96 protein-coding genes, 2 tRNA genes, 2 rRNA genes and 1 pseudogene (2 of these 101 only partly in view) are annotated in these 115343 nt (G+C 57.0%); 58 read left to right on the top strand and 43 right to left on the bottom strand.

The genetic code is table 11. The features are described 5' to 3' along the window. Window positions 1-1004 carry the 5' portion of a peptide chain release factor 1 gene (gene prfA / locus JOE39_RS24330; RefSeq protein ID WP_003408642.1) on the bottom strand. The gene continues 79 nt to the left of window position 1, outside the view, so the window shows 1004 of its 1083 coding nt (coding positions 1-1004); it begins with the start codon at window positions 1002-1004; its stop codon lies beyond the left edge, outside the window. Continuing rightward, the gene (gene hemA / locus JOE39_RS24325) at window positions 1001-2278 is read right to left on the bottom strand and encodes a glutamyl-tRNA reductase (protein ID WP_003421689.1); all 1278 of its coding nucleotides are present in this window, start codon (window positions 2276-2278) and stop codon (window positions 1001-1003) included. The genes prfA and hemA overlap by 4 nt, the downstream gene beginning before the upstream one ends. A gap of 226 nt (window positions 2279-2504) precedes the next feature. Between hemA and JOE39_RS24320 the strand changes: the two genes are divergently transcribed. The 8 genes from JOE39_RS24320 to ychF all read left to right on the top strand — a co-directional run bounded on the left by JOE39_RS24320 (window position 2505) and on the right by ychF (window position 9414). Then, window positions 2505-4232 carry a tetratricopeptide repeat protein gene (locus JOE39_RS24320; protein WP_210078174.1) on the top strand — a complete coding sequence of 576 codons (1728 nt, stop codon included), beginning with the start codon at window positions 2505-2507 and terminating at the stop codon, window positions 4230-4232. 4 nt (window positions 4233-4236) lie between these two features. Then, window positions 4237-4854 (top strand): lipoprotein insertase outer membrane protein LolB, encoded by a 618-nt coding sequence (lolB, locus tag JOE39_RS24315; protein WP_003345270.1) that lies wholly within the window; start codon window positions 4237-4239, stop codon window positions 4852-4854. Window positions 4855-4856: 2 nt separating this feature from the next. After that, a complete protein-coding gene (ispE, locus tag JOE39_RS24310; protein ID WP_029572612.1) occupies window positions 4857-5705 on the top strand; it encodes a 4-(cytidine 5'-diphospho)-2-C-methyl-D-erythritol kinase in 849 nt (282 codons plus the stop codon). Between the two features lie 37 nt (window positions 5706-5742). After that, a tRNA-Gln gene (locus tag JOE39_RS24305) sits at window positions 5743-5817 on the top strand. 45 nt (window positions 5818-5862) lie between these two features. After that, entirely contained in the window at window positions 5863-6804 is a 942-nt protein-coding gene (locus JOE39_RS24300; RefSeq protein WP_003317125.1) for a ribose-phosphate pyrophosphokinase, read from the top strand. Window positions 6805-6928: 124 nt separating this feature from the next. Further along, complete coding sequence (locus tag JOE39_RS24295; RefSeq protein ID WP_003317126.1) at window positions 6929-7543, top strand: 50S ribosomal protein L25/general stress protein Ctc; 615 nt, start codon at window positions 6929-6931, stop codon at window positions 7541-7543. A 164-nt stretch (window positions 7544-7707) separates the two neighbouring features. Beyond that, window positions 7708-8292 carry an aminoacyl-tRNA hydrolase gene (pth, locus tag JOE39_RS24290; RefSeq protein ID WP_003317127.1) on the top strand — a complete coding sequence of 195 codons (585 nt, stop codon included), beginning with the start codon at window positions 7708-7710 and terminating at the stop codon, window positions 8290-8292. 21 nt (window positions 8293-8313) lie between these two features. Continuing rightward, window positions 8314-9414: a redox-regulated ATPase YchF gene (gene ychF / locus JOE39_RS24285; RefSeq protein WP_210078175.1), complete on the top strand. Its 1101-nt coding sequence runs from the start codon at window positions 8314-8316 to the stop codon at window positions 9412-9414. A 128-nt stretch (window positions 9415-9542) separates the two neighbouring features. Here ychF and JOE39_RS24280 read toward each other — a convergent pair. The 3 genes and pseudogenes from JOE39_RS24280 to JOE39_RS24270 all read right to left on the bottom strand — a co-directional run bounded on the left by JOE39_RS24280 (window position 9543) and on the right by JOE39_RS24270 (window position 13109). Next, a pseudogene (locus JOE39_RS24280) lies at window positions 9543-10133 on the bottom strand (TetR/AcrR family transcriptional regulator). Between the two features lie 111 nt (window positions 10134-10244). After that, window positions 10245-11456, bottom strand: a complete 1212-nt coding sequence (locus tag JOE39_RS24275) for a hypothetical protein (protein ID WP_210078177.1) — start codon at window positions 11454-11456, stop codon at window positions 10245-10247. 234 nt (window positions 11457-11690) lie between these two features. Then, complete coding sequence (locus tag JOE39_RS24270; protein ID WP_063313437.1) at window positions 11691-13109, bottom strand: mannose-1-phosphate guanylyltransferase/mannose-6-phosphate isomerase; 1419 nt, start codon at window positions 13107-13109, stop codon at window positions 11691-11693. Window positions 13110-13387: 278 nt separating this feature from the next. Between JOE39_RS24270 and JOE39_RS24265 the strand changes: the two genes are divergently transcribed. Continuing rightward, window positions 13388-14536, top strand: coding sequence for a glycosyltransferase family 1 protein (locus tag JOE39_RS24265; RefSeq protein ID WP_210078179.1), 1149 nt, complete (start codon window positions 13388-13390; stop codon window positions 14534-14536). Window positions 14537-14579: 43 nt separating this feature from the next. Here JOE39_RS24265 and JOE39_RS24260 read toward each other — a convergent pair whose 3' ends face one another. The 3 genes from JOE39_RS24260 to JOE39_RS24250 are packed head-to-tail and all read right to left on the bottom strand — an operon-like array spanning window position 14580 to window position 19082. Continuing rightward, window positions 14580-15986, bottom strand: a complete 1407-nt coding sequence (locus tag JOE39_RS24260; RefSeq protein WP_004402649.1) for a TolC family outer membrane protein — start codon at window positions 15984-15986, stop codon at window positions 14580-14582. Then, a complete protein-coding gene (locus tag JOE39_RS24255) occupies window positions 15983-17305 on the bottom strand; it encodes an HlyD family type I secretion periplasmic adaptor subunit (protein ID WP_010424836.1) in 1323 nt (440 codons plus the stop codon). Before JOE39_RS24255 ends, JOE39_RS24260 begins: the two co-directional genes overlap by 4 nt. A 13-nt stretch (window positions 17306-17318) precedes the next feature. Next, window positions 17319-19082 (bottom strand): type I secretion system permease/ATPase, encoded by a 1764-nt coding sequence (locus tag JOE39_RS24250; protein ID WP_010424837.1) that lies wholly within the window; start codon window positions 19080-19082, stop codon window positions 17319-17321. Window positions 19083-19865: 783 nt separating this feature from the next. On the opposite strand from JOE39_RS24250, the gene JOE39_RS24245 reads away from it, so the two are divergent. The 11 genes from JOE39_RS24245 (at window position 19866) to rfbA (ending at window position 36313) form a co-directional block, all read left to right on the top strand. Beyond that, window positions 19866-20684 carry a hypothetical protein gene (locus JOE39_RS24245; protein WP_010424838.1) on the top strand — a complete coding sequence of 273 codons (819 nt, stop codon included), beginning with the start codon at window positions 19866-19868 and terminating at the stop codon, window positions 20682-20684. 17 nt (window positions 20685-20701) lie between these two features. Further along, the gene (locus JOE39_RS24240) at window positions 20702-22156 is read left to right on the top strand and encodes a DUF4214 domain-containing protein (protein ID WP_010424840.1); all 1455 of its coding nucleotides are present in this window, start codon (window positions 20702-20704) and stop codon (window positions 22154-22156) included. Window positions 22157-22302: 146 nt separating this feature from the next. Beyond that, the gene (locus tag JOE39_RS24235; protein ID WP_210078181.1) at window positions 22303-24750 is read left to right on the top strand and encodes a glycosyltransferase family 2 protein; all 2448 of its coding nucleotides are present in this window, start codon (window positions 22303-22305) and stop codon (window positions 24748-24750) included. Next, a complete protein-coding gene (locus JOE39_RS24230; protein WP_210078183.1) occupies window positions 24747-27197 on the top strand; it encodes a glycosyltransferase family 2 protein in 2451 nt (816 codons plus the stop codon). Before JOE39_RS24235 ends, JOE39_RS24230 begins: the two co-directional genes overlap by 4 nt. Next, on the top strand, window positions 27197-28363 hold the full coding sequence (locus JOE39_RS24225; protein WP_210078185.1) for a nucleotide sugar dehydrogenase: 1167 nt from the start codon (window positions 27197-27199) through the stop codon (window positions 28361-28363). Before JOE39_RS24230 ends, JOE39_RS24225 begins: the two co-directional genes overlap by 1 nt. Window positions 28364-28466: 103 nt before the next feature. Beyond that, window positions 28467-29513 carry an HAD family hydrolase gene (locus JOE39_RS24220; protein ID WP_065088344.1) on the top strand — a complete coding sequence of 349 codons (1047 nt, stop codon included), beginning with the start codon at window positions 28467-28469 and terminating at the stop codon, window positions 29511-29513. Between the two features lie 43 nt (window positions 29514-29556). Beyond that, entirely contained in the window at window positions 29557-31881 is a 2325-nt protein-coding gene (locus JOE39_RS24215; RefSeq protein ID WP_210078187.1) for a rhamnan synthesis F family protein, read from the top strand. A gap of 68 nt (window positions 31882-31949) precedes the next feature. Beyond that, window positions 31950-33326 (top strand): glycosyltransferase family 2 protein, encoded by a 1377-nt coding sequence (locus JOE39_RS24210; protein ID WP_210078188.1) that lies wholly within the window; start codon window positions 31950-31952, stop codon window positions 33324-33326. A gap of 94 nt (window positions 33327-33420) precedes the next feature. Continuing rightward, window positions 33421-34521: a dTDP-glucose 4,6-dehydratase gene (gene rfbB, locus JOE39_RS24205; protein WP_210078189.1), complete on the top strand. Its 1101-nt coding sequence runs from the start codon at window positions 33421-33423 to the stop codon at window positions 34519-34521. Next, a complete protein-coding gene (gene rfbD, locus JOE39_RS24200; RefSeq protein WP_210078190.1) occupies window positions 34518-35423 on the top strand; it encodes a dTDP-4-dehydrorhamnose reductase in 906 nt (301 codons plus the stop codon). The genes rfbB and rfbD overlap by 4 nt, the downstream gene beginning before the upstream one ends. An 8-nt stretch (window positions 35424-35431) precedes the next feature. Next, window positions 35432-36313 carry a glucose-1-phosphate thymidylyltransferase RfbA gene (rfbA, locus tag JOE39_RS24195; protein ID WP_010424855.1) on the top strand — a complete coding sequence of 294 codons (882 nt, stop codon included), beginning with the start codon at window positions 35432-35434 and terminating at the stop codon, window positions 36311-36313. Between the two features lie 77 nt (window positions 36314-36390). Here the strand turns inward: rfbA and JOE39_RS24190 are convergent, their stop codons facing one another. From JOE39_RS24190 to JOE39_RS24155, 8 genes are all read right to left on the bottom strand, one after another. Beyond that, on the bottom strand, window positions 36391-37494 hold the full coding sequence (locus JOE39_RS24190; protein ID WP_210078191.1) for an acyltransferase: 1104 nt from the start codon (window positions 37492-37494) through the stop codon (window positions 36391-36393). A gap of 93 nt (window positions 37495-37587) precedes the next feature. Then, a complete protein-coding gene (locus tag JOE39_RS24185) occupies window positions 37588-39654 on the bottom strand; it encodes a glycosyltransferase family 39 protein (RefSeq protein ID WP_210078192.1) in 2067 nt (688 codons plus the stop codon). Between the two features lie 49 nt (window positions 39655-39703). Further along, complete coding sequence (locus JOE39_RS24180) at window positions 39704-40042, bottom strand: hypothetical protein (protein ID WP_003317156.1); 339 nt, start codon at window positions 40040-40042, stop codon at window positions 39704-39706. Further along, the gene (locus JOE39_RS24175) at window positions 40042-41085 is read right to left on the bottom strand and encodes a glycosyltransferase family 2 protein (RefSeq protein ID WP_003317157.1); all 1044 of its coding nucleotides are present in this window, start codon (window positions 41083-41085) and stop codon (window positions 40042-40044) included. Before JOE39_RS24175 ends, JOE39_RS24180 begins: the two co-directional genes overlap by 1 nt. Before the next feature lie 58 nt (window positions 41086-41143). Beyond that, complete coding sequence (locus tag JOE39_RS24170; RefSeq protein WP_210078193.1) at window positions 41144-43639, bottom strand: glycosyltransferase family 1 protein; 2496 nt, start codon at window positions 43637-43639, stop codon at window positions 41144-41146. Continuing rightward, a complete protein-coding gene (locus JOE39_RS24165; protein ID WP_010424861.1) occupies window positions 43639-45483 on the bottom strand; it encodes a class I SAM-dependent methyltransferase in 1845 nt (614 codons plus the stop codon). Before JOE39_RS24165 ends, JOE39_RS24170 begins: the two co-directional genes overlap by 1 nt. After that, window positions 45480-46697: an ABC transporter ATP-binding protein gene (locus JOE39_RS24160; protein WP_003345312.1), complete on the bottom strand. Its 1218-nt coding sequence runs from the start codon at window positions 46695-46697 to the stop codon at window positions 45480-45482. The genes JOE39_RS24165 and JOE39_RS24160 overlap by 4 nt, the downstream gene beginning before the upstream one ends. After that, on the bottom strand, window positions 46694-47488 hold the full coding sequence (locus JOE39_RS24155) for an ABC transporter permease (RefSeq protein ID WP_004402601.1): 795 nt from the start codon (window positions 47486-47488) through the stop codon (window positions 46694-46696). The genes JOE39_RS24160 and JOE39_RS24155 overlap by 4 nt, the downstream gene beginning before the upstream one ends. Window positions 47489-48020: 532 nt before the next feature. Between JOE39_RS24155 and gmd the strand changes: the two genes are divergently transcribed. The 3 genes from gmd (at window position 48021) to JOE39_RS24140 (ending at window position 51176) form a co-directional block, all read left to right on the top strand. After that, complete coding sequence (gene gmd, locus JOE39_RS24150; RefSeq protein WP_003414986.1) at window positions 48021-49052, top strand: GDP-mannose 4,6-dehydratase; 1032 nt, start codon at window positions 48021-48023, stop codon at window positions 49050-49052. Further along, window positions 49052-49948, top strand: coding sequence for a GDP-mannose 4,6-dehydratase (locus tag JOE39_RS24145; protein WP_004389949.1), 897 nt, complete (start codon window positions 49052-49054; stop codon window positions 49946-49948). Before gmd ends, JOE39_RS24145 begins: the two co-directional genes overlap by 1 nt. Window positions 49949-50063: 115 nt before the next feature. Beyond that, entirely contained in the window at window positions 50064-51176 is a 1113-nt protein-coding gene (locus JOE39_RS24140) for a glycosyltransferase family 4 protein (protein ID WP_074996647.1), read from the top strand. A gap of 63 nt (window positions 51177-51239) precedes the next feature. Here the strand turns inward: JOE39_RS24140 and JOE39_RS24135 are convergent, their stop codons facing one another. Together JOE39_RS24135 and JOE39_RS24130 are read right to left on the bottom strand one after the other, a co-directional pair. After that, a complete protein-coding gene (locus JOE39_RS24135) occupies window positions 51240-53297 on the bottom strand; it encodes a methyl-accepting chemotaxis protein (protein ID WP_032658968.1) in 2058 nt (685 codons plus the stop codon). Continuing rightward, window positions 53294-53545, bottom strand: coding sequence for a hypothetical protein (locus JOE39_RS24130; RefSeq protein WP_029571917.1), 252 nt, complete (start codon window positions 53543-53545; stop codon window positions 53294-53296). Before JOE39_RS24130 ends, JOE39_RS24135 begins: the two co-directional genes overlap by 4 nt. 91 nt (window positions 53546-53636) lie before the next feature. Here JOE39_RS24130 and JOE39_RS24125 point away from each other — a divergent pair, with 91 nt between their 5' ends. Both JOE39_RS24125 and JOE39_RS24120 read left to right on the top strand, forming a co-directional pair. Next, window positions 53637-54758, top strand: coding sequence for a J domain-containing protein (locus JOE39_RS24125; RefSeq protein ID WP_096115395.1), 1122 nt, complete (start codon window positions 53637-53639; stop codon window positions 54756-54758). Window positions 54759-54875: 117 nt separating this feature from the next. Continuing rightward, window positions 54876-54952, top strand: a tRNA-Met gene (locus JOE39_RS24120). A 152-nt stretch (window positions 54953-55104) separates the two neighbouring features. Here the strand turns inward: JOE39_RS24120 and JOE39_RS24115 are convergent. Further along, window positions 55105-56001: a LysR family transcriptional regulator gene (locus JOE39_RS24115; protein ID WP_029571919.1), complete on the bottom strand. Its 897-nt coding sequence runs from the start codon at window positions 55999-56001 to the stop codon at window positions 55105-55107. Between the two features lie 130 nt (window positions 56002-56131). Between JOE39_RS24115 and lldD the strand changes: the two genes are divergently transcribed. Next, the gene (gene lldD, locus JOE39_RS24110) at window positions 56132-57274 is read left to right on the top strand and encodes an FMN-dependent L-lactate dehydrogenase LldD (protein ID WP_210078194.1); all 1143 of its coding nucleotides are present in this window, start codon (window positions 56132-56134) and stop codon (window positions 57272-57274) included. Window positions 57275-57404: 130 nt separating this feature from the next. Then, the gene (locus JOE39_RS24105) at window positions 57405-57668 is read left to right on the top strand and encodes a hypothetical protein (RefSeq protein WP_024662822.1); all 264 of its coding nucleotides are present in this window, start codon (window positions 57405-57407) and stop codon (window positions 57666-57668) included. 165 nt (window positions 57669-57833) lie between these two features. Here JOE39_RS24105 and JOE39_RS24100 read toward each other — a convergent pair whose 3' ends face one another. After that, window positions 57834-59714 carry a methyl-accepting chemotaxis protein gene (locus tag JOE39_RS24100; protein WP_065092959.1) on the bottom strand — a complete coding sequence of 627 codons (1881 nt, stop codon included), beginning with the start codon at window positions 59712-59714 and terminating at the stop codon, window positions 57834-57836. 379 nt (window positions 59715-60093) lie between these two features. Between JOE39_RS24100 and JOE39_RS24095 the strand changes: the two genes are divergently transcribed. Continuing rightward, window positions 60094-62016: a methyl-accepting chemotaxis protein gene (locus JOE39_RS24095; RefSeq protein ID WP_046719933.1), complete on the top strand. Its 1923-nt coding sequence runs from the start codon at window positions 60094-60096 to the stop codon at window positions 62014-62016. Between the two features lie 63 nt (window positions 62017-62079). On the opposite strand, the gene JOE39_RS24090 is transcribed toward JOE39_RS24095, so the two are convergent. Then, the gene (locus JOE39_RS24090; protein ID WP_210078196.1) at window positions 62080-62844 is read right to left on the bottom strand and encodes an SDR family oxidoreductase; all 765 of its coding nucleotides are present in this window, start codon (window positions 62842-62844) and stop codon (window positions 62080-62082) included. Between the two features lie 227 nt (window positions 62845-63071). On the opposite strand from JOE39_RS24090, the gene JOE39_RS26490 reads away from it, so the two are divergent. From JOE39_RS26490 to vapC, 11 genes are all read left to right on the top strand, one after another. Then, the gene (locus tag JOE39_RS26490; RefSeq protein WP_264691834.1) at window positions 63072-63200 is read left to right on the top strand and encodes a hypothetical protein; all 129 of its coding nucleotides are present in this window, start codon (window positions 63072-63074) and stop codon (window positions 63198-63200) included. 142 nt (window positions 63201-63342) lie between these two features. Next, a complete protein-coding gene (locus JOE39_RS24085; protein WP_004419176.1) occupies window positions 63343-64611 on the top strand; it encodes an OprD family porin in 1269 nt (422 codons plus the stop codon). Window positions 64612-64790: 179 nt separating this feature from the next. After that, window positions 64791-65618, top strand: coding sequence for an NAD(P)-dependent oxidoreductase (locus JOE39_RS24080; RefSeq protein WP_003346007.1), 828 nt, complete (start codon window positions 64791-64793; stop codon window positions 65616-65618). Between the two features lie 42 nt (window positions 65619-65660). Beyond that, window positions 65661-66545, top strand: coding sequence for an SMP-30/gluconolactonase/LRE family protein (locus JOE39_RS24075; RefSeq protein ID WP_024959451.1), 885 nt, complete (start codon window positions 65661-65663; stop codon window positions 66543-66545). Window positions 66546-66602: 57 nt separating this feature from the next. Beyond that, entirely contained in the window at window positions 66603-67628 is a 1026-nt protein-coding gene (locus JOE39_RS24070; RefSeq protein WP_210078198.1) for a TRAP transporter substrate-binding protein, read from the top strand. A 63-nt stretch (window positions 67629-67691) separates the two neighbouring features. Then, a complete protein-coding gene (locus tag JOE39_RS24065; RefSeq protein ID WP_004402549.1) occupies window positions 67692-68219 on the top strand; it encodes a TRAP transporter small permease in 528 nt (175 codons plus the stop codon). Further along, a complete protein-coding gene (locus tag JOE39_RS24060) occupies window positions 68220-69500 on the top strand; it encodes a TRAP transporter large permease (RefSeq protein WP_003421655.1) in 1281 nt (426 codons plus the stop codon). 84 nt (window positions 69501-69584) lie between these two features. Next, window positions 69585-70556 (top strand): DMT family transporter, encoded by a 972-nt coding sequence (locus tag JOE39_RS24055; protein ID WP_004402547.1) that lies wholly within the window; start codon window positions 69585-69587, stop codon window positions 70554-70556. Continuing rightward, window positions 70531-71412 (top strand): aldose 1-epimerase, encoded by an 882-nt coding sequence (locus JOE39_RS24050; protein WP_046266959.1) that lies wholly within the window; start codon window positions 70531-70533, stop codon window positions 71410-71412. The genes JOE39_RS24055 and JOE39_RS24050 overlap by 26 nt, the downstream gene beginning before the upstream one ends. Window positions 71413-71528: 116 nt before the next feature. After that, complete coding sequence (gene vapB, locus JOE39_RS24045) at window positions 71529-71759, top strand: type II toxin-antitoxin system VapB family antitoxin (protein ID WP_003421652.1); 231 nt, start codon at window positions 71529-71531, stop codon at window positions 71757-71759. After that, a complete protein-coding gene (gene vapC / locus JOE39_RS24040) occupies window positions 71759-72163 on the top strand; it encodes a tRNA(fMet)-specific endonuclease VapC (protein WP_003345997.1) in 405 nt (134 codons plus the stop codon). Before vapB ends, vapC begins: the two co-directional genes overlap by 1 nt. A gap of 186 nt (window positions 72164-72349) precedes the next feature. Here vapC and JOE39_RS24035 read toward each other — a convergent pair whose 3' ends face one another. Further along, on the bottom strand, window positions 72350-72925 hold the full coding sequence (locus JOE39_RS24035; protein ID WP_024663312.1) for a hypothetical protein: 576 nt from the start codon (window positions 72923-72925) through the stop codon (window positions 72350-72352). Between JOE39_RS24035 and JOE39_RS24030 the strand changes: the two genes are divergently transcribed. From JOE39_RS24030 to JOE39_RS24020, 3 genes are all read left to right on the top strand, one after another. Then, window positions 72924-73112 carry a hypothetical protein gene (locus JOE39_RS24030; protein WP_024663313.1) on the top strand — a complete coding sequence of 63 codons (189 nt, stop codon included), beginning with the start codon at window positions 72924-72926 and terminating at the stop codon, window positions 73110-73112. The genes JOE39_RS24035 and JOE39_RS24030 overlap by 2 nt on opposite strands. A 235-nt stretch (window positions 73113-73347) precedes the next feature. Continuing rightward, complete coding sequence (locus JOE39_RS24025; RefSeq protein ID WP_024665472.1) at window positions 73348-73860, top strand: sigma-70 family RNA polymerase sigma factor; 513 nt, start codon at window positions 73348-73350, stop codon at window positions 73858-73860. Next, a complete protein-coding gene (locus JOE39_RS24020; protein ID WP_032658998.1) occupies window positions 73860-74522 on the top strand; it encodes a ChrR family anti-sigma-E factor in 663 nt (220 codons plus the stop codon). The genes JOE39_RS24025 and JOE39_RS24020 overlap by 1 nt, the downstream gene beginning before the upstream one ends. Window positions 74523-74544: 22 nt before the next feature. On the opposite strand, the gene JOE39_RS24015 is transcribed toward JOE39_RS24020, so the two are convergent. The 3 genes from JOE39_RS24015 to JOE39_RS24005 form a co-directional block, all read right to left on the bottom strand. Continuing rightward, window positions 74545-75801 carry a 3-phosphoshikimate 1-carboxyvinyltransferase gene (locus JOE39_RS24015; RefSeq protein ID WP_004402530.1) on the bottom strand — a complete coding sequence of 419 codons (1257 nt, stop codon included), beginning with the start codon at window positions 75799-75801 and terminating at the stop codon, window positions 74545-74547. Between the two features lie 96 nt (window positions 75802-75897). Next, window positions 75898-76380, bottom strand: coding sequence for a PAS domain-containing protein (locus JOE39_RS24010; RefSeq protein WP_003345989.1), 483 nt, complete (start codon window positions 76378-76380; stop codon window positions 75898-75900). Between the two features lie 3 nt (window positions 76381-76383). Continuing rightward, window positions 76384-77388 carry a response regulator gene (locus tag JOE39_RS24005; protein WP_057445746.1) on the bottom strand — a complete coding sequence of 335 codons (1005 nt, stop codon included), beginning with the start codon at window positions 77386-77388 and terminating at the stop codon, window positions 76384-76386. A gap of 265 nt (window positions 77389-77653) precedes the next feature. Here JOE39_RS24005 and JOE39_RS24000 point away from each other — a divergent pair, with 265 nt between their 5' ends. Both JOE39_RS24000 and JOE39_RS23995 read left to right on the top strand, forming a co-directional pair. Beyond that, entirely contained in the window at window positions 77654-78103 is a 450-nt protein-coding gene (locus tag JOE39_RS24000; RefSeq protein WP_003345986.1) for a DUF2384 domain-containing protein, read from the top strand. Beyond that, on the top strand, window positions 78100-78561 hold the full coding sequence (locus JOE39_RS23995; protein ID WP_003345984.1) for an RES family NAD+ phosphorylase: 462 nt from the start codon (window positions 78100-78102) through the stop codon (window positions 78559-78561). Before JOE39_RS24000 ends, JOE39_RS23995 begins: the two co-directional genes overlap by 4 nt. 39 nt (window positions 78562-78600) lie before the next feature. Here JOE39_RS23995 and JOE39_RS23990 read toward each other — a convergent pair whose 3' ends face one another. From JOE39_RS23990 to JOE39_RS23955, 8 genes are all read right to left on the bottom strand, one after another. After that, window positions 78601-78750 (bottom strand): hypothetical protein, encoded by a 150-nt coding sequence (locus JOE39_RS23990; RefSeq protein ID WP_232924116.1) that lies wholly within the window; start codon window positions 78748-78750, stop codon window positions 78601-78603. Between the two features lie 144 nt (window positions 78751-78894). Next, a complete protein-coding gene (locus JOE39_RS23985; protein ID WP_210078199.1) occupies window positions 78895-80115 on the bottom strand; it encodes an MltA domain-containing protein in 1221 nt (406 codons plus the stop codon). A gap of 250 nt (window positions 80116-80365) precedes the next feature. Then, window positions 80366-80851 carry a GNAT family N-acetyltransferase gene (locus JOE39_RS23980; RefSeq protein WP_198705566.1) on the bottom strand — a complete coding sequence of 162 codons (486 nt, stop codon included), beginning with the start codon at window positions 80849-80851 and terminating at the stop codon, window positions 80366-80368. Window positions 80852-80905: 54 nt separating this feature from the next. Further along, entirely contained in the window at window positions 80906-82147 is a 1242-nt protein-coding gene (locus JOE39_RS23975) for a phospholipase D-like domain-containing protein (protein WP_017277979.1), read from the bottom strand. Window positions 82148-82210: 63 nt separating this feature from the next. Further along, window positions 82211-82861 carry a MotA/TolQ/ExbB proton channel family protein gene (locus tag JOE39_RS23970; protein ID WP_003421638.1) on the bottom strand — a complete coding sequence of 217 codons (651 nt, stop codon included), beginning with the start codon at window positions 82859-82861 and terminating at the stop codon, window positions 82211-82213. A gap of 25 nt (window positions 82862-82886) precedes the next feature. Next, a complete protein-coding gene (locus tag JOE39_RS23965; RefSeq protein WP_003421637.1) occupies window positions 82887-85169 on the bottom strand; it encodes a TonB-dependent receptor in 2283 nt (760 codons plus the stop codon). A 20-nt stretch (window positions 85170-85189) separates the two neighbouring features. Further along, the gene (locus JOE39_RS23960) at window positions 85190-85948 is read right to left on the bottom strand and encodes an energy transducer TonB (RefSeq protein ID WP_210078200.1); all 759 of its coding nucleotides are present in this window, start codon (window positions 85946-85948) and stop codon (window positions 85190-85192) included. Between the two features lie 2 nt (window positions 85949-85950). Then, window positions 85951-86358 carry a biopolymer transporter ExbD gene (locus JOE39_RS23955; protein ID WP_003345964.1) on the bottom strand — a complete coding sequence of 136 codons (408 nt, stop codon included), beginning with the start codon at window positions 86356-86358 and terminating at the stop codon, window positions 85951-85953. Between the two features lie 201 nt (window positions 86359-86559). Here JOE39_RS23955 and JOE39_RS23950 point away from each other — a divergent pair, with 201 nt between their 5' ends. Together JOE39_RS23950 and JOE39_RS23945 are read left to right on the top strand one after the other, a co-directional pair. Then, the gene (locus JOE39_RS23950; protein WP_004402504.1) at window positions 86560-87123 is read left to right on the top strand and encodes a GNAT family protein; all 564 of its coding nucleotides are present in this window, start codon (window positions 86560-86562) and stop codon (window positions 87121-87123) included. Next, window positions 87120-88691: an alkaline phosphatase D family protein gene (locus JOE39_RS23945; RefSeq protein ID WP_004402501.1), complete on the top strand. Its 1572-nt coding sequence runs from the start codon at window positions 87120-87122 to the stop codon at window positions 88689-88691. Before JOE39_RS23950 ends, JOE39_RS23945 begins: the two co-directional genes overlap by 4 nt. A gap of 85 nt (window positions 88692-88776) precedes the next feature. Here the strand turns inward: JOE39_RS23945 and JOE39_RS23940 are convergent, their stop codons facing one another. After that, entirely contained in the window at window positions 88777-90090 is a 1314-nt protein-coding gene (locus JOE39_RS23940) for a PAS domain-containing methyl-accepting chemotaxis protein (protein WP_210078201.1), read from the bottom strand. Between the two features lie 303 nt (window positions 90091-90393). Between JOE39_RS23940 and JOE39_RS23935 the strand changes: the two genes are divergently transcribed. Next, on the top strand, window positions 90394-91587 hold the full coding sequence (locus JOE39_RS23935) for a diguanylate cyclase (protein ID WP_210078202.1): 1194 nt from the start codon (window positions 90394-90396) through the stop codon (window positions 91585-91587). Between the two features lie 81 nt (window positions 91588-91668). Further along, on the top strand, window positions 91669-92106 hold the full coding sequence (locus tag JOE39_RS23930; protein WP_004419227.1) for a GNAT family N-acetyltransferase: 438 nt from the start codon (window positions 91669-91671) through the stop codon (window positions 92104-92106). 8 nt (window positions 92107-92114) lie between these two features. Here the strand turns inward: JOE39_RS23930 and JOE39_RS23925 are convergent, their stop codons facing one another. Further along, entirely contained in the window at window positions 92115-93755 is a 1641-nt protein-coding gene (locus JOE39_RS23925) for a methyl-accepting chemotaxis protein (RefSeq protein WP_024662944.1), read from the bottom strand. Between the two features lie 258 nt (window positions 93756-94013). On the opposite strand from JOE39_RS23925, the gene JOE39_RS23920 reads away from it, so the two are divergent. Together JOE39_RS23920 and pcsA are read left to right on the top strand one after the other, a co-directional pair. Continuing rightward, window positions 94014-96026 carry an alkaline phosphatase D family protein gene (locus JOE39_RS23920; RefSeq protein WP_210078203.1) on the top strand — a complete coding sequence of 671 codons (2013 nt, stop codon included), beginning with the start codon at window positions 94014-94016 and terminating at the stop codon, window positions 96024-96026. Between the two features lie 86 nt (window positions 96027-96112). After that, the gene (gene pcsA / locus JOE39_RS23915) at window positions 96113-96832 is read left to right on the top strand and encodes a phosphatidylcholine synthase (RefSeq protein WP_003421621.1); all 720 of its coding nucleotides are present in this window, start codon (window positions 96113-96115) and stop codon (window positions 96830-96832) included. Window positions 96833-96898: 66 nt separating this feature from the next. On the opposite strand, the gene JOE39_RS23910 is transcribed toward pcsA, so the two are convergent. The 3 genes from JOE39_RS23910 to JOE39_RS23900 form a co-directional block, all read right to left on the bottom strand. After that, window positions 96899-98107, bottom strand: a complete 1209-nt coding sequence (locus JOE39_RS23910; protein WP_004419231.1) for a sugar transporter — start codon at window positions 98105-98107, stop codon at window positions 96899-96901. Between the two features lie 268 nt (window positions 98108-98375). Next, on the bottom strand, window positions 98376-98807 hold the full coding sequence (locus JOE39_RS23905; RefSeq protein WP_032659019.1) for a thiol-disulfide oxidoreductase DCC family protein: 432 nt from the start codon (window positions 98805-98807) through the stop codon (window positions 98376-98378). 108 nt (window positions 98808-98915) lie between these two features. Beyond that, the gene (locus JOE39_RS23900; protein ID WP_032623634.1) at window positions 98916-99260 is read right to left on the bottom strand and encodes a zinc ribbon domain-containing protein YjdM; all 345 of its coding nucleotides are present in this window, start codon (window positions 99258-99260) and stop codon (window positions 98916-98918) included. Window positions 99261-99517: 257 nt separating this feature from the next. Here JOE39_RS23900 and JOE39_RS23895 point away from each other — a divergent pair, with 257 nt between their 5' ends. From JOE39_RS23895 to JOE39_RS23885, 3 genes are all read left to right on the top strand, one after another. Further along, window positions 99518-101539 (top strand): acyltransferase family protein, encoded by a 2022-nt coding sequence (locus tag JOE39_RS23895; RefSeq protein WP_210078204.1) that lies wholly within the window; start codon window positions 99518-99520, stop codon window positions 101537-101539. Window positions 101540-101603: 64 nt separating this feature from the next. Further along, window positions 101604-102263 (top strand): HD domain-containing protein, encoded by a 660-nt coding sequence (locus tag JOE39_RS23890; RefSeq protein ID WP_096113451.1) that lies wholly within the window; start codon window positions 101604-101606, stop codon window positions 102261-102263. Between the two features lie 119 nt (window positions 102264-102382). Then, on the top strand, window positions 102383-104047 hold the full coding sequence (locus tag JOE39_RS23885) for a methyl-accepting chemotaxis protein (RefSeq protein WP_046267084.1): 1665 nt from the start codon (window positions 102383-102385) through the stop codon (window positions 104045-104047). 57 nt (window positions 104048-104104) lie between these two features. On the opposite strand, the gene can is transcribed toward JOE39_RS23885, so the two are convergent. After that, window positions 104105-104743: a carbonate dehydratase gene (gene can, locus JOE39_RS23880; RefSeq protein ID WP_003345939.1), complete on the bottom strand. Its 639-nt coding sequence runs from the start codon at window positions 104741-104743 to the stop codon at window positions 104105-104107. A 166-nt stretch (window positions 104744-104909) separates the two neighbouring features. On the opposite strand from can, the gene JOE39_RS23875 reads away from it, so the two are divergent. Next, entirely contained in the window at window positions 104910-105317 is a 408-nt protein-coding gene (locus tag JOE39_RS23875) for a serine kinase/phosphatase (RefSeq protein WP_096113452.1), read from the top strand. A gap of 9 nt (window positions 105318-105326) precedes the next feature. On the opposite strand, the gene rimI is transcribed toward JOE39_RS23875, so the two are convergent. Continuing rightward, entirely contained in the window at window positions 105327-105779 is a 453-nt protein-coding gene (gene rimI / locus JOE39_RS23870; RefSeq protein ID WP_096115883.1) for a ribosomal protein S18-alanine N-acetyltransferase, read from the bottom strand. Beyond that, entirely contained in the window at window positions 105772-106578 is an 807-nt protein-coding gene (locus JOE39_RS23865) for an energy transducer TonB (RefSeq protein ID WP_096115884.1), read from the bottom strand. The genes rimI and JOE39_RS23865 overlap by 8 nt, the downstream gene beginning before the upstream one ends. Window positions 106579-106722: 144 nt before the next feature. On the opposite strand from JOE39_RS23865, the gene mksB reads away from it, so the two are divergent. The 4 genes from mksB (at window position 106723) to JOE39_RS23845 (ending at window position 112934) form a co-directional block, all read left to right on the top strand. Continuing rightward, a complete protein-coding gene (gene mksB, locus JOE39_RS23860; RefSeq protein ID WP_003404706.1) occupies window positions 106723-108000 on the top strand; it encodes an Mks condensin complex protein MksB in 1278 nt (425 codons plus the stop codon). Beyond that, window positions 107990-108697 (top strand): Mks condensin complex protein MksE, encoded by a 708-nt coding sequence (mksE, locus tag JOE39_RS23855; protein ID WP_096115886.1) that lies wholly within the window; start codon window positions 107990-107992, stop codon window positions 108695-108697. Before mksB ends, mksE begins: the two co-directional genes overlap by 11 nt. Continuing rightward, on the top strand, window positions 108694-111513 hold the full coding sequence (gene mksF, locus JOE39_RS23850) for an Mks condensin complex protein MksF (protein WP_003391215.1): 2820 nt from the start codon (window positions 108694-108696) through the stop codon (window positions 111511-111513). The genes mksE and mksF overlap by 4 nt, the downstream gene beginning before the upstream one ends. Before the next feature lie 173 nt (window positions 111514-111686). Then, complete coding sequence (locus JOE39_RS23845; RefSeq protein WP_032659035.1) at window positions 111687-112934, top strand: right-handed parallel beta-helix repeat-containing protein; 1248 nt, start codon at window positions 111687-111689, stop codon at window positions 112932-112934. A gap of 120 nt (window positions 112935-113054) precedes the next feature. Here JOE39_RS23845 and rrf read toward each other — a convergent pair. Further along, a 5S ribosomal RNA gene (rrf, locus tag JOE39_RS23840) occupies window positions 113055-113170 on the bottom strand. Between the two features lie 158 nt (window positions 113171-113328). Then, window positions 113329-115343 (bottom strand): 23S ribosomal RNA (locus JOE39_RS23835) (it continues 879 nt past the right edge of the window).

Raw genomic sequence — 115343 nt, 5'->3', positions numbered from 1 at the left:
AGAACTTCATCCAGCGAATACAAAGTCAGGTTCACGCGGTGATCCGTCACTCGCCCCTGAGGGAAGTTATACGTACGTATGCGCTCGGAACGGTCACCCGAGCCGACCAGCAGCTTGCGTTCGCTGGCGATGGCATTGGCCGCCGCGCTGGTCTGCTGATCATTCAGTTTGGCAGATAGCCAGGACATTGCCCGGGCTCTGTTCTTGTGCTGCGAACGCTCTTCCTGACACTCGACGACAATACCTGACGGCAAGTGGGTGATGCGGATCGCCGAGTCGGTCTTGTTGACGTGCTGACCACCGGCACCCGAAGAACGATAGGTGTCGACCCGCAGGTCGGCAGGGTTGATCTCGATCGCCTGCTGCTCGTCAGGCTCCGGCAACACCGCCACCGTACAGGCAGAGGTATGGATGCGGCCCTGGGATTCGGTCTCCGGGACACGCTGCACACGGTGCGCGCCGGACTCGAATTTCAGCTTACCGTAGACGCTGTCACCTTCGACGCGCGCAATGACTTCCTTGTAGCCGCCATGCTCGCCTTCGTTTTCGGAAAGAATCTCGACCCGCCAGCCACGCCGCTCGGCGTAACGCGAATACATGCGGAACAGGTCGCCGGAGAAGATCGCCGCCTCATCGCCGCCGGTGCCCGCGCGGATTTCCAGAAACACGTTACGACCGTCGTTCGGGTCCTTGGGCAGCAGCATGCGCTGCAATTGCGCTTCCAGCTCGACCAGTTGCTGCCTGGTTTCGCGAACTTCCTCGACGGCCATTTCGCGCATGTCCGGATCACTGTCCTTGAGCAGCGCCTGTGCGCCCTCCAGATCACCCTGCACCCTGAGCAACTGCGCATAGAGCGTAACGACCGGCTCCACTTCGGCGTATTCACGGGAATAGGCGCGAAAGCGTGTCTGATCGCTGATGACTTCCGCGTCGCCAAGCAGCGCGGTCAGTTCCTCGAAACGGTCGCTGAGCACATCCAGCTTATTGAGCAGTGAAGCTTTCATTGCGGGGTTTTATCCGTCGAGCCCTCACCGAGGGCAAATAGTTCCTGGGCCATGGCCAGCGCATCGACGCGGCCTTCGGCAGACAGCTTCTTGAGCTGCACGCTGGGTGCATGCAGCAATTTGTTGGTCAGGCCACGCGCCAGCTGGATCAGTACGTCCTCGGCATTGCTGCCGTTGGCCAGCATACGTTGCGCCTTGCTCAGCTCTTCGTCACGCAGCCGTTCGCTTTGCTGACGATAGGCACGCAGCACGTCGACTGCAGCCAGTTCGCGCAGGCGCGACATGAAGTCCTCGGCACCCACGCTGACCAGTTGCTCGGCGGCCAGCGCCGCGCCCTGACGGCTCTTGAGATTCTCTGCCACCACTTCATGCAGGTCATCGACGCTGTACAGGTAAACATCGTCCAGCTCGCCGACTTCAGGCTCGATATCCCGCGGTACGGCGATATCGACCATGAAAATCGGTTTGTGCTTGCGCAGCTTCAGCGCACTTTCCACGGCGCCCTTACCCAGAATCGGCAACTGGCTGGCCGTCGAGCTGATCACGATATCGCTGTTGACCAGTTCCGCCGGGATGTCCGACAACAGCACGGCGTGCGCACCGAACTCGGCGGCAAGCATGCTGGCGCGTTCCAGCGTGCGGTTGGCGACCACGATACGCTTGACGCCCAGATCATACAGATGCCGGGCGACCAGCGTGATGGTCTCGCCTGCACCGATCAACAAGGCCTGGCTGCGTTGCAGGTCACTGAAAATCTGTTTCGCCAGGCTGACTGCGGCAAAGGCCACAGAGACCGGGTTCTCGCCGATGGCGGTGTCGGTACGCACCTGTTTGGCGGCGCTGAACGTCGCCTGGAACAGACGACCGAGCAACGGCCCGACCGTGCCGGCTTCGCGGGCAACCGCGTAGGCGGACTTCATCTGACCGAGAATCTGCGGCTCGCCGAGCACCAGCGAATCGAGCCCCGAGGCGACACGCATCATGTGCCGCACGGCAGCGTCATCTTCGTGCACGTAAGCACTGGCGCGCAGCTCTTCAAGGCTGAGGTGATGATAATTGGCGAGCCAGGCAAGAATACTGTCCGCGCCGAGGTGCTCGTGTTCGATGTACAACTCGCTGCGGTTGCAGGTCGAAAGGATCGCAGCCTCGCGGCTTTCCGTCAGTTGGCAGAGCTGCTGCAATGCCTCGACCAGCTGTTCCGGGGTAAATGCCACACGCTCGCGAACGTCGACCGAGGCGGTCTTATGGTTGATACCGAGTGCAAGGAAGGCCATTCAGGGTCGCAGGTGGTGACGTGAAGCCGGTAATTGTCCTACTTCGATAAGCTCAGAACAACCACCACATATTATTGTCCCACTACAATCGCTCGTCGCAGACCGTGCTTTTCGGTCCGCGACACTGCAAACACACGCATTGCATCAGTTTTTCCGACGGCTGTGGGTTTTGCCAACAGCCTTGTGTCATGATGCTCCCACCGCAGGTAAGCCGCCCTTCTTATATATGAATAGATCCTCCGCGTTGTTCCTTGCTCTTGCCTTTCTAGGCGGCTGTCAGTCCATGACCCCCGGCTCGTCACAGCCTGTGCCCGCTCAAAAGGACGCCCCGCCCGCGCCTGAAGCCAAGCCGCAGGTCTATGGCTCGTTCACTCAGGACACCCTGGTCAGCCTGTTGAGTGCGGAGCTGGCTGGCCAGCGCAACCGCTTCGACATCGCCCTGGACAACTACGTGACCCAGGCGATCAAGACTCAGGACCCGGGGGTCTCGGAGCGCGCTTATCAGATTGCCGAGTACATGGGTGCCGATCAATCGGCGCTGGATACCGCGCTGATCTGGGCGAGGAACGCACCGGGCAATCTTGAAGCGCAACGAGCCGCCGCCATCCAGCTGGCGCGCGCCGGGCGTTACGACGACTCCCTTGTGTACATGGAGAGAGTCCTGCAAGGCCAGGGCGACACACACTTCGATTTTCTGGCCCTGTCGGCGGCCGAAACAGATCCGGACACCCGCAATGGTCTGCTCAAGAGTTTTGACCGACTGCTGGGCAAATACCCGAACAACGGCCAGCTGATTTTCGGCAAGGCGCTGTTGCTGCAGCAGAACGGCGATTCCGAACAATCGTTGAAACTGCTCGAAGACAACCCGCCCAAAGAAGGCGAAATCGCGCCGATCCTGCTCCACGCCCGTCTGCTGCAAAGCATGAACCGAGGCAAGGAAGCGGTGCCCCTGCTGGAAAAAAGCATCAAGAAATACCCCGACGACAAGCGCCTGCGCCTGACCTATGCGCGCATGCTCGTCGAGCAGAACCGTATGGAAGACGCCAAAGTGCAGTTTTCTGCGCTCTTGCAGCAGTATCCGGATGATGACGAGCTGCGCTTTTCGCTGGCACTGGTGTGCCTTGAAGCCAAGGCTTGGGACGAAGCAGCGGGTTATCTGGAAGAACTGATCGCCCGTGGCGCGCATGTCGATTCGGCGCATTTGAATCTGGGCCGCATTCACGAAGAGCGCGATGATCCGCAAAGCGCGCTCAACGAATACGCCCAGGTAGGCCCCGGCCCGGACTTCCTGGCAGCGCAATTGCGCCAGGCCGATATTCTGGTCAGCAACGGTAACGGTGCCGAAGCCGCCAAACGGCTGTCAGAAGCCCGCGCCGAAGAGCCCGATTATGCTGTGCAGTTGTACCTGATCGAAGCCGAAACACTGACCAGCAATGATCAACTGGATCGTGGCTGGCAGGTATTGAATCAGGCGCTCAAGCAATACCCGGACGACGCCAACCTGCTGTACACCCGCGCCATGCTGGCTGAAAAACGCAATGATCTGGCGCAGATGGAAAAAGACCTGCGGACCATCATCAAGCGCGAACCGGAAAACGCCATGGCGCTGAATGCGCTGGGCTACACGCTTTCCGATCGCACCACGCGTTATACCGAAGCCCGCGAACTGATCGAAAAAGCCCACAAGATCAGCCCTGACGATCCGGCAGTGCTCGACAGCCTTGGCTGGGTGAACTACCGCCTGGGCAATCTGGACGATGCCGAGCGCTACCTGCGTCAGGCACTCGAGCGCTTCCCCGACCACGAAGTCGCCGCCCACCTGGGCGAAGTACTCTGGGCCAAGGGCGAGCAGCGCGAAGCCAAAAAAGTCTGGGCCAAGGCCCTGGAACAACAACCCGACAGTACCGTCCTGCGCAGCACACTGCGACGCTTGACCGGATCAGAGACCCTTTGACGTTATGTTTTTGCGCCACGTATTAGTATTCAGCCTCATCGCCCTGCTCACCGGCTGCGCCGGCCTCACCTCCCGCGAAGCCGTTCAGGGCAAGGGTGACCCCGCGCAATGGCGCGAGCACAAACAACAACTGAGCAGCCTCGATGGCTGGCAGATTAACGGCAAGGTCGGTATCCGCGCGCCGAAAGACTCCGGCAGCGGCACCCTGTTCTGGCTGCAGCGCCAGGATTACTACGATATCCGCCTGTCCGGCCCGCTCGGTCGTGGCGCAGCGCGCCTGACCGGCAGGCCCGGCGCAGTGGTGCTCGAAGTCGCCAATCAGGGCCGTTACGAAGCCACCTCGCCAGAATCACTGCTGCAGGATCAACTGGGCTGGAAACTGCCCGTGTCTCACCTTGTATGGTGGGTACGCGGTCTGCCCGCACCGGATAGCAAAAGCAACCTGACACTCGATGGCGACAGCCGGCTGGCCAGCCTTGAACAGGATGGCTGGCAGGTGGAATACCTCAGCTACGTCGAGCAGAACGGCTATTGGCTGCCGGAGCGCGTCAAGCTGCACGGACAGGACCTTGATGTCACGCTGGTCATCAAGGACTGGCAGCCTCGCAAACTGGGGCAATGACCATGAGCACGCCACAGCTGGTTTTGCCTGCCCCGGCAAAACTCAACCTCATGCTGCACATTCTGGGACGTCGTCCTGACGGTTATCACGAACTGCAGACCCTGTTTCAGTTTCTCGATTACGGCGACGAACTGGGTTTTAGCGTTCGCGAAGATGGCGAGATTTGCCTGCAGACCGATGTTCCCGGCGTCCCGCACGACAGCAACCTGATCGTCAAAGCCGCCCGAGCCCTGCAAAAACAGTCCGGCTGCACACTGGGCATGGACATCTGGCTGGAAAAACGCCTGCCCATGGGTGGCGGTATCGGCGGCGGCAGCTCGGACGCAGCGACCACCCTGCTCGCCCTGAATCATTTATGGCAGCTCGGCTGGGATGAGGATCGTCTGGCGCAACTGGGGCTGACGCTGGGCGCCGATGTACCGGTTTTCGTGCGTGGACATGCCGCTTTTGCTGAGGGCGTCGGCGAAATTCTCACCCCGGTTGACCCGGAAGAACCGTGGTATTTGGTGCTCGTTCCGCAAGTATCTGTAAGTACAGCAGAAATTTTTTCAGATCCGTTGTTGACACGCGACACGCCGCCCATTAAAGTGCGCCCCGTTCCCAAGGGAAACAGTCGAAATGACTGTAAGGCGGTTGTAGAGAGGCGTTACCCAGAAGTACGTAACGCTTTGAATTTGTTAGGTAAATTTACCGAAGCAAAATTAACCGGAACTGGAAGTTGTGTGTTTGGGGCCTTCCCAAACAAAGCTGAAGCTGATAAAGTCTCGGCCCTTCTTACAGAGACCCTTACGGGGTTCGTAGCGAAAGGAAGCAACATCTCGATGTTGCATCGCAAGCTGCAAATTCTGTAGCAGGAATTGAGTGCCAGGCACTCGATTGATTCAATACAGGGGCGTCGCCAAGCGGTAAGGCAGCAGGTTTTGATCCTGCCATGCGTTGGTTCGAATCCAGCCGCCCCTGCCATTTTCTATACTCATCCAGGTTACCCTCAGCCTCTAGGTACTGCGCGTGTCCAAGATGATGGTCTTTACGGGGAATGCCAACCCCGATCTCGCTCGGCGTGTAGTACGTCAGCTGCATATCCCACTGGGTGATGTTTCTGTTGGAAAATTCTCCGACGGCGAAATCAGCACTGAGATTAATGAAAACGTCCGCGGTAAAGACGTCTTTATCATTCAGCCGACCTGCGCACCCACGAACGACAACCTGATGGAACTCGTCGTGATGGCTGATGCCTTCCGTCGCTCCTCAGCGTCCCGAATCACTGCTGTGATTCCCTACTTTGGTTATGCCCGCCAGGATCGCCGTCCGCGCTCCGCACGTGTGGCCATCAGCGCGAAAGTTGTCGCTGATATGCTGACCGTAGTGGGAATCGACCGTGTGCTCACGGTTGATCTTCATGCTGACCAGATTCAGGGCTTCTTCGACATTCCGGTAGATAACATCTACGGCTCCCCCGTTCTGGTGGATGACATCGAAGATCAGCGCTTTGAAAACCTGATGATCGTTTCCCCGGATATCGGCGGTGTCGTGCGTGCACGTGCTGTCGCCAAATCCCTGGGTGTCGATCTCGGTATCATCGACAAACGCCGTGAGAAAGCCAATCACTCCGAAGTGATGCATATCATTGGTGATGTCGAAGGGCGTACCTGCATTCTGGTCGATGACATGGTCGATACCGCCGGCACGCTGTGCCACGCGGCCAAGGCCCTGAAAGAGCATGGTGCTGCCAAGGTCTTCGCCTACTGCACACACCCTGTGCTGTCGGGTCGGGCGATCGAAAACATTGAAAATTCCGTGCTGGACGAACTGGTGGTGACCAACACCATCCCGCTGTCCGCCGCTGCTCAAGCCTGTGGCCGTATCCGTCAACTGGATATTGCCCCGGTAGTCGCCGAAGCGGTTCGCCGCATCAGCAACGAAGAATCGATCAGCGCGATGTTCCGTTAACTGACATCACGCAGACGAAAAGCGCCCCGCCCTGACATCCGGTCAGGGCGGGGCTTTTTTGCCCATACCATCCGAGCGCTGGTCGCAAACGCAACGGTGGATGTGGTTAATTTGGAGATACAACATGAACGAATTTACCCTGAATGCAGAACAGCGTTCCGACCTGGGGAAAGGTGCGAGCCGCCGCCTGCGTCGTCTCGCTAGCCTGGTTCCAGCTGTCGTCTACGGTGGCGACAAAGCCCCCGAGTCCATCAGCATGCTGGCCAAAGAAGTTGCCAAACTGCTGGAAAACGATGCGGCCTACAGCCACATCATCGAGCTGAACGTTGGTGGCAAGAAGCAAAACGTCATCATCAAGGCGCTGCAACGTCACCCGGCCAAAGGCCACGTGATGCACGCTGACTTCGTGCGCGTTATTGCCGGCCAGAAACTGACCGCAATCGTGCCGATCCACTTCCTGAACGAAGAAGCTCCGGTCAAGAAAGGCGGCGAGATCTCGCACACTACCACTGAACTGGAAGTGACCTGCCTGCCGAAAGACCTGCCTGAGTTCATCGAAGTTGATCTGGGCGCGCTGGAAGTAGGTGACAACGTTCACCTGTCCGAACTGAAAGCCCCTAAAGGCGTTGAGTTCGTCGCTTTGGCACACGGTACTGACCTGGCAATCGCCAACGTCCACGCACCGCGTATCGTCAAAGACGAAGAAGAAGGTGAAGCTGAAGAAGGCGCTGCCGAGTAATTCATTACTTGGTAACGTCGGAGTTGCTCAGGGAACATCGCGAGCGATAGCAGGCAAAGCGGGCGAGATCGCTGAGTTTACATCATGGTAAATGAGCAGTTTTCGTCCACATTGCCGCTGTCGTCAGCGGTTCAACCCTCAACTCCAAAGGAAGAGCCCCTGTCGTGACCGCCATACAACTGATCGTGGGCCTGGGAAATCCAGGCGCCGAATACGAACAGACCCGGCATAACGCAGGGGCTTTTTTTGTTGAGCGTATTGCTGCGGCGCAACGAGTCAACCTCGTTCCCGAGCGCAAATTCTTTGGCCTGACCGGGCGCTTCACGCACCAGGGTCAGGATGTTCGTCTGCTGATTCCCACCACGTACATGAACCGCAGCGGCCAGGCTGTCGCGGCACTCGCCGGCTTTTATCGCATTCCGGTCGAGTCGATTCTGGTGGCGCATGACGAACTTGACCTGCCTCCGGGCGTTGCCAAACTCAAAGTGGGCGGCGGCCATGGCGGTCATAACGGGCTGCGCGACATCATTGCGCAGCTCGGCAACCAGAACACATTTCATCGCTTGCGGCTTGGCATTGGCCACCCGGGCGATGCCAGCAAGGTATCCGGCTTTGTCCTGGGTCGAGCGCCACGCGCCGAACAGGAAAAACTGGACGCCAGTATCGACTTTGCCCTCGGCGTGCTGCCGGATATCTTCGCCGGTGAATGGAACCGGGCGATGAAAAACCTGCACAGCCAGAAGGCCTGACATCACTCGAGGGGAAACACCATGGGATTCAATTGCGGCATCGTCGGCCTGCCTAACGTCGGCAAGTCCACCCTGTTCAACGCCCTGACCAAATCTGGTATCGCGGCCGAGAACTTCCCCTTCTGCACCATCGAACCGAACAGCGGTATCGTGCCGATGCCCGATCCGCGCCTGGCGGCCCTGGCAGCCATCGTCAATCCGAAACGCATCCTGCCGACCACCATGGAGTTCGTCGACATCGCCGGCCTCGTGGCAGGGGCTTCGAAGGGCGAAGGCCTGGGCAACAAGTTTCTCGCCAACATCCGCGAGACCGACGCCATCGCCCACGTGGTGCGCTGCTTTGAAGACGAGAACGTGATTCACGTTTCCAACAGCGTCGACCCCAAGCGCGACATCGAGATCATCGATCTGGAACTGATCTTCGCCGACCTCGACAGCTGCGAGAAGCAACTGCAAAAGGTCACCCGCAACGCCAAGGGCGGCGACAAGGGAGCAGTGGTCCAGAAAGGCCTGCTGGAACAGTTGATTGCACACTTCAGCGAAGGCAAGCCTGCACGCAGCCTGATGAAGAGCATGAGCAACGACGAGAAAGCCACCATCCGTGGCTTCCACCTGCTGACCACCAAACCGGTCATGTACATCGCCAACGTCGCCGAAGACGGTTTCGAGAACAACCCGCTGCTGGACGTGGTTCGTGCCATCGCCGAAGAAGAAGGCGCAATGCTGGTGCCGGTCTGCAACAAGATCGAAGCCGAAATCGCCGAGCTCGATGACGGCGAAGAGAAGGACATGTTCCTCGAAGCCCTGGGCCTCGAAGAACCCGGCCTGAACCGCGTGATTCGCGCTGGCTACGAAATGCTCCACCTGCAGACCTACTTCACCGCAGGCGTCGAAGAAGTCCGCGCCTGGACCGTCCGCGTCGGCGCCACCGCACCACAAGCCGCAGGCGTGATCCACACCGACTTCGAAAAAGGCTTCATCCGCGCCGAAGTGGTGGCGTATGACGACTTCATCCAGTTCAAGGGGGAGTCAGGTGCCAAGGAAGCCGGCAAGTGGCGTCTGGAAGGCAAGGAATACATCGTTAAAGACGGTGATGTGATGCATTTCCGGTTTAACGTCTGATTTGAGCACCTCGCTTCAGGGGGCTCTTTGAAACACTGAGCAGCTGCTGAAACCCCGATAAAACCGCACATTTGTGCGGTTTTATTGTTTCGAGATATCGCCTTCACACGGCGTTCAATACGAAGCAGTCAGTTGAACGCCTGGATCTGCTGCATAGGATGCTGCATCGGAATCAGGCCAGTTTCCTGGTACGTAAGGATCAGCTCGTCGAACAATCCGATATTACAGCGAGTACGGGCTATCGACTGCGCAACGGCGACAGCGGTGTAGATGGCACGCGCACGTCGCTCATAGCTCTCTGGGTCGCTCAGACCTGCGTCAATCAGCACCTTAGTCAACCAGATGACATTCATGCCTACAAACGCCTTAACCTCAATCCTGATCTCCTCAGACAGATCCTCATACGCAGCAGCCATGAAACTGGACATGCACAATCGGTTGTCATGCTCCGAGAGGCTCTAAAGATTGACGTATCGAGCCGCAAGCTCCGGCTCGGATCTGCATCACGTAATGCGTCCAGGAAAATTTCGGTGTCTTGCCAGTAGCGCCTTGCAACCGCCACACCAAGATCTGCCTTGCTCGGGAAGTGGTAATCGATACTGGAGCTCTCGATACCTACCATCTCGCTAATGCTTCGGAAATTGATCCTTCTGTAGCCGTGCACCTGAGCCGCCACTTTTGGCGGTAGCCAATATGGCCTCCCGCGCATTTTCACTCACGCTCGATTCCTCGACTTGTTTGATAGACGCGGATTCTTTTCGCAGGTTGAATGCCTGCCAACTGGAGGGTAGCGACACCGCTAGAGCGTTGACTCACTTGGCCCAATCAGCTCAACACAACCTTACCTTAACAATATTGGGCTGGTATTTATCTGAAACTTCTTTAAAGCCCCACCGGTGGTGGGCGCTCAACGAGGCTGCAGTAGGGTGGTTATATCCTTTATGGGTACCTGCCGAAAAAAAAGCAATCGACTGTGAATTACGTGCGGCGAATACACCAAGGCTGCTGGCAAAGTCGCCATGATGCGGGACAATAATCGCGGTGTATGAAGTATTTGCCAAGCCAGAGATAAGCGAGTTCGTATCTTGTCTCATACGCTCATACACGTAGTCACCAGGGATAAGAACCGTCTGATCATGCGTGTGAAAAACACACACAAGGCACTCGCCATTCTTGTCAGAGTAACTGGGTTTACTACGATGCACATCGAGAGAAGAATCAACCGTCAAAGGAATAAGTGTACCGTCAAAAACCTTGATTTTTTTGTTTACACTTTTATCAGAAAAAACCAGCTGCTTTGTATTGATCGGCACATAAATGCTGCCTATTTCGCCCGAAAGCGTCGGATCCCATTGCAACAGCCGCCAGTGGTCGAGATCAGGGTGAGACAGGATCATGATGACGCTGTGTAAAGCCTGAACAGAGGTTTTCAAATCGTTTACGAGCAGATCAGGATAGTCCGGTCGTTTTATCGGGCAACCAGCCCCGGCATCAAACAGTATGCCGTCATGCTCATTATCAAGAAGCGACGCCATACCCTGCCCCACGTGAAACGAGTAAAAGCTGTAATCGTCGCCAGCATCCATTTTTATCGACTTTACGCTAGGCGGGGTTGGCAGTTCAGGTCCCGCTTTCGGGTCGAGGTCTAACAGCACGCTACCAAACGTTGGTTTGTTTTCCGAGGGATCACTAAAGGCGGCATAGTAGTAATTACGCCCTTTCCCAGGTGTAAACTCCAGAAGAAACCAGTCGGAGACAGGCTCATGTTCAACCAATGATTGCTTGTGGGTACCTATAAAGGAAAGCCCGTTACCTTTATAGGTTGACCAGAAATCAACATCGATGACATAGACATCAACGCCTTGACGCAGAGATACCTCATTCCATTCAGAACTCTTCACGCCTGTAAATCTCAGGCAACGACCACCTCTCAAATAATCCTTAACTGCATTGTCGTCTTCAAGCTTGCAGTAAAAACTGATGGGTGAATCTTCAGTTGGTGCGGCTCGATCTGTCACCAGATTTCTCGACTGTATACTCATGTAGCTCCCTTGTTTTGATCACTGCGCTCCTAAACCCTTCGAAGTTTATCAAATTTATTCAAAATGTAGGCAACGCTGCTGAAGTATCGGAAGACATCTACACAGGGGCAGGATTTATTACATCCGACGGTATCGCCACAACTACCCGTAGAAAAATTACCATGCCCAACAAAAAACGCCCAGCAAGCTCGCTTGCGGGGCGTTTGGGTAGACGTGTAGCGCTGCCTGAGAAGCTTACTTCTTCAGACGACCGTAACGGTCTTCAAAGCGCACGATGTCGTCTTCGCCCAGGTACGAGCCGGACTGCACTTCAATCAGCTCCAACGGCACCTTGCCAGGGTTGGCCAGCGAGTGCTTGACGCCCAGCGGGATGTAAGTGGACTGATTCTCTGAAAGGATCAGTTCCTGATCGTCACAGATAACCTTCGCGGTACCAGATACAACGATCCAGTGCTCGGCGCGGTGGTAGTGCATCTGCAGCGACAGGCACTCGCCTGGAAGTACGCTGATGCGCTTGACCTGATAACGCTCGCCGAGATCGATCGTGTCGTAGTGGCCCCACGGGCGGTTGACCAGTGGATGAGTGACGAACTCAGGGCGCTCTTCTGCCTGCAGACGCTTGACCACGTCCTTGACCTGCTGGCTGTTGTGCTTGTTGGCAACCAGAACGGCGTCCTTGGTTTCGATGACGATCAAGTCCTCGACGCCGACAGTGGCTACCAGTCGATGGTGCGACTGCACCAGGCAGTTGCGCGTATCGATGGCCATCACGTCGCCTTCAAGGCGGTTGGCGTTCTCGTCGTGCGGGCCCACGTCCCAGATCGCAGCCCAACTGCCCAGATCGTTCCAGCCTGCGTCCAAAGGTACGACCAGACCGAGATCGGTGTGCTCCATGACCGCGTAGTCCACTGACTCATCAGCGCACAAGGCAAACTTCTCGGACGAGACGTGCAGGAAGTAGCTGTCGGCATCGGAGTCAGCCAAGGCTACGCGGCATGCAGACAAGATGTCGGAGCGATGCTTTTTCAGTTCAGCCAGGAACACCGACGCACGGAACATGAACATACCGCTGTTCCACAGGTAAGCACCCGAGGACAGGTATTCGGAGGCCATTTCCGGCGAAGGCTTTTCCTTGAAGGCCTCAATCGCGAAGCCGCCCTGGGCAATGGATTCACCACAGTGGATGTAGCCAAAACCGGTTTCAGCGTGAGTCGGGGTAATCCCGAACGTCACCAGACGGCCCGCCTCGGCGTGCACCTGAGCAACCGCTACCGCTTGTCGGAAAGCTTCTTCGTCGTGGATATGGTGATCGGCAGCCAGTACCAGCAGAATCGGATCGGTGCCATCAGCCGTTGCTTCGAGCGCAGCCAGAGCGATGGCCGGCGCAGTGTTACGGGCGAGCGGCTCGAGGATGACACGACGACTGCCCATTTTCGCAACACGTAGCTGCTCGGCGACAATGAAGCGGTGATTTTCGTTGCTCACAACAACCGCAGGCGCGTGTTCAAGGCCTTTGAGGCGGCCCAGCGTGCGTTGAAACATGGTTCCCTGATCCTGGCCATCAAGGGCAAGAAACTGCTTCGGGAAACTCTGCCGCGATAAAGGCCACAACCGCGAACCACTACCGCCAGCCAGAATTACAGGGGTGAACATAGACGCTCCATTCTTGGGCCACGAAGGCGTAGCAAAGACCGCATTATCCGGGTGCTCCAGTCGCTATGCAACAGGATGGCCATTACAATATGCCTACCATTCAGCAACTCACTCGCGGCAACAGCTCCGCCCACCGTGCGAGCCGAGCTGCCCCATGTTAGTCTTCGCGCCCGATTCCATACCTGCCCCTACGCATCCACAGCAAGCAAGCGCAAATCCGCTGCCTGAGCATGCCATTGAGAAGTGATGCAATTGATCGACATCGAGAACGACAGAACATGGATATAGGCTTGAGCTGCACGGTCTGGGCAAACGGCGAACGTGCCGGGCACCTGGACGGTATCGGAATCTACTCCCGAGCGCTCTGGCAAGGCATGGACAGGTTGAGTCAGGCGGAAGACATCCACGTCAAGCCTTACGCTTTCGGCAAGCACTTGCCAGTGCTGGCGTGTGGTAAGCCGCAACGGTTGTCCAGCGACTACCGTATTCATGCTGTGCTCAGTGGCGTCCTCAAACTGCCATTAGGCTGCTCGGCAAGCATCGCCAAAGACGTCCAGCTGTTTCATGCGACGGATCATCACATCCCGCGGATCAAAGGCTTACCTGTCGTCGCCACGATCATGGACGTGATTCCGGTGCTGTATCCGGAATGGATCAAGCAAGACCTCAAGCGCCTGAAAAGCTGGCTGTTTACCACTAGCATCCAACGTGCCGATCACATCATCACCATCTCCGAATACAGCAAGCAGGACATGGTTAGCCACCTGGGCATCGCGCCAGAGCGCATCAGCGTCACACCCCTGGGCGTGGACCCTGTGTATTTCGAGCGCATAGACATTGCCGAGCGCAACCGCGTGCTGGCCACCCATGGCCTCAAACCTGGTTTCTTTCTGGTAGTCGGCACACTGCAGCCTCGCAAGAACCTGCAGCGCGTGCTTGAAGCCTTCCAGCGACTGCCCGCACAGGTACGTAAAGAGCATCCGTTGGTGATTGTCGGGCGTGACGGTTGGAGCAACGAAGAACTGTTACCGCAGCTTGAGGCGCTACAACAACGTGGCGAAGGCCGTTGGCTAAGTTACCTGCCACAGAATGAGGTGCTGGCGCTGCTGCAAAGTGCCGGAGCACTGGTGTTTGCTTCGCTGTATGAAGGGTTCGGCCTGCCGGCCATCGAGGCATTCGCGGCACAGTGCCCGCTGATCGCATCCAATAATTCTTCACTGCCGGAAGTGACAGGCGATGCAGCATGGGCTGTCGACCCGCACAGTGCAGAAAGCATCAGCACTGCAATGCTCGCCGTCCTGGAACAGCCTGAAGAACGTGAGCGCAAGGTTCAGTCAGGGCTTGGGCGTGCGCGTCATTTCAGTTGGGATGCCTGTGCGCAGAACACGCTGGATATCTACCGCAAGGTGCTGGCGGCTCGTCGCTAGAAGAGCCACCAGGCACAAGCCTTGAAGCGCGCCGCAGGTGCGATCAGGGCGTCTTTTTCAAGGCCGAGTCCGCAGCCTTCTCGACTGCCGGATTGGTACCGCCCAGCCAGACATTGACGCTGTCGACACTCTCCTGTGGCGGGCGGCCTGCCCATCGATTGAGGATGAACAGGTTGGTGATGAAGTCGTACTGCGCCTTGAGCAGGTCACGCCGCGCCTTGAACTCGTTCTGCACGCTGGTCAGCACATCGACCGCGTTAACGACACCATAAGAAAAGGCTTTTTGCGCAGCAATGCTCGATTGCTCTGACGATGCCAGCGCATTCTTGTTGGCGCGGATCTTCTCGACACTGGAAAACGCCGTCAGGTAGGCGTTGGTGGTTTCCTTGACCACCTGACGGCGCACGCTTTCCACATCCTGCTCGGTAGCCAGCTGCTCGTTGTACAGTCCACGCACCCGCGCAGAGGTCGAGCCGCCGCTGTAAATCGGCACGCGCACACCGATCGTCGCCACATAGCTGTCGCTGCGCGGTGACAGGGTGTTGTCATAGCCCACGTCACTTTGCTGGGCACCCAGAGTAAAGGTCAGGGTCGGATAATGCCCGCCCTTGCCTTCACGTACCGCCGCGTTGGCGACGTCGAGGCTGCTTTCCCGCGCCTTGAGCAACGGGTTGCTGTCGATGGCCTGCGCCACCCAGGTGTCCATCGATTTGGACGGCACCTGCAGCGCAATGTCGTTTCTGATGCGGCTCAGCGGCTCAGTGATCGGCCGGCCGACAATTTCAGAGAGCGCAGCACGGCTGAGCCTGATCTGGTTGCGGGCATCAACCTCTTGTGCGGCCAGCAAATCGACACGCGCCTTCAAGTCCAGCAGATCAGTGACCACGGCCATCTTTTTTTCGTACATCGCACTGACCCGATCCAGGCTCTTTTGCGTCGCCCGGCGCTCGGCCATGATCAGCTCGAGTTCATCGTCGGCAGACAGCGCCTGGAAATACCGTTTGGCCAGATCAACCGTGGCCTCAGCTTGGGCATCTTCGGCCTGATGCCCCTTCTGCTCCGTCGTGCTCTTGGCCTTCTGGTAGGTTTCCCAGGCCTGCTTGTTGTACAGGTACTGGGTCAGGTTGAGCGAATAACTGGAGTTGTTATAGATCTCGCGCTGCGTGTCGTCCTTGCGCAGGATCCGGTTGTAACTGCCGTTTGCAGTGACCTGCGGCAACAGCCCGCCGAACGCATCGCGCTCGCTGTCGACTGCAGACTGGGCACGCAGATAGGCGGACAGCATGCGCGGATCTTCCAGACGCGCCTCGCGATACAGCTTCATCAGATCCACGGCGTATGCCGAAGCGCTGGTGACCTGGGGTGCAGCGGGCTGCGTAGGGTCTGCATGGACCTGAACGCTGGCCAGCCCGAGAGAAAGGAACACAGGAACGAAGCGCAGCACGATCATTCCTCGATCATCGATTTGATAAACACATTGGACGCCGGCTTCAACAGGTATTGGAGCATGGTCCGTTCTCCAGCATTGATCAGCACCTCGGCAGGCATGCCCGGCTGCAACTTACGGTCGCCAAGACGCTTCATGCCTTTCTCGGTCAGCTTTACCCGAACCAGGTAATACGGCTCACCGGCATCGTCTTTCAAACGGTCAGCGGAGATACGCGTCACCTCCCCCTCGATGACAGGAGTGGTAGCACTGTTGAAGGCGCTGAAGTGAACGTCTGTCAGCTTGCCGATGGAAATCCGGTCAATGTCGTTGATAGCCACATGAGCCTCAACGACCAGCTCGGAAGATTCCGGCACGATATCCAACAATGGCGTACCGGCGCTGACTACGCCGCCCACCGTATGAACTTTCATGTCCAGTACCATGCCGTCCTCAGGAGCCCGAATGACCACGCGAGACAGACGGTCCTGCAGCGCGGTAGCGGTCTCCTGCAAATCGAATACCTTGGCCTGCACATCGCTCAACTCCTTCGCGACGTCAGAGCTGAAGTTCTTGTTCAGCTGAATGATCTGCAGTTCGGTCTCGCTGATCTGCAACTGAGTCTTGGTAATCGTGGACTCGTGATCGGCCACTTCGGACTTGAGCATGTCCAGCTTGCGCTCCTGCTCAAGCAAGCGCTGCTTGTCAACGAAGCCCTGAGACAGCAGATCCTTCAGCTCAGTGATTTCACTGCTGTAGGATTTCTCGAGGCTGATCTTGGTGCGGATCATGTCTCGCAGACCACTGATCTGCTGTTTCAATTGCCCGATGCGTTCACGCTGTACCGATATCTCGGTCAGGCGGGAGTTTTTCCGTGTGCTGAATACCTGTTGCTCGCCTGCTATGGCCTCTTTGGCCCGCACACTGTCCGTACCACTGATGGTCAGTGGCGGAATCGAGGGCAGTTCGTCGCGCTCGGCGCGCAGTCGCGCTTCCCTGGCCTGAGTGGAAATCAGCTGATTACGGGTCGACTCGTATTGAGAGCGCAATTGCGAGTCGTCCAATACGATCAGCGGATCACCCTTATGCACGGTGTCCCCATCACGGACGAGCAGTTCCTTGACGATCCCGCCTTCAAGATGCTGAACCGTCTTGCGATAACTCTGCACCATCACCACACCTGAGCCGTACACCGCGTTACCCAGCGGGGCCAGCGCCGCCCAAGTACCGAACAGGCCGAAGGTGACCAGTACGATCGCCACACCGATCCGGCGAATCCCGCGATCGGAGGTGGGCATGTCATCCGTGTGCGTATCGAGCGTGGATATTGTCTTAATGCTCATTCATGAATTCCTTTCACGCGCCAGGTTGCGCAGGTTGCGCCGGTGCAACACCGGTGGCTGCCGGAGCCACCCGCTGCTGAGCCTGCTGCGCCTTGGCCTGTTGCTGTGCCAGCTCGGCAATGACCTGATCACGCGCGCCGTACAAAGTAATGGTGCCGGCATTCATGACCATGACCCGGTCAAGCCGCGACAGAATATTAGGGCGGTGAGAGACGATAAATACAGTGGCGCCTGACTCCTTGATCAGTTGCAGCGCCACGCTCAGAGCGCGCTCGCCGACTTCATCGAGATTGGAGTTGGGTTCATCCAGCACAATCAACCGCGGGCTGCCGTAGATAGCCCTGGCCAGACCGATGCGCTGTCGCTGTCCACCGGACAGATTGACGCCTTCACTGCCGATCACCGTGTCGTAGCCGTCGGGCAATTGCAGGATCATTTCGTGCACACCTGCGGTGCGCGCCGCCAGAACGACCTTCTCGGGATCGACTTTGGTAAACCGGGCGATGTTATCGCTGATGCTACCCTCGAACAGTTCGATGTCCTGAGGCAGATAGCCAAGGTGCGGGCCAAGCTTCTGTTTATCCCAGGCACTGATGTCGGCACCGTCCAGACGCACCGTACCGTGCTGCGCGGGCCAGATGCCCAACAGAGCTCTTACCAAGGTCGATTTGCCTGCCGCGCTTGGCCCGACAATGCCGACAATCGTGCCTGCGGGGGTTACAAAGCTGATGTTGCGAATGACAGGATTCTTGCCGCCAGGAGGTGTGACTACCAGGTTTTCGACCTGAATATGCCCTTCCGGATCAGGCAAGGCCATACGATCCGGTTCGTTATGCAGCTTTTCAAGCGTTTCGTTCAAACGGTTGTACTGCACGCGGGCAGCAACAAAACCTTTCCAACTGCCGATAATCTGATCGACCGGAGCCAGAGCTCGCCCCAAGAGCAGCGAACCAGCCATCATCAAACCGGGATTGATCTGGTGAGTAATCACTAGGTAAGCACCTAGTGCCAGCATGATCGACTGCGACCAGTTTCTGAACGTCCTGGATATCGAGCTGATGACGCCGCCCTTGTCGCTGGCATCAGACTGAAGGACCAGCACTCTGCGCTGGCGCTTTCCCCAGCGGGCCATCAACGTGTCGAGCATGCCCATCGACTCAATGACTTCGGCATTTCGCAGGTTCTTGGTAGTTTGCAGGTTGGCCGTGACGTTTTGCTGGTTAGCTTCTACAAGTGCTTTACCGGTGTAGCGCTGATTCAGGTAAGCCAGCACTACAAGCACTAGTGCAGAGCCTACGGTCATCCACCCAAACCAGGGATGAAACATGAACATAACGGCGGTGTAGATAGGCAGCCACGGCGCATCAAAAAAAGCGAAAAGGCCATTGCCGGTAAGGAACTGGCGAAGCGACGTCAGGTCATTGAGCGACTGAGCCGAAGCGTCCATACCACCACTGCTCAAAGCCCTTTTGAAGCTTGCACGATATACGTCGCGACTGAGGAGAACATCCAGTCGATTGCTGACGCGGACCATTATTCTGGAGCGTACCCACTCCAGAGAGCCCAGCGTCACCATCAAAATAGTCATGATCAGCGTTAGCATGATCAGAGTAGGGGCGCTGCTACTGGGCACCACCCTCCCGGAAACCTGGATCATGTAAAAAGTGGGGACCAGCATCAAGGCATTTACGAACAGACTGAAGAACCCGACTGAGATAAAGCTGCCTTTGCAAGCCTTGAGGGCTACCTGCAAATTATTTTCGTGTGAACGACTCATAGAATCCGTACTGATGAGAGATCGGTGAACGCGCGGCAGTGTAGCACCTGCTTTTAAAGCAACGCAGCATTAAGGCGCCGTCAAAATACGCAAAATGCAGCCAGACACAAGTGAAGGCTTTATGGGCGTCAAGATTAGACAGCCCCCCACGTGAAACCGGATATTTGCGCAAACTTTGAAATTTCGATTTTTTCAATCTTACAGCGCAAATAAAAGCGTGCAATGCAAAAACTGTCATATACGTATGAGTGCAGTAACGGGCTATGGATAAGACCCAAATAGAGTTTTTATGGGTGGAACGTCAGCATAGCAAGACGCTCAACCCTAAAAGCTTAAACGTTTCTCCTGCAGCGGATTGTAGGACGATTACAACTGTTGACCTCAAACCCAGCGTTCAGCGACGAACGGGCTTACGTCATCTTGGAAACATCTAGAATCACTACTAAAGAGCATAAGCAGAGACCTAAAAAACCTATGGCTTTCGGCCACCTACCGGCCCAGCAGCGCCGTTCTTGAGCGAAATATGAGTGTCAGAAATTTCCCACCTTAGCCGACGAAAAATCATCGGATTCAAATTGACTTTTCCTACCAAAGGACTACTCTCGCAATCTGGCTAGCACAGAGCTACCAACCATATGTTGCAGTACCCGAGCAGTGTGTTATCAGCCCTGTAACAGGACTAACGGTATAACCGCTCAGGATAAGAAGGAATCTTGTTGGGTGCAGTCTCCAGAACTTGATGGATTAAAGATCAGCTCTCGTGTGACGCTGCTCGAGCCAGGAATGTACATATTCCGTTATGCCTCGCAGCCGCCCGCAGACAAGCCTGTGTGCATCGCACTGCAGCAAGCCCCACTGGGTAAAGGTTCTATTGATTTCTTTCCAGCCGAAGGTGTCAGCAAGAACATGCTGACCCGGTTGGGCGATACCATCGTTGCTCGCGTCAAGGGCGGCATCACCACGGTTCTGATCACCGAATACCATATGTTCGACGCAGTCATCGACCCTATCGACTTGCGCATCGACCGAATCGACACCTCCACCGCCATCATGCGCAATTTCACGATCGCTGCGACTGCCGAACCGAGCGCGGCAATCTCGTCGACTCTCACGCCCGTTGCGCTGAAGCTGGTCGCGCATCTGCAAGGCGAAGGTGATGTGATGTCTACGGAAGGCTGGACCGGTGAACCTGACGGCACCCGGCGCCTTGAAGGGTTTTCCATCCTGTGGGACGACAAGCCGGCAGGCGTGGACCTGGTTTACACCTCCACTGTCGCCGGCTCCGGCCCTAGCCCTAATGTCGCTACGGGAGCCTTCACCGGTACCCGTGGCAAGTCTTTGCCTCTGGTTTCAGCAGGTTTCAGCCTGGTCGGACCCGATCGGCATTTTTACGAATTGTCTGGCCACCTTGTCTTTCGCGGCGCTGCGCCGCAGGTCATTGTCGCCAACCAGATGATGTACGGCCCCACCGGCACAGAGCCCCTGGTGGCGTTACACATTTGCATCGCACCCGCTACGAAGATGAACGCTGCCCGCTATAAGTCTCCGTGGGAAAACTCTGCATTGACGCAGAAAATTAGCAGCACAGGCCAGATGGCTTGAAGTAACAGGAATTTCCCATGCAATATGATGCCCCGGTAACAGCAACCGAGTTCAGCTCGTTCTTGACCGCTACCAGCCTGACCGACAGCACCACTGCCGCAATCAGCACTCTGCTGGCTCTGGACAGCGCTTCCACCGTAAACCTGGCTAGCTGGGATGGTGTAAATGCTCTTGAGATTCCTACTGGCCAAACCGGTACTACCGACGTGATCACTGGCACCATCGCGGGTGCGCCTGGCGATCTGGTCTCCCTGAACGTGACTCCCGATGTGGCTGCTGCCAAAGCAATCATTCTGGACAGCCAGGCCAACCTGCACGTCAACATCACTCCAACCGTTGCTACCGACGCCGCTGCCGATGTTTCCTCGCAGGCTCGCATCGCTGTTTCGGCTGATGCTTCTGCTATCACTCAGTTCGTGCTGACCACTGGTACGGGCGATGACCTGATCATCGTCAGTGGCGATCAGAACAACTTCATCGACGCTGGTGCTGGCAACGACACCATCATCACTGGCAACGGTAACAACACTGTTATCGCTGGTGCTGGCAACAACAACGTGATCACTGGTAGCGGCAACGACACCATTGTTCTGAGTGGCACCAACCATGCAGACGTTGTCAACGCTGGCGCAGGCTACGACGTTGTACAGCTGGACGGTTCGGTTGCTGACTACACCTTCGTTACTGGCAACAACTTCAACGTCAACCTGACCGGCGCGCAAACTGCAGCGATTACTGGCGCTGAGTTCCTGACCTTCGTAGGCACCGCTGGCACTGAAACGGTCGTATTGGCACAAAGCGAAGCTGAAGCTTCAGCCCTGCGTCTGTATGACGGGCTGCTCGGGCGCGATGCGGATCTGGGCGGCGCTCAGAACTTCGCTAACCAAGTCAATGCAGGAACTTCGTTGACCGATATAGCCAACGAGTTCTTGAATTCTGACGAGTTCGTCAACACCTCGACTTTGGCTCCTATCAACACGCTCTATAACGAGTTGCTGGGCCGTACTACTGGCGCAGATGGTGGTGGCTTGCAAACCTGGCAAACACTGTTGGCAAATGGCGGTACGCTTGGTGACGTAGCTGCAGGCATCGCTGGTTCTGCCGAAGCACAACGCTTTGACCAGTCAAACGCTGAGTTCGTCCAGGATCTTTACGCCGCCGCACTGGGTCGTAATGCTGATCAGGCTGGTCTGGATAACTGGGTGAATAACCTGTTCAACGGCTCTACTCGTGCAGACGTAGCCAAGGCGATCGTGAACTCCGATGAAGCTGCACTCAAGGCAGACAGCGATTTCATCGACAACCTGTACCTGACCGCCACCGGCCGTGCTTCTGATACTGCTGGCAAGGCAACCTTCACCGACATTCTGGCTAACGGCGGCACTCAAGCTGACGTCGCTATCGGCATCGTTGGTTCGGTAGAAGCAGTAGCACATAACGACAACGTTATCGTGCTGCACGGCGCGGTGTAACTAGCCCCGTCGTTGTAACAAATACGCCCGGCCGCAAGGCCGGATCGTATGCAAAAAGGGGCGACTTTCGGGTCGCCCCTCTTTTATTTTTAAAGTGAACACGCCAGCTTATGTCCAGACACCTCGACCGTGGGCGAGAAACGCTCATGGATATGTTTCATCGCCACCGCCAGGCCGATGAGCACGACCTTGCCACCGTGGCACTCGAGTGTGCGCTGCAGACCCCTGAATACCGTCCGGAAGCACTTATCTGGAAAGGTATCGAGGCCCTGCCGCAAGACCCAAAGCTTGCCTTTATTTATTTGCTCAACGCCGCGCACGCGTTTCCTTTGCGTGCGGACATTCACGCCCTCCTCGGGCGCAGCATCATTGCCCAGGGTCAGCCGTTACTGGCCAACCGTTACATGAGCAATGTCTGGCAAAAGCTGCCTGCCGACGCTTCGCTACGCATGATGCTTTGGCAGGCACGCAGCCTGTCGGAAACACCTGAAGACTTGCGCCGCATCATTCTCGCGCACCTTCCTGATATTACCGCTGCCAACGAACTCGCTCTGGTACTCAAACTGCTGGCTGCGCAGACCGGATTGCCAGGCACGCTGGGCGTGGTCCGTTACCTGCCTGATGTGCAGGAGATCCACGGCTGGGCCATCGACGTGCACAACGTGCAGACGCCTGTGTCGTTGCAACTGGAAGCCAACGGTCACTTGATCAGCATGGTTGCCAGCGCCCCGCACCCGTTACTGACAGCGGCAGGGTTGCCTGCGACTCACGGCGGTATTCGCATCAAGGTGCCCAACGCAACTCCTGCCGTGCATGTGCGCTTCGATAACGGCGCTGCACTGCTGGGCAGCCCGCTGTCAGCAATGCCGACTTTCATTGCTCCGCCTGCGGCGTTGAAGGTTGGCGACAAGCAGCCGGTGGATGTACTCATTCCTGTTTACGACGGTCTGGAAGAAACCCTAGAGTGCATCAACAGTGCACTGGAAGCGCGTAAACGCAATCGCACACCTCATCGCCTGGTGGTGATCGAAGACGCAACGCCGGTCCCCGCGCTGCGCAAAGCCCTCAAGGTTCTCGCGGGCAAAGGCAAGATTACTCTAGTGCAGAACCCCATTAACCTGGGCTTCATCCGCAGCATGAACCGCGCGATGGCTTTGAGCCCGAAGCAGGATGTGGTCTGGTTGAACGCCGACACCCGTGTGCAGGGTGACTGGCTGGACCGGCTGCGTACGACTGCCTATGCCGACGAAACCATCGCCTCGGTCACCCCGTTCACCAACAACGGTGAGTTGATGAGTTTTCCTGAAAGCCGTTTCAGCCATCCGATGCCCAGCGCAGCAGAACAGACCCGCCTGGACGATCTGGCGCGACTGACTGGCAGTCCGGCCATGGAGCTCGAAACCGGCTGCGGCTTTTGCCTGTACATCAAACGCAGCGCTCTGGACAGTGTGGGTTATCTGGATGAAGTCGAACTGCTGCGTGGCTATGGTGAGGAAACTGACTGGTGCCTGAGAGCGCGCGGCCTGGGTTGGCGTCATGTCGGCGCGCCCAATGTGTTCGTTGCGCATCAGGGCGGGATTTCGTTCGGCGCTGAAAAGGCGCTGCGCGTGGCGCACAATAACGCCATCCTCAAGCGTCGCTACCCGGACGCGTCATCGCGCTATGAAAACTTCTGCCTGCGCGATCCCATCAGGCCCGCGCGTCAGGCCCTGCAACGCGCGCGCCTTGCGCAACTGACCGAGCAGTTGTCGACACCGGCATTAAGGCAGCTGCATATCGCCAACAGTACAGCGTCGCAAGCGCCTTTAAGCCTCACGTGGCGCAATAAGGGCCAGCATGCCCAGGCAACGCTGCAGGCCAACGTGCTGCCGCTGGCATTCAGCCTTGATTACGAACTGCCTGCCGACATCGAGCAACTGCTGCAAGACCTGCGCAGTCTGCCATTGGACGAACTGATCTATCAGAACCTCGCCAATTGCCCTGAGGCACTCTGCGCACTGGCCGAGCAACTGAATAAACCTTACCGAATCGTTTGCCGCGATGACGCGTTGCTCACGCCAGACAGCCGCTTCGACTGGCCGCATTTCGCACGCAAGGCGCAGAGCATCGAGTTGCCGTGGCAGGCCCTGCGCGAGCGTTACGCCGCCGCTCTGCCCCAGGCCGATATTCTGATCCGGTCAGCCCCCCAAGCGCTGCCGAACAACGATTCCGTGCAAACCACCCTGCTGATTGCCGACCGCCTTTCAGACCCTGACATTGCCAAACAGTGGCTGGAACTGGGCAGGCGCATCACACACGAAAATCAATCTCTGGTACTGCTCGTTGCAGAGGACGGCCCATGGGTCGCCCCCCTGCTCGCCACTGGCGCAATTCATGCATTACCCATTGCGCAAGGCTTGAGCCAGGCCGACTGCATTCTGCTTGCCGGATGCACCGCCGCATTGAGCCTGGAGCGCAGCCCGGGTGCATACTGGCGCGCTGCGGATCTTGCCGTCGAACTGGGTCTGCCGCTGTACGCCATGCAAGGGCCGCTCGCCCATGAAGCCGGAGCATTACCGATCAACACACTGCTTACTTCATTGAGTCGGACATGATCTCAGAACACCCACAGGTTAACTCCGACCCGACCGCTCAGCCCTCCGGCAATACCCGCTTCAATGGTGCCATCACCGGCCTGTATGGCGATGTGCTGCAAGGCTGGGCGCTCGATACCCAGCACGTGGATGAACGCCTGGTTGTCGAGGTCTACGTCGACGGCGCCTGCGTTTCACTGGTGCGGGCCGACCAGTTTCATCCCCGTGCCGGTGCGGATGATCCATTCCATGGCTTCGGTGTACAGCTACGCCAAGGCTGGCTGGATAATGCAAAGCACATCAGCGCCCGGGTGGCCAACAGTGACTGCTGGCTTGCGGGCGACCTGCAATTACCGACCACGCCCAGCGCAGAGCCGGCGCCCATCGCGTCTCAGGTCTGGCACAGCGGTGGCCTGCGGCTCGGCGGCTGGTCTTGGGACCCGGCTGCACCGCAGCGGCATGTGCAAATCACTGTGCGTGAAGGCAGCCGGGTACTGGGCCAGGCTACGTGCAATGTTCATCACCAGGCGCTGGTCTATCGCGCCACCAGCGATCACGGCTTCAGTTTTGATCTGCCCTGGGAACTGGCCGATGGCAAGCCACATACGCTGGACATCGAAAATGACCTCGGCCATACGCTTTCCGGCAGCCCGATAACCCTGTGCTGCTGGCACGACGGGCTGGAAGGTCTGCTCAAGCAGCATGAGCGCGCGCCCTCCGAGCAAAATCTGACATTGCTGACCCGGATTGCAGCGGACCAGGCAATGCGCCTGCCGAAAAGCGCAGGCTTTCATCATTACCCCGAGTGGTTTGAACGCTTCCGTCCTGCTGCGCCAAAAGACGATCAACTGCAGCACTGCAGGATCGGTGTGCTGTTAATCAGTGACGGCGACAGCACGCTCGAAGCCACTAGCCTGGCGAGCCTGAATGCCCAGCGAACAGCGCCTGATCAGTCAGTCAAAGCAGGCGCCGCTGACCTGCTGCCCGCACTCAAGCAGTTACTTGAAGCCGGCTGCGATGCAGTGGTCCCGCTGATGGCCGGCGATCATCTGGGAATGCACGCATTGGAACACCTGAGTACCCTGCTCGAAGATGGCTGCGCGTGGGGTTATGCAGATTGTGATCGCGATGGTCCGCAAGGCGAGCGCCGCCTGCCGTGGTTGAAACCGGTATGGGACATCGACCTGTTTATGGGGGCCGATATCTTCACCCCCGGGGCGATCTTCAGTGCTGCAATCATCGACAAGGCCCTGGCCCTGATACCCGCCACTGATGGCCCGCGAACTTTTGATTGGCACCAGTTGAGCGCGGCCATCGCCTTGGCCACCGAGACCAGCCAGGCCGTCGTCGCGCATTTGCCGCACGTGCTTTATCACCGCAGCCATTTAGCAGCCGCCAGCCCGGAGCAAGCCGAACCTTCTGCGCAACGCCTGCAAGCGATTGCCTGGCTGAGCGAAAGCCTCGCACCAGGTGCCAGCGTCACGCAGTTGCCGGAATTCCCGGCGCTGTTGCGTACGCAGTGGCCCTTGCCGGCTACCCTGCCCCGCGTCAGCCTGATCGTTCCAACCCGCGACCAACTCGGGTTGCTGCGCACCTGTATCGAAGGCCTGCTGACCGCGACTGATTATCCTGACGTGGAAATCATCGTTGTCGATAACCAGTCCACTGACCCGCAAACCCTGGTTTACCTGCAACAGTTGTCTGGGCGCGGTGTGAAGGTTCTGCCCTACCCTCACCCTTTCAATTATTCGGCCATCAACAATTACGCCGCCACCCACGCCTCCGGTGAACTGATCGGGCTGGTCAACAACGACATCGAAATCATAGCGGCCGACTGGTTAAAGGAAATGGTCAGCCAACTGCTGCGCCCGAACGTCGGCGCAGTGGGAGCCAAACTGCTGTGGCCCAACCGCATGGTGCAGCACGGCGGCGTGGTGGTCGGTGTCAATGGACTGGCCGCGCACACTGGCAACCACCTGGAACAACGCGACCCCGGCTACCTAGGCATGAATCAGATCACCAGACGCCAAAGCGCAGTTACGGCGGCATGCCTGCTGCTGCGCAAATCGGTCTTCGGTACGCTGCAAGGCCTGGATGAACAGGCTTTCCCGGTGGCCTTCAATGACGTGGATCTGTGCCTGCGTATTCGACAACAGGGCTTGAACATCATATGGACGCCATTCGCCGAACTCATCCACGCCGAATCGGCCAGCCGCGGCAAAGACCAGACTCCAGAAAAGCGAGCCCGTGGTCAACGCGAACAACAAGGCTTTATCGAACGCTGGTCCCAATCAGGCCAAAGCGACCCGCACTATCATCCGGCGCTGAGTCTGGATTATTTGAGTGGGCCTTATGGGGGGTTGGCGATGCCGCCAAGGAGTGAAACGCCTCGAAATCACATGGAGAGAGTACATAGCCATTATCAGGAATACCCTGATGGTACGCCTGCATTCAAGGAAAAGCTTTGATGAAAATTGCTGTTGTCGGTACAGGTTACGTGGGCTTATCCAACGCTGTACTTTTGGCTCAGCACAACAAGGTTGTTGCGCTGGATATACTTCCAGAAAAAGTTGAACGCATCAACCAGGGACTGGCCACCATTATCGACCCGGAAATAGAGAATTTTCTCAAAACGAAAAAACTCAACCTGTTGGCCACCACGTCTAAATACGAAGCGTACGACGGTGCCGAGTTCGTAGTCATTGCAACGCCTACTGACTACGACTCAGAAACGAACTGCTTTAATACATTATCAGTTGAATCTGTCATTCAAGACATTCTGGAAATACAACCCGCTGCCACGATCGTTATTCGCTCGACGGTTCCGGTGGGTTTCACCAAAACAATGCGCGAAAGATTCAAGTGCAAAAACCTGATTTTCGCTCCTGAGTTTTTGCGAGAGGGACGTGCACTTCATGATAACTTGCACCCTTCACGTATTGTGGTAGGCGACACCTCGGCCGTCGGGCAGGCATTCGCAGATCTGCTAGTCCAAGGCGCATCGAAAGAAAAAATAAAAGTTTTATTGACAGACTCTACAGAGGCAGAAGCAATAAAACTATTTTCAAACACTTATCTTGCGATGCGTGTTGCGTACTTCAACGAGCTCGATACTTACGCAGAGCATCTCGGACTAGACGCCCGACAGATAATCGATGGGGTCAGCCTGGACCCACGCATAGGCAACCACTACAACAATCCGTCCTTTGGCTACGGCGGCTATTGTTTACCTAAAGATACAAAGCAGTTGTTGGCAAACTACTCCAACGTACCAAACGATATCATCCGCGCCATCGTTGATTCCAATACGACACGCAAGAACTTTATCGCCGAATCCATACTAAAGAAAAACCCGACTACCGTCGGAATCTACAGACTCATTATGAAGTCTGGATCCGACAATTACCGTGCCTCTTCGATTCAGGGCATTATGAAACGACTACAAGCTCAGGGCATTGAAGTCATCCTGTACGAACCCGTACTAAAAGAAGACGTGTTTTTTGAAGCACGTGTCATGAAGAACCTTGAAGAGTTTAAAGAAAAATCTGACCTGGTCGTCGCGAATAGAATCACCGAAGAAATAATGAACGTGCGTGACAAGGTGTACACCCGCGATTTGTACGGCGAAGATTAGAATATGGCTTTTTATGGGTGCGTTCGCAGCGGATGACCGGCATCTTGGACCGGATGCCCTGCGCTGACAACACCATTAAATTTAAAGACACAAGGTTGATACAATGAGAAGTTCTTATCAAGCGCTCTACGATTTCGGATACAGTTTTTTATCACCTGTGCTCAATCATTACGTTCGCCAGTTAGAAAAATACGCAACGACCCATCGCCCTGTTTGTCTGGCACGGGAAGGCTGGATTTTCTTCAAACTGCTCAATCAATTAGAATCAAAGGGACTGATCCAGCTCCCTCATAAACCGGTCTATTTAAAAGTATCCCGAACACTGCTCTTCCGAAGCAATCTAGGGGACCCAGATACCTGGGACATGGCATTGCAAAGTAAATTCAAAGGGTCTGTCCTAGACCTACTGAAGAATCGCTTTGGATTACAGTTGCACGAAGCATTCGGTTTGCTTCCACAGATGCTTTTGGATTTCAATCTGACACTGCCTGATGACAAGGCAAAAGTTATCCAATGGCTGACACCTCATAAAACCAGACTTCAGGAGTATGTGTCCCCTACTCGCACCGCCCTGAAACACTACTTTAAGCAGGAGCAGCTATTGGACGATGGTCCTACTGCGGTCATGCTTGATCTGGGCTACGCGGGGACTATTCAAAAGCTGATTACGAAAATCATAGATCGAGATACCTTAGGGCTTTACTTCATTGCCAGTGCAGCAGGCGATACTGTGATCTCAAAAAAGACCGCTCGAATGAGGGGCGTCTTTAAGGAGAACGTAGACTGGTCACAGGGCTATTTAATGCTGGAAAGATCTCTTCTACTGGAAAGTTTAATGACGGCACCTCATGGACAGGTGGTTGATATTAGGTTGCGTACAGACAATCAACTCGACTTTTTTTATGGCCGTGCAGCGGCCCCTCAGCGTTACTATCAGGACCTTGAGACAGTGATGCAAGGTGCTATTGATGGCGTTGAGGAGTCCTTTCGTAACGGTATCGAATATAGCGTGGAGGAAGTAGAAGCGATCTATGCAGGCTTCGCTCTTTCACCCAGTGCCATACCCAGTGCAGCATTCCACCTTTTTAGTATTGATGATGACTTCTCAGGAAATGGGGTTATCAATCCGACACAATTATTTGGATTGTGAATTCAGGCCCCACGACCAAAAACTCATTTGACGAGAAGTAAACATGAACACAAATCAAACCACTGCAAACAAGAAATTACAGGCTGCCATTCAACTTATTGAGAACAGTGGATCCTTCGACAAGAAATATTATACCTACCAGCTTAAAAACGCCGGAAAAAAAACAAAGAATCCTATTGAACACTATCTCTTGGAAGGCTGTAAAACCGGCTTGGAGCCGCACCCTTGCTTCGTGACCAATTTCTATTTTGAAAACAACAAAGATGTTCAAGAAGTCAACGCTCACCCCTTTATACACTTCGTCATGTATGGGTATAAGGAAAACAGGTTCACTCGAGAAGGTTTTTCGCTTAGTCACTACAGAGAGCAACACGCTGAAATTGAAAAAACCGGTATCAACCCATTTAAACACTTTACCAAAAAATATGGCCAGCACGAGCCGGCTTCAAACGTCGTAGCGCCGCCGCCAGTAATCAAGTCTCAACATTTGAGCGAGTCGGATATCAGGACACTCTCTGAGCAGGCCATCCAACTGGGTCTATTTGACAGCCAATGGTACAGCGAAACCTATGGAAAACAGTTCAATAACAGCGAGGATGCTTTTGCGGACTACCTTGACAAGTCTCGGTTTTCCCCTGTAAATCCGTCAAACTATTTTGATACCGAAACTTACCACCGCATGAACACCGACGTTTATCATGCGCAGATCAGCCCTTTATATCACTATCTTATTTCGGGTCGTCAAGAGGGCAGAACCTACCACGCCAATATCAAAAAATGGCAGCCCAACAGTATTCTGGACGTTCAGGCCACTCTAAAGCCAGAAGCAACTCGCCTCAATGTAGCGGTTTGTCTACACATATTCTATGAAGATTACATAGAGAAATTCTCACATGCACTGGCAAATTTCCCAACACAGGTTGATGTATTCATTACTTTGGCTGACGCAAAACACCAGAAAAAAACAATCGCTGTTTTTAGCAAGCACCCTCGTGTAAAAAACCTGAAAGTTCGTTGCGTCCCTAACCGCGGCAGAAATTTTGGCCCCTTGCTGGTTGAGTTTTCCAAAGATTTGATGGCCTATGATCTTTTTTGCCATTTACATTCCAAAAAATCTTTGTACTCCGGTAGGGAGCAGACCCAGTGGGCAGATTACCTGACCGAGTACCTGCTACGCGACGCTAACATTATCACACGGTTGTTAAATGCTTTTGCCGATCACAAAGACTTGGGACTCTATTACCCTACGACTTTTTGGATGATGCCGTCTTGGGTTAATCATGTCACCATGAATAAAAGCTTTATGGCTGCTTGGCATAATGAGTGGCAAATAGACCCCTGTGACGGTTTTTTAAGCTACCCGGCCGGCGGAATGTTCTGGGCTCGCCCTGAAGCGCTCAAAGACATGCTGGAGAAAGAATATGACTATGATTTCTTCCCGCAGGAACCTCTGCCAAATGATGGGTCAATGCTTCATGCGTTAGAACGGGTTATCGGATTGCTTGCTGAAAAAAATGGTTATAAGCAATTCTTCTATTTCCCTACGTCAGGGCAGTTCACCGTTGACCAGAGTTATACGACTCACAGTTATTGTCAGCGTATGGACGAGGTAAGAAATCAGCTGAGACATTTTTCAACCATCAGCTTCGACGTTTTCGACACGTTGGTACGTCGCCAATATACGGTTGCAGATTATGCCAAACTTCTACTTGGCCAGGAGCTTGAGGCAGGAGGTCTTATTGCGTCCGCACACGGGTTCGTAAACCTCCGTAACGAAGCAGAGTACGAACTTCGCAAGCGCTCAAACTTTCAAGGAGATGTTCGTTTAAGTGATATTTATTCGAATATCGGCATGACGTTAAAAATTACCGACGACGAAGCTCAAGGCCTGATGCGTCGCGAATTCGAAACAGACCTGAGCATGATTCTCGCCAAAGATGAAATGGTTGATCTGTTCAATGAACTAGGCAGTCACGGTCATGTGCTATGGGTAATCTCTGATACCTACTACAGTCGAGATCAAGTAGGGCTCATGCTTCGCAAGGCTGGAGTGACAGGCGCCTATCGTCTGCTAGTCTCTAGCGAAGAGCAGAAGCGTAAGGACAATGGCACGATGTGGCACATGGTAAAAAATGATCTTCAGCACCACGGAGTGACCACCCATATCCACATCGGAGACAACGTAGTCGCCGATTGCCAGATACCTGGCGATTTTGGCTTGACCACCATGCACATTCTGCACCCGACTGACAAATGGCAGGCCTTGGGCTTTCCGAAACTCAAAGAAAACTCATCTACACTCAACGAGTACGAAATACAAAAATGGGGGAGGCTCGTCAGCACCGTCGGCCGCTTACCGTTTATATGAAGACCTCATGCTTGAAACATCAAAATATCAATTAAAGAATTCAAAGATTGGAACCGAGGACAACGATAATGCAACCCAAAATAAAATTGGCTGCTATTGCGAAAAATGAAGGAGCCTATATCCCACAGTGGATTTTTCACCACTTGAAAGTTGGTTTCGATCAAATAGAGATATGGATAAATGGGACCACTGATAACTCTTTGAGGATAATAGAAGAGATCAGCGCTCACAATCCTGGCAAGCTAGTCGTAAGAAATGCTGACAGCTTGCTGGAAGAATGCAAAACCCGCAGCGTCAATTTTCAAATTGAAACGTATGCAAAAATTTTTGCTGAAACCAAAACGTCAGGCGAGTTTACTCACATTTTCTTTCTGGACCTTGATGAATACTGGATCTCCCTAGACCCCAGCATATCGATAAAGGATTTTATCACCCGCCAGAAAAATTTCGATACGGTTTCTTTCCAGTGGCTTATCGACATCCCGAACTACGAAAGAGATATCTTTACACCCATCTTGTCGGAAGAGAATATTTTACAAAAAGACCGCCACGTTAAAACATTGATTGCATTTTCCGACAAGAAAACCAAAATCCTCATCCATAACAGCATTGTGGATGGCGGTATCACTCTTTTGGGAAATGGTGACGAACTCGTTGAAACGCACCCAGAGCAGGAACACAAGCAGAAGGTGTCCAATGAGTACTTCAATGAAACCAAAAAGAACATCGAGCCCTTCTTCATACTGCATTTAGTCTATAAGTCACAAGCAGAGTATGTCGCGTCTCTGATGCGTGGTCGAGTGCATGTAAACGATACTAATATCTTCAAACTCAATCGTTTTGGCTACTCCCCATACGTCAATGACGATCAGCTTTTAATCCACTTTCCCGCGTCCCATATTCAAGACTATAACAAGGAATACGAGGACTTCCTAAGCGGCAACAATTTACGCGCCCTACTCAAGGACGCGCAGCGTTTTGTATATGAGAAATGCAACAGGGTACTCGACTTGCTGGATCAGGACCCGTCACTGCTAGGGACCCACGATCAACAGCTGCGGGGCGTGCAGCTTCAGAAGCTTGAAGACACTCGCTTAAAGTCTGAATCTCCTTACTACCACATTGATGTTATAAAGCTTTTTACGGACGTTTTGGATGTACGCGGTTGGATTCATGATCCTCTTTCAAGTGACAGGATTCAGATCGAGGTAATCACCCATCCCTCCAATAAAGTTTCCGTAGAAATGGTAGAGCGCCCGGACGTCTTGAATGTTCATCCTGACGCCCACCTTGACTGTGGATTTAAAATATCTATAACACTTGACAGCTCGGAGCTCGGCACGCTTAACCTTACTGAACTTCCCTTCAAGATCCACGCTAAAAATCGCCATTTTAGCTGTGAGTTAAAAACAGGAAAAACTATCACTGTGGTTCATCCAGAGTGATCCACCTGTCTATAAGAAATCTGATCTGGAACCACATTCAAGCGTGTGGTTTCAGTTTTCACTGTATTAGAACTGCTCAACCCAGAGACTCCCAATGATCCTAGTCACAGGCGGAGCCGGCTTCATCGGCTCGAATTTCGTTCTGCAGTGGTGCGCTCGTAATGGCGAGCCGGTATTGAACCTCGATGCGCTGACCTACGCTGGCAATCTGGCCAACCTGCAGTCGCTGGAAGGCAACGAGCAGCATCGTTTCGTTCACGGCAATATCGGTGATGCGGCATTGCTGGAGCGGCTGTTTGCCGAACATCGTCCGCGGGCGGTGGTGCATTTCGCTGCAGAATCGCATGTGGATCGTTCGATTACCGGTCCCGAGGCATTCGTCGAGACCAACGTGATGGGTACGTTCCGTTTGCTTGAAGCGGCTCGTGCGTACTGGAACGGTCTGGAGGCGGTCGACAAGGCTGCGTTCCGTTTCCTGCACGTGTCTACAGACGAGGTCTATGGCACGCTGGGCGCGAACGATCCGGCTTTTACCGAGACCACGCCGTATCAGCCGAATAGCCCCTATTCGGCCAGCAAGGCTGCCAGTGATCACCTGGTGCGCTCCTACCATCACACCTACGGCATGCCGGTACTGACTACCAACTGTTCGAACAACTACGGGCCTTTCCACTTTCCGGAAAAGCTGATCCCGCTGATGATCGTCAACGCATTGGCCGGCAAGGCGCTGCCGGTCTACGGTGATGGTCAGCAGATCCGCGACTGGTTGTATGTCGAAGATCACTGCTCCGGTATTCGCCGGGTTCTGGAGGCCGGTGCGCTGGGCGAGACTTACAACATTGGCGGCTGGAACGAGAAGGCCAATATCGATATTGTCCAGACTCTGTGTGCCCTGCTCGATGAACTGGCTCCGGCCGCTGCGCGTCAGGTCATCAATCAGAAGACCGGTCAGCCGGTCAGCGCTTACGCAGAGCTGATCACTTATGTGACCGATCGCCCGGGCCATGACCGCCGCTACGCGATTGATGCGCGCAAGATTGAACGCGAACTGGGCTGGAAGCCTGCGGAAACGTTTGAGACCGGTATTCGCAAGACGGTGGAATGGTATCTGACCAATCAGAAATGGGTGAGTGGTGTCATGGACGGAAGTTACCGTGACTGGATCGTGCAACAGTATGAGGTCAGCGACGCATGAAGATTCTGCTGCTGGGCAAGAATGGGCAGGTTGGTTGGGAACTGCAGCGCGCTCTGGCACCGCTGGGCGAGGTGATTGCGCTGGATCGTCAGGGTGCCGATGGACTGTGCGGTGATCTGGCCGATCTGGTACGCCTGGCCGCCACGGTTCGTGCGCTGGCGCCTGATGTGATCGTCAATGCAGCGGCCTATACGGCCGTGGACAAGGCCGAGAGCGAGCCGGACCTGGCGATGTTGATCAACGGCGAAGCTCCGGGCGTGTTGGCTAAAGAGGCTGCCGCTCTGGGCGCATGGCTGATTCACTACTCGACTGATTATGTGTTTGATGGCAGCGGCGAACAGCAATGGCAGGAAAGCGCGCCAACCGGCCCATTGTCGGTCTACGGCCGCAGCAAGCTGATGGGCGAGCAGGCGATTCATGCCAGTGGTGCCAAGGCGTTAATACTGCGCACCAGTTGGGTGTATGCGGCGCGCGGCCACAACTTTGCCAAGACCATGCTGCGCCTGGCCACCGAACGTGACTCGTTGAACGTGGTAGCGGACCAGTACGGCGCCCCCACCGGCGCTGAACTGATCGCCGATGTCACTGCGCAGATTCTGCATCGAGTGCGCGCTGATCAGAACCCGGCAGCGTTGGCAGGTATCTATCACCTGGCTGCTGCCGGTGAGACGTCATGGCACGGCTTTGCACAGTTCGTTCTGGAACACGCCGCACGTAATGGCGTGGCATTAAAGGTAGCGCCCGACCAGATCGGCGCCATCCCCACAGAAGCGTATCCAGTGCCTGCACCGCGCCCGCGCAATTCGCGGCTGGCTTTGAGTAAACTCGAAACTGCTTTTCAATTGAAGATGCCGTCTTGGCAACAAGGCGCACAACGTATGCTGGACGAAATCCAGCGCTAAGGACTCTCATGGCTCGTAAAGGAATCATTCTGGCTGGTGGATCGGGTACCCGTTTGCACCCGGCCACGCTCTCTGTCTCCAAACAGTTGCTGCCGGTGTACGACAAGCCGATGATCTACTACCCGCTGTGCACGCTGTTGCTGGCCGGGATCCGTGACATTCTGATCATCTCCACACCGCAGGACACGCCGCGCTTCTCGCAGTTGCTGGGCGACGGTAGCCAGTGGGGGCTGAACCTGACCTACGCCGTACAGCCAAGCCCGGATGGGCTGGCTCAGGCGTTCACCATAGGCGCGGACTTCATTGGCAACGATGCATCGGCACTGGTATTGGGCGACAACATTTTCTACGGGCATGACTTCCAGTCGCTGCTGCTCAATGCCAGCAACCGTGAGTCGGGCGCCTCGGTCTTCGCATATCACGTGCAGGACCCCGAGCGTTATGGCGTAGCCGAATTCGATGACAGCGGCCGAGTGCTGTCGCTTGAAGAGAAGCCCACGGTTGCCAAATCGAACTACGCCGTCACTGGTTTGTATTTCTACGACAACCAAGTGGTCGATCTGGCCCGCCAGTTGACGCCCTCCCCACGCGGCGAGTTGGAGATCACCGATCTCAACACGCTGTACCTGGAGCAGAAACAGCTGCACGTAGAGATCATGGGCCGTGGCTATGCCTGGCTGGACACCGGCACGCATGACAGCCTGCTGGAAGCCGGCCAGTACATCGCCACGCTGGAAAGGCGCCAGGGCTTGAAGGTCGCATGCCCGGAAGAGATCTGCTATCGCGCGGGCTGGATTGATGGTGCGCAGCTTGAAAAGCTTGCACAGCCGTTGATCAAGAATGGCTACGGCCAGTATTTGAAGAACGTGCTGAAGGAAAAGATTTTCTGATCCGCGCCATGGATCTCGACTAACTACGTGCGAAAGGATGCGATACCAATGTTTACCGTAGCGCCTCCTTTCAAGCGTTAAGTAATTTCCCGACGATTAGTGCTCCAGACGTTAAAGCGACGACGTAACCAATGCTGCAAGGGAACTTCGTACAGCCGGTGACTGGCAAAGCTTAACGGAATCAGCACGGCCATGAACAATAACAGCATCCACGTGTTATAGAAGATCTCACGGTCATAGCCCAGCGCATCGAAAGCCATCGCAAAGAGTATCTGCAGCGGGAAATGCAGCAGGTAGGACGAATAGCTGACGTCACCGATAACCCCAAACCGTTTCATCAGCGTCGGCTGCACATAAGATACGGATGCAATAAACATCACAGACGCAGGAAAAGCGACGCCCATCAGGAGATAGATATTCAATGTCGGCGATAGCCAGACCGCACTCCATGCCGCCAGCATTGCGATCAGTGCAGCGATGCAGCTTGTGTTGCGACCTGTCAGGCTACGGACACGGGCAAAGATTAAATATGCTAACCCGCCACTGAAGAAGGAAAAAACACCGGCTGAAAGTTTATGATATTCGGGGTAGGCCAGCCAAGATATGAAGATCAAAAGGGGAACGAGAAGGTAGCGGCACCGTCCCATCAGGCAGACTGTAAAAAACAGTCCGTACAAAAAGATTTCAACCGACACGGACCACACAGGGCCGTTGAAGGACCAGCCTTTTTCCAACCCCCAGGCTGGAATCATCAGGATATTCAGAATTGCGTGATAAACGTCATTGAACTGATATATGAAATAAACAGCGTTCTGCTGAAAATAGATGAATTGAAATAGAGCGACAGCGGCAAAACTGAAAATATGCAGGGGGTATAATCGACTGAACCTATTCATGAAGAATCGAGAGGCACTGACTCTACGCGATGAGATGTCATTAAAAAAAAGATAGAAAAATACAAATCCTGATATACAGAAAAAAAGCTCGACTGCCAGCGCGCCGTACTTATATAAAATGGTCAGGTAAGCGAAAAAGGGTTGCCGGGCCACGTCGAAAAGAGCCGGCTGATCCCCTACGTAAAAAAAATGCTGCCAATGCCAGAACACCACTGACAAGGCTGCGATACCACGTAGCACATCCAGCGTGTAAATACGTTCTGACTGGCCGATCTGTTCGCTCATGGCGTCCTTTTTTTCAAGCTACGCTCCGTCAACTCAATGAGTGAGCATTCCAGCGTTCTGGCGGGTGTTTTAGTTCCCGCCAGCCAATAGACATTACTCGACCTTACGAATCTCAAGCTGATCCAGGCCAATGCCAAGGGTGCGATCATCCTTACTCATACCGAGCTGCTTAGGTGACGTAGGCAGGGGCACCTTGATGGTTAATACGTCGGCGCTATCAACATTGACGATATCCAGTGTGTAGGACGCGTTGTCTGCAGTCAGCTTGACCGGATAACTTCGGTGACCTACCAACACCTCAAACGGCTTATCGACATTAGGACCAAATGCCTTGGCCGTCAGCACAAGTTGAAACTTGGACGGTAAAGGTTTGGCGAATCTGAACACAATATCGCCACGATCCGACCAAGCGCCCCAGCTTTCAGGATGCGAAAGCCCTGATGCTTTTATCACCGTATCAGGTAATGAGGAATGCCTGAAATTGATATTCAACGGATAAACACTGGTCATCTTTTTTGCCAAGGAGAAACCATTGAACCTCATCACTTCAAATTCATCTTTTGCGAATTCGATGTCCCCAACGGCCAAAATCCACTTTTTTTCAGCTGGCGTCTGGGCCGCGGTATAAGGAACACCTTCGACAAAAGAAAGATCGCGTGAAGCGCCCAAGTCGTCGATGTAGACCAGGGACCTTAGCGTTGCCGCAACGCTATTGCCAACCACAACAAGACTAGACAGCTCATTCGCGGGGACATAGCTTTTTGCAAAGAGCCCTGCTCTATCGTATGCATCGATCACCATTCTCTGTCTGACCTCTGCATTACTGTGGACAGCAGTAACTCCCACAGAAAGCGGCAAGTAGAAAAGCAGGAATACGATAGTCCCAGAACTGGCCGACAAACACCACACGACAACTGCGAGTGCTGAGAAAACGGCCAGCGCAATAAACCAGTTTACATTTAGCGTATAACCACGCAACTCCGCACTGTCAACATAGCTGGGTGTGAATGGATGCATCAGTGTCATCGCGGCATAGCCGATCATGGCCAATAAAAGAATTGCAATAATAAATCGGCAATACTTTAAAGAGGCAGTGTGCACAGCGTTAATTTGAGTCGCCGCAGCAATGAATAACAACGGCAGCATGAAATCGTAATACCGCATATGAAGCCTGAACGCCGTTTCGACCACGTTCGTGCCTGCAACCGATGCTGAAAACAAACCAACGATCACAATCAAATTGAGCAACAAAGCCAAGGTACAAAAAACAACTTTATCTTCCGACGAAATAGACTTTTTTGCCAGAGCCTTTATAGAGCCAAATATGATAATTGCCACTGAAGTACCAAACATCATAACAATGGCTAATAGATGGCCCTCAATAATACGTGGTGCCGTTGAAAAGATATCGAGGTATCGTTGCAGAGATGAAGCGCTTGACTCGAACGTCGAGGTATAAAAATTACCAAAAAGCGTTAACCCTGAAGTGCCGGCAATGATGAAGCTCACGACAAACTTGGTCGCCAGCATCACCACTACAAACACAGCACTGCTTTTGAGTCCCGTGACTAGCCACGTACTCATGCTTTTGTAGGCAAAGAAAATTATGCACAGGCAAAATGCCGGAATCATAAACATCGCGTGTGGCTTAACGAGCGATGAACAGCCCATGATAAAGCCAAACAAAGCCCACTCTTTCAAGGAGGATTGAGCATTTAGACTCAAGAAGTAAGAAATCCCGACCCAGAAGGACAGGAAAAACAACGGTTCAGGCATGAAGTAAGCAGTGTAGCTATTTATCGGCCCCAGCATACTGAGAAATACAATCAACACGGACAACCGACTGCCACAAAAGCGTCTAGCGGTCATGTATATAAACGGCGCAGCAGCGACGAAGAACACCGTATTGAAAAGCTTCGAACACTCCATAAACCCGCGGCCGCACAGGTTAGTGGACTTATAGATGGCAAGGTAGAGATAATCCGGAATATAGGCGGCAGACAGAGGCATCAATCTCGCCATCGAGCTGTACGTGTACTCATCACCCAGAACGCCTGGGTACAGCCCAATGGATCGCACCAGCAGCACGATCAAGGTCATGACCATGATACCCGCCACCGCTACTGGAGCGCCTAACTTTATTCCATTTTTAAATTGCATGCCGCTTCCCACTCTACAAATTTAATGCCATGTGCCATACGCAAAACAGCTATGACTTGACGGCCAATACAATACCAAACATGATAAACAGAACGCCTACGAAATACTGAACCTGAAAGCGCTCGCCCAAAATAAAATGGCTACCAATAGGCACTAATACAAATGCCATTGCCATCAAGGGGTAGGCTTTACCAAGCTCTATTTTCTGAAGTACCCATACCCATGCGATAGTAGTCAGTCCATAGAGGGCAAAAGCAGAGCCCAGTATCATGATAGTTTTGATGTCAAAAAAAGTGCCCGCCCGTTGCAAGGAAATAGCGCTTAATTTGAACATGATCTGTCCAGCAGCAATTCCCAGCACGCACAGGACAGCAATCGCATACACCATTACACTGCCCCTGCCTTGGACTTGACTTTGGTTTTAGCTAGGTGAAAAGGCCTTCTGGGAACCGACGCAATATCCTGCCCCAAAAATGCCAATATCAGTTGAATGCCCAATATAATAGGCAACGCGGAAAGCATGACAGTGCCTGCCGAGTTAGGGACACCGGTATAAATTGAGCTGATCCAATGAGAAATACCGAACACACTACCGGACAACAATAGCGTCAGGCCCACAGGAAGTTCAATAGATGCAAGCGACATGTCCCTCAGGTAGTAGTTATAAAATATTCGTTTGCCGAAATTTCTAACGTGCTTGACGAAGAACTCGCCAACGACCTTGGATACTTTCAGGTTACTGACTTCATCACCGTACTTGGCATGCATGGGAATATCTACAACGACAGCACGCAACGTGTTGAGTCGAAAAAGAATGTCGGTCTCAAAAAAATAGCGCCTGCTTATTTTATCCAGAGGCAGATGTTTCGCAACATCTCGATGAATCGCTGTATAGCCATTGGTGGGATCAAACAAATCCCAATAGCCCGACGAAAATTTCGTCATGAAAGACAGTACAGCGTTCCCAAACAAGCGAACGCGCGGCATTGCCCGGATCTCCTCGAGATCAAAAAAGCGATTGCCTTTCGTGTAATCCGCTTCACCGGCAAGGATGGGATTAATGAAGTTCATGATCAACGCAGGGTCCATCTGACCGTCGCCATCAATCTTTACAATAACGTCCATATTTTCTTCAATCGCCGCTTTGTAGCCGGTCATGACCGCGCCACCAACGCCCTGATTCTGAGGGTTACGCAGAACAACCACACGTGGGTCGGTACAGTGTTGTTCGACGTAAGCACCAGAATGATCCGGGCAGCAGTCGTCAACGACGTAAATTCTGTCGACTTCTGGTCCAATGTCTGCGATCACACCCAGTATGTGCGCGACCACTTTATAGGAAGGGATCAAGACAGCGATCTTGCTACGTCCCTCGACATCGACGGTAGGGATTACGTCTGGCTTGACCTGGTGTTGCTGACCGATTGTCATATATAAAATTACCTGTTGGTCCAAATCTTCTGATAGTGGGTCTGCGACTCGGCAGTAATCAGTTGCTCAATATGAGTGCTGCCTGCAGCTGCCTGGCGCTCTGTTCCCACGTCAGCCAAGGCATGTCACTTGAATCTGGATGCATTGAGTCCTTGTGTAACTCTAACCAGGCCGCTATTGCTTCACTCATGTCAGTAGGGTGCAAGCCGCTGAAATAAAATGCGTGGGTACCTGCGATTTCCTTGAACACAGGCAGATCACGAATAATCATTGGAAGATTATATTGAGCTGCTTCGATCAATGGCAGGCCGAACCCCTCGCCTTCCGATGCCGCTATCAGACACGTCGACGCTGAGTAAATCTTTTCGAGGTACTCATCACTGATGCCTTCCAGCCAGAAAAGCCTATTGCCTTTCTCGGGATGGTTTTCAAGGCGTGCGACCAGCTCGTCGACAAGCCAGCCCCGTTTCCCGACGATGACAAGATTAATGTCCTGCCCCTGCTCCCAGAGACTTTCAAAAGCAGAGAGCGTTTGCGCATGCCCTTTGCGCGGCTCTACGGTACTGACCATCAGGAAGCTTGGCTTCTGCGCCAGACGTGCCAACAGCTCCCCTGCATCATCGGGCAGACCTGCAGAAGGCAGGCTGTTGTCGATATCGGCCCCCAGGTGGAAGCTCTTTACACTTGGCTTGTTGCCTGCGCACTTGTCCACATTGTCAGCAAGCCATTGCTTCAATTCATCCGCAACTGCGCCCGATATGCAAATCAGGCTGCTGGCGACCATGCTGATTTTCTGCAGCCAGTCGTTGAACAGCTCAGCATTCGGCGCCACCCACCAGTCAGGGCGGTGGAACAGCAGTAAGTCGTACACGATGTAACTGACCTGTACGCCCATCTGCCGCATCTGACTGTGCAGCGGATAGAGTTGACTTGCCAAGTGCATGTTCAAGTCCAGAGACAGATAGATATCGTCTTGGGCGAAGTCGATAATTGCGTCTGTCGCCTCGGAAAACTGATCATAGATGCGGGAGGCAAAGGCATTAGCATAATAATACTGGCCATCCGCAAAGTAGATCGGACGAACAGTCAGGCCTGCTGGTTGGTCATTCAAGAACTCGTGGAGCAGACTGCGTACGACGCGTTGAATACCTGATTTGGCATCACTGTGAACGATGCTGGATACATCAAGCAACAATTGCCTGTGATCAGCGCCTGCAAAGTCGAATGCGATACTTTTCGCAACCTGAAAAAGCTCGATGTCAGTAGGCGCAGTGTCCGAGAGTGAAATCAGTCGCTCCAGCAATGCAGCTCCAGGATCAGGCAGGTCAGGCTGATCAGCAGCAACCGACGAATGCCTCGACTCCAAAGCTTCTATGGCTTTTTTCGCAGACTCATCCCACGAAAACTTCTTGCACTGCTCCCCTGCATTGGTAAGCAATCTTGAGCGGAAGCCATCGCTTTCTAGACCTTCTAGCATTTTCGCAGCGATGGAGCCGACCGAGAACGGGTCGAACAGCGCTTCGTCGAACCCAATGACTTCCGGAACACTGCTGCAGTTAGAACCGATAACCGCAGCGCCACATGCCATGGCTTCCAGCACCGGAAGACCAAAGCCTTCATGGGTCGACGGGAAGACAAATAGCTTGGTCAACGAGTAGAGGGCAATCAGGTCTGCATCATTGACGTAGCCAGTCAGTACCAACTCCGAAGCCTTGACGCCATATTGCTCTGCAAAGGCGAGCAGCTCCATTCGCTGCTGAGCATGCAGCTTGCTCGCGATAACCAGCTGGTGCCTGGCCTTAAGCGCGCTGGGCAGCGTGCTATAGGCTTCAAGCAAGCGAGCGAAATTTTTCCTGGGGTCAAAGCCGCCCGGCGCATAAAGAATGAACTCGCTTTTCACGCCCAGACGCTCAAGTATCGCCGAGCTTTTGCTCAGATTCACTTCGTCCGGAATAAACTGCTCACCAATAGCCGCGGAAATATTGGCTATCTTTGCTTGGTCTATGCCTAGGTGAGTCACCGCTTCCTGACGCGAGGAATCGGAAATGGCCAGCAAAGTATCGGCTTTCTTCAACCAGTCTATTTTACGGTGGTAATAGTCTTTCAGCTCTGCAGTAGGAAGATAGACATCCTCGTTCATGAACGGAATCAGGTCATAGAGGATTACTGCGGTTTGATGCGTTGCCGGCACAGCCCCAACGGACGTCACTGCGTTCGCCCAATAGCCTTCAAACAGACTGCTGACCACTACCGCATCGGGTTTCAGCGTGGACAAAAAGGACTCTCTGATGACTTCAGATGCTCTCGCCACCCAAGGAGTCGGGTTCGCATCACCCGGCACGTCAAATATACGTATGCGGCTCTCGGGAATAAGACCAGCAAAGGCAGCCCTTATGTCAGAAATGCTTTCCGACATGCAGTTGTTCAGGGCCAGCCATATCTCATGGCTCCCGGCATTTCGTGCGATGGCCTGAGCCAATGACAGAGAATAGCGACCAATACCGCGAAAACGACTTTCGGACTGAGCGCCCTGTAGATCAATGACAATACGCATTAACGGTTTTCCTTGCGCTCAAAAGCCAGCTTCAAATCGGAATAAACACGCGCCACCCTTGGGCTTGCTGTCGGAAAACCATCGTCAGTCGCCTCTGTTGCAGCCGTAACAGGAGTCACTTCATGAGGCCGGGGCTGAATAATTCCGTGACGCAAGGCAAATTGCCTGACGCTATTCAAAAAATTGGGATATGCCTGAGCTTTATTGACAAGACGCGTGCGTAGGCGCGGCCTGTTCAAAACAAAGCGTATCGAGCGGGCCAACACAGAACGTACCACTCGCTTGAAGAGACTCGAAGGTACTCTGGACGCTTTGCTGGATAAACTGGCCGACGTGCGAAGCGGCCGAGTTATCCGCCATGACCTACTATTTTCAAACTGTGCAATACGTGCCTCATAAGCGGTCGCTGTAAGCCACCAATGATGCGCATTGTTCAGCGATTGATCCAGTTGAGCTTGAATCTCATGCATCTGCGCTTGTTCGACCTGGTTCTCGTTGGCTTTCAGCCACCAGTGATGCGCATTATCCAACGATTCCTTGAGACGGGCCTGGAGCTCATCGACACGCGCTTGCGCAGAGACTGCGTCTGTCACTTTAGTAACGCCGGTATCCTGCTGCAATTGCGTAACCTGCGCCTGAAGCTCTTTCAGGTAAGAAAACGCTTCATTCAAGCGCGCTTCCGATTCATTCATACGCAACTGTGCAGCTTCTTGACCCAACTGAAAACTATGAACGCGCGACTCAGCCAGTTCGGCACGCAGTGTCACCTCACGTATCCTGGCTTCAACTTCGTCGTTATTTTGCAGCGCATGCACACTGCTCTCGAGGTGCTTGCCTTGCTCCTGAACATGAGAGAGCTGATCACGCAGTTCAGCGTGGGTCGCAGCACCCGATTCTTCCAGCGTACGCGCAATTTGCTCAAGTTCCTGGCCGCGTTGCTGAACCTGGTTCAACTGCTCACGCAGTTCAGTCTCGGTCGCAGTACCTGACTCTTCAAGCGCACGCACAATTTGCTCAAGTTCCTGACCGCGTTGCTGAACCTGATTCAACTGCTCACGCAGCTCAGCGCATGTAGCGTCACTCTTTTCAACCCAGCCTGCCACCTGGGAGTCATAGCGGCGCGAAAGTGACTCCAGCGACATGCCGTACTCTTTACCGAAAACGGCGTCGAATATCTCCAGCTGTTCGGGAGCTGCCGCTTTTTGCGCGACGATCGCGTAATCCGGACTGACGCCGTGCAGCACGCTGAATAAATCGACAGGCCCGCCTTCGGACAGCGCGACGGGCTCTTGAAGACGCAGCAGCTGAGAGCGACTAAACCGAGAGTATTCAGTCAGAAAGCTCAGCAGCAAATGCGGTATGGGGCAAGTATGGGTAGGGTCCAGATAAAATGTCTGCGTGCCCACCACAAGATTTTCCGAGTTGGGCGTTTCCAGAATAAGCAGACCGGCAGGTTTTAGTACTCTCAGCGCCTCGGCAACCAACACTTTAAGATCGCCAAACGGGATATGCTCGGCGATATGAAAACCTGAGATAACCGTCATGCTTTCATCTGGCAAGCTTCTCAGCTTTTCCAGCGCATCAACGTTTTCGACCGGCAATCCCAAAGCCGTACAGGCTTCAAGCATGCCCACATCAAGATCGATACCGAGCGCCTGAAAGCCATTCTGGATCAAGATTTCCAGCCACTCGCCTCGACCACAGCCAAGATCCAGCGCCTGGCCATCCGGGTAAAGCTGGTGCAGCGGCTTCAGGAACGGCACGTAAACCTGCTGGCGTTCATGGATCAATTCGCGCGAGCCGCGATAACGATCTTCAAAGGCACGGTAGAAGGGAACGGTCATCGACTGAACTCCACAACAGGCGGCAGCCATGCCAACCCAACAAACTCGCTTTGCGAAATATTGACTACATTGAACACGAGCGTTAAATCCACCCATTCATAATTGCGTGATAAATGACTATCTGTTGTGTGGAGTGCCACCGCAACTGAATACGAGCCCACCCCCAGGTTGGCTGGAAAGTTGAAGGAGTAATCCAGAGACTCTCCTGCCTGCAGATCAACGACCTTGCAGCCCATATGATGCGTGTTGGTGCCGTAAACAGGCTGTCCCAGGCGATCCTTGATGAGATACCCCACTACCAGCTCGGGAATTGCACTGTTAACCTGAGCATTGATGCGCAAGGACACTGGCTCGCCGACGGAAACGTACTCAATACGCTCACCGGCAGCATTGTGCAGACTGACAGCGCCGATGGTGGCTTCTCCACTGCCTGAGCGAGTCTGTACCGAACCATCCTCGAGCTCTCGGAGCTGTACCGTTGCGTTTTCCTTTTCGGCAATCAAGGCATTATAGAAATCCATGACTTCTTCGGGCTTGCCATCTTTTATCACCGTGCCTTTTTCAAGCAGTATCGCTCGGCTGCAAAGCGCCTGAATGGAACCTCGGTCGTGAGACACGATGAGTAATGTCGTTCCCTGAGCCTGGAACTGACGTATGCGTTCGAAGCTTTTATGCTGGAAGTAGCTGTCACCGACAGATAACGCTTCATCAACAATAAGTATTTCAGGCCTGATCGCTGTGGCAACCGCAAACGCAACACGCATCTGCATGCCACTCGAATACATTCTCACCGGTTCGTCGAAATACTCCCCGATCTCTGCGAATGCCTCGATTTCATCAATAACACCGTTGATCTGATCAGCACTGAACCCCATCAGGCCGGCGGCGTGATAGACGTTCTGACGCCCGGTCAGGTCGGGAGTAAACCCCATCCCCAGCTCGAGAATAGCGGCGATACGGCCGTTGACCTGAACATGCCCTTCAGTAGGCTGCAAAGTCCCGGTTATCATCTTGAGCAGCGTCGACTTACCCGCGCCGTTCTGCCCAACAATTCCTATCGCCTCACCTGGCTCGATTGAAAAACTGATGTGCTTAAGGACCCAGTGCTCTTCGCTTGGCTTGGTAGGTATGCCGAACCAGCGACCAATACGCTGAAACTCGGAGGCATAGACACGATAGGCCTTGCCCAGATTACTAACGCTCAACAGACTCATAGTACGTCCACCATCTCCGGCGCCGCCCGGCGAAACATGAATAGGCCCAACAGCATCAGACCTGCTGCGACAGCGGCGGTGATGGCCATACTTTGCAGATCAGGCGCTCGCCCATAAACCAGAACGTCGTGGTAGGCACTGACGATCGGAAACATTGGGTTGATGCCCATGACGCTTTTGAATTGCTCGGGAATAATATTGACCGGGTACACGATCGGCGTGAACCAGAACCACACCTGCAGCAGAATCGGAATGACCTGACCGACATCGCGCACAAATACGTTCAATACACCAAGGATGAGGCCCAGACCTACAGCCAGGGCGGTCACTACGAGAGTCAGGGGGATCAGCCAGAGCATTTGCCAGTGCGGCCAAAGGCCCAGTGCAGCGAAGACAAGCAGTATCGCGGCAAACAGCAGAACATAATTGAGAAGACATGAACCTGTGACAATCACGGGCAAAGTGATGCGTGGAAAACGCATCTTTTTCATCAGGTTGCCCTGATCAATGAACAACGTCAGACAGCGACCGATGATTTCTGCAAAGTAGCTCCAGGCCAGCATACCGGCCATCAGGTAGACCGCATACGCATACTTGTTGTCGATGCCCGGTAGTTTGGCAGCCAGAACGTTGGAGAGAACCAGCGCGTAGATCGCAACCTGTGCCAGCGGGTTGATGATCATCCACAGGCCACCCAGGCGGCTGCGGGCGAATCGTGCGGAAAACTCATTGCGTATAGATGAAAAAACGAATCCCCGGTAACCCCAAAGGCTTCTGAACAGCTCCAACATTGGTGACTCCTGAAGAGGGTGAAGTCGTGCTTACCCTGAGTGTTCCTGTTCCGTACAGTTAATACCCAACTCCCACCGCAGTGGGCGGAGCGCTGGTTTCACCGAGCTACGAAACGCAAAAAAAACAGAAAAAGGTTTCTGGGGGCGCACTATATCGCCTTCGCTGGAATAGTCACCGTTTAGTCTTTAAATCGGCACGTTCAAAACGAATTATTCATGAGCCCAGCAGACGGAAAATCATGAAATTCTTCTGAAAATCAGGCAATTGCAGAACCGTTGCTTAACGGCCATGTCATGGACGTTTACGAACGGCTCACGTGCAATGATACCCTTTCGCCACCTCTGCTATCACGGTAGTCACTCGAGAGCCGAGCCGGCGAGCCGTCGAACGGGCATAATAAATGCCACACAACAAGGTGCAACAGTCGTCTACACGCTTGCTAACCTGTATCATGGCACGCCTCGAATACAGCACTAGCCCCCCGTGAACAAGCTGGGGCACCCGATCTTTGATGGAGTTAAAAAATCTAGCATGAAAGCAATCATTACCGGCATTACTGGTCAAGACGGCGCTTACCTGGCTGAGCTGCTGCTCGAAAAAGGCTATACCGTTTACGGCACCTATCGCCGTACCAGCTCCGTCAATTTCTGGCGTATAGAAGAGCTCGGGATCCAGAACAACCCTAATCTGCATCTCGTCGAGTATGACCTGACTGACCTGTCTGCCAGCATTCGCTTGCTGCAAACCACGGGCGCTACCGAGGTCTACAACCTCGCGGCACAAAGCTTCGTGGGTGTGTCGTTCGAACAGCCGTTGACCACTGCCGAAATCACCGGCATCGGCGCAGTCAACCTGCTGGAAGCCATCCGCATCGTCAACACCAAGATCCGTTTCTACCAGGCATCGACTTCCGAGATGTTCGGCAAGGTCCAGGCCATCCCGCAAGTAGAAAGCACTCCGTTCTACCCGCGCAGCCCGTACGGCGTCGCCAAGCTCTACGCGCACTGGATGACCATCAACTACCGTGAGTCGTACGACATCTTCGCCACCAGCGGCATCCTGTTCAACCACGAGTCGCCACTGCGTGGCCGTGAGTTCGTGACCCGCAAGATCACCGATTCGGTTGCCAAGATCAAACTGGGCCTGATCGAGTCGTTCGAACTGGGCAACATGGACGCCAAGCGCGACTGGGGTTTTGCCAAGGAATACGTCGAAGGCATGTGGCGCATGCTGCAGGCTGATGAGCCGGACACCTTTGTCCTGGCCACCAACCGCACTGAAACCGTACGCGACTTCGTGAGCATGGCATTCAAGGCCACTGGCGTGACCATCAAGTGGGAAGGCGAAGCCGAGTCGGAAAAAGGCATTTGCGCAGACACTGGCAAGGTACTGGTTTCGGTCAATCCGAAGTTCTACCGCCCAACCGAAGTCGAGCTGCTGATCGGTAACCCTGCAAAAGCCAAGGAAGTCTTGGGCTGGGAACCAAAGACCAATCTGGAAGAGCTGTGCCGCATGATGGTCGAAGCGGATCTGCGTCGTAATGAAAAAGGCTTTTCGTTCTGATGAGTATTGCTGGCAAGCGCGCATTGATCACCGGAATCAACGGCTTTACAGGCCGTTTCATGGCGAACGAGCTTGCCGCCCAGGGCTGTGAAGTCCTTGGCGTCGGCAGTCAGCCTTCGGACAGTCCAGGCTACTACCAGGTGGATCTGGCAGACGTGGCAGGTCTTCGCAAGCTGCTGGCAGACACTCAGCCGGATATCGTCGTGCACCTCGCAGCATTGGCGTTCGTCGGGCACGGGGCAGCGGATGCTTTCTATCAGGTCAACCTGATCGGCACCCGCAACCTGCTTGAGGCGATCGATGCCTGCGGCAAGGTGCCTGACTGTGTGTTGCTGGCGAGCAGCGCCAATGTCTACGGCAATGCTTCATCCGGCATGCTGGATGAAACGACTCCGCCCGCACCGGCCAACGACTATGCCGTGAGCAAACTGGCGATGGAATACATGGCGAGCCTCTGGCACGCCAGGTTGCCCATTGTCATCGCCAGGCCGTTCAACTACACCGGCGTCGGGCAGGCAGAGAACTTTCTGCTGCCCAAGATCGTTTCGCACTTCGCACGCAAGGCCAGCACCATCGAACTGGGCAACCTTGATGTGTGGCGTGATTTCAGTGACGTGCGCGCTGTTGTCAGCGCCTACCGCGGTCTGCTGGAAGCCCGCCCGGTCGGGCAGACGATCAACGTCAGCTCTGGCGTGACCCACTCGCTGCGCGAAGTGATCGACATGTGCCGGGACATCACGGGCCAGGATATCGACGTTCAGGTGAACCCTGCGTTTGTCCGGGCCAATGAGGTCAAGACCTTGTGCGGCAACAACGCTCGCCTGCGCGCGTTGGTCCACGACTGGGAGACCCCGCCGCTTCGGGAAACCCTGAGCTGGATGTTGCCCTCCGCTTGATTGGTGGGCAGTTACAAAATAAGGCCTGTCTACCTGGTAGACAGGCCTTTCCTTTTTAAACACCCTTAAAGCCCGTGGTGAACGACTCAGCACGCATGGCTGAATCAGGCAGACGATGATCAAGGTTCTACACTTCTTCAAAACCTATTACCCGGACACCACCGGCGGGATAGAGCAGGTCATTTTCCAGCTCGCTCAGGGCTGCCGTGCGCTGGATGTAGAAAGCCAGGTGCTGACGCTGAGCCCATCCCCCTCACCCGCTCGCCTGCAGGTCGCCGACCACCAGGTCACGCGCGTGAAGGAAAACTTCAATCTGGCGTCCACGGGCTTTTCTGCCAGCGTTTTCAGCCAGTTCAGAGAGATGGCCGCAGAAGCCGATCTGGTTCATTTTCATTTCCCCTGGCCGCTGATGGATCTGGTGCATTTCGCCACCCGCCATGGCCGGCCAACGGTGCTCAGTTATCACTCGGACATCATCAAGCAGCGCACACTGCTGAAGCTGTACAGCCCGTTGATGAACCAGTTTCTCCAACGCATGGACCGTATTCTGGTGGCCTCGCCCAATTATCTGCAGACCAGCGAGACCCTGAAGCCCTTCGCCGACAAGACCGTGGTCGTGCCCTACGGGCTGGATCAGTCGGCCTATCCGGTGGTCCCGGCGCAGAAACGATCAGAATGGCAGCAGCGCGTGCCGGGCAAGTTCTTTCTGTTCGTCGGCGTGCTGCGCTATTACAAGGGCCTGCACACACTGCTCAGTGCCTTGGAGGGCGTTGATTACCCGGTGGTGATCCTCGGTGGTGGGCCTCAGGAGGCCGAGTTGAAGGAACAGGCTGAGAAACTGCAACTGCGCAACGTGCTGTTTCTCGGTCGACTGGACGATGAAGACAAGGCGTGTCTGCTGCAGATGTGTTATGCCTTGGTCTTCCCTTCCCACCTACGCTCGGAAGCGTTCGGCATCTCGCTGCTTGAAGCCTCGATGTATGGCAAGCCGATGATCTCCTGCGAGATCGGCACCGGCACTACCTACGTGAATATCGACGAAGAAACCGGTCTGGCAGTACCACCGGAAAATCCGCTGGCGTTGCGCGAAGCGATGCGCCGCTTGTGGGAAGACCCGGAGCAAGCGGCCCGCTTCGGCGAGAACGCGCTGGCACGGTTCCACGAGGTGTTCACCGCAGAAAGAATGTGCGCGTCGACTGTGCAGGTTTATCACGACCTGCTGAAATGAATGTCGTCTCTCGATGAATGAAAAAGCCCCATCACTGGGGCTTTTTACTGACCACCTGGCGTATCACCCCAAGCGAAACCGCGCCGTATTGTCATTCAGCGCCCGACTGCCCTGACTCAAGGTATCCGCCGCCTGATTGACCGCACGGGCACCTTCCAGCAAACGCCCTGCGGCCTGATCGACCTGCTGGATGTTGCTGCTCACTTCATCAGCGGTCGTCGCCTGTTCTTCCACGGCGGTGGATATCTGCGCCAGCGTATCGGTCACACCCTGCACTGCTATGGCGATTTCGCCCAGGCGGACGCCCAGACCGGTCACCGACTGCGCATCGTTGACGGCTTGTCCGCAGGCCGCCTCCATCAGGTTGACCGCCTGCGTCACGGTGGAGCGCAAGCTGTCGACCGTTCCGGCGATCTGAGCGGTCGAGGCCTGGGTGCGCTGGGACAGGCTGCGCACTTCATCGGCAACCACCGCGAACCCGCGGCCTTGCTCACCGGCGCGCGCCGCCTCGATGGCTGCGTTGAGGGCCAGCAGGTTGGTCTGTTCGGCGATACCGCGAATGGCATCCACCACCGATTGAATCTGCTGGCCCTGCTCGCTGACCCGGCCCAGCGCGGCGGCAGTTTCGGTCAGCCGCTGATTGAGTTGCTGGATGCTGTCAGTGGTGCGCTGGCTGTCCTGGCTGCTTTGCTGAGCAATCTGACGCGTCTGCCTGGCGCTTTCCGATGCCTGCTCACAGCTTCTGGCCACGCCCTGGGAAGTGGCAGCCAGCTCAGTGGCTGCGGCGGCGATCTGACTGATCTGCTGTTGCTGGTCCTCGACTTCGGTGAGCGTCCCGCTGGACTGAGCACTGAGCGTCAGCACGGCGTCGCCGACGCGAACGGTTTCCTGATTGACGCCCAGCAGGCTGGTGCGCAATTGCACCACCGCGACGTTAAGCGCGCGGCTGATGGCAGCCAGCTCGTCACGGCCCTGCACAGCCACTTCCACACACAGATTGCCGTCACGCAGGGATTCAGCCAGCGTGGTGATGCCTCTGGCGCTGTTGCGAATCGAGGATTGCAGACAGGCGAACAGATAGATCGCCATGATCACCAGAACACAGAAGACCAACGCCATCGGGATGAACTCCGTGTTGGAGCTCTCATGGTAGTAATCGAGGCGTCCGTTGAGCGCCTCAAGCGACTGCCTGCGCAACTCCGTCGTGCTGCCGGTCAGGGTGTCGATGCTCTTTTCGAACTCTTCCGGCTTGAGCTTGATACTGCCGCCGAAAACACCGTCATCAATCACCTTAAGCTGTGCTTCCAGCACTTGCATTACTGCAGCGTACTTGTCGGCCCACGGCTGCAACTGCTCGGGAAGCTTGGACAGCAGCAGGCCGGCAGCCTTTTGCATCTGGTCCTTGGAGTCATCGATGCGACCACGCAGGTCGCGCATTTGCAGACGGCTCTGCAAGCTGAACTGACCCGATGCCACTGACGTCTGCCCCACACTCGACAGACGACCGATACGCTCGATCAGGTCCGGCACTTGCTGGGTGGAGAGCTGCATGAGCATGTAGGTTTCAAGCCAGGGATCGAGAATCAAACCGCTGTCCATCGCGATCTGCTCGCGCAGTGCCTGCACCAGGTTCAGCACCGTAGTGAATCGGTCGTAGCCATCAGGCCACCAGCCCACCGTGCGCAATGATGCCGTGTCCAGACCGGTGACGGCGGCTTGAAGCGCCTTGAAACGGTTCATGGTATCGGCAGGTGCTTTTTCTTCGACCAGTACCGCCTGAACGCCCTCAAGCGCCTTGGCAATGCGAGGGATGCCTGCATCGACGCTGGCCATGGCAGCCTTTGCAGCCGGAGTCGGCTCGCGCAGGATGTCGGCGGCTTTCCAGCGTGCGGCATGATCGCGTTGGGCGGACAGCTCGACGTTCAGATCGTCGAGCGCCAGCAACTGACGCACGCCGGATTGCTCCCCGGAAATGACATCGAGCTTGTTGCTGTACTCCTTGGTGATGACCCATGCGCTGCCCGCCAGCGGCAACATGAACAGCAGGAACAAGACCTGAAACTTGCGAGCAAAACCAAAATGTCCCATCAGGCGCATGCCTGGTGACAAAAGACTGTTCATGTCCTGCGACTCCCGGTGAACACCTGCCAGATCTGCAAAAACAGAGGCGATGCCTTTTGTTGGAAAAACACTAACAGCAAAATGCCATGTTCTTGTTTCAATGGCGATACGCGTCGCCTCAGATTGGTACGCAAAGTGTCGCCATTCATTGTTTTTGGCGTCAAAAAGCTTCTCAAACGAGCTATCAGGCACATCCAAGCAAGAACCGGACCGCCCAGCAGACAGAAAAAGTGCTTTAGGGCAGCCATTTATTCATCCAGCAAAAAGGTCGAAAAAAGTAGACTGGAGAACGACAATCGACCACCACGCAGCAGTGCTCTCGCCATCAAGGAGGTCTTCATGACCACCCCACCCGCCTCGCCACGTATCGTCGCGCAACCGTCCAGGCCGCAATTGAGCGCCGGTCAGAAGAAATTCAACACGCTGATGGAAAAGCTCGAAGCCAGGCGCACGCTTTTGCAGCAGTGGCTCTCGATTTCAGCCACCTGCGAAAAGCTGTGGATCGAAGAACTGGTTCCGATGCTCAGTGAGCAGGCCGCGAACGAGATGAACAAGCTGCGCTTGCTTGACGTAGCTTTCGATCAGTTTCGCCTGGCCACAAAAGACAGAGCCACGCTGCTCGAGATTATCTGCGACCTGACCACGTCGCTCATTGGCGGCGAACATGATGAAGAACTCAAGCATCTCTACTTCAAATACACCGGCAACGACTACGACGAGGAGGAGCGCCTGCAAAGACAGCGGTTCAAATCATCGCTGGAAGAAGATCTGGGCGTGGAACTGGACGACGATGTCGACCTGGACTCCCTCGAAGACGTGACCCGGCATGTTGAAGAGAAGCTGAGAGAACAGGCCGAGCAGGCGCAAGGCGCACAGAAGCCGAAAAAGCCGACGGCCAGCGAACTGCGTCGTGAGCAGGAAGAGGCTGAAGGCAGCCAGTCACTGCGCGAAATTTACCGCAAGCTGGCCAGCGCGCTGCACCCGGACCGTGAACAGGATGCCGATGAGCGCGAGCGAAAAACGGCGCTCATGCAACGGGTCAACGAGGCCTATGAAAATGACAACCTGCTGGCGCTGCTACAGATGCAAATGGAGATCGAGCAAATCGATCAGAGCCACATCGACAGCATCTCCGACAAGCGCCTCAAGCATTTCAACCGGATCCTGAGCGAACAGCTCAGAGAGCTGGAAGACGAGATCCATGATCGCAAGATGCTGATCCGGGAACAATTCCTGATGGACCCGTACGAGGACCTCAAACCCAAGACTGCCAACACAAAATGTGCCAGGCAGGTCAACGCCATACGGGAGCATCTCGACGAGGAACAGGACGAACTGCAGTTACTGACCGACCCGAAAAGCCTTAAAGCCTGGCTCAGGGATCAACGGGAGATGGCCGAGATGCTGGAGAGAGTAGAAGAATTCGATGACCTGGAAATGCTGGAGACCCTGTTGCGCTGAAACCCCGAAAAACCTGACTCCAACCCGGGCTTCGACCTAACCGGTTGATCGCACGCAATTATTTTTCACAACAACGCTTGACACATATGCGTTCTCCGAGAATAATGCGCGCCACTTGGCTACATAGCTCAGTTGGTTAGAGCATAGCATTCATAATGCTGGGGTCCGGGGTTCAAGTCCCTGTGTAGCCACCAAGTACCGATTCACAGTTTTCTTCTGATAACTGTGAATCAACAAGAAGCCCGCCTCGTGCGGGCTTTCTTGTTTCTGGCCTTCCTGTTTTGTCACCACTCTTATGCCCCCCTGCGCATGCTTCAATCACGCCTCCTGGATGATCCGCGCAAATTCAGGACGTCGTCGGGAGACGGGTTTCCCTGGCGAGGGTCAACCAGGCCTCGGCCGCAGGTGACAAGTGCGCGTTCTTGCGCCATGCCAACACCATATGCCAATCCGTATCCGGCTCGTTCAGCGCAACCAATCGAATCCCGTCGTGATAGTGCTTCTGCGCCAGCATTCTCGGCAAGAATGCGACACCCAACCCTGCCGAGACCAGATCTACAATAAAGTCGACCTGACCACTGCGTGCAGTCACTTTGGGCGTAACGCCCTTGCGGTCGCAGGCCAGTTTAATCATGGTATTCAGTGCAAACCCCGCCTCGAAGAGGATAAACGGCGTTTCGGCCAGGTCTTCAATGACGACTCGTTTGCGCTTGGCCAATGGATGGTTCGCTGCCATGACCACCACCACGGGCTCGATACGCACATCCTGGTAATCAAACTCTTCACTGAACGAGTTCATCTTCAGCAGTGCTGCCAGCTCTACTTCTCCCGAAGCCAGGCACTCATGCAGTTTGCTCGCGCCGTGTTCGGTGAGCTGAATATCGATATCCGGATAGCGGGCGCGGTATTGAGTGAACATGGCGGCGAAAAGCGCACCACTGCCCACGGGTGGCAGACCGATGCGCAACACGCCGCCCTTCAAACCACGCAGGTCGTTGAGCTCGGTCAGCAGATCGCTGCGCTCGGCCAACAGGGTCAAGGCGCGGCGGTAGACGATTTCGCCGGCGGCGGTCAGTTCGCTGCGGTGGCCAATGCGGCTCAACAGCGGCGTGCCCAATTCGTCTTCAAGGGTCTTGACGGCCTTGCTGACGGTGGACTGGGTGAGCGATACCACGTCAGCGGCCTGGGAGAAGCTACCCTGACGTACCACTTCGACAAAAGTGCGTAATGTTCGAAGGTTCACAAGTATTCGATTTCCGACTGAATTCAAGTTGTATTAGTTGTTTTTATCATAGTCGGTTTTTCCGTAATCTGAACCTGCCGCTCCCCCCTGGCGGCCTTGGTTCGTAGATTTATTCGCTCAGGAAAACGTCATGATTATTTCTTCGGCATCCGATTACCGTGCAGCGGCCAAACGCAAACTCCCGCGTTTTCTGTTTGATTACATTGACGGCGGTGCGTATGCAGAGCACACGCTGCGTGCCAATGGTTCGGACCTGGCCGATATCAGCCTGCGCCAGCGCGTCCTGAAAAATGTCGATAACGTGAGTCTTGAAACCAGGCTGTTTGGCGAAACCCTGGCCATGCCGATTGTCCTCAGCCCCGTGGGACTGAGCGGAATGTATGCGCGCCGGGGTGAAGTGCAGGCAGCCAAGGCCGCGGCGAACAAGCGGATTCCATTCTGCCTGTCGACGGTGTCGGTGTGTTCGATTGAAGAGGTAGCGTCGCAGAGCAAGCAGGCGATCTGGTTTCAGCTCTACGTGCTCAAAGACCGTGGTTTTATGAAAAACGCTCTGGAGCGTGCCAGGGCGGCGGGCGTCACGACGCTGGTCTTTACCGTCGACATGCCAACGCCCGGTGCGCGTTATCGCGATGCGCACTCGGGCATGTCCGGGCCTTATGCCGCGCCTCGACGCATTCTGCAAGCCATGACCAAGCCGGACTGGGCGCTGAATGTCGGCCTGCTCGGTCGCCCTCATGATCTGGGCAATATCTCCAGATACCTGGGCAAGGCCACCACGCTGGAAGATTATGTGGGCTGGCTGGCGAACAACTTCGACCCGTCCATCAGCTGGAAGGATCTGGAGTGGATTCGTGAGTTCTGGCAAGGCCCGATGATCATCAAGGGCATTCTCGATCCGCAGGATGCCAGGGATGCGCTGAGTTTTGGCGCGGACGGCGTTGTGGTATCCAACCACGGCGGACGCCAGCTGGATGGCGCACTGTCCACCGCCAAGGCTTTGCCGCCTATTGTTCAGGCGGTCGGCAGTGACCTGACGGTGCTGGCCGACTCCGGCATTCGCTCGGGTCTTGATGTGGTGCGCATGCTCGCCCTCGGCGCCAAGGGCGTGCTGCTCGGACGCTCGATGGCCTATGCGCTGGGCGCAGATGGGCAGCGTGGCGTCGAGAATATGCTGGATATTTTTGCCAGGGAAATGCATGTGGCGATGACGCTGACCGGGGTGACGTCGATTGAGCAGATCGACGAAAGTATTCTGGTTAAATCAGCTGTTTGACAGCGCTGCTGGACTGGATCGTGACTCGAGTCGGCCTTTCGACGAACTGCATTTTTCACTTTGAATGTCTGGTCTATGCTCGAAAATGATGGTTCAAGACGAGCCAGCATTTCTCATGACGGAGCAAAGCATGCGTAAACTTGTACTCTCAATGACTGCCGCCCTCTTCCTGACAGGTGCTGTAGCGCCAGTCGCCTTTGCAGAGAGTGAACTGGAAAAGGGTGTCCGGCACGATAACCGTGAGCTGGATAAAGGTGTCGATCATGACGCCAAGGAAGTGGACAAGGGCGTGAAGCACGACGCCGACGAAGTCGACAAAGGTGCGAAGCATGACGACAAAGAGCGTCACAAGGCCGACAAGCACATCGATAAAGAGGTTAAAAAGGATCTCTGACCAAAAAGCCTGCCACCGAGCAGGCTTTTTTCATGGGCGGATTGCGCTGGACGGTCCAGCAGGGCTGCTGAAACATCCACGCACTGGTGCTGTTACTCTTTCGCTTTTGAAGACCGGGCCAACTACCAAGTGTCAGTGGCCCGACCTCTGTTACTGGATATACGGTCAGATCTTGAAACTGTCGACCAGTTGTTTCAAACGCCCGGCCTGTTGCGAAAGCGCAGCACAATCCTTGAGCGTTTCATTAAGGTTGGCCACGCCTTGTTGATTAAGCGTGTTGATCTGATTGATATCGATATTGAGTGTTTCCACAACAGCAGTCTGCTCTTCTGTCGCAGCGGCGACCGATTGATTCATGCCATCAATATCGCCTATGCGCCGTGTTACCTCGCGCAGCCGACTGCCCGCCTGATTGGCAACTTCGACACTTTCCTGACTCGACGTCTGGCTTTCATTCATGTTGAGCACTGCATGCTGAGAACCGGTCTGCAGACCGCCAATCATCTTGTGAATCTCGTCGGCAGAGGTCTGGGTACGATGCGCGAGGTTGCGTACCTCGTCGGCAACTACCGCAAAACCGCGTCCGGCCTCACCCGCGCGGGCGGCTTCGATGGCGGCGTTAAGGGCCAGCAGGTTGGTCTGTTGCGAGATGCCTTTGATGACATCCAGAATATGGCCGATGTTTTCGGTGCTGGCGTTGAGTTGCTCGATCTGCGTGCAGGAATCACTGATCTTGGCCGACAGCGCGCTCATGGCGTGGATCGTTTTCTCGACCACTACCTGACCGTCTTCTGCCTGGTTGCGGGCCTCACTGGCCTGGATCGAGGCGTCCGATGCGTTGCGGGCAATCTCCTGGGTTGCAGCACCCAGCTCGTTGATCGCTGCAGCGACGTTGTTGGTTCGGGCACTCTGCTCATCGAAACCGACGATGGACGAGTTGGAGGAGTTGACCACCCGTTGCGACAGGTCATGCACCTGAAGCGTCGCGGAGGACACTTCGACGATGGACGCGTGCACGCGCTCCACGAACTGATTGAACGAACCGCCCAGTGCGGCGAACTCGTCCTTGCCCTGAATACTCAGGCGCCGAGTCAAATCACCCTCGCCTTGGGCGATGTCCTGCATCGCACGGCCCATGTCGGTCAGCGGGCGCATCAGCGCACGAATGAGCAGGCTCAACAGCAACGCAATCACGGCGACTGCAATCAGCACGGCAACCATCGCCGAGCTGCGAAACTGGCTTAACGGCGCATAGGCCTTTTCCTTGTCGATCGACAGACCAATGTACCAGTCAGCCGAGGGCAGCCCGGTGATGGGGGTGAATGACAGCAGCCTTTGCTGACCATTAAGGGTCACCTCACGCAGGCGCGCGTCCAGGCTAATGGTCTGGCCAGGGTAGACGTCCTTGAGGTTTTTCATTACCTGTTCCTTGTCCGGACTGACGATGATCTGTCCGTCGCCACTGACCAGAAAGGCGTAACCCAGGCCACCGAACTCGACCGAGTTGATGATCTTGACCAGCGTGTCGAGGCTCAGGTCGCCGCCGACGACACCCGTGACTTGACCTTCCGCCTTGACCGGGCTGGCGATCGTTACCACCAGGCCACCCACGGAAGCCAGATACGGCGCGCTGAGAATGGTCTTGCCTGCGTCGACGGTGGACTTGTACCACGGCCGCTGGCGAGGGTCGTAACCCGCAGGCATGTCCACATTGGGCCGTTGGGTGAACGCGCCTTTGCTGTCACCGACATAGGTGAACTGAAAGGTCGATACCAGCGCAGACTGCGATACCAGCCCGCCGAGGTCGGAATTGACGCCCTGAAAAGCTACGTTCTGGGTGAGATTTTCCAGCACCAGAATGCGCCCGCTGAGCCAGTTCTGGACGCTGCTGGCAGTCAGTTGACCCGCTTGGCCCACGGAAGACTCGAGGTTCTGGTTGATGGTCTTGCGTTGCAGGTAATCGTTGTAAAAGGTGAACAAGGCGAACGCCAGCACCACTACACCGGCCGCGGCCAGCAGAATCTTATGACGAAACTTCAAATTCATGACAAGGCATCTCAACAGGACTGCTGGAAGCAGGCTCGAATGTCAAAGCAAGTTACGACACAAAAAATGTCATGCCCTGCACCCACAATGAGCCTGCAACGGATAGGGTTTTAATCTCGCAAACACAGCCGACAGTGTGCCGCTCCTCCTGGAATGCGGCGTTTCTAATTCAATGACTTACGCGTTGCTTTATAACGCTGTGCCGGTGCAAATGATATGCCCGGGGAAAAATATTCGGAGCGTGTAGGAACTTTCTTTATTTTTTATTTCAGCTTGGCCATTCCCTGCCGATAGTGTCTGTGTACCTCACCTCACCCTGACCTGTATGCCGTGCCTTTCAGGGATAAAACCGTTTTAATGGCAGTTGTTGGAGAATTTAATGAGTAGCTGGTTTGCAAACATCAGCGTGAATATGAAACTGGCTCTTGGCTTCGGTCTGGTACTTGTTTTCACAGCCATTCTTGCACTGACTGGCTGGACCAGCATGGGCGGGCTGATCAATCGCAGCAACTGGATGAGTGACATCACTTCACTCAATGCACAGTTGACCAAACTGCGCGTAACGCGCCTGCAGTACATGGTGGCCGACGGCGACGAGAAGGTTGCCGAAACCGTGCAGACCTCGCTGGACAGCTTCAAGGCGTATCAGGAAAAACTGCGGGCCTCGTTCAAAAGTCCCGAAAACCTGAAAATGCTCGATCAGTTGGGCATCGTGATCGCTGACTACCAGAAGTCCCTCAACAACATGCGCAGTGGCTATAAGGCCAGCACCGCTGCACGCGATGAACTGACCACCCACGCGAGCAAAAGCCTCGCGGTGTTCGAGCAGCTCGTGACTGAAGTCAGAAACATGGACCCGGCTGACGCCAACCGATTCGAGCAGTACCGACTCGTCACCGATGCCAAAGATGACTTGAGAGTCGCGCGCTATGAAGTGCGCGGCTACACCACCAATGCCACGCCCGAGACCGAGCAGGCAGCTGTTTCGAAACTGGATTCGGCCATCAAGGATCTGGACGCGCTCAAGACGACCTTCAGCGGCACTCAGGCCGATCAGCTCAGGCAGTTGGAAACCTCGTTGATGGCCTATCGGACGACCTTGCAAAACTTCAAGGCGGCAACGGGCACGATTGTCCAGGCGCGCAAAGAAATGACCACGCAAGGGCAGGATATCGTCAAGATCAGCGAGGACATGTACAAGCTGCAACTGGATCGCCGCGATCAGGAAAGCGCACAGGCGCGTACCACGCAGATCGTCTGCACATTGCTGGCTATGATTCTGGGCATCATTGCCGCAGTGATCATCACCCGGCAGATTACCCGTCCCCTGCAGGAAACCCTGGCGGTGGTCGACCGCATTGCCTCCGGTGACCTGACCCAGACCCTGGCCGTGACACGTCGCGATGAGCTCGGCGTTCTGCAGCAAGGCATCCAGCGCATGGGCAGCACCCTGCGCGAGCTGATTGGCGGTATTCGCGACAGCGTCGTACAGATCGCCAGTGCCGCCGAAGAACTATCGGCGGTTACCGAACAGACCAGCGCTGGCGTCAATAGCCAGAAAGTCGAAACCGATCAGGTCGCCACCGCCATGCACGAGATGTCGGCGACGGTTGCAGAAGTGGCGCGCAACGCCGAACAGGCCTCGCAGGCCGCTTCCAACGCCGACCGCGAAGCGCGTGACGGTGACAAGGTGGTGGGTGAAGCGATCGCCCAGATCGAGCGTCTGGCCAACGAAGTGGGTCGCTCCGCCGATGCCATGACTCAGCTAGAGCAGGAAAGCGACAAGATCGGCAAGGTCATGGACGTCATCAAGGCGGTGGCCGAACAGACCAACCTGCTGGCGCTCAACGCCGCCATCGAAGCGGCCCGTGCGGGTGAAGCCGGACGTGGTTTTGCGGTGGTTGCCGACGAAGTTCGCGGCCTGGCACAACGTACGCAGCAATCCACCGTGGAGATCGAAACACTGGTCGCTGCGTTGCAGAGCGGTACGCGTCAGGTGTCCAGCATCATGCTCAACAGCCGCGAACTGACCGTCAGCAGCGTAACCCTTAGCCGTAAGGCTGGCACGTCACTGGGCAGCATCACGCAAACGGTGTCGAGCATTCAGGCGATGAACCAGCAGATTGCCGCCGCCGCTGAAGAGCAAAGCGCGGTCGCTGAGGAAATCAGCCGCAGCATCGTCAACGTGCGCGATGTGTCCGAGCAGACCGCTTCGGCCAGCGAAGAAACCGCTGCGTCCAGCGTCGAGCTGGCGCGCCTGGGCGGGCAGTTGCAGACGATGGTCAGCCACTTCCGGATCTGACCACCCTGCGTTGACATCAAGCCCGGTCTTTACCGGGCTTGATTGTTTCTGCACTCCTGACAGTCACGCCTGTGGCGGCTGGCCGTTGGACGCCGACAGGCCACCGTCTACCGGCAGGTTGACGCCGGTCACGAAGCGCGCGTCGTCGCTGGCCAGGAAGGCGATCACGTCGCCGACGTCTTCGGCTTCGCCCGGGCGACCCAGTGGGATGCGCTCCATGAATTTGGCCATCAATGCTTTGTCACCCAGCATATCTTCGGTCAGCTCGCTGCGGGTCAGCGAGGGGCAGACGGCATTCACGCGTACGCCGTCAGCGCCATGGTCCATGGCCAGCGAACGGGTGAAGTTGGTGATCGCGCCCTTGGCCGCGTTATAGAAGCTCATGCCCCAGTCGCCGCCCAGACCGGACACCGACGAGACGTTGATGATGTTGCCTTTGCTGGCGATCAGTGCCGGCATGGCGGTGCGGGTGCAATAGAACACGCCGTCCAGGTCCACGGACATCAGCTCTTTCCAGTCCTCTATGCCCAGCTCGGTCACTTTGCCGGACTTGACGATGCCGGCATTGTTGACCAGCACATCCAGGCGCCCGAAGCGGGTCGCCACTTCCTTGAACAGCGCTTCCACGTCGCTCGGGTCGGCCACATCCGTGGCTCTGATCAAGTGCCCTTCGCCCTTCAGTTGCGCGGCTACTTTGGCCAACTTGTCGTGATTGCGGCCGACCAGCACGACACTTGCGCCTTCCTCGGCAAAACGTTTGGAGGTCGCCTCGCCGATTCCGGAACCGGCACCTGTGACGACGATGACTTTCTGGGTGAAACGATTCATTCGGCAGTCTCCAAAAAATGAACGGGATTATCGGGTGGACTGCACACCCGCCCGCAGCGTTCACTCGCATTTAATTTTGCTTTCAAGAGCGCTGTAAATGGCCGGTGAATCGTTAAACCTCGACCATGGGTGCGTTGACAACGCGGCGACGGTCTGCAAATAATCCCCGAAGTTGTACGACAACCTATAACGCCAAAAAATAAAAACAACACCGAGGCCAGTCCATCATGAACATTCACGCCGCGCCTGCCCGCCCGATCAGCAAAGGCTCAATCAACGAAGCCTTGATCAGTGACACCTCGTTTACTGAAAACTCGCACTGCCAGACACCCTTCTCGATTCACAACATTCGCTGAAACACAGCGAACGGTACTCGGCCGCCTGCAGGTCGAGGCCATGCCTGGCGACAGGCATCACGTAATCCTCGAAGGTGTCGGCCGCCGCTCGCGCGCGGCCAGGAAAGGGGACGGTTTCACTAAACAAGGGAGCACAACAATAATGACATCTCACACTACCCGCTCACGCATCCTGCTGGGCGTCGGCGGCATGACGCTGATTTTCCCGATGCTCGGCATGGCCGAGGGTTTCGTCGACGACACCAAGGCCACGCTCAACCTGCGTAATGCCTACTTCAACCGCAACTTCACCAACCCGGCTTTCCCGAACAGTGCGGCCCCACAGAACAAGGCCGAGGAATGGACGCAAAGCTTCATTCTCGACGCCAAGTCGGGCTTCACCCAGGGTGTGGTGGGTTTCGGGGTTGACGTGCTGGGCCTGTATTCGCTCAAGCTCGATGGCGGCAAGGGTACGGGTGGCACTCAGTTGCTGCCGATCCACAGCGACGGTCGTCCAGCCGATGATTTCGGGCGTCTGGGCGTGGCGGGCAAGGCGCGGATTTCCAAGACCGAACTGAAGGTCGGCGAGTGGATGCCGGTGCTGCCGATCCTGCGCTCCGATGACGGTCGTTCGTTGCCGCAGACGTTCCGCGGCGGCCAGGTCACCTCCAAGGAGATCGATGGCCTGACGCTGTACGGCGGGCAATTTCGCGGCAACAGCCCGCGCAACGATGCGAGCATGGAAGACATGTCGCTGAACGGGCGAGGCGCATTCACCTCGGACCGCTTCAACTTCGGCGGCGGCGAGTACGTCTTCAACGACAAGCGCACTCAGGTAGGCGTCTGGTACTCGGAACTGCAGGACATCTACCAACAGCAATTCTTCAACCTGCTGCACAGCCAGCCGCTCGGCGATTGGACGCTGGGCGCGAACCTGGGTTACTTCATCGGCAAGGAAGACGGCAACAAACTGGCCGGCGATCTGGATAACAAGACGGCCTACGCGCTGCTCTCTGCCCGCTACGGCGGCAGCACCTTCTATGTCGGTCTGCAGAAGCTGACGGGCGACACGGCGTGGATGCGCGTCAACGGCACCAGTGGCGGTACGCTGGCCAACGACAGTTACAACTCCAGCTACGACAACGCCAAAGAGAAATCCTGGCAGCTGCGTCATGACTACAACTTCGCGACGCTGGGCGTACCCGGTCTGACCCTGATGAACCGCTACATCAGCGGCGACAATGTACACACCGGCAACATCACTGACGGCAAGGAGTGGGGGCGGGAGTCTGAACTGGCCTATACCGTACAAAGCGGTGCATTGAAGAATCTGAACGTCAAATGGCGCAACTCCAGCCTGCGTCGTGATTTCAGCACCAACGAATTCGACGAGAACCGTGTGTTCGTCAGCTACCCTATTTCGTTGCTCTGAAACCGGTGGCAGAGCCTGTCGGCAGCGGCAGGTTTTGCCTTGTTACAAATGTATCCGGCCAAGTGCGTGCCCAGCCCGTTTTTAGACCTTGGCCGCGTTGACAATCAGCGTATGCGGTGCCGATAATCCGGCAAGTCATACGACAACAGATGACAAAAATAACAATCGGGACTTCTCTCATGGCATCGGCTCATACCACTCAAACTCCCTTCAATCGCCTCCTGCTGACCGGCGCGGCAGGTGGCCTGGGCAAGGTATTGCGCGAAACACTGCGCCCTTACACCAACGTGCTGCGGCTTTCCGACATTGCCGAAATGGCGCCCGCTGTCGACGACCGTGAAGAAGTTCAGGTCTGCGACCTGGCCGACAAGGATGCCGTACACCAGTTGGTAGAAGGCGTCGACGCGATCGTGCATTTCGGCGGTGTATCGGTCGAGCGACCGTTCGAGGAGATCCTCGGCGCCAATATCTGCGGCGTGTTCCACATCTACGAAGCCGCCCGCCGGCACGGCGTGAAACGCGTGATCTTCGCCAGCTCCAACCACGTGATCGGTTTCTATAAGCAGACCGAGACCATCGACGCGCACTCCCCTCGCCGCCCGGACAGCTACTACGGTCTGTCCAAGTCCTACGGCGAAGACATGGCCAGCTTCTACTTCGATCGCTACGGCATCGAAACCGTGAGCATCCGCATTGGCTCGTCGTTTGCCGAACCGCAAAACCGCCGAATGATGAGCACCTGGCTGAGCTTTGCTGACCTGACCCAGTTGATCGAGCGCTCGCTGTACACGCCAGACGTGGGCCATACCGTGGTCTACGGCGTCTCGGACAACAAGACCGTCTGGTGGGACAACCGCCTGGCCAGCAAACTGGACTACACCCCGAAAGACAGCTCGGAAGTTTTTCGCGAGAAGGTCGAAGCCCAGCCGCTGCCGGCAGCCGATGACCCGGCAATGCTGTACCAGGGCGGAGCCTTTGTGGCGTCAGGACCGTTCGGCGACCAATAAGCAGCGCTTTCCTCTCGCAGCACTCTGGAGACACGAACCGTCATGGATGCCGAACTGATTGTCGATGCACAGAACGCCACCGGCGAAAGCCCGGTCTGGAGCGTGCGTGACCAAGCGTTGTACTGGGTGGATATTCCCAAGGGCGAGTTGCATCGCTGGGATTTCAAGCAGAACAGCACACGCAGTTGGAAAGCGCCGCAAATGCTTGCCTGTATCGCCGCCGATAGCCGGGGCGGCTGGGTGGCGGGGATGGAGAACGGAATCTTTCATTTGCAGCCCTGCGAAGACGGCAGCCTGATCAGCACGCTTCTGGCCAGCGTCGAACACGCGCAGGCTGGCATGCGCTTCAACGATGGCCGCTGCGACCGACAGGGTCGTTTCTGGGCAGGCACCATGTTCATGGACATGGCCGCCGGTGCGAGGGTGGGGGCGTTATATCGCTACAGCGCCAGCCAGACCACGCTGGACGCGCAGCTCAAGGATTTCATCGTCCCCAACGGCCTGGCGTTCAGCCCCGACGGCAAGACCATGTACCTGTCCGACTCGCACCCCAGCGTGCAGCAGATCTGGGCGTTCGATTACGACACTGACAGCGGCACGCCGCGCAATCGCCGCCTGTTCGTCGACATGAACCAATACCTGGGTCGTCCCGACGGCGCGGCGATCGACACCGATGGCTGCTACTGGATCTGTGGCAACGACGAAGGCCTGGTTCATCGCTTCACCCCCGCCGGCAAACTCGACCACTCTCTGGTCGTGCCGGTGAAAAAGCCAGCCATGTGCGCCTTTGGCGGCCCTAACCTGGACACCCTGTTCGTGACGTCCATTCGCCCGGGTGGCGATATTGGCGATCAGCCACTGGCCGGTGGCGTGTTCGCACTGCGACCTGGCGTCCAGGGCCTGGAGGAACCCACATTTCAAGGCTGACAGCGCCCTACCGAAAATCCCGTAGCTCGACCAAAAATAACAAAATCGGAGATATCCATGGATTTCAAACGCAAGCTTCTCATCGCAGCACTTCCGCTGGCCTTCTGTGTGTCAGGCATGGCCCACGCTGACATCAAAATCAAATTCGCCGAGGTTCATCCCGCTGGCTATGCGCCGGTCGTGGCAGAACAGAAAATGGGCAAGAAACTCGAAGATCAATCCAAAGGCGAGATCAGTTTCAAGATGTACGCGGGCGGTGTGCTTGGCTCCGAGAAGGAAGTCGTTGAGCAGGTGCAGAGCGGCGCCGTGCAGATGACCCGCGTCAGCCTCGGCATCGTTGGCCCTGTAGTGCCGGACGTCAACGTCTTCAACCTGCCGTTCGTGTTCCGTGATCAGGCGCACATGCGCACCATCATCGATGGCGAGATCGGTCAGGAAATCCTCGACAAGATCACCAACTCCGAATTCAACATGGTCGCCCTGGCCTGGATGGATGGCGGCACCCGCAACCTGTACACCAAGAAGCCGGTACGCCAGATTTCCGACCTCAAAGGCATGAAAATCCGCGTTCAGGGCAACCCGGTGTTCATCGAAACCATTAACGACATGGGCGGCAACGGCATCGCCATGGCCACCGGCGAGATCTTCAGCGCCCTGCAGACCGGCGTCATTGACGGTGCGGAAAACAACCCGCCGACGTATTTCCAGCACAACCACTACCAGAACGCCAAGTTCTTCACCATGACCGAACACCTGATTCTGCCCGAGCCCATCGTGATGTCGAAAACCACGTGGCAAAAGCTCAATCCCGAGCAGCAGGCGCTGGTGAAAAAGCTGGCGCGTGAAGCGCAGATGGAAGAACGCGTGCTGTGGGACAAGTCGTCGGCCGAAGCCGAGACCAAGCTCAAGGCTGCTGGTGTCGAATTCATCACGCTGACGCCTGAGCAGAAGAAAGCCTTCTACGACGCGACCCAGCCGGTACGCGACAAATTCCGCGCGCCTTACAAGGATCTGATCAGCCGCATCGAAGCGGTCCAGACCAATCCTGCACTGGCGGCGAGCCCCCCCCAAGCGGCCCAATAAGCCTGTCCCGATCAAGCAGCGGGAACGAGCACCAGCTCGTTCGCCGCAGCAGTGGTGAGCCTTATGAAAAATACGCTATTGCGCATCAACGATACGCTTTACCGGGTCTGCATCGGCATTGCCGGTCTGTCGGTGTTGATCATGACCCTGATCATCCCCTGGGGCATCTTTGCCCGCTACATACTCGGCAGCGGCTCCAGCTGGCCGGAACCCACCGCCATCCTGCTGATGGTGGTGTTTACCTTCTTCGGCGCCGCCGCCAGTTACCGGGCCGGTGCGCACATGGCCGTGTCGATGGCCGTGGACCGCATGCCGCAACAGGTGCGCAGAGTTGCCGGCGTGGTGGTGCAGATTCTGATGGCGATCGTCGCCCTGTTCATGATCTTCAAGGGCTTCAAGCTGTGCGCCACCACCTGGAATCAATTCGTCGGCGAACTGCCGTTTCTGCGTGTCGGTATCTCTTATCTGCCGATTCCCCTCGGCGGCCTCGTAACCCTGGTCTTCGTCCTGGAAAGGTTGTTGCTGGGTGACCAGAGCCATCGCGCGGTCATGCGTTTCGACGTCATTGAAGAAAGCGAAGGTGCCGCATAAATGGACGCTTTTATACTGTTGGGCAGCTTTATCGCGTTGATCCTGATCGGCATGCCGGTGGCCTACGCGCTGGGCCTTTCAGCCCTGATCGGTGCCTGGTGGATCGACATCCCGGCCGATGCACTGATGATCCAGATTGCGGGTGGCGTGAACAAATTCTCGCTGTTGGCGATTCCGTTCTTCGTGCTGGCCGGAGCGATCATGGCCGAAGGCGGCATGTCGCGACGCCTGGTCGCCTTTGCCGCGGTGCTAGTGGGCTTCGTGCGTGGCGGCCTGTCGCTGGTCAATATCGTGGCTTCGACCTTCTTCGGCGCGATTTCGGGTTCCTCGGTGGCCGACACGGCCTCGGTGGGCTCGGTGCTGATCCCGGAAATGGAACGCAACGGCTACCCGCGGGACTTCTCGACGGCGGTGACCGTCAGCGGCTCGGTGCAGGCGCTGCTGACGCCACCCAGTCACAACTCGGTGCTCTATTCGCTGGCGGCAGGCGGCACGGTGTCGATCGCGTCGCTGTTCATGGCCGGGATCCTCCCGGGCCTGCTGCTCAGCGCTGTGATGATGGGCCTGTGCATGATCTTCGCGCGCAAGCGCAATTACCCCAAGGGTGAAGTTATCCCACTGCGCCAGGCACTGAAAATTGCCGGTGAAGCGCTTTGGGGCATGATGGCCATGGTCATTATTCTCGGCGGCATTCTGTCGGGGATTTTCACGGCCACCGAGTCGGCAGCCATTGCCGTGCTCTGGGCGTTCTTCGTCACCATGTTCATCTACCGCGATTACAAATGGCGCGATCTGCCCAAACTGATGCACCGGGCGGCACGCACCATTTCCATCGTGATGATCCTGATCGGTTTTGCCGCCAGCTTCGGTTACATCCTGACGCTGATGGAAATCCCGATGAAGATCACCACCGCGTTCCTGACCCTGTCGGACAACCGCTACGTGATCCTGATGTGCATCAACGTGATGTTGCTGCTGCTCGGCACGGTCATGGACATGGCGCCGCTGATTCTGATCCTGACCCCGATTCTGTTGCCGGTCATCGTTGGCGTCGGTATCGATCCAGTGCACTTTGGCATGATCATGCTGGTCAATCTGGGGATCGGGCTGATTACCCCGCCAGTGGGCGCGGTGCTGTTTGTCGGTGCCGCAGTGGGTAAAGTCACCATCGAAGCCACGGTAAAAGCACTGGTGCCGTTCTATGTCGCGCTGTTCTTGGTGCTGATGCTGGTGACCTACATTCCTGCCATCTCGTTGTGGCTGCCGAGCGTCGTGCTCTGACGTCTCCCGTTGCAAGGCTGCCGGAGCGCTTGAAAGCGCTCCGGCATGCACCTCTGTTATCCAGCCAAGGAGGCTGGTTTGCGTATGTCCGCCCCTACCCTGTTTCCGCGCCACATCGCCGTGCTGATCCTCGCGCTGCTGGCCTGTTCGTTTGCCGGCAACCACATCGCGGCACGCATTGCCTTCGATCATGACACCGGCCTGCTGCTGGCTATTCTCTGTCGCTCCGGTGTGACCTTGCTGGTGCTGACCAGTCTGGTGCTCTGGCAGCGTGAAAGGCTCAGTCTGCCCGCCAGCACCTGGCGCTGGCAGCTGCTTCTGGGGCTGCTGATCGCCACTCAGAGCTTTTGCATCTACTCGGCGGTGGCGCGTATTCCGGTGGCTCTGGCCTTGCTGGTGGTCAATGTCTCGCCGATCCTGCTGGCGTTACTGACCTGGGCGCTGGGCGGTGCCCGGCCGACGCGGCGTGCCGCAGGCCTGATGGGCCTGATTCTGTTTGGCCTGACGCTGGCGCTGGACGTGCCACAGCGCCTGTCGAACCCCGGCAGCAGCGAGCCGCAATGGCTGGAGGGTATCGCCTACGCGTCTACCGCTGCGGTGGTGTTCGCCTTTGCGCTGTGGATTACCGATAACAAACTGGCGGGCATGCGCGGCAGCGTACGCAGCATGCTGACCATGGCCGTGGTGTTCGTCGTCGCGGCCATCGCCGGCAGCAGCGGCGTGCTGCCCGGCGGCGTGGGTCTGCCGACGAGTTCTGTCGGCTGGACCGCACTGGCCAGCCTGGTGGTTTTGTACGGGCTGGGTTTCTCGCTGCTGTTCATCTGCATGGCACGGCTGGACATCGCCCGCAACGCGCCAGTGATGAACATCGAACCGGTAGCGAGCCTGCTGTTTGGCTGGCTGATTCTCGATCAATTGCTCAGCAGCGGTCAGGTGGTCGGCGGGCTGATCGTCGTCAGCGGTATCGTGCTGCTGACCTGGCGTCGCGCCCAGTCGCCTGACTCTCAATCATCCAGAAAGGCTTTGAAGCATGTCCACGAACGTACTGACCCTTGAAGATGGCCTGACCCGTCTGACACTGGCCCCCGACATCGGCGGCAGTATCGTCAACTGGACCGTCCTGGCCAGCGGGCAACCGCTGCTGCGCCCGAGTGACGAACAGGCTCTGGCGGCCGGGACGCCCCGTCGGCTGGCCTGCTATCCGCTGGCGCCGTGGTCGAACCGGATCGGCAACGGCGGTTTCGAGACACCAGACGGCTGGCTGGCCCTGGAGCCAAACAGCGCCAACGACCCGCTGCCGATCCATGGCAGCGCCTGGCAGCAAACATGGACCGTCATCGAACAGAGCGCAGAGCAGGTCTGCCTGCAACTCGACAGCCAGACGCCATTCGCCTACCGCGCGCACCTGCGCTACACCCTGCGCGAGGGCACGCTGAGCATTGAACTGACCACCACCCATCAGGACAGCCGCGCCGTCTGGCACGGGCTGGGCCTGCACCCGTACTTGCCGCGCACGGCCCACACTCGCTTGCAGGCCAAGGCTGCGCAGGTCTGGCTGTGCGACGAAGCCGGTTTGCCCAGCGCCTTGCAGGACCTGCCCGCCGAGTGGGACTTCCGGCACGGCAACACGCTGCCCGAGACACGTCTGGACAACGGTTTCACCGGCTGGGATGGCCAGAGCATCATCAGCCAGCCGGATCTGGGCTACGAATTGCACTGCCAGGCCGCCGGCAGCGAATACTTTCTAGTGTTTTGCCCGCCGGGGCTGGATTTCTTTTGCTTCGAGCCGGTCAGCCACCCGGTCAACGCCCATCATTTGCCAGGACGGCCGGGGTTGAAGCTGTTGCGGGAGGGGGAATCAGTGACGCTGGAGTTCAGTCTTCGTTACAAAGACCTGAAGCGGGGGTCATGAATAAGTGTACTGGTGCCTCATTTCAAGTTACAGAACGGGCCGGGATATCCCGTTGACATATCCCCAAAAAAACATATTCTTATTCATCCGATACATCAGCCAAGGATGAATCACGCATGGAACAATCCACAGTCTTCAAAAGCAATCGAAGCCAGGCTGTCCGACTGCCAAAAGCGGTGGCCTTGCCAGACGACGTGAAACGTGTCGATGTCGTAGCCGTGGGCAGAACCCGCATTATTTCCCCTGCCGGTGAAATGTGGAACAGCTGGTTCGATGGTGAAAGTGTCAGTGATGATTTCATGGCAGAGCGTGGACAACCAGCCGAACAGCAGCGCGAATCGCTCTGATGCTCAAGTACATGCTTGACACCAATATTTGCATTTTCACTATAAAGAACAAGCCAACTTCGGTGCGTGAAGCCTTCAACCTCCATCACGGACAGCTATGTATCAGCGCGATCACGTTGATGGAGCTTGTCTACGGCGCAGAAAAGTCTTTGAGCCCCGAAAGAAACCTTGCCGTTGTAGAGGGTTTCACAGCGCGTCTTGAAGTGCTCCCTTACGATAGCGACGCTGCGGCTCATACCGGCATGATCAGAGCCGAACTGGCTAGATCGGGCACACCGATCGGCCCGTACGATCAAATGATTGCAGGACACGCCCGCTCTCTAGGCCTGGTGGTGATCACTAATAATCAGCGTGAATTCCGACGCGTCGAGGGGCTGAGGGTAGAAGATTGGGTAAGCCAATGACCTCAACACGATAGCTGCAACGCCTCTTATGTTTTGAGCCCGTCAGCCACCCGGTGAACGCCCATCACCTGTCGAGGCATCCGGGATTGAGCCTTTTTAAGGCATGGGGGGTAGATGAGGTTGGGGGTCGGCCTGCAAGACAAGAGTTTGTAGCAGGCCTTATGCGTGCGAGCCTGGCGTCTGTCATTACGGGGTAATGACCAGCGTTGAAAGGCCGCTGACACCGGTGACACCGGTCGTAGTGCCGCAGCTGTTATTCAACGCGGCCTGAAAATTAACAAGCTCAAATGTACTCAACGCAGTGGCGTCCTTGAAACGGCCATCTGTAATTGTCCCGACACCCAGAACGGCTGTAATCAGACCGTTCACAGTATTGAAACTCGTATTGAACGTGTAAGTGCTGGTCACCCCATCGCTCCAGGTGATGATCCATACCACATTGGACGTTTGCAGCAGTAAAGACTGACAGGATAAAGGGGCCTGAAAACTTTGTATGGACGAAGCGCTGACTACCAGGGGAAATGAAGGTAAAACACACGGTCCCCAATTGCTTGTCGTCACCACGTCGGTAGTCTTGGCGGTATTGGTCACTCCTGGCGACCAAGTTGCGGTGTGAGTTCCTACCGGACAAGTCGCCAGGTTTGCAACCTCAGCCTGTGATCGCTCTGGCGCGAAAAAAAGCCCCGTGCAAACGATGACCAATAACAACAGGCTGGCGAGTCGGACCTGCGAGAACGAAGCGTGCGTGACATGAGTATCCATGATTGTCTCCCTGACGTTGATGGTCTCCAAAAGTCAGATTAAGCAAAAAGCATTTTTCACTCTACTGTCAGAAATGACAGCTAATGGTCGTAAGGCCCGTTCTCCTGGGCTGATCGTTGCCACCCACAACCTGCGAGAATTTCAGCGCACTGATGGTCTTCGTCTGGATGACCGAGCAACTCGCTAAACACACCTTCCAAGTCCAAGGATTCTTGCACCTGAACGGATGCGCCGCTCGTCACATCCTATGATCCACCCCCCACCCCGTTACGTAACACCTCTGCATAGCGAACCAAACCCACACAATGGTGATCAGAAGGTGGATCATGCGCATAACTGCCAGTCTCAGGACCTTCTGTCACTTGTCCCCCTCTCACAGCGAATCGACAATCACCCGACTTTGGATCGATGAAGTCACCGCCGTGGCCCGCCAGAGGGACCGCGACAGCTTCATGCGCATTTACGATCACTTCGCTCCGCGCCTGTTGCGCTACCTCACCGGGCTGAATGTGCCAGAAGGTCAGGCCGAAGAGTTGGTGCAGGAGGTGCTGCTCAAACTGTGGCACAAGGCCGATTCGTTCGACCCGGCCAAGGCCAGCCTGGGGACATGGTTGTTTCGCATCGCACGCAACCTGTACATCGACAGTGTGCGCAAGGACCGTGGCTGGGTGCAGGTGCAGAACTCACTGGAACAACTCGAGCGTCTGGAGGCCCCGGTAGATCGAACACTCGATTACAGCCAGCGCCAGGAGCATCAACTCAACATCGCCATCCAGAACCTGCCCGCCGATCAGGCCCGAGTGTTGCGAATGTCGTATTTCGAAGCGCTCAGCCACCGGGAGATTTCCGAACGCCTGGGTATGCCGCTCGGCACGGTGAAGTCCTGCCTGCGCCTGGCGTTTCAAAAATTGCGCTCGCGGATAGAGGAATCATGATGGGTCCACTACATCATCCGGACGACGCCACGCTGGTCAGTTATGCCGCAGGGGCGCTGTCGCAGGTCATCTCGTTAGTCACTGCCGCGCATCTGGAGCGCTGCGCCGAGTGCCGGGCGCGGCTCAGGCAGGCAGAGGCGATTGGCGGTGTGTTGATGCAGCAGCACACCAGCAGTGTGGTGCCGCTCAAGGGCAGATCGGCCATGCTGGCGCGGCTTGAAGAGCAGCAAGCGGGGCTCGTGCCTGCCCTGCACTCGATGCCGGCGGCCAATCAGGACCCGGACCTGATGCCGGTCTGCATGCAGGCGCATTTTGGTCGACACCTGAGTACGTTGAAGTGGAAGACCCTGATCCCCGGCGTACAACGAGTACGCGCCGAAGGCATCGAACAGGGCAACCTGATGCTGCTGAAGATCGCCCCCGGCGTGAGCATGCCGGTCCACAGCCACGAAAGCGGCGAGATGACCATGGTCCTCAAGGGTGCGTATTACGACGTACAGGGAGAGTTCGGACTCAACGATGTGGCCGACCTGGACAGCCATATCCATCACCAGCCCATCGCCTACCCTGACCGGGAATGCATTTGCGTACTGGCCACTGAATCGAAGCTGCGTTTTCAGGGACTGCTTGCGCGGATGATGCAGCCGTTTTTCGGGATTTGAAAAACGGCCGCTGCGCCTGCGGTCAGCGCTGAACGGTGACGCCCAATGAGGCCAGCGCATCCCAGTAGCCTGGGTAGGTCTTGCCGACGCAATCAGGGTCGAGAATGCGGATGCCGGCGATCTTCAGGCCCGCCAGCGCAAAGCACATGGCGATACGATGGTCGGAGTGGGTGTCGATCAAGGCATCGACCGTAGTGCCTGCCAGCGCCGGGTTGGCGTTGACGATCAGATCGTCACCCTCTTCGACCGCCAGGCCGGGTGCGATGGCGCACAGGCCGTGGGACAGTGCCGAGATGCGGTCACACTCCTTGACCCGCAGGTTGGCGATGCCGACAAAGCGCACCGGTTGACGATTGAAGGCGGCCAGTACGGCCAGCGTCGGAATCGCGTCCTGCATCTGCGAACCGTCGATCACGGCCGGCATGTTCGGGAAGCTGGCGATGATCTGGCTGGCCAGCGCATCGGGCTGAGTGAACGCGTCGCTGGCCACGCCCAGATCGATAGCGCCCTCGGTCAGGGCCTGCGCAGCCCACAGGTAAGTGGCCGCCGAGGCATCCGGCTCGATGTGGAAATCCGTAGCGCGATAACCGCTAGCCGAGACTTTCCAGGCGGCGTCGCCGATGGCCTGAACCTCGGCACCGAACGCCTGCATGGCCGCCAGCGTGAGGTCGAGGTAGCCACGCGCGCCGATCTCGCTGCCTGTCAATGCAACTTCCACAGGCCCCTTGCCACAGGCGCCGGCCATCAGCAGTGCCGACACGTACTGGCTGGACAGGTTGCCGTCGATTTCGATACGACCGGCCTCAAGACCGCCCTTGCCCTTGATCGCCACCGGCGGGCAACCGCTGGGTGCGCTGACCTCCACGCCCATACGCTGCAAGGCATCGACCAGCGGCCCGATCGGGCGCTTGCGCATGTATTCGTCGCCATCGACCACGAAGTCGCCTTCGAAGTTGGCCAGTGCCGCGGTCAGAAAGCGTGTCGCAGTCCCGGCATTGCCGAGGAACAGCGCCTGCTGCGGCGCCTGCCAGTGCCCGCTGCTGGTGACCACGAAGGTGCTGTCATCCGGCTCGTCGACCTGCACGCCCATCAGACGCAAGGCTTCGGACATCACGCGCGTGTCGTCACTCTTCAGCGCGCCGGTCAGGCGGCTGGTGCCTTTGGCCAGTCCGGCCAGCAACAATGCGCGGTTGGTGATCGACTTGGAGCCCGGCGGGCTGACACGCCCGACCAGCGGGCGCTCGACAGGCAAAACAGTGAGGGTGGCTTGAGGTCGCATGATGTCCCTGAGCGTCAGCGGAAAAATCGCGATCCTAGCACGAGCGGGATCAAGCCCGCAGTGCCGGTTTCATTCATCGCCAAGCCCGGGCGCGGGTCAGCTTTTCGCTGAGCCCGACAGTTGCTGCAGCTTGTCATTGGCCGCCAGCAACTGATTGCGGTTGGCCGCCACGTCGGTGACGTCATAGATCACCAGACACACATGGCTGATCGCCCCGGTGGTCGAACGCAGCGGGAACAGTGTGGTGTTCTGATACATGAACTCCTCCTGCCCGGTAATCGGCTGATAATTCTTGAAACGCACCAGATACGGCCGCTGCTCCCAGATGGTGAACGCCGGCGTGCCGAGGGTCACGACATTGTCGATTTTCTTGCTGAACCACTTCGCGTTGACCTCCGGAAAAATCTCGAAAAAGGTCTTGTCGACTGCCACGTAGGGCACCACGCCGGAGCGGTTTTCCATGAAGGTATTCCAGACCGTCACGCGGTAGTTCAGGTCCAGCACCACGATGCCTACGTCAATGTTTTGCGTGACGGCCAGCAACCAATGAAGCTCGTTGATTTCAATAGCGTTGCTCATGGGTCAGCTCATCATGTAGGCGAGTTTTTTGGTAAGCAGCTCGACCGAATCTTCGGTGAACAGCATCAGCAGATCGAAATGCAGATTGTGGCCTTCCACGCTGTAACTGATTTCGACCGCCAGGGTCTTTTTCCAGCGCTGTTGATTGATGCGGATAAGCTCGTCGATGCCGCCCTGCGCACCCAGCAACTGTGGATGGCCCTGCGAAAAGGCAATGTCGATCTGTTCGGCAATGCCGCTCAGGCAGGCGCCGATCAGGATCGTGGACAGGTCGAGCAGCATCTCCATGTCGGAACTGTCGGAGTGATCACCGCCCATCAGCTGCGAGATTCCGGAGATTTCCGAGTCGTGGAAAATCAGCAACGCCTCACCTGCAATACCGCCACCGATGTAGCCCTGACACACCGCAGTCAGGCGCTGATCGCTGTGCGCATCGGCCAGCGCCATGTGCAGCTCGCCAACTTCAAGCATGTTGACGTTGGGCACCGGCAAATGAACGAACACACCCAGTACCTTGGCCAGCAACGCTGCTGCACGGCCCATGGCGACGTTGACGGTTTCGCGGAAGGCATCCTGAAAGCTGATCACCCCGCCCTTGTTGTTAAGGGCCGGCAGTGCAACCGGTGACGCCGCAGGCTTGCCCAACAGGCCAAGGCGCTCCAGTGTGCTTTTCAGTTCGTCCGGGTCGGCAGGTTTTTTCAGAAACGCCAGCGCGCCCAGCTCCATGACCCGACGCACGGCTTCGTCCTGCACGTCGCCCGACACCACAATCACCTTGGCGTCGAGGTTTTCGGCACGAATCGCCGTCAGCGTCTGGTAACCGTCCATCACCGGCATGGTCAGGTCGAGCAGGACCACCTGGCCCTGACCTTTACGAATCGCTTCCAGGCCTTCCTGCCCTTGGGTGGCCAGCGTGACCGACACATCCCAGTCTTCAGGTAGCGCGCGCAACAGCTGCTTTCGCGCCATGTTCGAGTCATCGCATATCAATAGCGCAAGCGTGGACATCGTGTGGTTCTCACTGCAGGAAAATCAGGCTGACCACGGCGGACAGCACGTATACGTTTAGTGGCACCATCGGAAGCGACTGGCATCGAGCCTATAACGCGAGATCAGTAACATTCAAACTAAACCTATAGCCTAAGTCGGTGATTTTTGGAGTTTCTGTAGTTTTATTCGCTATCCGTTGCTGTAAATCACTGTCGCGACGTCGGAAACGTGCCTATTATCAAGTGATAGATTTAATAGTAATCACTCGATAGGCAGGTGTGCCATGTCTTTGCCCATAAGCGACTACCATCCGGCCGTGCCCCGGCAGGACGATTTCTGGCAACACCTGGGAATCCCTGCACGAGGTGCGCGGCTGTACTCGGCGCTGCATGACGGCTTGCCGTATGAAGTCTTCGAACGTCTGGCGCATTACACCGACCTGAATCGCTCGACCCTGGCCGAACATCTGGGCATCGCTCCGGCGACCTTGCAGCGACGCCTCAAGGTACGCCGCTTCAATGCCGAGGAAAGCGATCGGCTGTTCCGCCTGGCGGCGGTGTACAAGGCGACGCTGGACCTGTTCGAAAACGACGCCGAAGCGACTCGTCTGTGGCTGGCCAACCCGGTCTATGGGCTGGGCAATCGCAGGCCGCTGGAAATGCTCGCGACCTCGGCCGAGGCTCAGGCAGTGCTTGACCTGATCGGCCGCCTGGAACACGGGGTCGTGGCGTGATAGCGGTCTATCGACTGGTCAAGCGCAAATGGCTGGCGCAGGCCTTCGACGGCGAAGGCGCCAAGCTCTATGGCGGACGCTGGAACAGCAAGGGCAACGCCTGCGTGTACTGCGCGGGCAGCGAGTCACTGGCCCTGCTGGAAGTGCTGGTGCACCTGAACAACGCCACTGTGGCTCAGCACTACACGATGCTTGAACTGCAGATTGCCGAGGAGCACGTCCTCAATGCGCGCCCGGACACACTGCCCCGCGACTGGCGTGAAGAACCCGCGCCACCGGCAACCGCCTCGTTCGGCGACGACTGGCTGGCCTCCGCTCAGAGCCTGGCGCTGGCAGTGCCCAGCGTGATCATCCCGCGCGAGTCCAACTACCTGCTCAACGTCCAGCACCCCGAATTCAGGGCGGTTGTGGCAACTGCCAAAGAGCTGGAGTTTGTGGTCGATCCGCGTTTGGGGTGAGTTGGCTAAAGGTCAGTCCACTGCCTGCCCCACGTGTTATCACTCATCCAGATCGGCTTGAAAGACAGCCTCAAAGTCCTGTCCACCGTAGAAAATACCCAGGATTTTTACCTGCACGGCATCCACAGCAAAGGCTATTACGGCACGCTTGCGATAATGAGTAATACGAAGCCCGGGACGTATATCCAACCTATGGCTCTGGCGGCGCTGTTGGCAGCACTCTCGCCCCATTGCATTTGGCTATTCCAGGCGTATTTGGAAGGAAAACGGGGGCATGAAGAAGATAGCTACCTATCCATCGAGCAGGACGGTAGCTATCGAGGTGAAGGGATTTCAGTGACTAGCGGCAGCCGAGGTTGTTGCAGGAACTGTTTCTGCGGACTGAGGCAACGGCATGCCCTTGGGCCATAACAGCCAGATATTACCTTTCTGCTTCATGTCGCCAGCCAGCTTGCCCGCCTCGTCGCCGGTCCCCCAGAACAGGTCGGCGCGTACTTCACCGGCAATCGCACCGCCCGTGTCCTGGGCAGCGACCGGACGCACCACGCTGCTGCCATCCGGCCGCGTCGTCGAGAGCCAGAGCAGACTGCCCAGCGGAATCACCTTGCGATCGATGGCCACGCTATAGCCGGGGGTCAGCGGCACATTCAGCGAGCCGCGCGGACCTTCGTTGCTGTCGGGGTTACGGGCAAAAAACACGTAGCTGGGATTGCTCGCCAGCAGCTCGCTGATCCGCTCCGGATGCGCCTTGGCCCAGGCCGCGATGCTGCCCATGGTCACGTCTTCCTTCTTCAACTGCCCCTGCTCTACCAGCCAGCGACCAATCGCGCGATACGGACGACCGTTCTGATCGGCATAGCCCAGACGCAGCTGCGAGCCATCTTCCAGACTCACGCGCCCCGAGCCCTGAATCTGCAGGAACTGCAGATCCATCGGGTCGGTCAGCCAAGCAATCACCGGCGCGTTCAAGCCTTGCGCGCTGATCGTCGCAGCGTCGTCGTAAGGCTTGAGCACCCGCCCCTCAAGCCGACCGCGCAGACGCTTGCCTTTGAGCTCGGGGTAAATGCTGTCCAGATTGACCACGATCAGATCGTCCGGAATGCCATACACCGGCACATTGGCCGTGGCGGTCTGCGTCAGGCTGCCCGGATAAACAGGCTCGTAGTAGCCGGTGATCAAACCATCGGCACTGCCCCCGTCGGCGCGCAGGCTGTAGACCTGCAGCTGCTCCTGCAAAAAGGTGCGGATCTGCGCAACATCAGGCGCAGCCGCAAGACTCGCAGCCGCCGCACACGTTGGCCCCCACACCGCATCAGATTTCAAACGCACACACGCACTGCGCCAAGAGGCAAAACCGGCCTGCAAATCCGCGTCGGACACCGCAGGCAGCGCGTCCCAGCCAGCCTGGCTATACGTGGTGTGCGGCGGCGCAGGCGGCGTCACCGGCTTGTCGGACTTATCGGACTTATCGGACTTGTCACACGCGGTCAGCAACGCAGCCAGTGGCAAAACCAGCGCCAGACCCCGCAACCATGGCTTGAAAGAGAGCATCATCAGTAGCACCAATCCGTTTACAGCCCGCAGCAGGCTGGTGGGTGAAAGGCGTCATTGTGGCTGAAGCGGGCAGAGGGGCCTAGGGTTTGTCTGAAAAGTCGACCTGGATGATGTGGAGACGCGGCGTAAGAGAAAGATGGAGTCGAGCAAGTCAGCGCTCATGAGTGGTACGCGTTGGGCCGGTGCTGCACGGCCCCGACTTCGTACCTGATAACAAACAGGCTGCATTCCGAGGGTCTTTTAAAAGACTTCAGTAGACTGCTGCCATGCTGAAAGCGTCTATGTACTCGCCATCTCGATAGGCGAATTTTCTGTGCGTGCCCTCTATGACAAAGCCATTCTTTTCGTACAGTGCGATAGCAGGCTTGTTATCGACGAAAACAGTAAGCTCCAGGCGCTTTAAATTCATCCATCGAGAGGCAGTGGCGGTGAGCTCGTTCAATAACAAGTCACCAATACCCTGGCGATGATGACTGTCTGCAACCCCCATCCAGAAATCAGCTACATGCTGCCTGCGCCCCTGAAAACGATAGAGCATGGCGCAGCCGACAACCATGCCATCGCACTCGGCAACGAGGGACAGCCCAGAAGCACCTCGACTTTCGACAAGCTTTTTTACGTCGCTGGTTGACTGGTGCGGCATACGAAGCGTCCACCAACGGAATACCGGTTGTTCAAACATAACAGCCAGCGAAGACCAGTCACTGTCTGCCATGGCACGGACGATCAAGCTCATTTCAGCCCCCTCACTAACGCTGCCCTGCCCTTTCGGCTACCTATCTGCTTACTGTCAAGGCTTACCCGGATGCGGTTCCGGGTAGTCGCGATTGATGTCGATGGGCTTGGCGTACGGCCCATCCCAAAGCTGCTCGTGCAGTTGGCCGATGCGTTTGGCCATCGAGCCGTCGTGCATCACCACTTCAAGATTGCGCGAGTTGTCGAGGTAGCCGCCCAGCCAGTTGCTAGTGCCTACCCAGGCAACCTGATCATCAATATCCATGGTCTTGCTGTGGATCACGCGTGCATAGGGGATAAAACCCTGAGCCGCCATCGGCAATGTGACGATGCGCACCTGCACGTTGGGCACCAGGGCCAGACTCTTGAGGTAGGCGACTTCGGGCATACCGGTGTTCCAGTCGGACACCATGAGTTTGATCGAAACGCCGCGGGCGGCTGCGCTGCGCAGGGCATTATCGATGACCGCATAGTAAGGCCGGGTTTTGTCGGGCCCGTAGGACAGGGGCGCGTAGTCCAGCAACTGGACACGAACCTCGCTTTTGGCTTGCGCCAGCAAACGGGGCAGTTCGGTCTGGGAGTCGACGACCCCCGGCGGGTTATAGCGCTGCGGACTGGCGATCAGGTAATTGCCGTTGGGCAAAGTGCTATCGACCGGGCGCGGTACAGGAACCGGTTTGCCCTCGGTAATGGCCGCCTGGGCAAGCCAGTCCTGATCGAATATGGCCTGCGTCTGGCGTACGACGGTCGGCTCGTCAATGCGCAGGCCGGTTTCATGGATATGCTCCAGCGAGCGCCAATCGAAGTTCTGACTGCCGATGAACGCCTGTCGGCCATCCACGACCAGGAATTTGGCGTGAATGATGCCGCTGCCCGTGAGCTTTGCGTAGGGCAGTACGCGCAAGGTGAGGTTGGGGATGGCGCGCAGTCGCTCAAGGGTCTGCGGGTCGGAAAGTTTCAGGCCTTTTTCTTCCAGCAGAAACCGGATTTTCACTCCGCGCTGCCCGGCTGCCGTCAGGCTTTCAAGCACCTTGTCCATGACCGAGCCTGCGTGGTCGGCGACATAGAACTGTTCGATGTCGATACGCTGGCGAGCCCCGTCAAACAGCTCGCGCCAGACCTCGCCAGGCGCTCGCAGGTCAGGCGTCTGCAGGTCAGACCCGACCGGCACGGTGTGTACCAGTTCGAAACCCGGGATGGCGAAGTCTGCTTGCGCGCACGAACTGCCCAGCAGTAACGCTGCGATCACGGCGCGGTAGCTCAGGGACAGTCGACGATACGAAGGGTAAAAGGGCATTGCGAGCCTCATCGCCAGACACAGACAAGATGGCGCATGCCAGAGCACGCGCCGTTAAGTGGATCAGGCCGTCCGGTATTTCGGTTGGGCCGACGCAACCGGATGCTCGGCCTCGTCATGCACACGTGCTCCGCTGGAAGCGCGGATCAGCAGGATCTTGAGTTGGTCGTTGATACGTTCCAGGCTGTCCTGAAAGTAGTTGTGAAAGACCACGCAGAACAAGGCAATGGCAATACCCAGCCCGGTCGCGAACAGCGCTGTACCGATACCGGCGGAAATCTGCCCGGGATCGGACACCCCGGCACTGGCCAGGGCCTTGAAGGTATCGATGATGCCCAGAATCGTCCCCAACAAGCCCAACAGTGGCGCAGCGGTGGTGATGGTTTCGATCAGCCAGAGGCTGCGGGCCAGCGGTGCGCGAGTGCTCAGGTACTGTGTTTCGATGACGTCATCCAGATCCCTGCGCGAGCCCTGCGCATTTTTTTGCGCAAGCACCGGCAGGACCATTTCCAGTGGCAGGCTGGTTCGCCGTGTCAGCGGCTCCGGCAGATCCTTTTCACTGTGCACCGAGGCACCGAGTGCCGTTTGCAGCGCCCGCGACTGGCGACGCACGTAGGCAAAGTAGATGCCTCGTTCGATCGCGACAAAGATCGCTATCGCGATGGCGGCGTACATCACATAGAACGTGATGTCGTGGAGCTGATTCATGTCCATGGCAAGGACCTCTGGTCAATGAAGATTAGAAATTGGCTTCAAGAGAAACGGTGACCGTACGCTCGACCCCGACGATGTAGGCCGGGTCGCCATCGCGGAAACCGCTGTAAGTGCCCGCGTTGGTTTTGGTGGTGTACACGCCGTCCAGGTATTCCTTGTCGAACAGGTTGTCGACGTTCAGGCGCAAGGTGGCGTCCTTGACGATTTTCTTGTCCACCGGAAGGTAGATCCCTGCGCCCAGATTGAAGATGGTGCGCCCCGGAATGCTTTCGTCGTTGGTCAGGTCGCCATACAGCTTGCTGGTGAGCTTGGCACCAAAGGTCCCGTAATAACTGCCGTCGTCGTAGCCGATGTTGGCGGCCAGCATGTTCTTCGGCACGTTGGTAAATTGCTTGCCACTGGTGGGCAACTCGATGGCGGCGCCGTTATTGAAGACGGTCAGGTCATCTTTCTGTTTGGCGCGGGTGTAGGTGTACGAGGTGTAGTAATTGAAATGGTGCGGCAGCAGGCCACTCCATTCCAGTTCCAGACCGCTGTTGTCGACTGCACCGGCGTTGATGTCGGCAAAGTCGCCATTGACGTCTTTTGATGACACCTGACGGTCTTTGAACTGCAGGTAGAACAGCGTGGCCGCCAGCGTCATGTCCTGTTCGGTGTAGCGCCAGCCCAGTTCGTGGTTCCAGCTGGTTTCTGGCTTGCTGTCGATGGAGCCGGTGCCCGGGTCATACAGAACGTAGTTCTGCGGCACGCGCATGTTGCGTGACAGGCTGTAGAACAACTGGTCGCGCTCATCCAGCTGGTATTTGAGGCCGACGTTCGGCAACAGCTTGTTGTAGGTCTGGTCCCGTTTTTCCGGCCGCTCGGTCAGGCTGCCGTGGTTGGTGCCTTCGCGTTCGACGTTCATGAAGGCCAGGCCGCCGACCAGCGTCCAGTCCGGGGCGAAATACCAGGTGTCCTGAGCCCAGACTTTTTGTGCAGGCGTCACGGTATAGCGGTCACGACCCTGAATCTCATTGCCATTGGCATCGACCATGTAATCCGAATCAGGCTGGATGCTTTCAGGCTTGCCATTGCTCTTCAGGCGGATGAAGGGCTGAGTCTGCGACTGACGCGCGCGTTCATACCAGTAGCCGACCTGTACGCTGTGTTCGTCGTTGACGTCCCAGTTCAACTTGGTGGTGATCCCCGGACGCCAGGTCTGGGTGCGCGAAGGACGGTAATACACGCCAGTGGTCGATGACCCGTCTGCGTTATAAGCCGCCGCCGTCGGCAGGTTGCTCAGGTCGAATACGCCGTTCTGATTCGAGCCGCGATTGAGCGCATAGGAAGAACTGTTCACGCCGCTTCCGTTACCCCAGAAATAATAGGGGATGACGGAAAGAGACAGGTTGTCGGCCAGTTTGAATTGGGTATTGAGCACGCCGGTGAACGTCTGGAACGGGTTCTGCGCCAGCTCGTAGTAGCTGGACAATTTACCGTTGCTGCCCAGCGCTGGCGTCGAAGGATAAGGGTCAAACTTGCGCCCGTTCTGCTGGAACTGACTCTTGGTGAGCTGGCTGTAACTGTTGTTGTCCTGCTCGTGGTACTTGAGGATCAGGTTGGCGGTATTGCCCGAGCCCATGTCGAAGAAGCTGTTCCACTCCACCTTGTCGGCACGCACCGCGCCATCGCCGCGCCATTTCTGACCTTCGGTGTGAGACATCGACAGCCAGTTGCTCAGCCCGTTGATTTCTCCGGTGTTGAGTCGCGCGAAGGTCTTGTAAGTGCCGTTGCTGCCCGCCACCTGCTTGACGAATGCGCCGGTTTCCTTGGTAGGCCGGATGGTGACGATACCGATGTTGCCGCCGCTGGAACCGATATGCGGGCCGTCACTTTCGGCAGAGCCTTGAGTCACGAAAATCTGATCGATGTTTTCCGGATCCCCCAGCAGGTTGGAGTACAGCGCGTAGTTGCCGGAGTCGTTGATCGGCATCCCGTCTACCGACATGCCGACCTGATCGGAGTTGAGCCCGCGCATGGTGAACTTGAAACCGGAAAGACCGGTGGCGTCTTCGCTGGAGATGTTCAGGCCCGGTGTGTACTTGAGCTTGTCGATCGCGTTACCTGTCGCGGTCTGCTTGTCGAGCGCCTCCTTGGTCACCGTGGAGCGCGCCTTGATGCTCTCCTCCTGCACCATGTAGCCACCGCCAACCGTCGCCCTGCCTTGCACACCAATGGTGCCGACGTCACTGGCACTCGAGTCGGCCATAACCATGCCGTGACTCATGCCCGCGGCGACCAACGCAAGGTGAATTCTGGAAAACTTCATCACTTTGTTCCTTGTCAGTGCTATTGCACGCTGTAGTTGAAGGTGGCGGTGAAGCGCTGTTCGTTGCGTCCACCAAAGGCTTGCTCGGGAAATGGCTTGACCTGCTTGATGCGTCGCAGGCTGTTGGCGGCTGCGCGGTTGAGCAGCATGCTGGAGGCCTGGGTCTGAATGCCGGAGTCCAGCACTCGCCCCTGGCGGTCGACCAATAACCACACCACAACCTCGCCACTCGGGCGCTCCAGTGAGGCCTGGCGGCCGGTCGGGTATTGTTTGTAACCGTCCAGTTCGCTGCGCAGCCCTTTGAGGTAGCCACCTTCCATACCCTGGGTGTCGACCTTCGGCGCTGCGGGTGGCGCAGGCGGTGACGGCGGCGCAACCGGGGCGCTGGCGATCGGCTTGCTGGGTGCCTGAACCGGCTCGGCGGGTATTGCCACTGCCGGTTTGGGCAAGGGTTTAGGCCGTGGTTCTGGCTTGATCTCCGGCTTTGGTTTTGGCTTGGGAGCGGGCTTGGGCGGCGGTGGCGCCGGCTCGGCTTCTTCGCTTTCGACTACAGGCGGCGGAGGTGGCGGCTCGTCAGGTTGTACCGCAGGCGCCTCGGGCTGCACGACGGGCTCGGGCGCAGGCGGCTCGGGCTCGATCAGCGCCAGCTCCACGGCCGACTCGTCGTAGACCGGCTCCATTTTCAGCGGACGCGTCTGCACACCGATCACGATTGCGATAAGCGCCACCAGCGCGGGCAAGCCTCCCAGCCACTGACGTACACGAAACAGGAAATACATGATCAGGATTTGCGCGTGGCGATGGAGACCGACGTGAAACCACCCAGACGCAGGGTGTCCATGATCTCGACCAGACGGGCGACTTCCACGCCTTTGTCACTGTTAACGATGATCGTGGTTTTGCTGTCGGGTTTTTCCAGCGCCTTCAAGGCAGGCACCAGGGCGTCGACCGTGGTCGCCTTGCCATCAAGCTGTAATTCGCCGTTGAGCCCCAGCGTCAGGATCGATTTGTTCTGCGGCTTGAGCTGCTGTGAACTGCTGGCACTCGGCAACTGGGTTTTCATCCCCAACGCCGGAATCACGTTCAGGCTTACCAATACGAAAAAGACCAGCAGGAACATCATCACGTCGATCATGGGGATCAGTTCGATGTGCGCCTTGCGCTTTTTAGGTTCGTCCCACGTTCTCATGCCAGCCTCTCGCTCTCTTCTTAGAGGCCGAGAATCTAGCAACCGAACGTGACCGACCGGCTTGTTTTACAAGACCGATACATGACCGTTACATGGCGGTTACCTGTACATCTCATGGCACTTAAATGATTCTTCAGGCCGTCACGGAAATGCCATAACAACGCGCCAGCGTTTGAGCATTCAACCCGACGGAAAATACGGATGAGTCGCCCGCTGCCCACTATCAGAACCTCGCGTCTGCTGCTCGCCGCGTTGCAGCCTGAACAGGCGCTTACCTTGTCACGCCTGGCCGACGAGCCGACCATTGCGGCCATGACCGCGGCACTGCCCAGCCCCTACACCCTTGAGCATGCGCAGGTATTCATCGCACAGACCCACGACCAATACGCCGCCGGTCAGACGGTGAGCCTCGGGGTTCACATCCAGGCAACCGGAGAGTTGACCGGGATCGTCTCGCTGCGCCTTTCGATGTCGCACCACAGCGGCCATCTGGGTTACTGGACAGGAACGCGATACCAAAATCAGGGTTATGCCTGCGAAGCGGCTAAAGGCTTGCTGAAGCATGGCTTCACGGACATGAACCTCAACCGCATCGCTGGCCAGTGCTTCAGCGACAACCCGGCCAGCGCCAGGGTCCTGGAGAAGTGCGGGTTATCGTATGAGGGCTGTACCAGAGAGGCATTTCTGAAAAACGGTGTGTTCAAAAACATGCTGCTGTTCAGCCTGTTGCGCTCGGAATACGCATCATCAGAGGCCACGTCATGACAGATTTCAACCCCGACCGTCGACGCATCATCACCGGAGTGGCCGGTGCAACATTGCTGTCGATCCTCAGCCCGTTTGCGCGCAGCGCGGGGGTCGATTATCCATTCACGCTCGGCGTGGCATCTGGCGATCCGTTGCCGGACGGCTTCGTGATATGGACACGTCTGGCGCCCAAGGTGATGACGCCCTCGGGCGATGGCGGGCTGAACAAACCCGTTGAGGTGCGCTGGAAGATCGCCAGCGATGCGGCCATGGTTCACGTAGTCCGCACAGGACAGGCCACCGCCCACCCGCGCCTTGCCCATTCGGTGCATGTCGAAGTGAGCGGCTTGCAGCCTGGACGTCCTTATTGGTATCAGTTCGAGAGCCTGGGGGCGCAAAGCGCTGTCGGGCAGGCCTGTACTGCACCGCTGGCAAGCGCGATGGTCTCGGCGCGGTTCGGCTTCGTGTCGTGCTCGCACTGGGAGGCCGGGTACTTCAGCGCCTATCGACACCTAGCGGCGGAGCGCCCGGACCTGGTGTTCTTCCTTGGCGACTACATCTATGAGATGAACGTGTCCGCGGAAAACCCTCGGTTCCCGCGTCACCACGCTACACCTGACCCCATGGACCTGGCGGGCTATCGCAATCGATACGCGCAGTACAAGACCGATCCCGACCTGCAAGCGCTGCATGCCTGTGCGCCGAGCGTCGCCACCTGGGACGACCACGAAGTGCAAAATGACTACGCCGCCCAGTGGTCACAGGACCCCAACGTGCCGGTGGACAGTTTCCTGCGCCGCAGGACCGCCGCTTACCAGGCCTTTTACGAACATATGCCGTTGCGCGCCAGCAGCCTGCCCAAAGGACAGGAAATGCGTATTTACCGCAACCTCGACTATGGGCGTCTGGCACGTTTTCACGTACTGGACGGTCGACAGTACCGTTCCGAGCAACCCTGCATCCAGGCCAACGGCAGCCGTCGAGGTCATGTCGCGCCCAGCGACTGCCCGGATCTGCGTGACCCGAAACGCACCATGCTCGGCTGGGAACAGGAAGCCTGGCTGGACCGCAGCTTCGCCGAGTCTCCCGGACAGTGGAATATCATTGCCCAGGATTTGCTGGTCGCGCCACTGGAACAGCGCGATCTCAAGACCCAGGCGCAGGGCCACTGGACCGACGGCTGGGACGGCTACATGACCACCCGCGAGCGCGTGCTGGCCTCCCTGCAACGCCACCAGACCCGCAACCCGGTGTTCTGGGGTGGCGATATCCATTCGTTCTGGACCACCGACCTGCACGCCGACGCGGGCAATCCGGATTCAGCCATCGTCGCCACCGAATTCGTCGGCACCTCGGTAACCTCCAGCGGACCACCGTTCGACGCCTTCAACAGCATTCTCGGCCTCAACCCACATGTGAAGTTCTTCGACAGCCGTCAACGCGGTTATGTGGCAGTGGACCTGAGCGAGCAGCACATGCAGACCCGCTTTCAAGTGGTGTCGGATGTGCTGGATCCTGCGGCGAGCGTGTCGACGCTGAAGGGTTTTGTGGTGGAGGCTGGCAAGGCGGGGGCTGTTGCGGTGTGAGGCCTGAGCATGAGCCATTGAAACGCCTGAAGCTCGCATTGACAGGCTTCAGGCGTTTGCGCCATGCAACAAGGGCACAGCAGGATTATTTCAACTGATTGGCAAACCGCCCCACGGCACCCACCACCTGTTTGGCCCCCTCCTGAATCTCGACGATCACCGCACCGGCCTCGTTGGCCAGCATCAGGCCCTGTTCCGCCTGGGTGCGGCTGTTGGCCATACCGCGTACCGCCTCATCGGCCAGCGACTGATTTTGCTGGACGACGCTGACGATTTCTTCGGTTGCAGCGCTGGTGCGGCCTGCCAGTTGGCGGACTTCGTCAGCCACCACGGCAAAGCCCCGGCCCTGCTCACCGGCACGTGCGGCCTCGATGGCGGCGTTGAGTGCCAGCAGGTTGGTTTGCTGGGCAATGCCACCAATGGTCTGCACGATGGAATTGATCAGCAATGACTGTTTGCCCAGCGCTTCAATGCCCGAGGAGGCGGACTGCATCTCTTCGGATATCTTGCGCATGGTATTTACAGTGTTTTGCACCACGTCCGCGCCGCGCTGGGCGCTGACGTCGGTCTGCTGGGAGATTTCAAACGCCACGCTGGCGGCCTGACTGACTTCTTCTTCGCGGGCCACCTGGTCGGTCACCATAGTGGCGAACTTGACCACTTTGTAGAGCCTGCCATGAGCATCGTGGACCGGGTTGTAGGTTGCTTCCAGCCAGACCTCACGCCCGTTGCTATCGATACGCTTGAAGCGTCCGGCCACGAACTCGCCACGGTTGAGCATCGCCCAGAATTCCCGGTACGACGCTTGAGAGGTTTCTGCCGGATCACAGAACATACTGTGATGCTTACCCTTGATCTGCGCCAGGCTGTAACCCATGCCGCGCAGGAACTGATCGTTGGCAGTCAGTACCTGGCCGCTCAGGTTGAACTCGATCACGGCGGTGGAGCGCAACAATGCCTGAATAAACGCAGAGTTCTCGGCAGCCGTTTCGACGATCTGGGTGATGTCCGATCCGTAGCATTGCAACTTCATCAGCCTGCCCTGCTCATCCAGCACCGGCTGCCAGAGGGCGCGAATCCAAACCAGTCGGCCATCGGCATGCAGAAAACGGTACCTGTCGATGACCGACTCACCCTTCTGCACCGCCACTTTGAGACTGCGATAGCAATCAAGCTGTTTGACGTAAGTGGGCACCAAGTGGTCCAGGTCCTTACCCAGCAATTGCTCGAGCGAGTAGCCAAGCGTATTGAGAAAGTTCTCGTTGGCGTGGACGATGTGGTGGTTGGCGTCCAGAGTCAGACAGACCATTTGCGCATCCATCCCTTTCTGCATCTGCCGGTACATGGATAACTCGGCCTTTTGTGCCTGTAATTCCTTTTTCAAGCGAGCGTTGAACATGACGGCACCCATAGTGAGGTTGTACGTATATATCGACACAAGCGTAGACGGGTTTAAGGCATTTCGTCTGATGGTGGCAGATTGAATTACAGGGCGGTTGCGACAGAAAAAACGCCCGTCTAAAGGCCATCTCGCGCATTGCTGCGAGATGTTTTCAGTGATGACAGCCCGCGGCCATTTGTCACCCAGGCCACGCCGTTAGCCACCACCGGTCGACTTTGGGCTGGTCACACGATACATTGATAGCACTAAGACATCATCCGTGATGTCCTATGTTTCTCGATGTTAATGTCCCGGTGTCACATGCTCGTTTCTGCCCTTGAACGCCCCAGCCTTGAAGATGCGCAACTCCTTGCCGAGGTCGAGCAGACGATCACTTCAGGTGTCGGCTCGTTGCGCTTCAGCCGTGTTCTTGAGAAACGCTACCAGGAAGAAACCCGGCTGCCGCGGCGCGAATTCCTGACGGCGGTAGGGATTGGCGGCTGTCTGATCTACAACCTGTTCCTGATCAGCGACTGGCTGATACTGCGGGATGTATTTTTCTATGTAGCCGTGGGCCGTCTGTGCCTGATAACGCCGATGTTTATCGCGATGTTGATGCTGGCCCAACGGGTTTCCACGCGCTGGGCGTTGGAAACCATCGCTGCATTCGCCACGGTAGCGTGCTCGCTCATGCCACTGCTGGTGATGATTCACAGCAACAGCCCTTATCAAATCTTTTATCAACTCGGCATGCTGTTGATCATGGTCTACTGCACCATGATCCAGCAACTGCCGTTGCGCCATGCCGCTGTCGCCATGTCCTGCATGCTGATCATCCAGTTGGCGACTACCTACATTGCCAGCTTCGCCGACTTTGTGATCTGGCAGGCCAACGCTGTGTTGTTCGTCTCGACCGTGGCATTGCTGCTGATGGCCTCCTACTTTCTGGAGCGGGCAGGCCGTATGAGCTACCTGTTTGCGCTTCGCGGACGCCTGCTTCAAGTGCAACTGATGGAGTTCGCGCGTACCGATGGGTTGACCCGGCTGTTCAACCGACGCTACCAGGACGAAGTGATGACATCAGTCTGGGAACACGCTCGCAATACGCCGGCGAACGTGGCCATCATCCTGCTGGACATCGACCACTTCAAATCCTACAACGACAACTACGGGCATCCGCAAGGGGATACCTGCCTCAGATTGCTCTGTCAGAAAGTCCAGCAAAGCGCGCATGAGCATGGTGCTGTGGCGTTCCGGTTCGGCGGCGAAGAGGTGCTGGTGTTGATGATCGGCAATCCCGTGCAGGCCAGAGAAGTGGCCGAGGCCCTGCAGACCTCGGTTGCCGAACTCAAGTTGCCGCACCCGGTGCTCGGCGAAAACGCGCTGGTCACCGTCAGCCTCGGCGTGGCGTGTGCGACAGCGCCTATGACCAGTGCCGAGAACCTGATTGGCGCGGCTGACAATGCCCTCTATGCAGCCAAGCGTGCCGGACGTAATTGCGTGTGCTTCGCGTGAAATGACATCCCGTAGGATCCTGCTTTACGCCATGCCCCTGCCACTTTAATCTCGGTGCACACCCAGGCTGGGAGCCATCGCATGAGCGTTCACATTGACGTCAATACCAACCCTACGGAAGAGGATCGTCTGGCGATTCTGGAACCACTGAAACGCTTCAACGCCGAGCAGGCGGGCGACGGCAAGTCCGAGAAAGTGGCGATGTTCATTCGAGATGATCAAACCCGGGAAGTCCTCGGTGGCCTACATGCTCGCATTCTTTATGAGTGGCTGTTCATCGAGCTGCTGGTCGTGCCGGAACAAGCCCGTGGGCAAGGCATGGGCTCGCGTTTGATGCAGATGGCCGAGGATCTGGCGGTTGAAAAGGGCTGCACGGGAATCTGGCTGGATACCTTCGACTTCCAGGCCCCCGATTTCTATCGCCGCCACGGTTACACCGAGTTCGGCCATATTGACGACTATCCGCCCGGCAACAAGCGCTTCTTTTTCCAGAAGCGCCTCCCGAACACAACGGCCTGAGCCTTGCGTCAGACTTTGAACTTGCCCACCAGGTTGTTGAAGGAAATCGCCAGACGCGACAGTTCCTGGCTTGAAGCACTGGTCTGATTGGCACCTGCGGCAGTCTGGGCGGAGAGATCCTGAATGTTGACCAGGTTGCGATCAACCTCACGCGCAACATGGGACTGCTCTTCAGAGGCCGTCGCTATCAGCATGTTGCGGTCGTTGATCTCGGCGACGCTCTGCGCAATGCGCTCCAGCGACTGCCCTGTGGCTTGAGCCAGGGTTTGCGTGTTGCTGGCCAGGGTGCGGCTGTTGCCCATGGCCCGCACGGCCTGATCGGCACTGGCCTGGACACTGCCGATCATGGTTTCGATTTCGCCGGTGGACGCCTGGGTTCGGGCAGCCAGCGCCCGCACTTCGTCTGCCACCACCGCAAAGCCGCGACCCTGCTCACCTGCACGCGCAGCCTCGATGGCAGCGTTGAGGGCCAGCAAATTGGTCTGCTCGGCGATCCCACGGATCACGTCCAGTACCTGCCCGATCTCACGGACGCGCCCGGCGAGCTCTTCGACCATGGTGGTCGAACTGCTGATCTCGGCACTGACGGTATTGATCGCATTCACGGCATCGCGGGCCTGATCACGACCGGCAGCCGCGTCGGTGCTGGTCTGTCGGGACGCTTCCGACGTCGACATGGCGTTACGCGCGACCTCTTCGACCGCAGCGGTCATCTCGTTCACAGCCGTAGCGGCCTGCTGAATCTCATCGTTCTGACGTATCAGACCGCGACTGCTTTCTTCAGTCACGGCATTCAGCTCTTCAGCAGCCGAGGCCAACTGGTCGGCAGCGCTGGATATTTGCCCGATCGTGCTTTTCAGGTTGTCCTGCATATCGCTCAGGGCAACCAGCATCATGCCAGCTTCGTCGTGATACTGGCTGACAATCGGCAGGGTCAGGTCACCGCTTGCAATTCGCCGGGCATTGGTCACCGCAGTGTTGATTGGCGTGCTGATGGCACGACTTATGAACAGGCCCATCACAAACGCGGCAAAGAATGACAAACCTATGCCGATGTACAGATTTCGTTGCGCAGCGTCCTGTGTCTGGTCGGAAGCTACAGCAGCCTCCCCTGCCTGACGATTATTGGAGTTGACGATGGTGCTCAGCTGATCCATGACCTTCAGGTAACCGCTGCGTACATCACCGTCGATGATCGCTCTTGCCCCTGCAATATCTCCGGACAGGGCAACACCTTTGGCTTGCTCGATGAGTGCCTGATAGCCAGGCCAGTCTCTGTCCATCTGATCACCGGCAGCGCGCTCGTCATCGTCAAGCGGCGTAGCCCGGTAGGTGGCGTAGCTTTTTTCAGCCTGAGTCCTGTTAACGGTCATGCTCGCGAGAATATCGTCCTTGACGCTTTGTGGCGCATTGCCTGCCATGGCAGCCAATAAACGATAGAGATCACGGTTCTGAGCAATGACCGAGGCCTTGACCTCGCCTGTTTTTGTAACCGACAGCAGGCTGTTGGTAAACACGTTATCAAGGCTGACGGACAAGGCACTGATGCCGCGACTACCTATTACGCCCACCCCAAGGGTGAAAAGCGCACACAGCGCAAAAGCCATAAAAAGCTTGGCGGACAGCCTTGCGTTGTAAAACCATTTCATAGCCGGATTCCTTATGAGCAAATATGGCATAACGCCATAAAAACTTTATGGAATTCTGATGCCCTCTGCATAGGTGTATATCGGCATTTTCAGCGCACTCTGCAGGCGGTTAACAAAGTCTTCATATGAGCACGGTTGAGCCGGGCGTTTCGCATTGCCTGCACTGTCCGGAAACATGCAGTCACGTGGCGTAACAAGAACTTTCCAGGCCTGTTGCGTTACCATCCCGGCCTGTGTCCCCCAGAGCCGTGAGTCAGGATGTCCGCTTCTTCCATCGAACCATTCACTTCGCTGCCGTCCATCCTTGCCGGCCCGCTGTTGCGCCGTCAGGAAGCCAGCCGCCTGGTGTTGTGGCTGGTGGGGTCTCGTCCGTTGCGCTTGACCGTGCGCCTGCGTCATGCCGCTACTGATGACGCCACTGCGGGCTTCAACGATTACGTACTCGACGACAGTCAATGTCAGGTCATCGCAATTGGGCGCCATGCGTTCATTCACCTGATCGACCTGCAACTGGACGCCGAACTGCCTCGCGACACCTGGATCGATTACGACCTGCTGGTGGACGGCGAAGGCGGTATTGCCGAATGGGCGCCGCACCTGCTGTACGAGGGCCACCGTTACCCGAACTTCGTGGTTCGCAGCAGCATCGATCATCTGCTGCATGGCTCGTGCCGCAAGCCGCACCACAGCGCGGCCGAAGGTCTGCTTTGCGTGGACCGCCTGCTGGCCGACATCCAGGAGCCGCTGCAACGTCCTGCGCTGTTGATGATGAGCGGCGATCAGATCTACGCCGACGATGTCGCCGGACCGATGCTGCGCGCCATCCATGTATTGATCGAACGGCTGGGGTTGTTCGACGAGCGACTTGACGGTGCCATCGTCGATGACAGCCCTCGTCTTTATGCGCATCCGGCCAGCTATTACCAGCGTGCAGACCTGTTGCCGGCCCTGAAAAGCAACGACACGCTGCGCGAGCGCTTCTTCGGCGGCACCAGTAAGCCGGTATTCACCAGCAGCACAGCGGATAACCATCTGGTCACCCTGGCGGAAGTCATGGCGATGTACCTGCTGGTGTGGTCACCGACGCCCTGGACCCTGATCGAACCCGGCAGGCCCCAACTGGAAGACGGGGAAGTCGAGCGCTACGCCAGGGAGCAGCACTTAGTAGAGGTGTTTGCCGAGGGCCTGGGCGGCGTAGCACGGGCGATGGCGCATCTGCCGTGCATGATGATTTTCGATGACCACGACATCACCGATGACTGGAACCTGTCGGCGAACTGGGAGCAAACGGCGTACGGCCATCCATTCTCCAAACGCATCATCGGTAACGCCCTGCTTGCCTATCTGCTGTGTCAGGGCTGGGGCAATAACCCGGATGCGCTCAACGGGCTGGTCAAACAGGCTCATGCCCTGAGCAGCGAGGCCGTGTCCAACGACAACTGGCTGGACAGCCAGGCCCAGGACCAGTTGATTGATCAGTTGTTGAAGTTTCAGCAATGGCATTACGTGCTACCGACCAGCCCGGCGCTGGTGGTACTGGATACCCGCACCCGACGCTGGCGCAGCGAGTCGAACTTCAATCACCCGTCCGGGCTGCTCGACTGGGAAGCGCTCAGTGAACTGCAGCAGGAGCTGATCGACCATAAATCGGCGATTATCGTCTCACCTGCCCCCGTTTTCGGTGTGAAGTTGATCGAGGCAATACAACGTATCTTCAGCTGGTGTGGCTATCCGTTGCTGGTCGATGCGGAGAACTGGATGGCGCACCGTGGTGCTGCCAACGTGATTCTGAACATCTTTCGCCACTCCAGGACCCCGGGCAATTATGTGATCCTGTCGGGCGATGTGCATTACTCGTTCGTCTACGAAATCCTGATCCGCCAGCGCAGCGGCGGGCCTCACATCTGGCAAATCACCAGCAGTGGCATCAAGAATGAATTCCCCCGTCGTCTACTCGACACTTTTGATCGGCTGAATCGCTGGTTATACTCTCCCCGCTCACCTCTTAACTGGTTCACCAAGCGCCGCCTGATGAAGGTTGTTCCGCGCACGCCCGAGCACAGCAAGGCCGGTGAACGCTTATGGAACTCGGCAGGTGTCGGGCAGGTACTGTTCAATGAACAGGGCCAGCCGACCCTGATCAACCAACTCAATGCCAACGGTGACGCGCCTACCTGTTTCGTCGAACCGGAAGAATACAGAGACCAGCGATCAGACGAAGAGCGTGGCTTTCTGGAAAACAACCGGGAAACAAGGGATAGTCACCGCTAAACTTATCGGCAATTGCCGGGTCGATAGTTGCTACCGGTCAGGTTGCGGCACACCCTGGCAAGCATTACTTCCTGGAGAGCGCCCCCGTGATAACCAATCAACGCATAGCCAGACTCAACGCATGGGGGGCGCATGGCTTCACCGCCACCGGCGTAGTCCTTGCGTTCCTGGCGACCATTGCCTTGTTCAACAACGAACCCAAAGCCTGCCTGTTGTGGCTGGGCGCGGCCCTGATCGTGGATGGAGTCGACGGCTCACTGGCTCGCAAGGTCAACACCACGTCGGTACTGCCGCACTTCGACGGCTCAGTGCTGGATCTGGTCATCGACTACCTGACCTACGTGTTCATCCCGGCACTGTTCATCTACCGCTATATACCGGTGCCGGATTACACGCTGCTACTGAGCATCTCGGTCATTCTGGTTTCGTCGCTGTTCTGCTTCTGCAACGTAGACATGAAAAGCAAGGACAACTACTTTCAGGGCTTCCCCGCCGCCTGGAACGTCGTTGCACTGTGCCTCTACATTCTGTCACCGGCGCCATGGCTGACGTTCATCACCATCATCGCCCTGGCGCTGCTGACCATGACCCGCATGAAGTTCCTGCACCCGTTCCGCGTGCGCCGCTTCATGCCGCTCAATATCGCGGTGACCACCGTATGGTTGCTGTCCAGCGCACTGCTGATCATCAACCATCCGCACAACGGCCCGGTGGTCATGGGGCTGTGGCTGGCGATGTCGGCGTATTTCCTGGGGATTTGTATCTGGAGAACGTCGCTGGAGTGGCTGGGTCGGCTTAAAGCCTGACCAGCAAGTCAGGCCAAAAAGCTCGCTGAACGCCTTGCGCGGTTAGCGAGCTTTTTTATGCGCGCGCTATTTGCTCTCGGCCTGCATCTCGGCAGCAGGCCGGACCTTGCCGAAGTGATGCGTTGTGTAGCAGCACAGCCCCAACCCGCCGAGGGCCAGCAGGCCGCCGACGATGCCGACATTGGCAACCCCGAGATGGCTGCTGACCACGCTGCCGAGCAGCGCGCCGCCGCCAATCCCGATATTGAAGATGCCCGAGAACAGCGCCATCGCCACATCGGTCGCATCAGGTGCCAGCGACAGCACGCGCGCCTGCAGGGTCAGGCCGAAGCACATGATCGCCATGCCCCAGATAATGGTCAGCGTGCCGAGCGTCGTGGCATCGCCGGAGAGCGGCAACAGCATCAGCAGGCACAGGGTCAGCGTCCCAATGGCGGTGATCAACAGCCCGTTCGGGAAGCGGTCGCTGAACAGGCTGAAGATGATCGAGCCCATGATCCCGGCACCGCCAAAGACCAGCAGCAGAATTGTGGTCATTTCGCCGCTGAGCTGTGACACGGTCTGGGTGAACGGTTCGATGTAGCTGTAGGCGGTGAAATGAGCGGTCACTACGATGGCGGTCAGCAGATAGATCGCCATCAGCCGCGGGCGCTTGAACAGGATCGGCAGGCTGCGCAACGAACCGGAGTTCTGACTGGGCAGTAAAGGCAGCGCGCGGACCAGCAGGAAGACTACCAGCGCAGCGATGCCGGCGATGCCCAGAAAGGTGGTCCGCCAGCCAAGGGCTTCACCCAGCACGCGGCCCAGCGGAATACCCAATACCATCGCCAACGACGTACCGGTCGCCAGCAGGCCCAGCGCCTGAACCTGCTTGCCGGGCGGTGCGATACGTACGGCCAGCGACGCCGTAACCGACCAGAACACCGCATGTGCAAACGCGATACCGACCCGGCTCACCAGCAGGATCGCAAAGCTGGGGGCGATCGCGGATAGGACGTGGCTGACCACAAACAGGCCGAACACGAACATCAGCAGCTTGCGGCGCTCGATGTTGCGCGTCGCCAGCATCATCGGCAACGACATCAGCGACACGACCCAGGCATAGATCGTGAGCATCAGCCCGACCTGGGCCGGGGTCATCTCGAAGCTCTGACCGATGTTACTCAGCAGACCGATCGGCACGAACTCGGTGGTATTGAAAATGAAGGCCGCCAAGGCCAGCGCGAATACGCCAAGCCAGCTACCTGCCTGCTCGTTTGGAGGTGAAGTTATCAAGAATCACAACGCCCTGAAAATGTTCCGACCCGAAGGCCGACCGCCACGCGTGCACACGCACGCCTGACACCTGTATGGAAAACCGCGGCTCGCTCCCCTGAAAAACCAACGCAAAAACGCTCCGCTCGACCTTCAGGATCGGGCGCAGTGTGCAAAGTGGATTATTGTGGATATGGGGAGTGAAGCCAGATGACACGAATTCTACGGACCGCCAGAGTGGATCACAACCCGTGTGCACATAACCGACTTTGCAATTGACCGCCGGTCGTCAGCCATCGAGGAAGCGCTGCCGGTCCTCGGGCGACGGCAACAGGCAGTGATCATAGCGCCCGAACAGGCGATATCGGTTGAGCGCGATACGGTTGTAGGCCCAGTCGCGTAGAAAGCGCGGAAAAATCCCCAGCACTTTGAGCAGCGGCCACGGTGCGGGCAACAGCCCCATGATGTGCAGAAAGGCGTCCGAGCGCACGAAGACCCGATTGTTGACGATAACCGCGATGGTATGAAAATCGTCGAGCGGCAGCCCGGCCCATTTCAGCAACGCCTGCCCTTGCTCCGACTGCACGGCGGCCAAGCGCAGACGCCGATGCGGATCATGGCGAATCAGAAACTTCACCACGCCATTGCACAGCTTGCAGACGCCATCGAACAGCACGACACATTCATCAGGTTTCAGATACGGGGCGGGAGTGTTCGACACGGTATTCACCTGTTCAGGAAAAACAGCCCTGGCGCGCCCGGAAACATGAACGCCCCGCCAGTCGAAGGACCGGCGAGGCGTTCAGGCTAAAGCCATTGCCCGGCAGAATCAAACCTTGCGGACGAACTCCGACTTCAGTTTCATCGCGCCGATGCCGTCGATCTTGCAATCGATGTCATGGTCGCCATCGACCAGGCGGATGTTCTTGACCTTGGTGCCGACCTTGACCACCAGCGAAGAGCCTTTGACTTTCAAGTCCTTGATCACCGTGATGGTGTCGCCGTCCTGCAGCACGTTGCCCGTTGAGTCCTTGATGACTTTCACGTCGTCGGACGCATCGGCGCCAACGGCGTCGGCAGACCATTCATGGGCGCATTCCGGGCAGATCAGCAGGCTGCCGTCTTCGTAGGTGTATTCGGAATTGCATTTCGGGCAGGACGGTAAGCTCACAATGGTTCTCGCATCGAGGAGGAGTAAAACCATGCATTATAAAGGGCTTTTCCCGTTTCAGGTGGGAAGTGACTGATCTGCCGTCATAAACCTGCTTCCGTCATTGGACAGAAGCGAAGACCTGAACTAAAAAATACAGCACTCTCTTTCCGATAACTCCCCTTCTTCCTCTCCCTACACGCCCCTGCGCTTCGCGTTGGCGGTAGCTATTGCAGCGTGCATTTACCGTCTCTTGCCACTTACTGCATCGAGCACATCACATGGGCATCCCTCATAACCCGGCACTCGGCTATCGACCCGAGATCGATGGTCTGCGCGCGCTCGCGGTCATTCCGGTCGTTCTGTTCCACGCGGGCTTGCCGCTGTTCAGCGGCGGATTCGTGGGCGTCGATATCTTCTTCGTGATCTCCGGCTATCTGATCACTTCGATCATCATCGCGGAGAAGATCAGAGGCCGGTTCTCGCTGATCAACTTTTACGAACGACGCGCGCGGCGCATCCTGCCTGCGCTGTTCGTGATGATGCTGATCTGCCTGCCTGTCGCGTGGTTGACGCTCGATCCATCTGACCTGAAGTACTTTGCCAAGAGTCTGGTGGCGGTGCCGACCTTTTCATCCAACGTGCTGTTCTGGCTGGAAAGCGGCTATTTCGACGCCACGGCAGAACTCAAACCGTTGTTGCACACCTGGACGCTCGCGGTGGAAGAACAGTACTACCTGTTCTTCCCGCTGCTCTTGATGCTGGCCTGGGGCCTGGGCCGCAAGTGGCTGATCGTGCTACTGATAGTCGCTGCCCTGGCCAGCCTGGCGCTGGCGCAACTGGGCGCCCATCAAGCCACCAGCAACGCGTTTTATCTGCTGCCGGCACGTGCCTGGGAATTGCTGGCGGGCTCGTTCATCGCCTTCTACTTTGCATGGCGACCGCGCAGCATCGGGCGCGCGAGCGTTGTCGATCAGGCGGCGACTTTACTGGGGATTTTGCTGATCGGTTATGCCGTGGTCGGTTTCGACAGCAGCACGCCCTTCCCCGGTCTTAATGCGCTGGTGCCGGTACTGGGTGCGGTGTTGATCATCGTCTTCGCCCATGGCAAGACCCGGGTGGGGAGCGCGCTGAGTTCACGTGCGCCCGTCGCGATCGGCATGCTCAGCTACAGCGCCTACCTGTGGCATCAGCCCGTCTTTGCCTTTGCCCGCCAGTACAACCTGAATGAGCCAGGCCTGCCACTCATGCTGGCGCTTACCCTTGTGTCTCTGGCGCTGGCCTGGCTGAGCTGGCGTTTCGTCGAGCAGCCGTTTCGCAAGGCCGGCACCTTCAATCGCCGTCAGTTTTTCACCACGGCAGGCGCTGCCTCGACGCTGTTTATCGCGCTGGGGCTGGTTGGCTATGTGAATAACGGCTTTCCCCAGCGCTTCGCTGTCGACCCGGAGCTGCATCAAGCATTCGCCGACCCGTTGATACGCGACAAATGCGACCAGCCTCTGGACGGCAAGAGCGGCAACGTCGATTTTTGCCTGTTCGGCCTTGCTGACAAGGAGGCAGTACCGGACATGGCGCTGTTCGGCGACAGCCATTCCGAAGCGCTGTTATCGACGTTCGACGCCGCCGCTCGGGATCAGGGCAGGACCCTCGCGCACATCGGCCTGGGCGGCTGCCTGCCCTTGCTCGGCGTGGACGTGGCTAACGGCAACTACGCTGCCGGGGTCTGCGAAGCGCTGGCCGATCGGGAATTCGAGTACGTGAAGCGGCAGCGGATCAAAAAGGTCGTGCTGGTGGCGCGCTGGACGCTGTATACAGGAGACGATTACAGCGAGAGGACGATGAGCACGTATTTCCTGACCTCGCGCGCCGATCCGGAGAAAAGTCGCGAAACCTCGCGCAGGGTATTCAGCCAGGCCCTTGAACACACGATCGAGGCCTACCGCAGTATCGGCGCCGAGGTGTTCATCATCGCGCAGGTGCCGCAGCAAATGATCAACCCTGAAAGTCTCTACTATCGCTTGGCGCGGGACGCTTCGGAAGACGATGCGCAAGCCTTGCAGCGGGTCAGCGAACTGTCGGTGCCGGTGGAAAAACACGACCTGTTGCAGCGTTTCACCCGCCAGTTGTTCCTGCGTGCCAGCCAGTCAAAACACATCAGCCTGATCACGCTGGATGACGCCTTCTGCAAGGACAGGCAATGCCTGATCGGCGACCTGCATTCGTACTACAAGGACTTCAACCACCTCAACGCCAGAGGTGCGGGGCTGCTTGCCGGCCAGATCAGCCATATTCTTGACCAGTGACAGGGTTTTATCAGGCGGCATTGTCTGTAATGCTGATGCCTGCCCAGCCTCCGAGGACCACCGCATGACCGCCGCCAGCTTCACCCCCTTCGAGGATCTGGCCAACCTGCTGATACCCCACACCCACGCAGAGAAAATCGACGACTCGCACGATGTCTCGCACTTGCTGCGTGTCTGGAAGAACGTCTGCGCCATTCGTGACCGTGAAGGCGGCGATGCCCGTGTGCTGATTGCGGCAACGCTGCTGCATGACTGCGTTTCGGTCGAGAAAGACTCGCCGTTTCGCGCCAGCGCATCGCGACTGGCGGCGACGCGGGCCAGCGAGTTGTTGACCGAGATGGGTTGGGATGAGCAGAGCATCGCCTCCGTCGCCCACGCCATCGAAGCGCACAGCTTCTCGGCGGCGATCACGCCGTTGACCCTCGAGGCCAGAATACTGCAGGACGCCGACCGTCTGGACTCGCTGGGCATGATCGGTGTGGCCCGCACCTTCTACGTGTCAGGGCGCCTCGGCAGAGCGCTCTACGACCCGAATGATCCGTATGCCAGCCAGCGCCCCTATGACGACCTGAATTTCGCCGTCGACCACTTCCACACCAAGCTGCTGCAACTGGCTGACGGTTTTCAGACCGCTACCGGCGCACAACTGGCGAAAGCCCGGCACCACCGGGTCAAGCGCTTTCTGGATGAACTGATGGAGGAAATTGCTCCCCCGCAGCCATGAGTCATTGGCTGCACATCCATCATTCAGCAGATGTCATAAAGACATCACACAATTGCCCTATAAACGGCTCTCCGAGAAGGTCCGTGTGTTTATAGGGGTTGTGTGCCGTGAAAAGATTGATGCCTCGTTTCCTACGTCGGCAAGCCACAACGACAACACTCTTGCGCCGCTTCAAAATCACCCTGCGCCTGGTCATCTGCTTTGCCATAACCTCCCTGTTGATGGTCGCGCTTGGCGCGTTCTGCCTGTTGCAGATGCAGGCGATCCGCACCCAGGGCGAGGCAGTCGAGAGCGGCGCCCTGCCCAGTATCGCCACCGCCGATGCCATCGCCATCGGCCTGGTCAAGCTGCGCAGCGAAACCACCCGTCTGATCGCCAACGCCGACGATCCGGGCGCCGTCATCAACAGCAAGATCAATGTCGAGCAACTCAGGAACGAGGTCGAGAAAGGCTTCTCGGAATACCTGGCGCGTGTCCAGTCGGGCACTGAGCATGACTCGATTGTTGCGTTGCAGGATGCCTACAAGGCCTTCATGCCCGGTTTGCAGGATCAGATCGCGCTGATCGAGCAGAACAAGCTGGACGAGGCCAGGATGCTGGCCAACACCATGCTCTCGCTGCAAGGCGACCTGATGGACATGCAGGTGCAACTGTTGCGGGAACTGAACAAACAGAGTGCGTCCGCCGCCGTAGAGGCCGCAGGTGCCAGCTACGAGCAAACACGGATCATTGCGCTGAGCGCCATTGGCCTGGTTCTGGCACTGACCCTGTTGCTGGCCTGGCGCCTGAGCGTCAGCATCATCCACCCGGTGCGGCAGGCTTTACACATCGCCAGCACCATTGCCGATGGCGACCTGAGCGAGCACCCGATACCGGACGGCAAGGACGAGACCGCGCAATTGCTGATCACCCTCGGGCGCATGCGCACCAACCTGCACAGTACGATCGACCAGATCTACGCAGCGGCGACGCAGTTGTCGCAGTCGGTTCAGGAGATGGGCAGCATCGCCGAAGCCAGTGCGCTCAATCTGCAATTGCAGAACACTGAAATCGAACAGGCCGCTGTCGCGGTCAATCAGATGAGCCAGGCGGCCATCGAAGTGGCAGGCAACGCCAGCAATACCGTGACCGAATCGGAGGCGTCGACCCGGGCGGCAGCACAAGGGCAGGACAAGCTCTCGGCAACCATTCTGTCGATCAAGGAGCTGACCGAAAATGTGCTGGATTCGTCGCATCAGGCTGAAGGGCTGGCCGAACGCACCCAGAGCATCAGCAGCATCCTCGATGTGATTCGCGCAATTGCCAATCAGACCAATTTACTGGCGCTGAACGCGGCTATCGAAGCGGCTCGTGCAGGCGAAGCCGGGCGTGGTTTTGCCGTGGTGGCCGATGAAGTCCGCTCACTGGCGCAACGCACCAGTGCATCCACCGCGGAAATCGAAGGGCTGATCAGCGGCGTGCAGCAAAGCACCCAGCAAACCGCCAGCTCGCTGCGCCATACGGCGACGCAGGCCAACCTGACGATGGAACAGGCCGCCTCGACCGGCGAAGCCCTGCAAGTGATCATTCATTCAACCGCCACCATCAACGACCGCAACCTGCTGATTGCCAGTGCCGCAGAACAGCAGGCCCAGGTGGCGACTGAAGTGGACCGCAACCTCAGCAGTATTCGCGAGCTGTCCAGCCAGACCGCTTCAGGCGCGCAGCAGACCACCGTCGCGAGTAACGCACTGTCGATGCTGGCGAATGATCTGAACCTGATGGTGCAGCGCTTCGTGTTGTGATGGGTTGAAACTCGCCAGCCAGCCTGCAACAAGAGGCTGGCTGGCGATCAACGGCTATCAGTCCTGCGGACGCAGGCGGTACTGCGGCGGCAGTTGCTCGAAGCCGCTGATGGTTACGTCGAGGCTTTTCCAGCGGCCATCCTTGATGCCGTAGATGCAGCCATGCACAGACAGGCTCTGCCCACGGTGCCAGGCGTTCTGCACAATGCTGGTGTGACCAACGTTGGCCACTTGCTGAATCACATTCAATTCACACAGGCGGTCGACGCGCTCTTCCTCGGTCGGCAGTTTGGCCAACAACTCGCGGTTTTCGTAATACAGGTCACGAATCGTGCGCAACCAGCCGTCGATCAGGCCGAACTGGCGGTCCTGCATGGACGCCCGCACGCCGCCGCAACCGTAGTGGCCTGTGACCAGAATGTGTTTGACCTTCAACACGTCCACTGCGTACTGAATCACTGACAGGCAGTTCAGGTCGGTGTGCAGTACGACGTTGGCCACGTTGCGGTGAACGAACAGATCACCCGGCAGCATGCCGACGATTTCGTTGGCCGGCACGCGTGCGTCGGAGCAACCGATCCACAGGAACTCAGGAGTTTGCTGGCGGGCCAGTTTGGCGAAGAACTCAGGATCTTCCTGCTTTATCGCATCGGCCCAGCGTGCATTGTTATCAATCAGGTCTTGTAGCTCGTTCATGCTTTGACGCCTCGATCTCGATAATGATGCCCAGCCTTGGACTGGTGTCCGATCCTTCAAGTCACGCTGTGATGCCACTCGTTGCGAATGCCTGTCGTCAACAAAAAGGAATCTTCAAAGTCATGGTCGGTCCACTTTTTACGACTACCTGAAATGAGGATTTCTCATGAACGATTCACGCCGCCCGTTTGGTGCTACTGAACCGGAACCTATCGACGATAACGAAGACCGCATGGGGTCCATGGAAACACTCGATTTCGACGAGGAAGAACCGGGCCGTATCGGCGATCTTATCCCTGAAGGCGAGCTGCAACATGAAATTCCGGATCAGCGAGTGCGCGAAGCAGGCCTCACGGGGGCTTCCACCGATGACCATCATTCGACCGACGATGATCTGTCTCCGGAAACCCTGATCCATGAAGACGGCGCCCGCTCACCGAACGAGCCAGGCGAAGACCTCCCGGCCGACCTGGATGCTACGGTCGTCGATAAAGATGACATTGGCGGTGGCAACGGCCTGGACGAAGAAGAACTGGCAATCGTCGACCCGCTGGACGGCAACACCCAGCGCTGACAGTCAGTACTACTCGAAAAGCGTGCAGGCCATGACCACTGCGTCTTCACGGCCGCCGACCGCCGGGTAGTAATCGCGACGCCGGCCTATCTCGTTGAAACCGTAGTTTTCATACAGACGATAGGCTGGGCGGTTGCTGTCACGCAGCTCCAGAAAGCATTCTCGTGCATTGAGCTGGTAAGCGCGCTTCATCAGGTGGTCGAGCAGTGACAGGCCAAGACCCCGCCCCTGATTTTCAGGTTTGACCGTAATGTTGAGCAGGTGCGCTTCGTCGATGATGACCTGAATGACGCCGTGTCCGACCTGCTGCGCGCCCTCGAACATCAACCAGATCTCATAGGACTTGAGCCCGTCGAGAAAGATGCCGCGTGTCCAAGGATGACTGAACGCCGCGTATTCGATTTTCAGCACCGCGTCCATGTCGGCTTCGGTCATGCGGCGGAAGGTTACGGCATCACTCATCGATCGATTTCCAGCGCGTCATCAGCCGACGCATGGCTTTCCAGACATCCGCCTTGCGCTCAGGCTCGTCCATCAGTAATTCAAGACCTGGCAGCGCCCAGGCCGTACCCAGACCTTCAATCTGCAGTTCACGGTGGTAAGACTCGGCATCGGCTTCACCGGCATACTTCATCGACGGCAGACCGATCAGCCACAGGCAGGCACAAGGCTCGTCCTCGAGCCGCGCCCCGACGAAGCCCTGCACGAAATCGCGCGCAGCTTCCGGGCCCTGGTCCATCTGGCCGCGGACCAGCAACGGCCAGCGCACGGGCTCGCCGATGATCTGCGGGCTGTCGGGCAGACCGGCGGCGCGCAGCATGTCCTTGAGCAGCAGGTAGGAAGGATCACGGCTCTGAAACGGCTGACCCGTGGTGAGTTCGACCAGTAACAGGCAGCGTCCGGCGCGCAACAATTGCAGGGCAAAGCGCGGTGGCGGTACCACCGGCGCCTTGGGCGGCGCCGGCTCGGCCTCTTCGGCGGCCGGGGTGGCTGTGCGCGTGCTGGCCAGTGAGGGGCGCGGCACCTCGACCCTCGGGCGCTCGGGCTGCCGGGCAATCGGCTCGACGTTCGACGTTTCGGCAGGCGCAGTGTGCTCCGCTGGCGAAGCAGCAGGCGCGACACGTTGCACCTCGACCGGCGGCGGCAACGGCACAAGCAGTTGCGGACGCGACGGCGCGGCGAATGGCAGTTCTGTGCGCGGCAGCCAGTTGACCACCTGCATGGCGGTCAAATAAGCGCGGCGACGGGACTCGTTGAGCAAGGGTCAGCCACCTGTGGATAAGTTAAGCGCGCAATTCTAGCGTTGTTCGCCTTTTTGCGCTGCAGCATATCGCCCGCAGGTGAAATATCAGTCGGCTGATGCAGTACAATTGCCGCTTTTCACTTGCCAACAGTCGGCCTAACGATGATCGAACCCAAGCGCGTTCTGCGCGCCCTTGCCGAGCACTGGGCGCTCCTTGAGCCCTTATGCGAACATTTCGACCAGGGTACGTTGAGCCTGAGCGAGCTGCGCCTGCAACTGGGCGCTCAGCAGCAGGACAGCACTCCGCAAGACATCACCAATCTGCTGGACGTGTGGATCCGTCTGGACATTCTGGTGCCCGTCGCGAAAAGCCCGAACCGTTTCGAGCTCAACGCACAGATCCATGACTTCCTGTCGTACCTGCGCCGCGAGCACCGTCTGGGCCTGTGCCTGGAAATCGAAGCCTACCTGCGCCACCTGGAGCGACTGGCCGGCTACATTCAGGACGCGTTCGAGGTTCGCGACGCCAACGACCTGGCCAGACAGCTGCGCCTGCTGGACATGCGCGTGCGCGACGTACTCAAGAAGCTCGCCAACGACGAGCAGGCGCTGGTCGCCGTAGCCGACCGGGCCAAGACCAGTGACCGGCAGATCCCGTTGCGCCAGCGTTATGCCGAAGTGCTGGCGACGTGGGACGAATACGTCGAGCCGATGATTCAACTGGTCAACGCAGACGGTGCGTTCGAGCAGGGCGTGCGCAAGGTCGAAAACGTCCTGCTGCGCCTGCTGACCGAGCAACAACGTCTCGGTCATCTGGTCGACGACGACATGCTGCTGCGTACCCACGCGCGCATTCTGGAAATGCAGACCAGCGCCCAGCTGACCTTGCGCCATGCGCGCGAACTGCTGCTGCCGTTGCGCGAAGAAGCGCGTCGCCATAACGCGGTTACACGCGGCGCGGCGCTGGCCTTGTCTGCCATTCGCCGCAAGGGGCTGGATGCGGTGCCTCAGGCTGCCATGCCGATGTTCACCCGTCCGCAAAGTACGTTTCTGGGCAGTGCGAGTCAGGTCGAGGCCTACGTGTATGCCCTGGCGCGCTTCGAACCCAAACCCGCCAGATTCCCCAAGGCCAGTGGCACCCGCAAGGGTCAGGCGCCACGCGCACCGCGTACGGTCAAAGAGATGCTCGAGCGCTGCGAAGATGCCTTGCCGATGCCTGACCTGATGGTCTGGTTGCTGGAGCAGGAGCCGACCGGCGAAACCGACGAGCTGCTCTACTGGTTCTCGCGCTTGTCGCGCGACAAGCGCTTCGCCCGTGAACGCCTCGAGCGTCGCGAATATTTCACCCGGGAGCACCGCGTCAGCCTGCGCTCCTTTGCCCTGCTCGCTGCAAAAGACGAGCAGGCCGAGCATTCCGAGAGCACCGTTCATGCATCTTGATCTATCCGAAATGTCCCAGCTCGCGCCGATCTTTCGCGAGCTGTTCAAGGGCTATCACATCAGCCGCCGCGACCCGGAGCTGTACGCTCAGCTCTCCAACTGCCAGGACCAGTACCGCACGCTGTTCAAGGCACTGGGCTTCGAACTGGTCTGCGACACGCGAGGTTTTTATTACTTCGTGCCTGAACTGGCTGCCGCGCAGGTCAACAAGACCGCCCAGCGCCTGGCGCTGTTCACCTTCATCCTCGTTGAGCATCTGGCAGATCAGGGCCGTGACCCCATGTCGGTGCTCGACGGTGGCAGCCTGGGCCGCGACGAGCTGCCTTCGATGCTGGAAAAGTACCGCGACCTGTTTCTCCAGGCTGAAGTACAGACCCCGGAAGAGCTCGAAGAAAAGATCATGCGCCGCATGACGCAGTTGGGCTTTGCCAGTGAGGAAGTGGGTATCTACCGCTTCCTGCCGCCGATGCACCGTTTTCTCGATGTGTGCCTGTCGGTGCAACAGGACCGCGATCTGGCCGCCAGCCTGCATAGCGCCCTGCCCCTGCCGACGCCTGTGCTCATCGATGACGACAGCGACGAAAAGCTGCTGGAAACCGATGACCCGCTGGACCTGGCTGAATTCGGCGAAGAGACCGATGAAGAGGCGCTGGCCCGGGCAATCGCCGATGAGCAACGACAGGAGATGGACACATGAGCCAGGAACGTTATGGCATCCGCCGCTTTGCCCTGTTGAACACTGCAGGTTACAGCCTTGGCCTGTTCCCGCTGGAAAATCCGCTGTCGGTATACGGCGCGAACAACCTCGGTAAAAGCGCCTCGATCAACGCCCTGCAGTTCCCGATTCTGGCGCGCATGTCGGACATGAGCTTCGGCAAGTACAGTCTGGAACAATCGCGGCGCTTCTACTTTGCTTCCGACACCAGTTACATTCTGGTGGAAGTTTCCCTGCCTCACGGCCCGCATGTCATCGGCGTCGTGGGTCGCGGTCCGGGCGGCGGCTTCGGCCACCAGTTCTTCGCCTATGCCGGCGAGCTGGATCTGGGTCATTACCAGAAGAACGACACCTGCCTGCGTCAGAAAGAGCTGTTCAGCAACCTGGAAAGCCAAGGCCTGAAAGCCTACGAGCTCAAGCCTGACGAACTGCGCCGTCTGCTGGTCGGCGGGCACACGTCGATTCCGCTGGACCTGACCTTGATCCCGCTGCGCTCCACCAGCGAGCAGAGCCTCAAGACCTTCCGCGCACTGTTCATCAACCTGCTGCACATGCGTGAAATCACCGCCGCCAAACTCAAGCAGCTGTTTCTGGATGCTTTCGAGCACAGCCTGCGTTCTGGCAGCGTCGACTATATTGCCGCCTGTGAAGAAGCCTTCCGCGATGTGCGGCGTATGGAACAGGACTACAACTCGCTGGTGCTGGCGGGTCCACTGGTCGAGGCGCTGGCCGCTGGCGTCAAGCAGCGCGATGTGTTGCGCGGCAAGCTGCATCGTCTGTCACCGATCCTCGATTCACTGCTCGGCACCTGGTCGGATTACTCCGGTGCGCGCAAGGAAGAGCTGGTCATTCAGGCCGAGCATTACCGTGCCCAGCAGGATGAGATGCAGAACGATCAGCGCAGCAGCACTCAGGAGCTGATGCGCCTGGAGCGCGAGATCAGCAGCATCCAGCGCTGGGTCGGCGAGCTGTCGGTACTGAAAAACCGTTTTGCGCTGGTCGATGACGTCAAGGTGCTGGAGCAACAGCTGCTCGCCGCCAAGGACGCTCACGATGAGCTGGCCGGTGCGCTGGCCCAGTCCCGGCAGTTCAGCGCCGAAGACTTGGACGAGCGCCTGCGCGATCTGGAAAAACGCCTCAAGTCGGTCAAGCAACAGCTCGATCATGCGGACAACAACAGCTATGCCCGTCTGCGTGAAGAGTTTTCCCAGCCGGACGTAGAACGTCTGATGCGTCTGTTCAATAGCGCACTGTTCAGCCTGCCGTTGGGTGAGCAAGGCATTGCGCTGGATGATGGCGATGCGTGGGTCAAGTCGCTGGAGACCATTCTGGACGGCTTCAAAGGCGATCAGTTCGCGGTACCAGGGCTGACGATCAACCTGTCGAGCATCGAGCCTCCTGCCCTGCAGGCGCTGGCCGATCGTGCCGCGTTGCGCGATCAGAAAGAGCGACTGGAGAAAGAACTCAAACAACTGAAAACCCAGCAGGCTGTCGCCGCCGACCGTTCGGCGAGCAAGACCCAGACCGAAGCGCTGTATCAGCAGGTGCTGGATGCTCAAAAGGCGCTTGAAGACTTCCGCCGCTGCCAGACCTTGAGCGCGGAGGAATCCACCAAACTGGAAGAACTGGCGCAGATGGAAGCCGCTCAGGATGAACTGAAACGCTCCAGCGACGCGTTCACCGAGCGCGTGCAGCAACTGTCCGCCAAGCTGCAATTGATCGCACGTCAGATCGGCGATATGGAATCCAAGCAACGTACGCTGGACGATGCGCTACGTCGCCGTCAGTTGCTGCCTGCGGATCTTCCGTTCGGCACACCGTTCATGGACCCGATCGACGATTCGATGGATAACCTGTTGCCGCTGCTCAACGACTACCAGGACAGCTGGCAGGGTCTGTTGCGCAGCGATGGACAGATCGAGGCGCTGTACGCACAGGTTCGCCTCAAGGGTGTGGCCAAGTTCGACAGCGAGGACGACATGGAGCGTCGCCTGCAGCTATTGATCAATGCCTACGCGCACCGTACCGACGAAGCACTTACGCTGGGCAAGGCTCGTCGCGCTGCGGTCACGGATATCGCACGTACCCTGCGCAATATCCGTAGCGACTATGACAGCCTTGAGCATCAACTGGCGCTGTTCAACCGCGAGATCAACAAGCGTCAGGTCTCGAACCTGGCAAGCTTCCGTATTGTGCTCGCCCCTAACAAGGAAGCGCTCAAGCACATCGACCAGATCATCCACAGCGCCGGGCAGTACGAGGAAGGCGAGACGCTGTCGGTCTTCGACCTGAGCCAGAGCGCAGAGCAGGACAACAAGAACGAAGAAGCCAAGGAATATCTGGCCCGGCTTGTGGCTGCCAACCACAACCAGTTGGGCTTGAAGGACCTGTTCGAGCTGGCATTCGAAATCACCAAGGTCAACGGTCAGCCGGTTATCCACACCGATATCGATGGGGCTGCCTCCAACGGTACCACGATGACCATCAAGGCATTGACCAACATGTACCTGCTGCTGCACTTGATGGATCGCGATCAGGCTGGTCGGGTGCGTTTGCCTTACTACCTCGACGAAGCCGCAGACATCGACGAGAAGAACCAGGCAGCCCTGCTGGAAACCAGCCTGCAACTAGGCTTCGTTCCAATTCTGGCCAGTGTGAAGCCACAGGTCTCGGCTCACGTTGCCATCGACCTGGAAGGCGGCAGCGGACCCAACGGCATTTACATTGATGAAGCGGACTGGAAATACATTCAGCGTCGTGACGATGTGAAACCAGAAGTTCCTGAACTGGCCTCGTAAGCGCTGTAAGTTGTCGTCAGAAGGCCGCATGAGAATGCGGCCTTTTTTATTGTCTTTGAATTGAGTGAGGCCCTGTTGCAGGCCTCCGGCGGACAGACTCTTTATTCATCGAATTCATAATGAGGTGCAGCGAACACGCATACGATTACACCAGGCAAGCTTGGAGTGACCCCATGAGAACGATATTGCTGACGGTCTTGCTGGTCGTTGCTGCAACAGCGCAGGCAACTGACTACTACGTGGCCCCCAATGGCGATGATCACGCTGCGGGTACCAAAGGTGCACCGTTGCGCACCATCATGCGCGCGCAGCAAGCCGCAAAAGCCGGCGACACGGTTTACTTTCGCGGCGGCGTCTATACCTACACAGCAGGCATCAACCGCTGCGCTACCCGTACAGACACCGTGAATGCCATCACCCTGAACAACAGCGGCAGCGAAAACAAACCCATACGCTACTGGGCCTATCCGGGCGAAACACCGGTTTTCGATTTCTCGGCCATGAAAGACGATTGTCGCGTCAAAGGCTTCAACGTTACCGGTAGTTGGTTACACCTGAAGGGGCTGGAGGTGAAAGGCGTGCCGCAACAGCCGGAAAACCATCTCAACCACGAGTCCTGGGGGATCTGGAACAGCGGCAGCCACAATACCTTCGAGCAACTCAATCTGCATCACAATATGGGACCCGGCCTGTTCATTCAGAACGGCGGTTATAACCTGGTGCTGAATACCGACTCTCACCACAACTACGATCCTTACACCTCAAACGGCGCAGGTCAGAGTGCAGACGGCTTCGGTGCACATATCAAGGCAGGCCATCCAGGTAATGTATTCCGAGGTTGCAGAGCGTGGGCCAATTCCGACGACGGCTTTGACCTGATCAATGCCTTTTCGCCAGTGACCATCGAGAGCTCGTGGGCATGGCAGCAGGGTTACCTGCCTGGCACGCGCACAAAACTTGAAGCAGGCAATGGTAATGGCATCAAAGCCGGCGGCTACGGAGGCAAGTATGTGCCTGACGGCGTGAAGCATATCGTCCGTAATTCCGTTGCCTTTGACAATAAGTCCGCTGGTTTCTATGCCAATCACCACACCCTGGCACTGGACTTCATCAACAACACGGCTTTTTCCAATGGCGTGAACTACAACATGGCAGGTATCGCCCCGGATGGTTCGCTGATCCCTCTCGGCAACCTGTCCAACAACATCGCTTACAAGGGACGCTTGACCGTCAACACCGAAGGACTGGATATGGCACACAACTCATGGACGTTGCCAACGCCGGTAACCGACGCAGACTTTGAGGATGTCTCGGATACGGGGTGGGATGCGCCACGTCAGCCGGACGGAAGCCTGCCGGTGCTGCGCAGCTTCCACCTGCGAGCGGGCGGCAGACTGGCAGGGATGGGGGCGTTTCACTAAACCTTGGGGGTCTCTGGCGCTAATTCCGCTACCTTGTAATGAGGTGAGCCCGGCAGAGTGATAAACCCCAGACAAACAAAAACCCTCAACGCGTAAGCGATGAGGGTTTCTGGAATTCAATCTTGACGATGACCTACTCTCACATGGGGAAACCCCACACTACCATCGGCGATACATCGTTTCACTACTGAGTTCGGGATGGGATCAGGTGGTTCCAATGCTCTATGGTCGTCAAGAAATTCGGGTACCGAATCGTGCCGTACGGCGCGCTTCAGCAAATCGGGTATGTGATAGCAAGCTGTTTCAGGTGTCGTTCGTGACGCAAACTTTCGGTTCGTGTCATCTTCACAGTCACCGCAATCTGCTCATTCAACGCAGATTGCTTGGGTGTTATATGGTCAAGCCTCACGGGCAATTAGTATTGGTTAGCTCAACGCCTCACAGCGCTTACACACCCAACCTATCAACGTCGTAGTCTTCGACGGCCCTTTAGGGAACTCAAGGTTCCAGTGAGATCTCATCTTGAGGCAAGTTTCCCGCTTAGATGCTTTCAGCGGTTATCTTTTCCGAACATAGCTACCCGGCAATGCCACTGGCGTGACAACCGGAACACCAGAGGTTCGTCCACTCCGGTCCTCTCGTACTAGGAGCAGCCCCTCTCAAATCTCAAACGTCCACGGCAGATAGGGACCGAACTGTCTCACGACGTTCTAAACCCAGCTCGCGTACCACTTTAAATGGCGAACAGCCATACCCTTGGGACCGGCTTCAGCCCCAGGATGTGATGAGCCGACATCGAGGTGCCAAACACCGCCGTCGATATGAACTCTTGGGCGGTATCAGCCTGTTATCCCCGGAGTACCTTTTATCCGTTGAGCGATGGCCCTTCCATACAGAACCACCGGATCACTAAGACCTACTTTCGTACCTGCTCGACGTGTCTGTCTCGCAGTCAAGCGCGCTTTTGCCTTTATACTCTACGACCGATTTCCGACCGGTCTGAGCGCACCTTCGTACTCCTCCGTTACTCTTTAGGAGGAGACCGCCCCAGTCAAACTACCCACCATACACTGTCCTCGATCCGGATAACGGACCTGAGTTAGAACCTCAAAGTTGCCAGGGTGGTATTTCAAGGTTGGCTCCACGCAGACTGGCGTCCACGCTTCAAAGCCTCCCACCTATCCTACACAAGCAAATTCAAAGTCCAGTGCAAAGCTATAGTAAAGGTTCACGGGGTCTTTCCGTCTAGCCGCGGATACACTGCATCTTCACAGCGATTTCAATTTCACTGAGTCTCGGGTGGAGACAGCGCCGCCATCGTTACGCCATTCGTGCAGGTCGGAACTTACCCGACAAGGAATTTCGCTACCTTAGGACCGTTATAGTTACGGCCGCCGTTTACCGGGGCTTCGATCAAGAGCTTCGCTTGCGCTAACCCCATCAATTAACCTTCCGGCACCGGGCAGGCGTCACACCCTATACGTCCACTTTCGTGTTTGCAGAGTGCTGTGTTTTTAATAAACAGTCGCAGCGGCCTGGTATCTTCGACCGGCAGGGGCTTACGCAGTAAATGCTTCACCTCCACCGGCGCACCTTCTCCCGAAGTTACGGTGCCATTTTGCCTAGTTCCTTCACCCGAGTTCTCTCAAGCGCCTTGGTATTCTCTACCCAACCACCTGTGTCGGTTTGGGGTACGGTTCCTGGTTACCTGAAGCTTAGAAGCTTTTCTTGGAAGCATGGCATCAACCACTTCGTGTTCTAAAAGAACACTCGTCATCAGCTCTCGGCCTTAAGATCCCGGATTTACCTAAGATCTCAGCCTACCACCTTAAACCTGGACAACCAACGCCAGGCTGGCCTAGCCTTCTCCGTCCCTCCATCGCAATAACCAGAAGTACAGGAATATTAACCTGTTTTCCATCGACTACGCTTTTCAGCCTCGCCTTAGGGACCGACTAACCCTGCGTCGATTAACGTTGCGCAGGAAACCTTGGTCTTTCGGCGTGGGTGTTTTTCACACCCATTGTCGTTACTCATGTCAGCATTCGCACTTCTGATACCTCCAGCAAGCTTCTCAACTCACCTTCACAGGCTTACAGAACGCTCCTCTACCGCATCATCAAAAGATGATACCCGTAGCTTCGGTGCATGGTTTGAGCCCCGTTACATCTTCCGCGCAGGCCGACTCGACTAGTGAGCTATTACGCTTTCTTTAAAGGGTGGCTGCTTCTAAGCCAACCTCCTAGCTGTCTAAGCCTTCCCACATCGTTTCCCACTTAACCATGACTTTGGGACCTTAGCTGACGGTCTGGGTTGTTTCCCTTTTCACGACGGACGTTAGCACCCGCCGTGTGTCTCCCATGCTCGGCACTTGTAGGTATTCGGAGTTTGCATCGGTTTGGTAAGTCG

The sequence above is a fragment of the Pseudomonas sp. PvP100 genome, assembly GCF_017833055.1.
Classification (GTDB): domain Bacteria; phylum Pseudomonadota; class Gammaproteobacteria; order Pseudomonadales; family Pseudomonadaceae; genus Aquipseudomonas; species Aquipseudomonas syringae.
This window is presented reverse-complemented; position numbering and strand designations above follow the sequence as displayed.

Bases quoted from the DNA above. Each gene is read 5' to 3' on its own strand.
- JOE39_RS24230 (WP_210078183.1), top strand. From the start codon at position 24,747: ATGATCTCAGAACACCCACAGGTTAACTCCGACCCGACCGCTCAGCCC.
- JOE39_RS23960 (WP_210078200.1), bottom strand. From the start codon at position 85,948: ATGTATTTCCTGTTTCGTGTACGTCAGTGGCTGGGAGGCTTGCCCGCG.
- JOE39_RS24190 (WP_210078191.1), bottom strand. From the start codon at position 37,494: ATGAGCGAACAGATCGGCCAGTCAGAACGTATTTACACGCTGGATGTG.
- rfbB (WP_210078189.1), top strand. From the start codon at position 33,421: ATGATCCTAGTCACAGGCGGAGCCGGCTTCATCGGCTCGAATTTCGTT.
- JOE39_RS24050 (WP_046266959.1), top strand. From the start codon at position 70,531: ATGTCCACGAACGTACTGACCCTTGAAGATGGCCTGACCCGTCTGACA.
- JOE39_RS23985 (WP_210078199.1), bottom strand. From the start codon at position 80,115: ATGATGCTCTCTTTCAAGCCATGGTTGCGGGGTCTGGCGCTGGTTTTG.
- JOE39_RS24145 (WP_004389949.1), top strand. From the start codon at position 49,052: ATGAGTATTGCTGGCAAGCGCGCATTGATCACCGGAATCAACGGCTTT.
- gmd (WP_003414986.1), top strand. From the start codon at position 48,021: ATGAAAGCAATCATTACCGGCATTACTGGTCAAGACGGCGCTTACCTG.
- JOE39_RS24005 (WP_057445746.1), bottom strand. From the start codon at position 77,388: ATGTCCACGCTTGCGCTATTGATATGCGATGACTCGAACATGGCGCGA.
- mksF (WP_003391215.1), top strand. From the start codon at position 108,694: ATGAGCCAGGAACGTTATGGCATCCGCCGCTTTGCCCTGTTGAACACT.
- JOE39_RS24095 (WP_046719933.1), top strand. From the start codon at position 60,094: ATGAGTAGCTGGTTTGCAAACATCAGCGTGAATATGAAACTGGCTCTT.
- lldD (WP_210078194.1), top strand. From the start codon at position 56,132: ATGATTATTTCTTCGGCATCCGATTACCGTGCAGCGGCCAAACGCAAA.
- JOE39_RS24180 (WP_003317156.1), bottom strand. From the start codon at position 40,042: ATGGTGTATGCGATTGCTGTCCTGTGCGTGCTGGGAATTGCTGCTGGA.
- ispE (WP_029572612.1), top strand. From the start codon at position 4,857: ATGAGCACGCCACAGCTGGTTTTGCCTGCCCCGGCAAAACTCAACCTC.
- JOE39_RS24175 (WP_003317157.1), bottom strand. From the start codon at position 41,085: ATGACAATCGGTCAGCAACACCAGGTCAAGCCAGACGTAATCCCTACC.
- JOE39_RS23890 (WP_096113451.1), top strand. From the start codon at position 101,604: ATGACCGCCGCCAGCTTCACCCCCTTCGAGGATCTGGCCAACCTGCTG.
- vapB (WP_003421652.1), top strand. From the start codon at position 71,529: ATGGAACAATCCACAGTCTTCAAAAGCAATCGAAGCCAGGCTGTCCGA.
- JOE39_RS24130 (WP_029571917.1), bottom strand. From the start codon at position 53,545: ATGGCTGCCCTAAAGCACTTTTTCTGTCTGCTGGGCGGTCCGGTTCTT.
- rimI (WP_096115883.1), bottom strand. From the start codon at position 105,779: ATGAGTGATGCCGTAACCTTCCGCCGCATGACCGAAGCCGACATGGAC.
- JOE39_RS24135 (WP_032658968.1), bottom strand. From the start codon at position 53,297: ATGAACAGTCTTTTGTCACCAGGCATGCGCCTGATGGGACATTTTGGT.
- JOE39_RS24160 (WP_003345312.1), bottom strand. From the start codon at position 46,697: ATGAGTCTGTTGAGCGTTAGTAATCTGGGCAAGGCCTATCGTGTCTAT.
- mksB (WP_003404706.1), top strand. From the start codon at position 106,723: ATGATCGAACCCAAGCGCGTTCTGCGCGCCCTTGCCGAGCACTGGGCG.
- JOE39_RS23920 (WP_210078203.1), top strand. From the start codon at position 94,014: ATGTCCGCTTCTTCCATCGAACCATTCACTTCGCTGCCGTCCATCCTT.
- JOE39_RS24170 (WP_210078193.1), bottom strand. From the start codon at position 43,639: ATGCGTATTGTCATTGATCTACAGGGCGCTCAGTCCGAAAGTCGTTTT.
- JOE39_RS26490 (WP_264691834.1), top strand. From the start codon at position 63,072: ATGAACATTCACGCCGCGCCTGCCCGCCCGATCAGCAAAGGCTCAATC.
- JOE39_RS24185 (WP_210078192.1), bottom strand. From the start codon at position 39,654: ATGCAATTTAAAAATGGAATAAAGTTAGGCGCTCCAGTAGCGGTGGCG.
- JOE39_RS23980 (WP_198705566.1), bottom strand. From the start codon at position 80,851: ATGAGCTTGATCGTCCGTGCCATGGCAGACAGTGACTGGTCTTCGCTG.
- hemA (WP_003421689.1), bottom strand. From the start codon at position 2,278: ATGGCCTTCCTTGCACTCGGTATCAACCATAAGACCGCCTCGGTCGAC.
- JOE39_RS24215 (WP_210078187.1), top strand. From the start codon at position 29,557: ATGAACACAAATCAAACCACTGCAAACAAGAAATTACAGGCTGCCATT.
- JOE39_RS23965 (WP_003421637.1), bottom strand. From the start codon at position 85,169: ATGAAGTTTTCCAGAATTCACCTTGCGTTGGTCGCCGCGGGCATGAGT.
- JOE39_RS24065 (WP_004402549.1), top strand. From the start codon at position 67,692: ATGAAAAATACGCTATTGCGCATCAACGATACGCTTTACCGGGTCTGC.
- JOE39_RS24035 (WP_024663312.1), bottom strand. From the start codon at position 72,925: ATGGATACTCATGTCACGCACGCTTCGTTCTCGCAGGTCCGACTCGCC.
- JOE39_RS23845 (WP_032659035.1), top strand. From the start codon at position 111,687: ATGAGAACGATATTGCTGACGGTCTTGCTGGTCGTTGCTGCAACAGCG.
- JOE39_RS24225 (WP_210078185.1), top strand. From the start codon at position 27,197: ATGAAAATTGCTGTTGTCGGTACAGGTTACGTGGGCTTATCCAACGCT.
- JOE39_RS23940 (WP_210078201.1), bottom strand. From the start codon at position 90,090: ATGTTCAACGCTCGCTTGAAAAAGGAATTACAGGCACAAAAGGCCGAG.
- JOE39_RS24320 (WP_210078174.1), top strand. From the start codon at position 2,505: ATGAATAGATCCTCCGCGTTGTTCCTTGCTCTTGCCTTTCTAGGCGGC.
- JOE39_RS24295 (WP_003317126.1), top strand. From the start codon at position 6,929: ATGAACGAATTTACCCTGAATGCAGAACAGCGTTCCGACCTGGGGAAA.
- JOE39_RS24210 (WP_210078188.1), top strand. From the start codon at position 31,950: ATGCAACCCAAAATAAAATTGGCTGCTATTGCGAAAAATGAAGGAGCC.
- JOE39_RS23935 (WP_210078202.1), top strand. From the start codon at position 90,394: ATGCTCGTTTCTGCCCTTGAACGCCCCAGCCTTGAAGATGCGCAACTC.
- JOE39_RS24000 (WP_003345986.1), top strand. From the start codon at position 77,654: ATGTCTTTGCCCATAAGCGACTACCATCCGGCCGTGCCCCGGCAGGAC.
- JOE39_RS24105 (WP_024662822.1), top strand. From the start codon at position 57,405: ATGCGTAAACTTGTACTCTCAATGACTGCCGCCCTCTTCCTGACAGGT.
- JOE39_RS23970 (WP_003421638.1), bottom strand. From the start codon at position 82,861: ATGGACATGAATCAGCTCCACGACATCACGTTCTATGTGATGTACGCC.
- mksE (WP_096115886.1), top strand. From the start codon at position 107,990: ATGCATCTTGATCTATCCGAAATGTCCCAGCTCGCGCCGATCTTTCGC.
- JOE39_RS24125 (WP_096115395.1), top strand. From the start codon at position 53,637: ATGACCACCCCACCCGCCTCGCCACGTATCGTCGCGCAACCGTCCAGG.
- JOE39_RS23930 (WP_004419227.1), top strand. From the start codon at position 91,669: ATGAGCGTTCACATTGACGTCAATACCAACCCTACGGAAGAGGATCGT.
- JOE39_RS24265 (WP_210078179.1), top strand. From the start codon at position 13,388: ATGGATATAGGCTTGAGCTGCACGGTCTGGGCAAACGGCGAACGTGCC.
- rfbD (WP_210078190.1), top strand. From the start codon at position 34,518: ATGAAGATTCTGCTGCTGGGCAAGAATGGGCAGGTTGGTTGGGAACTG.
- JOE39_RS24055 (WP_004402547.1), top strand. From the start codon at position 69,585: ATGTCCGCCCCTACCCTGTTTCCGCGCCACATCGCCGTGCTGATCCTC.
- JOE39_RS23950 (WP_004402504.1), top strand. From the start codon at position 86,560: ATGAGTCGCCCGCTGCCCACTATCAGAACCTCGCGTCTGCTGCTCGCC.
- JOE39_RS24020 (WP_032658998.1), top strand. From the start codon at position 73,860: ATGGGTCCACTACATCATCCGGACGACGCCACGCTGGTCAGTTATGCC.
- JOE39_RS24245 (WP_010424838.1), top strand. From the start codon at position 19,866: ATGTACATATTCCGTTATGCCTCGCAGCCGCCCGCAGACAAGCCTGTG.
- JOE39_RS23975 (WP_017277979.1), bottom strand. From the start codon at position 82,147: ATGCCCTTTTACCCTTCGTATCGTCGACTGTCCCTGAGCTACCGCGCC.
- JOE39_RS24155 (WP_004402601.1), bottom strand. From the start codon at position 47,488: ATGTTGGAGCTGTTCAGAAGCCTTTGGGGTTACCGGGGATTCGTTTTT.
- JOE39_RS24085 (WP_004419176.1), top strand. From the start codon at position 63,343: ATGACATCTCACACTACCCGCTCACGCATCCTGCTGGGCGTCGGCGGC.
- JOE39_RS23925 (WP_024662944.1), bottom strand. From the start codon at position 93,755: ATGAAATGGTTTTACAACGCAAGGCTGTCCGCCAAGCTTTTTATGGCT.
- rfbA (WP_010424855.1), top strand. From the start codon at position 35,432: ATGGCTCGTAAAGGAATCATTCTGGCTGGTGGATCGGGTACCCGTTTG.
- JOE39_RS24015 (WP_004402530.1), bottom strand. From the start codon at position 75,801: ATGCGACCTCAAGCCACCCTCACTGTTTTGCCTGTCGAGCGCCCGCTG.
- JOE39_RS24275 (WP_210078177.1), bottom strand. From the start codon at position 11,456: ATGAGTATACAGTCGAGAAATCTGGTGACAGATCGAGCCGCACCAACT.
- JOE39_RS24075 (WP_024959451.1), top strand. From the start codon at position 65,661: ATGGATGCCGAACTGATTGTCGATGCACAGAACGCCACCGGCGAAAGC.
- vapC (WP_003345997.1), top strand. From the start codon at position 71,759: ATGCTCAAGTACATGCTTGACACCAATATTTGCATTTTCACTATAAAG.
- JOE39_RS24235 (WP_210078181.1), top strand. From the start codon at position 22,303: ATGGATATGTTTCATCGCCACCGCCAGGCCGATGAGCACGACCTTGCC.
- JOE39_RS23895 (WP_210078204.1), top strand. From the start codon at position 99,518: ATGGGCATCCCTCATAACCCGGCACTCGGCTATCGACCCGAGATCGAT.
- ychF (WP_210078175.1), top strand. From the start codon at position 8,314: ATGGGATTCAATTGCGGCATCGTCGGCCTGCCTAACGTCGGCAAGTCC.
- JOE39_RS24240 (WP_010424840.1), top strand. From the start codon at position 20,702: ATGCAATATGATGCCCCGGTAACAGCAACCGAGTTCAGCTCGTTCTTG.
- JOE39_RS24140 (WP_074996647.1), top strand. From the start codon at position 50,064: ATGATCAAGGTTCTACACTTCTTCAAAACCTATTACCCGGACACCACC.
- JOE39_RS24250 (WP_010424837.1), bottom strand. From the start codon at position 19,082: ATGAGTCGTTCACACGAAAATAATTTGCAGGTAGCCCTCAAGGCTTGC.
- JOE39_RS24220 (WP_065088344.1), top strand. From the start codon at position 28,467: ATGAGAAGTTCTTATCAAGCGCTCTACGATTTCGGATACAGTTTTTTA.
- JOE39_RS23875 (WP_096113452.1), top strand. From the start codon at position 104,910: ATGAACGATTCACGCCGCCCGTTTGGTGCTACTGAACCGGAACCTATC.
- JOE39_RS24255 (WP_010424836.1), bottom strand. From the start codon at position 17,305: ATGAGCATTAAGACAATATCCACGCTCGATACGCACACGGATGACATG.
- JOE39_RS23955 (WP_003345964.1), bottom strand. From the start codon at position 86,358: ATGAGAACGTGGGACGAACCTAAAAAGCGCAAGGCGCACATCGAACTG.
- JOE39_RS23945 (WP_004402501.1), top strand. From the start codon at position 87,120: ATGACAGATTTCAACCCCGACCGTCGACGCATCATCACCGGAGTGGCC.
- JOE39_RS24270 (WP_063313437.1), bottom strand. From the start codon at position 13,109: ATGTTCACCCCTGTAATTCTGGCTGGCGGTAGTGGTTCGCGGTTGTGG.
- JOE39_RS23885 (WP_046267084.1), top strand. From the start codon at position 102,383: ATGCCTCGTTTCCTACGTCGGCAAGCCACAACGACAACACTCTTGCGC.
- JOE39_RS24165 (WP_010424861.1), bottom strand. From the start codon at position 45,483: ATGACCGTTCCCTTCTACCGTGCCTTTGAAGATCGTTATCGCGGCTCG.
- JOE39_RS24030 (WP_024663313.1), top strand. From the start codon at position 72,924: ATGATTGTCTCCCTGACGTTGATGGTCTCCAAAAGTCAGATTAAGCAA.
- JOE39_RS24080 (WP_003346007.1), top strand. From the start codon at position 64,791: ATGGCATCGGCTCATACCACTCAAACTCCCTTCAATCGCCTCCTGCTG.
- JOE39_RS24260 (WP_004402649.1), bottom strand. From the start codon at position 15,986: ATGATCGTGCTGCGCTTCGTTCCTGTGTTCCTTTCTCTCGGGCTGGCC.
- JOE39_RS24100 (WP_065092959.1), bottom strand. From the start codon at position 59,714: ATGAATTTGAAGTTTCGTCATAAGATTCTGCTGGCCGCGGCCGGTGTA.
- can (WP_003345939.1), bottom strand. From the start codon at position 104,743: ATGAACGAGCTACAAGACCTGATTGATAACAATGCACGCTGGGCCGAT.
- JOE39_RS24010 (WP_003345989.1), bottom strand. From the start codon at position 76,380: ATGAGCAACGCTATTGAAATCAACGAGCTTCATTGGTTGCTGGCCGTC.
- JOE39_RS24070 (WP_210078198.1), top strand. From the start codon at position 66,603: ATGGATTTCAAACGCAAGCTTCTCATCGCAGCACTTCCGCTGGCCTTC.
- JOE39_RS24060 (WP_003421655.1), top strand. From the start codon at position 68,220: ATGGACGCTTTTATACTGTTGGGCAGCTTTATCGCGTTGATCCTGATC.
- JOE39_RS24090 (WP_210078196.1), bottom strand. From the start codon at position 62,844: ATGAATCGTTTCACCCAGAAAGTCATCGTCGTCACAGGTGCCGGTTCC.
- lolB (WP_003345270.1), top strand. From the start codon at position 4,237: ATGTTTTTGCGCCACGTATTAGTATTCAGCCTCATCGCCCTGCTCACC.